This window comes from Janthinobacterium sp. GW822-FHT07H11 (assembly GCF_058798615.1).
On sequence record NZ_CM179507.1, the window covers coordinates 6,257,561 to 6,372,903 of the forward strand.

Here is a 115,343-nt window from a genome sequence, read left to right on the forward strand (position 1 = left end):
CGGCATGAAGCGCTGATAGGTATTGGCCGCCACCATCACGGCCTTGTAGCCGGCGATGTTCGCCTGCGAGGACAGCACGTCCATCGACTGGGCGCGCGTGATGCGCGGCACGGCTTCCAGCGCGAAGGCGGACAGGCCGGCCGTGGCCATGGCGGCGATATTGTCCGCGTCAAACGGGTTCAACATGCCGACCAGCACGGTACCGCTGGCCATCAGCGCCCGTTCACCGGCGTCCGGTGCGCGCACCTTGAGCACGATGGCGCAGCCATAGGCTTGCTGCGCGGTGCCGATCTGCGCGCCGGCGGCGGCATACGCATCGTCGGGGATGGAGGCGTGCAAGCCCGCTCCTGCCTGTACGACGATCTGATGCTTGGCTGCCAGCTTCTTGACTGTCTCGGGCGTCGCTGCCACCCGGGTCTCACCGGGCCGCGTTTCGGCCGGTATGCCTATCCTCATGAATGCCTCCGCAAATTAATAAACTGACTAGAATCTAACACGGAAAGCAGCGCGTTAAACGTTTGTGAACCAGCAACTTTTAGTCGTACGACACTAATTTCATCAACATCCCCCGATTCGTTTCACCATGCGGCGCAGCGACCATATTGTGGGAAAGGTGTGTCAATCTCACCACAGTCGAGCTTGCGTGCGTGCTTGTTTTGACCACAGGGAAAGCCTATATTAGCGGGCGTTTCCTGCCATCTTGCCGACTAAGCCCCCATGCTAGTGCGCTCCACGGGAAAGACGTAAGTACCTCCCACCGCTATTTGCTAAAACGTTGTCATTTATCAATATGTCCGCGCAACTGAAGGCCGGGTTCAAACCGCGCGCGCAGAACAAGATAAAATGTCGGCTCTTTCAAGGATGGAATCATGCCGAGAATCTGGAAACCCTCTGTCACCGTTGCCGCCATCGTCGAGCGCGACGGCCTGTTTTTACTGATTGAAGAAGAGACCAGCGAAGGCATCAAGATCAATCAACCGGCCGGCCACCTCGACCCGTTCGAGTCGCTGGAGCAGGCGGTGATCCGCGAAACGCTGGAAGAAGCGGCCTACGATTTCATTCCCACGGCACTGGTCGGCATGTATATGTCGCGCTACCAGTCGGTGCGCACGGGCGAGGACGTGACCTATTTGCGCTTCACCTTTTGCGGCACGGCCGGCGCCGAGCATGACCGCCCGCTGGACGAGGGCATCATCCGCACGCTGTGGATGACGCGCGACGAACTGGCGGCGTGCCAGGAACGCCACCGCAGCCCGCTGGTGCTGCAGTGCGTGGACGAATACCTGGCCGGCCGGCGCGCGCCGCTGGCCCTGCTGCACACGCATGCATCCGTTTTCAATAGCGCATAGCAATATTATCTAAAGTACACTGGAAAGCAAGATGAGCAAGAAGAAAGTCGTGATCGGCATGTCAGGCGGGGTCGATTCCTCGGTCGCGGCATGGATGCTGAAGGAACAGGGCTATGAAGTGATCGGCCTGTTCATGAAAAACTGGGAAGACGACGACGATTCGGAATACTGCTCGACGCGCCAGGACTGGATCGACGCGGCCAGCGTGGCCGACGTCATCGGCGTCGACATCGAGGCCGTCAATTTCGCCTCCGAATACAAGGACCGCGTGTTCGCCGACTTCCTGCGCGAATACCAGGCCGGCCGCACGCCGAACCCGGATGTGCTGTGCAATGCCGAAATCAAGTTCAAGGCCTTCCTCGACCACGCCATGACCCTGGGCGCCGACCTGATCGCCACCGGCCACTACGCGCGCGTGCGCCAGGCGCCGACCGACGCGGGCCGTTATGAACTGCTCAAGGCCGTCGACGCCAGCAAGGATCAAAGCTATTTCCTGCACCGTTTGAACCAGGCGCAGCTGTCCAAAACCCTGTTTCCGCTCGGCGAGATCCCGAAGACGCAAGTGCGCCAGATCGCCGAGAAACTGGCCCTGCCGAACGCGCAGAAGAAGGATTCCACGGGTATCTGCTTCATTGGCGAGCGCCCGTTCCGCGAATTCCTGAACCGCTACCTGTCGTTCAAGCCGGGCCCGATGAAAACGGCCGACGGCAAGACGGTGGGCGAACACGTGGGACTGAGTTTTTATACGCTGGGCCAGCGCAAGGGCATCGGCATCGGCGGCGTGAAGTCCTACCAGAACGCCGATGGCAGCAGCGACGCCTGGTATGTGGCGCGCAAGGATATCGTCAACAACACGCTGTGGGTGGTGCAGGGCCACGACCACCCGTGGCTGCTGTCGCCATCGTTGACGGCCGACCAGGCCAGCTGGGTCGCCGGCACGGCGCCGCAGGCAGGCGCCTTGAGCGCCAAGACGCGCTACCGCCAGGCCGACGTGGCTTGCCAGCTGTTGCCGGAGGGGAATGAACACTTCAGCCTGGCGTTTGACCAGGCGCAATGGGCCGTCACACCGGGCCAGTCGGCCGTGCTGTATGACGGCGACGTGTGCCTCGGTGGCGGCATCATCGCCAGCGCGACGGGCCTGGCCTGATCATGGACTGAAAGGAGACGCTGATGCACACGCTGCACGCCCGGATTGTCACAGCATGGAATGCCTTACCCGTAGTCCTGCAGGCCAGCTTGCTGCTGGGTGCGGCGGCGTATTGCTTGCTGCATCTCGGAAAGTCATTGGGCCAGGCGCTGTATTACCTGACCCACTGACACCTGGCCATGCCAGCAGTTCAGTCGGGCTGGTTGCTCGATTGCGCAGCGGCGGCAAGCGCCTGCTGCTGCTTGCGCACCATGGCAATGACGGTATTGCGCACGGTTTTCAGGACCGTGTCGGCCATGAAGGGTTTCACGATGAAGCCCGACACGCCCATGGCGTGGGCCGCCTGCAGCGAGGCGGCATCGATGCCGCCCGAGACCATGAAAATGAGCGTCTTCGGATACTGGGCGCGGATGGTTTGCACCACATTCGTGCCGTCTTCCACCTGTTCGCGCGCGATGCAGACGAAATGCGGGTGGTGCTTGACCAGCAGCGCCAGCCCCAGCGCGCTGGTATGCGTCTGCCCGCAGACATCGTAGCCGCCATCGGTCAGTACCGTGTTCAGCAGGCCGCGCGCCACGGCGCTGCTATCGATCAGGACTGTCTTTAACATCATGATTACTTCCCTTGCTTGATTTTCTATTGCGAGTTCCACTCAGAGAGCGCCCATCAAAATGCTCAGGGCTAGGCGCGTTGCCGAAGGCAGTACGAATGTACGACGAGGCAAGGCAACAACGCCATGAGCTTTTTTTGGGCGCTCTACTTTTCCCACGCCAGCTTGTTCCAGGTCACGCCTAAGGTCACGTCCGTCTTGAGTTCTACTAACTTTCTTGAAAGATACAGTATTTCCCGCTCTTTTCGCAGGCTTTCACCGAGCGCACCGGGCAAAATGCCCGCGCCGGCCATCACGGCGTCGATATTGCCGTAAGCGCGCAACAGTTTCGCCCCCGTCTTCAGGCCGATCTTCGACACGCCGGGGATGCTGTCGGTGACGTCGCCCATCAGCGCCAGCAGGTCGGGCAGCAGTTCCGGCGGCACGCCGAACTTCTTTTCGACCCAGGCATGGTCGTGCCAGACGCCCTTGAAATGGTCCCACACCAGCGCGCCGTGGGCGATCAGGCCGTGCAAATCCTTGTCGGTGGTGGCGATGACGGCCGCGCCGCGCCCCTCGTGCAGCCAGCGCATGACGGCCGTGCCGATCACGTCGTCGGCCTCCACTTCGGGGATGCTGACCACGTGCATGCCGAAGCTGGCCAGGGTGGCGTAAAAGCCGGGCAAGGCGTCGCGCAGCACTTGCGGCATGGGCTGGCGCCCCTCGCGGTAGCCGGCATACAGGGCGTGGCGCCAGGTAGGGCCGCCAAAGTCGAAGGCCGGCAGGATGTGCGTCGGCTCGTGGTCGTTGATGAGGGTGCGGAACGACGACAGCGCATGGCGCAGCGCGATCTCCGCCTTCAGGTCGGAATCGGGTTCAGGACTGGCTTCGTAGACGCGGCGTACGATATTCAAGCCGTCGATAGCGAGGAGTCTGGCCATGCGGTAAGTAAATACTGGTTGAATCGATCATTTTACCGTATGGCGCAAGCACTATTCCCAGCGAATTGCGCTTGGCAGGTTGTACGCGGCGTCACAACGCCTCACAAAACCGTAGCGAGCGGAAGTGAATTGTGGCTAAGAAGCGCAACCGTACTCAAGTACGGTGAGCATCGCAGGCCGCAAGTCGCGACGCACAACAGGTTTGGCTAGGCGTTCTCATTTGGCGAAATCGTAGGGCCCGCCTTTTTCAAGCGCGCGCTGATAGGCCGGCCGCGCATGGATGCGCTGCAGGAATGCCGTCAGCTTCGGCAGGCGTTCGTCGAGCCCGCCGCGCATGGCGGCCGCTTCCAGCGGAAAGCTCATCTGGATGTCGGCCGCCGTGAATTCATTGCCGGCAAACCATTTGGTCTTCTCCAGCTCCGCTTCCATATAAGCCAGCTGGCTGTTGATATTGGGCATGATGAAGCTGCTCTTGACCTTGCCGGCGATGCCGCGCGCGATCGGCTTGGCGAAAAACGGCATCGGCGACGATACCACCTTGTCGAACACCAGCTTCATCAGCAGTGGCGGCATGGCCGAGCCTTCCGCGAAGTGCAGCCAGTAGGTCCAGCGCAGTTTCTCGGGGGAACCAGCCGCCGGCACCAGGCGGCCATTGCCGTAGCGTTCGACCAGGTAGTCGATGATGGCGCCCGATTCGGCAATCGTGTTGGCGCCATCCGTGATCACGGGCGACTTGCCCAGCGGGTGCACGGCCTTCAGCGAGGCGGGCGCCAGCATCGTTGCCGGATCGCGCTGGTAGCGCTTGACTTCGTAGTCGAGGCCCAGTTCCTCGAGCAGCCAGAGCACGCGCTGCGAGCGCGAGTTGTTCAGGTGATGGACGACGATCATGGCATTTCCTGGTGAGCAGTGATTGAACCCCAGTATAGCCGGGCGCGGCGCCGGACGCGCACGCCTGTGCCAGCCGAAATATATTGCGCACGAACAATATTTTTATTGACAACTTCTTGTGCATCCTGCATCTTGCTTCTTTTTTAATATGCAAGGACCCCCGGCGTGGATATCGACAACAACCCGAACGTCAAGCGCGAACCGATCAGCTTCAGCGCCACCGGCAGCGAATACTTCCGCATCTGGATCGTCAACCTGCTGCTGAGCATTGTCACCCTGGGCATCTATTCGGCCTGGGCCAAGGTGCGCCGCAACCGCTATTTCTATTCCAGCACCCACCTGGCCGGCGGCAGCTTCGAATACCACGGCAATGCCGTGGCCATCCTGAAGGGCCGCATCGCGGCCGTGGTATTGATCGGCGGCTACAACCTCGCCTTCCAGATCTCGCCCATCGTCGGCCTGGTCATGCTGGTGCTGATGATGGCCGTGCTGCCATGGCTCGTGTGGAAAAGCCTGCAATTCAAGCTGTACAACACCAGCTACCGCGGCATCCGCTTCGGCTTTGGCGGCAGCGCCAAGGAAGCCTACAAGTACTTCCTGTGGCTGCCCATCCTCAATACCTTCACCCTGGGCTTGATGACGCCTTTCCTGCACCAGCGCCTGAAGCGCTTCCAGCATACGCAAAGCCGCTTCGGCACCAGCCAGTTCAGCTTTGACGCCAGCGTGGGCAGCTTCTACAAAACCTATCTGCTGTTCTTCGCCCTGCTGCTGGCGGGCTTCGTGGTGCTGATCTTCTTCGTCTTCGCCAGCGTCTTTGCCGCCTTTGCCAGCCATGCCAACGACATCACCAAGGCCGGCAGCATCTTCGGCGCCGTGGCCGCCCTGTACGCGTGGGCCTTCACCGTGCTGCCGCTGTTCCTGACCATGATCCAGAACCTGATCTGGAACCACACGCGCTTGCAGCAGCACCAGTTCCAGTCGCAGCTGACCTGGGGCCGCACCACCTTCGTCATGCTGACCAACCTGCTGGGCGTCGTCGTCACGCTGGGCCTGTTTGCGCCATTCGCCCACGTGCGCTGGCTGAAATACCGCCTGGAAGCGACTTCCGTGCTCGTGCATGGCAGCCTGGACGAATTTGTCGCCGCCACGGGCCAGCAAGTGTCGGCCACGGGCGAAGGCATGGTCGACCTGCTGGACTTCGACCTGTCGCTGTAGCATGACGCTCGATCACCACGCGCAGGGCGCGGCCCCGGTGCCGGCCCGCTATTTCGACGGCCAGACCTCGCGCCTGTACCACGTCACCCTGAGCGTGCGCGATGGCATGGCGGTGCTGGCCGGCGATCTCGAACGCAGCTGCCCGCTGGGCGAGCTGCACGTGTCCGAGCGCAGCAGCCACGCCGTGCGCAAGGTCAGCTTTGCCGATGGCGCCTACCTGGAAATCGCCGACCAGGCGGCGTTCAACCGCCTGCTGCACGCCACGGGCCACCGTGACAGCTGGGTGGTGCGGCTGCAGCAAAGCTGGCGCGGCGCCCTGTTCGCCGCCGTGGCCACCATCCTGGCCTTGTGGTTCAGCTATCAATACCTGCTGCCGCTGGCGGCGCAAGGCATCGCCCATGCGATTCCGCAATCGGTCGAGCGCCAGCTGGGCCAGGGCGTGCTCGATTTCCTCGACAGCCACGTGTTTGCGCCAAGTCAACTCGATGCGGCGCGCCAGCAGGCCTTGCGCGCCCGGTTCGCGCGCCTGGCCACGCCCGGCAACAGCACGCCCGTGCACCGCATCGTTTTCCGCAAAAGCAAGATTGGACCGAATGCGTTTGCCCTGCCCTCCGGCGACATCGTGCTGACCGATGAAATGGTGGAACTGCTGCCGGACGACCTGGCCATCATGGGCGTGCTCGCGCATGAACTGGGGCATTTGCAGCAGCGCCACCTGACGCGGCGCATCATCCAGACTTCCGCCGTGGGTGCCGGCGCGGCGCTGCTGTTCGGCGACGTCTCGACCGTGGTGGCGACCCTGCCGCCGCTGTTGCTGGACTTGAAGTATTCGCGCGACGTCGAGCGCGAGGCGGACGACTACGCGATCGCCATGCTGCGCCAGAACGGCATCGCGCTGGAACACCTGGCGCAAGTGTTTGTCGCCCTGGGCAAGCTGGACGAGGGCACGCCCTACCTGTCGAGCCATCCGGCCAGCGCCGAACGGGTCGAACGCATCCGCTCAGCCGGGCATTAAGCGGCGAGCACGCGGCGTCCGCCGGGCGCCGCGTTCTTTCCCACCAGCACGTTCCGCGAATCGAAGGTAGACTCGGCAGTATCAGTCTGACTTCCCCGGAGTGCCCATGCACCTAGTACCATTTCGCTACCTGACCTTCATCGCGACGGCAGCCATCTTTGTCCTGTCCCTGTTTTTCTACGATCACTACTGGCTGCCCGTGCTGGCCGGTGCCCTGACCCTGGTCGGCATCAGCGACCTGCTGCAAACGAAGCGCGCGCTGCGTCGCAACTACCCCATCCTCGCGCATTTCCGCTTCTTTTTTGAGAGCATCCGCCCCGAAATCCGCCAGTATTTCCTGGAAAGCGACAGCGAGGCGACGCCGTTTTCGCGCAGCCAGCGCAGCATCGTCTACCAGCGCGCCAAGGAGCAGACGGACAAGCGCCCGTTCGGCACCCAGCTCGACGTATATGAAGCGGGCTACGAATGGATCAACCACTCCATCGCCCCCGCCAAGGTGACGGGCCACGACTTCCGCATCGAGATCGGCAACCATCCGGACTGCCCGCGCACCAAGCCGTATTCGGCCAGCGTCTTCAATATCTCGGCGATGAGCTTTGGCGCCCTGTCGGCCAACGCCATCCTGGCCCTGAACGGCGGCGCGCGCAGCGGCGGCTTCATGCACGACACGGGCGAAGGCAGCATCAGCCCCTACCACCGTGAAAACGGCGGCGACCTGGTGTGGGAAATCGGTTCCGGCTACTTCGGCTGCCGCAACCAGGACGGCACGTTTTCGGAAGAACGCTTCATCGCCAACGCCAGCTCGGAGCAGGTGAAAATGATCGAGCTGAAGATGTCGCAGGGCGCCAAGCCGGGCCACGGCGGCGTGCTGCCCGGGCCAAAAGTGACGATCGAGATCGCCACCACGCGCGGCGTGATGGTGGGCGAGGATTGCGTCTCGCCGGCGGCGCACAGCGCCTTTTCCACACCGCTGGAGATGCTGCACTTTATCGACCGCCTGCGCACGCTCTCCGGCGGCAAGCCGACGGGCTTCAAGCTGGCCATCGGCCATCCGTGGGAATTTTTCGCCATCGTCAAAGCCATGCTGGAAACGGGCATCACGCCCGACTTCATCGTCGTCGACGGCAGCGAAGGCGGCACGGGCGCGGCGCCCCTGGAATTCACGGACCACGTGGGCACGCCGCTGCAGGAAGCGCTGGTACTCGTGCATAACACCCTGGTGGGCGCCAACCTGCGCGACCGGATCAAGATCGGCTGCTCGGGCAAGATCATCACGGCCTTCGACATCGCCCGCCTGCTGGCGCTGGGCGCCGACTGGTGCAATTCGGCGCGCGGCTTCATGTTCGCACTCGGCTGCATCCAGTCGCAAAGCTGCCACACGGACCGCTGCCCCACGGGCGTGGCCACGCAGGACCCACAGCGCCAGCGCGCGCTGGTGGTGCCCGACAAGATAGCCCGCGTGGCGCACTTCCACCAGAACACCATGAAGGCGCTGGCCGAACTGATCGCCGCCGCCGGCCTGGCGCACCCGCAGGAGCTGCGCCCGCACCATCTGGTGCGGCGCATCTCGCCGAACCAGGTGAAACTGGCGTCGGCCCTGCTGCCCTTCCTGGAAGCAGGCCAGCTGCTCGACCCGAGCCAGCTGCCGCAGCTGCCGCCCGTGTTCGGCCTGTACTGGCCCAAGGCGCAATCGGCCTCGTTCCAGCGCCTCGATTGAGGTGGTGCTTGCGCAAGTGGAGCAATACCACTTAATAACCACTTGCGCAAAAACCCAAATCCAATACAATACCAAAATAAGTACAAAACCAAGGCAGCTTTTCCGGTGACCGCCACGATGCGCCACCACGGTGCCAGAATACGTATGCCGTCGTCACAATCAATACCGGAGGAGTTGCAGCATGGAGCAGGGTTTGCGCGAGAAAGTAGGACAGTTGTTCATGGTGGGCTTCGACGCCCTGCAGGCGGACGAGCATATCAAGACCTTGATACGCAACAAGAAAGTGGGCGGCGTGATCCTGTTCCGCCGCAACGTGCACACGCCCGCGCAAGTGTCCGCGCTGTGCCGCGAGCTGCAGGAGATCAACGCGGAAGTGTCCGACATCCCGCTCTTGATTTCCATCGACCAGGAAGGCGGCATGGTCATGCGCATCGAGCAGGGCGTCACGCCGATTCCCGCCGCGATGGCCTTCCAGGCGGCCGGCTCCGTGGAAGACTGCGAGCGCATGAACCAGATCAGCGGCGACGAAATGCGCCAGCTGGGCATCAACCTGCTGCTCGCGCCCGTGCTGGACGTGAACAACAACCGCAACAACCCCGTCATCGGCGTGCGCGCGTATGGCGAAGATGCCGCCACCGTCATCGAGTACGGCATGGCGGCCATGCGCGGCCAGCGCGCCAGCGGCCTGGCCGTCACGGCCAAGCACTTCCCCGGCCACGGCGACACGGCCATCGACACGCACTACGCCATGGCGCTGGTGCCGCACGACAAGGAACGCCTGCGCGCCGTGGAACTGGCGCCGTTCCGCGCGGCCATTGCCGGCGGCGTGGACGCCATCATGACGGCGCACGTGGTCTTCCCCGCCTTCGAGGCCGACACCAGCGTGCCGGCCACCCTCTCCAAAGGCGTGCTGACGGACCTGCTGCGAGGTGAAATGCAATACAAGGGCGTGGTCATCACCGACTGCCTGGAAATGGCGGCGATTGCCGACGGCATCGGCATCGCCCAGGGCGCCATCGCCACCCTGCAGGCGGGCGCCGACGTCGTCCTCATCTCGCACCGCCAGGCGCAGCAGACGGCGGCCATCGACGCCGTCGTCGCCGCCGTGGAGCGCGGTGACATTGCCATCGCCCGCATCGACGCGGCTTGCGCGCGCGTGGCGGAACTCAAGCGCAAGCGCGCCGTGCGCGACTGGCGCGAACGTCCCGTCGCCCCGCCGGCGCTGATGCAGCCGGCCGCCATGGCCCTGTCGCAGCTGCTGCAAAAAGCGGCACTGCGCGTGCAAGGCGCATACCGCCCGCTCGACGCGGGCCTGCCCGTGATCCTGCTGACGGTGGAAGTGCGCTCGCGCAGCGAAATCGACGAAGTGGCGCTGGGCCGCAACAAGGAAGCGCGCAGCTCGATGCTGCCGGCGCTGCTCGCAGCGGGCCTGGACGTGCGCGAATACGCCTTGTCGGCCGAAGCGCTGGACGACGAGGTCAACGAAGCCATCGCCTTTGCGCAAGGCGCGCAGCAGATCGTGCTGCAGACGTATAATGCCATGTTCGTCGACGGCCAACGCCGCCTCGTCGAGGCCCTGCCGCAGGATAAACTGTGGCTGGTGGCGGGCCGTTTGCCGTATGACCTGGACCTGGCGCCCCACGCGCAAGGCCGCCTGGCTGCCTTCGGCTGCCGCCCGGCCGCGCTGGTGCCGGTCGTCGACAAGCTGGCCGGCAAGGCGTAAAGCCACGCCGCCGTCATGCACATGCCGGGCACTGCCCGGCATTTTTTATGCCGCGTCGCCATCGAAGCGCACGCCCGTCATCTGCTCGCTCAGCGCCCATAGCCGGCGCGCCTGCGCGGGGTCGGCCGCCCAGCGCCGCACGCCCGGCCCCGTGCTGTCGTCAGGCACCACGGCGGCGATATCGCCATCCTCGCAGTACACGCCGCCCATGCCCTCGAGCTGCGTGCTGGTGGCGCACCAGACGGCCGTGGCGGCGCCCTGCGCCACATTCTTGAAACCCGATTGCGGCAGTGGATTTACCTGGCCCTCGTCATCGAGCGCCCCGACCCGGCGCAAGTCGTCGCGGTCCAGGTGGCGCACCAGCGGCGTCAGGATGGCCCCCGGATGCAGCGAAAAGGCACGCACGCCGTGCGCCGCAGCGCGCCGGTCCAGCTCCACGGCAAACAGCGCATTGGCGCTTTTCGACTGCGCATACGCGCGCCATTTGTCGTACGGCTGGCGCAGGAAATGCGGGTCATCCAGGTCGACACCCGCCTGCCGGTGTCCCAGCGACGATACGCACACCACGCGCGCGCCCCGCGCCTGCCGCAGGGCGGGCCACAGGCGTGCCGTCAGCTGGAAATGCCCCAGGTGATTCGTCGCGAACTGCGCCTCGTAACCGCGCGCATCGCGCAGCAAGGGCGTGGCCATGATGCCGGCGCCGTTGACCAGCACGTGCAGGGCGCAGCCGGTGGCAAGAAAGGCGGCGGCAAAGGCGTCGATCGATTGCGGATCGAGCAGGTCGAGCGCGGCGACCTCCACGCCGGCCATGCCGTCCAGGGCCGCTTGCGCCTGATGCGGGTCGCGCGCCGGCACCAGTACCCTGGCGCCGGCACCGGCCAGCACGCGCACCGTTTCCAGCCCCAGGCCCGATGCGCCGCCCGTGACGATGGCCTGCATGCCGGACAGGTCGCGCCCGGCCAGCGCCTCGGTGGCGGTCGTGGCGGCATCGAAGCCGGAGTGCAGGGGAGTTTGTTGCTTGTTGATGCTGTCCATGGAATCTGCCTTTGCAAGTGGCGCCAGTCCGAATGGCTGGCGAGATGGATATGTTGCGCGCAAAGATCTGGACTGTGAATGGCGTAGAATCTTTGATACTATCGCCATCGTCCAGAATTGAACCCACCATGGATTTGCTCTCCGATGTACTTTCGCTGTTTGATACGCGCAGCTCCTACTTTGCCGGCCTGAAGGCGGGCGGCGACTGGGCCATCGACTTTCCGCCGCCGGACGGCATCAAGTTCAACGCCGTGATCGAAGGCGGCTGCTGGCTGACGGTCGCGGGCATCGACGCTCCGGTGCAGCTGCAGACGGGCGACTGCTTCCTGCTGGCGCCGGGACGCACGTTCACCCTGGCCAGCGCTCCCGGCCTGCCAGCCGCGCCGGCGCTGGACGTGTACCGGCACGCGCAGCACGGCGTGGCCCGCCACGGCGCGCCGCAGCACGATTTTTTCCTCATCGGCGGACGCTTCAGCTTTGGCGACGAGGCGGCCATCCTGCTCGACTGCCTGCCGCCGCTGCTGCACGTGCGCGGCGACACGGACCAGGCCAGCGTGCTGCACTGGGCCTTGCAGCGGCTGGCGCAGGAACTGCAGGCGACGGCGCCCGGCGCGGCGCTGATGACGCGCCACCTGGGCCACATGATGCTGCTGCAGATGCTGCGCCAGTATCTGGCGGCGCAGGCTACGCACCCGGCAGGCTGGCTGTTCGCGCTGGCCGATCCCCGGCTGCGCGCGGCCATCGAGGCCATGCATGCGCAGCCGGCGCAGCGCTGGACCTTGGCGCAGCTGGCCGCCGTCGCGGGCCAGTCGCGCTCCGCCTTTGCCGTGCATTTCAAGACCAGGGTGGGCGTGACGCCGCTCGACTACCTGCTGCGCTGGCGCATGCGCCTGGCCACGCGGCGCCTGAAGGACAGCGGCGCGTCCATCGCCGCGATCGCGCAGGCGCTGGGCTACGATTCGGACAGCGCCTTCAGCCACGCCTTCAAACGCGTCATGGCCTGCTCGCCGCGCCAGTACCGGCTGCGCCATGCGGCCGCGCAGGCGTAAAAAAACCCGCAGCTGCGGGTTTTGACAAGACAGGGTCAGCGCGCCACGACGGGCGGCAAGGCCGCCACCGCCAGCAAGGCGAACGGCCCGAGGAACAGGCCGATGCCGAACCAGAGTCCCCCGTGGCGGCCGCGCCGGCTGGCCAGCAGCCAGGTGGCGACCGCAAACAGAAACATGAAGATCAACAGTATCGCCATTGCCACTCCTTGCCATGCGGAAAGCCCAGTGTAGCCCACGGGCGCGCCCGTGGCCAGACGTATATCAATCCTGGCGCTGTACCTGCAGCAGGATCACGCGCTTGCTGCTGCCGTCGGCCGGCGGCGTGGCGGACGGCGGCGGCGGGCTGTCGCAGGAACCGCAGGAGCCGCAGCCGCTGCCGCAGCCGGGCGCCACCTTGAAGAAGGTGGACAGCTTCGCCTCATCGAGGCCGCAGCGCACCAGGCCACGCACGATGGCGCGGCGCACGCCCGCCGGCAGGTACTTGGTCGAAAAATGCAGCAGCGCGGCGGCGACGATGAGGGCGACGATAATGGTTTGCCACATGGTTTTCTCCTAAGCACCCAGCAACAGGGCGATGCGGTACGTGATGAACGAGGCGGCATACGCCAGGGCGAACATGTAGCCGGCCATCAGCAGCGGATAGCGCCAGCCGCCCGTCTCGCGTTTCACCACGGAGAGCGTCGACAGGCACTGCGGCGCGAACACATACCAGGCCAGCAAGGACAGCGCGGTGGCCATCGACCATGAATGGGCGATCAACGGCTCCAGCGTGGTGGCCAGCGCGTCGCCCGTTTGCGACAGCGCATACACGGTGCCCAGGGCGCCGACGGCCACTTCACGGGCCGCCATGCCCGGCACCAGCGCGATGCAGATCTGCCAGTTGAAACCGATGGGCGCGAAGATCACTTCCAGGCCGCGGCCCAGGATGCCCGCCAGGCTGTAGTAGATGGGCGGATGGATCGCGTTGTCCGGCGCGCCGGGGAAGGTGCTGAGGAACCACAGGATGATCATCAGGCTCAGGATGATGGTACCGACGCGCGTGAGGAAGATCTTCGCGCGTTCCCACAGGCTGACGGCCAGGTTGCGCAGGTGCGGCCAGTGATACGCGGGCAGCTCCAGCAGCAGCGGCTGGTTGCCGCGCACGCCCATGCCGCGCTTCATGACCCAGGCCACGGCCATGGCCGAGATGATGCCGGCGAAGTACAGCGCAAACAGCACCAGGCCTTGCAGGCTCAGGTAGCCCCACACCTGGCGCTCGGGGATGAAGGCGGCGATGATCAGCGCATACACGGGCAGGCGCGCCGAGCAGGTCATCAGCGGCGCGATCATGATGGTCACCAGGCGGTCGCGCGGATTCTGGATGGTGCGCGCCGCCATCACGCCGGGAATGGCGCAGGCAAAGCTCGACAACAGCGGGATGAAGGCGCGGCCCGACAGGCCCACGCCGCCCATCAGGCGGTCCAGCAAAAAGGCCGCGCGCGGCAGGTAGCCGCAGTCTTCCAGGCTCAAAATAAAGAAGAACAGGATCAAGATTTGCGGCAGGAATACCAGCACGCTGCCGACGCCGCCGATGATGCCTTCCACCAGCAGGCTTTTCAGGTGGCCGTCGGGCATGTTCGCCGTCAGCACGGCGCCCAGGTGGCCCACGCCATCGGTGATCATTTCCATCGGCGTGGCGGCCCAGGCAAACACGGCCTGGAAGATCAGGAACATCAGCACGGCCAGGATGAGCGGGCCGAAGACGGGGTGCAGCACCACGTCGTCGATCTTTTCCGTCAGGTTGCCGCTGTCGCGCGTGTCGTTGCTGACGGCGGCCAGGATGCGGCGCACTTCGCGCTGGGTTTCTTCGACGCTGACGGCATCGATGGCCGCCAGCGGTTTCGCGTCCACCACGGGCAGCGGCAGCATGGCGTCGATGGCGCCCAACAAGGCTTTTTCGCCGTCATGCTGCACCGCGACGGTTTCCACCACGGGCATGCCCAGTTCCTGCGACAGCTTGGCCACATCGATCTCGATGCCGCGCTTGCGCGCCACGTCCGTCATGTTCAACGACAGCAGCATCGGCAGGCCCAGGCGCTTGACTTCCAGCACCAGGCGCAGGTTCAGGCGCAAATTGGTGGCGTCGACGACGCAGATGATGGCATCCGGACGCGGGTCGCCGGGGCGCAAGCCGCCCACCACGTCGCGCGTGATGGCTTCATCGGGCGTGGTGGCCGACAGGCTGTAGGCGCCTGGCAGGTCGAGCACGCGCACCGGCTTGCCGTTGGGTGAGGTGAAATGGCCTTCCTTGCGTTCGATGGTCACGCCGGCGTAGTTCGCCACTTTCTGGCGCGCGCCCGTCAGGCGGTTGAACAGGGCCGTCTTGCCGCAGTTCGGATTGCCCAGCAAGGCGATTTGCGGCTGGTGCGGCGGCTTGTGCGTGCCCGCTTCCACGATAGTTTCTACGGCACCCATAATTATTCCGGTTGAATCAGCGGTTGAATCGTAATCAGCGCCGCTTCGAAGCGGCGCAGTGCGAACGTGGCATTGCCGACCTTGATGGCCAGCGGATCGCCGCCGGGAAGCCCGCGCTTGAGCATGCGCAGTCGTTCGCCGGGAACGAAGCCCAGCTCCATCAATCGCCGTGCCAGGTCGACGCCGTCCTCCGTCTGTCCGGCCGCGTGGGGGGTGATATGCAACACCGTGCCGCTCTGGCCGACTGCCAGCGCATCGAGCGTCATCAGGGGTGGAACTAGAGTCATGAGCAAATTCCGTTCAAATTAAGCACACCGGACATCAACCTGGCGCGGCCAGGTGTGCCAGGCGTCGGGAGGTAGCGCAGGCTGTTGCGCAATACCGACAAGCAGGCCATTCAGCGAGTTTCAGGCGGTGACCGTCCGAGACAATACCAGCATTATAAACATGAATGCGAATAGTTTTTATTTAGCCCGGAGAGCCGCCCCCGCCAAGGGCTGCGTCATCCGCGCAAGCGGCATATCGAGACACTGCGGCAGGCCGCCAGGCGCCGCACACTTGATCAAAATCGCTTGCATTGTCCTGCGCTTTGCGCGACAATGAAACGTAATGATAATGATTCTCATTAAAACACTAGCAACAATGCTTCGCAGCACTAGTGTCTTTTCATCATCCAGCCAGAAGGTGTATCAATGATTGTATGTGTCTGCAACAACATATCTGATCGTGAAATCCGTCAAGCCGTCGATCTTGGCCTGTCCAGCATGGCCGAACTGCGCCGCGACCTGGGCGTGGCCACCTGCTGCGGCAAGTGCCATACCTGTGCGCGGGAAGTGCTGAATGATCACCTGAACGCCACCGTGGTGCTGCAAGAAACCGTATTGATGCGAGCCGTACTGACCAACTAAGAAAGCGATGAATGCCATGACGATGATGCCCCCGCCCGTAACGGTGCAGGCCGTGCAGCAATTTGCCGACTTCGACAAGAAGCGCAGCAAGTTCGCGCCGCTGATGGCCATCGTCGTCCTGCATATCGCCGGCTTTTACGCCATCCAGAGCGGCCTGCTGAGCCGCGTCGTCACGGCGGCCATGCCGACCATCACCACCATCAGCATCATCGCCCCGCCGGCGCCGCCCAAGCCGCCGGCGCCGTCCGTACCGAAAACCGTGGAACTGAGCGCGCCCATGCCGCGCGCCGTGATCCCGCCGCTGCCGCTGATCGCCGTGGCGCCCACGGAACCGACGATCACGCCGCCACAGCCGACGCGCGCCGAAGCGGCGCCCGTGGCCACCGCCGCGCCGACGGCGCCAGCGGCACCATCGCCGACACCGCCGGCCCCATCGACGCCGCGCACCGTCAGCAGCGTCGAATACATCAAGGCGCCGCAACTGGTGTATCCGAACCTGTCGCGCCGCCTGGGCGAAAGCGGCACCGTGGTGCTGCGCATCCTGATCAACGAAAAGGGCTTGCCCGAGCAAATCCTGATCCATAAATCCACCGGCTACAGCAACCTCGATGAAGCGGGCCGCCAGGCCGCGCAGCGCGCGCTGTTCAAGCCGATGATCGAGAACGGCAAACCCGTCCCCGTCTACGTTTTGGTACCGCTGACCTTCCAGCTGAGCTAGCCTTCCGGCGGCCACGGCGCCGCTGCCAGCCCGCAAGCACCGCACCCCGTGCCCTGCTTGCTTCCTTGCGCCCTGTTTTCTGTACCAGTCAAGCAACTGCTTGTTTCAGTCTGCCAGCCTACATCCCCGGGCCAGGCAGACTTTTTTTTGCCTGCGCATTTGCGCGACCGCACCGCGTAGCGCGCAGGGCAAGGCGCGAAGGCGAAGACAGTACGAATGTACGGCGAGCCTGAGCAACGCCGCCATGCGTGTTTCGCGTTACATCTCCGCCCACATTCTGAGCAGGTTGTGATAATGCCCCGTCAAGCCCACGGTCGCCGGCGAATCGCCGTGCTCGCCCCGCACGCTCTGGATGTTTTGATCGAGCTCAAACAGCATGCTGCGTTTCCAATCCTCGCGCACCATGCTTTGCGTCCACAGGAAAGAGCAGATGCGCTCGCCGCTGGTGACGGGCAGCACCTGATGCACGCTGCTCGACGGATACACGATGACGTCGCCGGCCGGCAGTTTCACTTCATGCGTGCCGTATGCATCGACCACCACCAGCTCGCCGCCCTCGTATTCCTCCGGCTCGCTCAAAAACACGGTCGAGGAGACGTCGGCGCGCATCGACTGCATGCCGTTCTTCGGCGTGCGGATGGCACCGTCGATGTGCAAGCCATAATGCTCGCCGCCCGCATAGCTGTTGAAGAAGGGCGGCAGGATGCGCAGCGGCAGCACGGCGGAGAAGAACAACGGATTGGCCATCAGCGCGCGGCTGACGATCTCGCCCAGCTCCAGCGCCAGCGGCGAACCTTCGGCCAGCTGGCGGTTGCGCTTGACCTGCGCGCCCTGCGCCCCGACGCTGGCGCGCCCGTCGACCCAGTCCGTCTGCGCCAGGCGCTGGCGAAACTGCGCCACCTGTTCCGGCGTCAGCACGCCGGGTATATGCAGCATCATCTTGCTATCCTCTCAGTAAAAATCGCTGCCTGATTATCGCATCGCCACTGCCCGGCCAGAATAGCCAAAAGCAAGAACGGCACAAACATTTTCCGTCGTTTCCATGCCGCCGCGCCAATGCGCGGGCCGCACACAAACGGCACCATGAACGCGAATGAGAATGGCCTTCATTTTCCTTAACAAATAAAAAACGGAAAAGTACGGGGATCCACTTGAGAATGGGTTTTATTCGCACGATATTTACGTCAAAAAGACGGAAAATGGCCGTTTCGCAGCAAAAAACGCCCACTTTTTGCGCTATCATGCGGGCATAGCGAAACCGGCAACCTGCGCGCCACCAGGCAGCCCTGCGCCACCCGGCCGTGGCCGCCAACAGCCTCCGGTTTCATCATCGAACGCGACACAGAACAAAGGAAATCCCATGAAGGGCGATAAAGAAGTCATCCGCTTGCTCAACGCACAGCTCACCAACGAACTGTCCGCCATCAACCAGTACTTCCTGCATGCGCGCATGTACAAGCACTGGGGCCTGGAAAAGCTGGGCAAGAAGGAATACGAGGAATCGATCGGCGAAATGAAACACGCCGACAAGCTGATCGACCGCATCCTGATGCTCGACGGCCTGCCTAACCTGCAAGCGCTGCACAAGCTGCTGATCGGTGAGAACACGCCGGAAATGCTGGCATGCGACTTGAAACTGGAGCGCGCCGCGCACGCCACCGTCAAGGAAGGCATCGCCACCTGCGAAAAAGCCGGCGACTATGTCTCGCGCGACCTGTTCCTGATGATCATGGAAGACACGGAAGAGCATATCGACTGGCTGGAAACGCAGATCGACCTGATCGACAAGGTCGGCATCCAGAACTACCTGCAAAGCCAGATGGCCGTTGAGGAGTGATAACACCTGATAAAACCTGCTGCGCGTCGGCATAGGCGGCCTGCGATGCTCACCGTACTCCAGTACGGTTGCGCTTCTCGACCGCCTCTTCCTTCGGCTCGCGACGGTTTTATCAGGCGTCGTCACCTTGGTGGTGAAATAAAAAAACCGGCAGTTGCCGGTTTTTTTACGTCCGGGCCTTTACTGCGGCACGGTGTCCTTGAACGATGGCCGTTCAGATAGCTTGTCGAACAGGCGCGCCAGCGCGGGGTGATCGGCGCGCCAGTCGATTTCCGGGAAGCGGAAGCTGAGCCAGCCCAGGGTACAGCCCACGGCCACATCGGCCAGGGTGTAGCTTTTGCCGGCGCAATAGGCGCTCTCGCCCAGGCGCGCTTCCAGCGCCGCCAGGCCCAGCGTGACTTTTTCCAGCTGGCGCGCGATCCAGGCCGCGCTTTGCTGCTCGGGCGGGCGCTGCGTGCGCTCCAGGCGCACCAGCACGCCCGCGTCGAGGATGCCGTCGGCCAGCGCTTCCCAGTTCTTGATATCGGCCCGCTCGCGGCCATTGCCGCCGGCCGGCAGCAGCTTGCACACGGGCGTGAGCGTGTCGAGGTATTCGACGATGACTTTCGAATCGATGAGCGTGCTGCCATCTTCCATCACCAGGCAGGGCACCTTGCCCAGCGGATTGGCCTGGGCGATGCGGGTTTCCGGTACCCACACGTTTTCCAGCTCGAAGACATAGTCGAGCTTTTTTTCCGCCAGCACGATGCGGGCTTTGCGGACATACGGGCTGGCGAGGGAGCCGATCAGTTTCATAGGTACTTTAAGGTAAAGGAGCAGCAAGCAGTATAGCATCGGCGGCAGCGGCGTTTGGCTGCGCGCACCGAGCCGTCCCCCCAGTGTGGCAGGCATGCCGCATCGGGGCCGGATTCGGCCGGATTGCGGTGCGCCGGCGCCCGATGGACGGCTGGCAGGCCGCCAGCGGTGGTAAAATCGCCCTTTACTGTGGCGCCGTCAGTGTTGCTGTATTGCAAAAGCCCTGCCCTCCCCGCGCGCCACACGCCAACCGTTTCTTTAACTTGCGTCCGCTCTCATGACTTCTACTACTCCGTATTCCACGCTGTCGGCCCTGTCTCCGCTCGATGGCCGCTACGCCAGCAAGACCGATCTGCTGCGCCCGATCCTGTCCGAAGCCGGTTTCATGCACCACCGCGTGAAAGTGGAAATCTCCTGGCTGCAAGCGCTGTCGCAAGCCGGTTTTGCCGAAATCAAGCCTTTCTCGGCAGCAGCGACCGCCCTGCTCGACAAGATGGCAGCCGACTTCTCGGAAGCCGACGCGGCCCGCATCAAGGCCATCGAAGCGGTCACCAACCACGACGTCAAGGCCGTCGAATACTGGCTGAAGGAACAGGTCGCTGACGTGCCGGAACTGGTGGCGGCATCGGAATTCATCCATTTCGCCTGCACCTCGGAAGACATCAACAACACCTCGCACGGCATGATGCTCAAGGCCGCGCGCGACGGCGTGATGCTGCCGGCATTGAACGGCCTGGTGGCCAAGCTGACACAGATCGCGCATGACAATGCCGACGTGCCGATGCTGTCGCGCACGCACGGCCAGACGGCCAGCCCGACCACCCTGGGCAAGGAATTCGCCAACGTCGTGGCCCGCCTGCAGCGCGCCGTGAAACGCATCGAACAAGTGGAAATCCTCGGCAAGATGAATGGCGCCGTCGGCAACTACAACGCCCACCTGTCGGCCTATCCCGGCTTCGACTGGCCGGCCTTCTCCCAGGCCGTCATCGAACAGCGCCTGGGCCTGGTGTTCAACCCGTACACCATTCAGATCGAGCCGCACGACTACATGGCCGAACTGTTCGACGCCTTCGCGCGCGCCAACACGATCCTGCTGGACCTGAACCGCGACATCTGGACGTATGTCTCGCTCGGCTACTTCAAGCAAAAGCTGAAAGCGGGCGAAATCGGTTCGTCGACCATGCCGCACAAGGTCAATCCGATCGACTTCGAAAATTCGGAAGGCAACCTGGGCCTGGCCAATGCCGTCCTGAAACACCTGTCGGAAAAACTGCCCGTCTCGCGCATGCAGCGCGATTTGACCGATTCGACCGTGCTGCGCAACATCGGCGTGGGCCTCGGTTACACGCTGCTGGCGTATGACAGCTGCCTGCGCGGCCTGAACAAGCTGGAAGTGAACCACGCGCGCCTGGCGCAAGACCTGGACGCCACCTGGGAAGTACTGGCCGAGCCCGTGCAAACCGTGATGCGCCGCTACGGCATCGAAAACCCGTACGAGCAGCTCAAGGAGTTGACGCGCGGCAAGGGCATTTCGAAGGAAGCGCTGCAAACCTTCGTCAATGGCCTGGCCATCCCGCAAGATGCCAAGGACGTGCTGCTGACCATGACGCCGGCTAACTACATCGGTATCGCGGCGCAGCTGGCCAAGGCCATCTAAGCGAATCGCTACCCGGATCAGGCAGATCCACTCCCGCGGGGCGGCCAGCATACAAATGCTGCCCGCCCCGCGGTTTTTCCCGTAATCTTTCTTGTAGAATCTCCAGCACGCAGCGCAATTTGCTTTTCTTTGGTATATTAGGCCGAATTAGTCCTAATACGTACTACATTCAAGAAAGCCGCCGATGCAACGCTACACCACCACCGCCATCATCCTGCACTGGCTGACCGCCCTGCTGATCATCAGCGCCTTCGTCATGGGCCTGGTCATGACGGATATTCCCGGCCTGACGCCCACCAAGCTCAAATATTTTTCCTGGCATAAATGGCTGGGCGTGACCGTGCTGGCCATCGCCGCCATCCGTTTGCTGTGGCGCAAGGCCAACGTGCCGCCGCCGCACCCGGCCAGCATGGTTGCCTGGCAAAAGAAGGCGGCCGACGCCATGCACGTGCTGCTGTACATCCTGATCTTCGCCGTGCCCATCTCCGGCTACCTGTACACCCTGGCCGCCGGCGTGCCGGTGGTGTACCTTGGATTATTCCAGCTGCCCGTGATCATGGCGCCGAACCCGGAACTTAAGCCGCTCTTAAAAGAAATTCATTATGTTCTGAACATGACGATGGCCGCCGCCGTGGCCGCCCATGTGCTGGCGGCGCTGAAGCACCAGTTCATCGACCGTGATGGCGTCCTCAAGCGCATGCTGCCCTGACATCGACGTCCCCTTGCTCACTGAAACTACAGGAAAAAAACAAGATGAAAACCACCCAACGCCTCGTCCTCGCTTCCCTGCTGGGCCTATCCGTGGCCGCCACCGCCGCCACCCTGCTGAAAGTCGATCCCGCCAAGACCAGCGTGTCGGCCGTGTTCAAGCAGATGAACGTGCCTGTGGAGGCGAAATTCAAGAAATTCAATATCGCCATCGATTACAACCCGGCCGCGCCCGATGCCTCGAAGGCGTCGGTGGAGATCGAGACGGCCAGCATCGATATCGGCGATCCGGAATACAACAAGGAAGTGGCCAAGAAAGAATGGTTCAACTCGGCACAATTCCCGAAAGCGACTTTTGTCTCGAGCAGCATCAAGGCCGCCGGCGCGGGCAAGCTGACGGTCAGCGGCAAGCTGAGCATCAAAGGCAAGACCACCGACGTGACCTTCCCCCTGGCGGTGAAGGCCGACGGCGGCAAATACGCGTTTGACGGCGCCCTGCCGATCAAGCGCCTGACCTACAACATCGGCGAAGGCGAGTGGAAAGACACGAGCATGGTTGCCGACGAGGTCACCATTAAGTTTCATGTTTCTGCTCAGTAACGCCCAAAAATCTGTTGTTCAACTTAGTTAGGAATTCAATGAAATTGAAGCACTTGATGATCGCCGTGCTGGCAGCCGCCGGCGCAGGTTCGGCCATGGCCGCCACCGACACCTACAACCTCGACCCGACGCATACCTTCCCCAGCTTCGAAGCCGATCACATGGGCATGTCCGTCTGGCGCGGCAAGTTCAACAAGACCAAGGGCACGGTCACCCTGGACCGTGCCGCCAAGAGCGGCACCCTGGACCTGGTCATCGATGCCGATTCGATCGATTTCGGCCTCGATGCCATGAACACGCACGCGAAAAAAGCGGACATGTTCAATGTGGAAAAATTCCCGCACATCACCTACAAGAGCACATCGTTCAAGTTCAACGGCGATCAGCTGGTGGAAGTCGATGGCGAACTGACCCTGCTGGGCGTGACCAAGCCCGTCAAGCTGAACGTGAGCAAATTCAAGTGCATCATGCACCCGCGCTACAAGCGTGAAGTGTGCGGCGCCGACGCCAGCGCGGAATTCAAGCGCAGCGACTTTGGCCTGAACTATGGCATGCCGGCGTTCTCGCCGGAAGTCAAGCTGGCCATCCAGGTCGAAGCGATCAAGGCCGACTAAACTCGACCTTGCCGCATGACAAGCCCGCCTCGCTGCCCGCAGCCAGGCGGGCTTTTGCATGATGCGCGCCATGTCGACTTTTCGCTGGACTTTTCTATCGTGCGGCATCAGTATCGATTTGCCATGATGTTTTTCTGACATGGCACAACCACTCATTCATCGCGCGGAGGACCACATGAATTTCATTATCTGGATCGTTATTGGCGGTGTCATCGGCTGGCTGGCCAGCATGGTCATGAAAACCGATGCGCAGCAAGGCATCTTCCTCAATATCGTCGTCGGCATCGTCGGCGCCTTCCTCGGCGGCTGGCTGCTGGCCCCCCTGTTCGGCACGGGCACCATCAATAGTGACAATTTCAGCCTGTCTTCGCTGCTGGTCTCGTTCCTGGGTGCCGTGATCCTGCTGGGCATTGTCAATCTTTTACGCCGCGGAAAGCTACGCTAGGCGTTCCAGGCAGCGTGAAACGCATGCCGGCCGGGCCGCATCTGCGCCCGGTTTTTTATTATTTAAAAAATAATTGTCTGGACAATACCACAGTAGCTGCCACGGCAGAATGCGCGCTGGCGGCCGGTTCTTGCCCGTGACGACATGAAAATCATGCCATTTATGCCATGCATTTCAAACATGCGCTGCGGAAAATATCATTGACTAGTGCGAGTTCGATACGGATACTCTATGTCGCCCGCTGAAAAAATCACCGGGTAACACGCTGATTCCGACTTCCCTACATGTAAAAGACCCGAACTCGAATGAAAAAATCTCTAATCGCGCTCGCCATCCTGAGCAACTTCGCACACGCCGACGAAGGCATGTGGATGCCCCAACAGCTGCCACAAGTAGCCAAGGAACTGAAAGCGGCCGGACTGAAACTCGATCCTGCCACCCTGACCAAGCTGACCGAGTTCCCGATGGGCGCCATCGTCAGCCTGGGCGGTTGCTCGGCATCGTTCGTGTCGCCGCAAGGCCTGGTTGCCACCAACCACCATTGCGTCTACAACAGCGTGGCGGTCAATTCGACCAAGGAGCGCGATTTGCTGGCCAACGGTTTCCTGGCCAAGACCTTTGCCGAAGAACTGCCGGCCGCCCCGGGCAGCCGCATCTTCGTCACCTCGGCCGTGACCAATGTCAGCGACAAGATCATCACCGCCGACGTGGCCAAGCTGCAAGGCAAGGCGCGCATCGACGCGATCGAGAAAAACCAGAAGAAACTGGTCGCCGAATGCGAAAAAGAAGCGGGTTTCCGCTGCACCGTGTCGGCCTACTACGGCGGCCTGGAGTTCTACCTGATCAAGCAACTGGAAATCCGCGACGTGCGCCTGGTGCACGCGCCTCCGGCCGGCGTGGGCAAGTTCGGCGGCGACACCGACAACTGGATGTGGCCGCGCCACACGGGCGACTACGGTTTCTACCGCGCCTATGTCAGCCGCGACGGCAAAGCTGCCGACTTCAGCAAGGACAACGTGCCATACCAGCCAAAACACGTGCTGAAACTGGCCAAGGATGGCCTGAAGGAAGGCGATTTCGTGATGGCGCTGGGCTACCCGGGCCGCACCAACCGTCACCGCCTGCCATCGGAAGTGGCGTTCACGTTTGACTGGAACTACCCGGCCTTCGTGAAAGCGTCGGGCGAAACCCTGGCCATCATCGCGCGCGAAACCAAGGACAACAAGGATGTGGCCCTGAAATACGCGGGTCAGGTCGCTGGCGTGAACAACTACTACAAGAACCGCCAGGGCATGCTCGATTCCTACGCGGGCAGCGACTTCCTGGCGCGCAAGACAGCCGAACACGAAGCGCTGAAAACCTGGGTCAACGCGAATGCCGCCCGCAAGGCGGAATTTGCCGGCGACATCGAGCAAGTGGAAAAGCTGATCGCCGAGCGCGATGCCGACACCAAGCGCGATTTCTTCCTCGGCTACGCACAGCCGCGCCTGCTGAGCACGGCACGCAGCCTGTACCGCCTGTCCAACGAAAGCACCAAGGCCGATACGGAACGCAAGTCCGGCTACCAGACGCGCGACTTGCCACGCCTGGAAGCGGGCATCACCTCGGTCGAGCGCACCTACGATGAAAAAGTCGACAAGGCGCTGGTACTGAACAGCCTGACCAAGTACGCCGCGCAACCGGCAGCACAACGCCGCGCCAGCTTCGACGCCGCTATCGGCATCAAGGACGGCATGTCGCCAGCCGACCTGTCCGCCGCCCTGGACAAACTGTATGCCGGCAGCAAGCTGGCCGACAAGGCCGAGCGCGCAGCATGGCTGAAACGCACGCCAGCCGAATTCCAGGCCAGCAAGGACAGCTTCATCCAGGCTGCCGTTGCCCTGTACCCGGATTCGCTGAAAAACGAAGCGGAAGACGAAGAACTGGCAGGCAAGATCCAGCAAAGCTATGCCAACTACATGAAGGCCAAGATCGCCTACATGAAGAGCAAAGGACTAGCCGTCTATCCTGACGCCAACAGCACCCTGCGCGTGACGTTCGGCCGCGTTGCCGGCCGTGACCATGGCGCCGATGGCACCACCTGGACCGCCTTTACCACCGTCAATGGCGTCGTGGCCAAAGCCACGGGCGAAGGCGAGTTCAATGCCCCTGCGAAGCAACTGGCCGCGATCAAGGCCAAGGACTTCGGCAAATTTGTCGATCCGAAGCTGAAAACCGTGCCGGTCGACTACCTGGCGACCCTGGACATCACCGGCGGCAACTCCGGTTCGGCAGCCCTGAATTCGAAAGGCGAATTCATCGGCCTGGCCTTCGACGGCACCTTGGACTCGATCATTTCCGACTGGGACTACAACAAGGCCAACACCCGTTCGATCCAGGTCGACCTGCGCTACATGCTGTGGAACATGAAGCATGTCGATCACGCCGACAACCTGCTGAAGGAAATGGGCGCCGAGTAATTCGCGGATAACAACAACTAATAAGCCCGGCAACGGGCGGTTGTTCCCTGAGCCACTCCTGCGGGAGTGGTTTTTTTTCGCCTAACGTTTTACTTTTGCAAAACGGTAAGGCACGGCCTGCTCCTCGCCAAATACCTGTGCGCGGCCCTTTCCCAACGGCAGCATCACCCTCCGGCCATCCTGCAGCAGCAAGGCCAGGTCGGCGCCGGGAAAGCGCTGCGCCAGCAGCCGATACGCTGGCCGGGCGATGCCGGTGGCGGGAATCACGATGCGGTAATCGCCGTCGCCAAAGTCGAGCAGCAGGGCAGCAACCTCGTCCGGCCCCGGCAGCGCCGTGATGCGCAGGCGCGCGTTGCCCTTGACGAGCTCGAAGGCCGACCACAGGGGCAAGGCGCGCTGCGTGGAACCGATCTGCAGCTGCGGCGCCTGGCCCGCCTCCGCCGAACGCAGCAAGACGTCAGGCCGCTCGTCCGACGCCGCCCCATCGACGGCCAGCAGCCAGCCCCGGTAGCGTATCAGCGCGCCCTGCGCGGCGGCCGTGACGCTGCCGCCCTGCGCCACGGATTCCTTGCCCGCCGGCAAGCGCAGCGGCGCCGCCTGTGCCGCCACGCAGGCCCAGCACACCAGCGCCGCCATCGCTGCCATCGCTGCCTTGCCCATGCCGCCTCCCTTGCGCGTGAAACCTATTCATAACACAAGTTCGACCCGGCCCATCTGCCGCGCCTCAAGGCGCCAACGCCGGTGCTACAATTGGCCCCTAGCGGGCGTACTTACCCAGCGCGCCTTCCCCCTCCCAGACTCAGACCGCTATGCCACCAGACTTGCGCACGACCTACGAACTCGGTAACCACAACCAGACCACGACCTGGCTGGAATGCATCACCTTCTATCAAGATCTCGCCGCACGCTACCCGCAGGTGCTGCACTTCGAACAGATCGGCCTGTCCGACTCGGGCATGCCCATCCACGCTGGCGTCGTCAGCGCGGACGGCGTGTTCGACCGCGAGCAAATCAAGCGCGCGGGACGCACCGTGTTCTTCAACAACAACGGCATCCACCCGGGCGAACCGGAAGGCATCGACGCCTGCATGGCCATCGTGCGCGACCTCTGCACGCAGCCGGAGCGCCTGGCGGCGCTGGGCAGCACCGTGCTGCTGTTCATTCCGATCTACAACGTCGATGGCAGCCTGAACCGCGCCAACACCTCGCGCGTGAACCAGGATGGCCCGGAGCAATTCGGCTTCCGTGGCAACAGCCGCCACCTGGACCTGAACCGCGATTTCATCAAGTGCGACAGCCTGAACGCGCAAGTGTTCAACCGCCTGCTGGCCAGCTGGGACCCGGACGTGATGGTCGACACGCACACGTCGAACGGCGCCGACTACCCGTACACGATGACCCTGATCCACACGCAGACGGATAAGCTGGGCAATGGCCTCGGCCCCTTCTTGCAAGACACCATGCTGCCGCACATCTTTGCGCAGATGGAAGAGGCCGGCTGGCCCACCTGCCCCTACGTCAATCCCGTCAAGGACAGCCCGGACCACGGCATCGCCGAATTCCTCGAAGTACCGCGTTTCTCGACGGGTTTTGCGGCCCTGCATCACGTCATCGGTTTCATGCCGGAAACACACATGCTGAAACCGTTTGCCGACCGCTACGCGTCCATGCGCGCCCTGCTCGACATCTGCATGGCGTTCACGGTGGAACACGGCGAACAGATCAAGCAACTGCGCGCGCAAGCCAAGGCGGCCGGCCGCACCCAAGCCGAGTGGCCGATCCACTGGGCCATGAACGAAGAGCAACCGTCGACCTTCCCCTTCAAGGGCTACGCGGCGCAATACACGGCTAGCATCCTGGGCGACTACCAGCGCCTGTCCTACGACCGCTCGCAGCCGTGGGAACGCGATATCAAGTATTACAACCGCTTCGATGCGGACGTCACCGTCACCGCGCCGAAAGCCTATGTGGTACCGCAAGCCTGGCGCGAAGTCATTGAGCGCTTGCGCTGGAATGGCGTTGAAATGACCCGCATCACCGCCGAACAGACGGTAACGGCGCGCTACTACCACATCGCCGACGTCGGCACGCGGGCCACGGCCTACGAAGGCCACATGTTCCACGACACGGTGGAAGTGGAAGCGCGCACGGGCCAGTTCACCCTGCAGGCGGGCGATTATGTGATCAACCTGGAGCAGGACAAGGCGCGCTATGCCGTGGAAACACTGGAACCCGAGGCGCACGACAGCTTCTTCCGCTGGGGCTTCTTCAACAGCGTGCTGGAGAAGAAGGAAGCGTTTTCCAATTACGTCTTCGAAGACATGGCGTCCGAACTGCTGCGCGAGGAACCGGCGCTGGCGGCCAAATTTGCCGACTGGAAAGCAGCGAACCCGGCCCTGCTGAGCAACCAGGAAGCCGTGCTCGACTTCATTTTTGAACACTGCCAGCGCTTTGCCGAGCCCGAATGGCGGCGCTATCCCGTCATCGCCCTGATGTAAATCAAGGCTGTAGCGAAGCAACATCCTGGCGCCGCATCGGAGATCCCGGTGCGGCGCCTCTTTCTGTGCCCTGCCCACAAGGTAATCCCATGCACTACGCACTGAACCTGCGCACCTTTATCTACAGCCATTATTTTTACCTGGGCTTGCGCGTGGCTATCGGCCTGGTGGGCCTGGCCTTGCTGACCCAGGAAATCAGCGACAGCGCCACCGCCATGACGGTGTGCATCGGCGCCCTGTGCACGACCCTGATGGACATGCCCAGCCCGCTGCGCCACAAGTTCAATGAGATGCTGGCCTCGGTGCTGCTGTGCAGCGCCGTCACCTTGTTGATCAGCCTGTGCGGCCCCGTGCAGTGGCTGCTGATGACGGTGCTCGTCCTCGTCAGTTTCCTCGCCAGCATGATGGTGGTGTACGGCAAGAAATCCATGCCCTTGCAGCTGGCCGCCCTGTTCATCATGACCATGTCGATGGAACACCAGATGACATGGCAGCAATCGTTCCACCACGCCGGCCTGTTCATGCTGGGCGGCTTGATCTATCTGGCCTATGCCATGGCCATCGCCTGGGTCTTGCGCCACCGCATCAAACAGCAAGTGCTGGCCGAAGCCCTGTTCGAACTGGCGGCCTACATCGACATCAAGGCCGATTTCTACGACACGCGGTTTAATTTGACGGAGCAGTTCAACAAGCTGGTGCGTCATCAAAGCATCCTCGCCGACCGCCAGCAAGCGTCGCGCGACCTGATTCTGCGCAGCCACAAGAACAGCAAGGATGCCATCGTCGTGCAAGTGCATGTATGCATGCTGGATCTGTATGAGCTGATCCTTTCCACGCACACGGATTACGCACTGCTGCGCCAGCACCTGGCCGACTCCGACGTCTTGCAATCCCTGCACGACCTGGCCTACAAGGCGGCGCGCGACATCGAATCCGTCGCCTATGCCGTCACGCGCAAGCGTGCCTCGTATGCGCAGATCAGCTATGACAAGGAATGGGCCGCCATCGAAGCGGAAATCGCCCGCCTGCACGCACAAGGCGACAATGCGCAGGAAGCGCTGGCCACCCTGCGCGCGCAGCGCAACAAGATCCGTGCCATTTTGAAAATGATCGCCGAGCTGCACCTGGCGACGCAAAAGGTCTATGCCGACGTGCCGTTCTGGAGCGGCGCGGACATGGCGCCCTTCCTGTCGCAGCAGAAATACGAACTGAAGACCCTGCTGGCGAATCTGCGCCTCGATTCGCCCGTGTTCCGCTTCGCGCTGCGCGTATCGATGGCCATCTCGGTCGGATTGCTGATCGGCCACTGGCTGCCGTACGCGGCCCACAGCTACTGGATCGTCTTGACCATCGTCATCATCCTGCGCCCCACGTTCAGCATGACGCGCCAGCGCCGCGCCGACCGCATCATCGGCACCATCATCGGCTGCGTGATCACGGCCATCGTGATTCGCTTCGTGCACAGCAATATCGTGCTGATGGGCATTTTATTCCTGTCCATCGTCGCCACGCCCACTTTCATTTACTTGCGCTACCGCTACACGGCCATCGCCGTCAGCCTGATGATCTTGCTGCAAATGCACCTGGTGGCGCCCAGCAACCCGAACCTGGTCAGCGAGCGCCTGATCGATACCCTGATCGGCGCGGCGGTGGCCACCGTGTTCAGCTTCGTGCTGGCCAACTGGGAATACCAGAGCCTGCCACGGCTGGTGCGCCAGGTGCTGAATGTAAACCTCAGCTATATGCAGGCCAGCTTCGCGCTGCTGCAAGGAAAATGTTTCGACGATTTTGCCTACCGCATCGAGCGCAAGCGCTTGATGGACAGCCTGGCCGCGCTCAGCTCGGCACTGGTGCGCATGCTCGACGAACCGGCCAGCAAGCAGCGGGCCGTGGAAGACATCAACCTGTTCATCGTGCAAAATTACCTGCTGGTCGCCCACGTGGCGGCGCTGCGCTCGATCCTGGGACGCCACGCCAGCCAGCTGCCCGTCGCGCCCGTCAACGCCCTGCTTGGCCACAGCCATACGCAAGTGTGCCTGACCCTGTCGCGCGCATTGGACCAGCTCGACGAGAAGACCGCCATCAGCGCGCCGCAGGCTAACGCTGCCGCACCGCCCGTCAGCGACGTGGCCTGGTCGGGCTGGCCGCTGGTCAAGCGGCGCATCCGCTTGTTACAGGCAGATGCGGACAAGATCGTGATACATAGCGCGGCGATCGTGTATATTGTGGCGCCGCGCTAAGGCTGCCAGCTTATTTCAGATAACGCTCAAACCATGCCAGGGTGCGCTGGCGCAAGTCGCGCTGGTGCTCGGGCTTGCGGAAGGAATGGCCTTCGCCGTCATAGATGAACAGGCTGGACGGCACGCCCATGGCGCGCAAGCCGTGCCAGAATTCCAGCGACTGGGCGGCCGGCGTTTCCACGTCGCGCTCGCCCACGTAGATCAGGGTGGGCGTCTTCGCTGCCTTGATCGATTCGATGGGCGAGGCACGGCGGTACACCTCGGGCTTGTCATACGCGGACGCGCCAAAGAAGGGGATCATCCACTGGTTGATGCCGTTCTGGCCATAATAACTGATCCAGTTCGACACGCCCGCGCCGGCCACGGCCGCCTTGAAGCGGTCGCTGTGCGTGACGCCCCACATGGTCATGAAGCCGCCATACGAATGGCCGATCAGGCCCAGGCGCTGACCATCGACGGGCGCCACCTTCAGGACGGCATCGATGCCGGCCAGGATGTCGCGCCAGTCGCCGCCGCCAAAATCGGCCATATTGGCGCGCGTAAATGCCTGGCCCTGGCCAAAGCTGCCGCGCGGGTTGGGCAGGAAGATGAAATAGCCTTTGTCCGTGAATTCCTGGATCTGTCCGCCGGCTTCCACGTAGTGCGGCGAGGCCACTGCTGCGGGACCGCCATGCACGTTGACGATCATCGGATACTGCTTGCCCGCCTCGACCTTCATCGGCCCCAGCAACCAGCCCTGCACCTGGTATTGCTCATTGGTCCAGCCCACGTTTTGCACGCTCAGCTGAGGTGTGAAGTGATCATTGTCATGCGTAATCTTCTTCAACTGGCCCACGGGGCCGGCCACCAAGTGGGCCGCATGCGTAAAGTCCTGCTGTGCTGCGGCGGCGCGCCGGCCGTCGGCGCTGAACGACAGACGGCCATCGCTGCCGCCGCTGCTCAGTTCTCCGAGCAGCACGGGCTGGGCCGGACCCGTTTGCGCATCGACAGGCACGAGCGCCAGCTGCGAATCGATCAAGGCCGTTGCCAGCAAGCCGGCGCCGCGCCAGACGACGCCATTGAAGGTGCCACGATAGTCTGGTGTGAGATTGCGCGGCGTGCCGCCCGCCAGCGGCACCGTGTAGAGATCGCCGCCTGTGACGCCGAAGTCGCTCATCAGGCCACCGATGAAGGCCACCGTCTTGCCGTCCGACGAGACCGAAGGCAGGCTCAGCTGCATGGCAGGGGCGGCCACCACGCGCAGGACGCCCGTGGCGGCATCGATATGGCTGAGCTTGGCCACCCACCAGTTACTGTCGCCATTGCCCTGCGCGCTGGTGGCGACGAAGCCGCGTCCATCCGGGGTCCAGTTATATTCATATACATAGGTGTCGCCTGGTGACAGCAAACGCAGCTCGCCGCCGCTGGCAGGCACGACGCCGATGCGCTGGGCATCGTCTTCGCTGCCCACTTCGCCCACCTGGCGCACGCCCGCTTCCACGGCGCCGGCCAGCTTGCGCGCGCCCACTGTGGCGAGCAAGGCCAGCTGCGTGCCGTCGGGCGACCAGCGCGCCGTGCTGGCCACGCCCTTGATACTGGTCAACACGCGCGTCTGCGCCTGTGTCATCGTGGCCAGGTACAGATGCGCCGTGCCCGCCTTGGCGTCGTAGCCGACAAAGGCCAGTTGCCTGCCATCGGGCGACCAGCTGGGCTTGTCGTAGGAACACACGGCGCACGGGTCGAATTGCTGCACGATGGTGCCGTTGGCGGCGTCGCGCACGACGATGGCCGCATGCGGACGCTGCGGCTGCTCGCCCGCCTTGCTCGATTCGATGGCGGCGACGCGCTGGCCATTGGCCGACAGGGCGACGGCGCGATAGTCGCGCAATGCCGGCTCGGCGGTAGGAGCGGCCTGCGCCGCGATACCAAGAAGACTGCTTGCCAGCAAGCCGCAAGCGGCCAGATCAGTTATTTTCATCATGTAAATTCCGGTTAAGAATAAAAAAAACCGCCGGCAAGCGCGGCGGTTTTGGATGGAACAGGCTGCATTAGCGGGCCTTCTTGCCCAAATGTGAATGCCGCATGCTGTACAGGAAGTAAATGGCCACTGTCACCGCCATCCACACGCTGAACACGACAAACGTCGTATGCGGCAAGTCGCGCATGATGTACAGGCAGGCAAACACGCTCAAGCCCGGTATCACATAGGGGCCGAATGGCACGCTGAAGCCTTCGATGCGATTCGCGCCCTGCTTGTGGCGCAGCACGGGTACGGCGATCGACACCACCATGAAGGCCGTCAGGGTGCCGATGCTGACCATGTCCCACAAGTAAGTCGCATCGACGGAACCGGCCACCACGGCCACCACCAGGCAGACCATGATGGTATTGCTGACTGGCACCAGGGTGCGCGGGTGGATCTTCTGGAACGCCTTCGGTATCAAGCCGTCGCGGCTGACGGCGAACAGGATGCGCGTCTGGCCATAGATCGTCACCAGGGTCACGCTGAAGACGGAAATGACGGCGCCGGCCGACAGCACCAATGCGGGCCAGGTCTTGCCCGTGACGTTTTGCAGGATTACCGCCAGGCCCGCTTCCTGGCCTTCGAACAGTTTCGCCTGTTGCGCACCCAGGGCGGCCACGGCCACCAGCAAATAAAACACGGTGACGATGAGCAAGGCGCCAAGGATGCCGCGCGGCACGTTGCGCGTGGGATTTTTCACCTCGTCGCCCGCCGTGGCCACCGTATCGAGGCCGATGAACGAGAAGAAGACAGTACCGGCGGCCGCCGTGACGCCCGTCGTACCGGCAAAGCCCTTGCTATTGTCGCTATTGAAGAAGGGGAAGAAATTGTCGGCGTTAAAACCGGAAAACGCGATGACGATGAAAAACACGAGGATCGCCAGCTTGATGATGACCATGATCGCGTTCATCAGCGCCGATTCCTTGGCGCCGCGCAGCAGCAAGAAGCCGCACATGCAGATCAAAAAGATGGGCGGCAGGTTGATGTGACCGGCATGAAACTCCATGCCATGCGGGCCGGAAACGATCATCGGCGTGCGCAGCATCTCGGGGATATGCCAGCCGAAGGCATTTTCCAGGAAATTGTTCAGGTAGGACGACCAGCCGATGGCCACGGCACTGCCCGCCAAGCCGTACTCGAGCAGCAGGCAGGCGGCCATGATAAAGGCAAGAAACTCGCCCACGGTGGCATAGGCAAACGAATACGAGGAGCCGGAAGCGGGGATGCGGAACGACAGTTCCGCATAGCACAGGGCCGTCAGGCCGGCCGTGATGGCGGCGATCAGGAAAGACAGGATGACGGAAGGACCGGCCTTGGGCACGGCTTCGACCATGGTAAAGAAGATGCCCGTGCCGATGGTGGCGCCGACGCCGATCATGGTGAGGGAAAACAGGCCGATGGACCGGCTCAAGCCGCTGCTGCTGAGGCCTTCACCATATTCGACCGTGGTATCGATCGGCTTGGTGCGGCAGAGTTTCTGGACCAGGGTTTGGCTCACTAGACTTCCTTTATGAGGCATGCACTTGAACACTTGCCAAAACCTACTGCGCGTCGCGATTCGCGGCCTGCGATGCTCGCTGGCTCGGCGTCCCCGTGCATCCGCACAGCCGCGCTTCTCAGCCACAACGCACATCCGCTCGCTACGGTTTTGTTAAGTATCCTTGGATACATGACGGGTAAACACAAATAAAAACGGCGCTCCGGCCCTACCTGGCAAAAAACCGGAAAGATCGCGTCCATTTTCAAAACTAAGCGATTATAGGGCTTTCACCGGCTCAGCTAAACAGAACTTTGATGCAAGGAAACAACGCCAGGCGTGCGCCGCCAAACGCGCGCTGGCGCTAGCGAAGCATGGAATTGCCAATATGAAAGAAAAAGCGCGCCACTGCAGGAGCAGGGGCGCGCTTTGGGCTCAGCTTGACTACGCTGGCTTACTTCTTGACGTGTGGCGCATCGGCCGCTGGCCAGCCCGCTTCGTAGCCTTGCGGCACGTCGTCGCGCTTGTCCTTCGGCGCCAGGCCCAGCACGTAGTACAGCACCGTCAGCAGGATCAGCCAGGCCGGTCCCACCATCAGGGCGATGCGCGTATCGGGGAAATACGCCATCAGGCCGATCACCAGGGCCAGGAAGGCCAGCGAAATCCAGGAACCGTATGGCGCGAACGGCATGCGGAAGGCCAGGTTCTTGATTTCCAGCGGCGTCAAGGTCTTGCGGAACTGGATCTGCGTGACCAGGATCACGCCCCAGGTCCAGACGGCGCCGAAGGTGGAGATCGAGGTGACCCAGATAAACACTTTTTCCGGCACCAGGTAGTTCAGCAGCACGCCCAGCAGCAGCGCGAAGACGGAGACCAGGATGGCGCGGCGCGGCACGCCGCTGGCCGTCGTTTCCGCAAACGCCTTCGGCGCCTGGCCTTGCAGCGCCAGGTTGTACAGCATGCGGCCCGTGCTGAAGATGCCGCCATTGCACGAAGACAATGCCGCCGTCAGCACGACGAAGTTGATGATGCCGGCGGCCGTCTTGATGCCCAGGCGTTCGAACGTCATGACGAAGGGGCTGCCGGTGGTGCCGATTTCATTCCATGGATAGATCGACAGGATGACGAACAGTGCGCCGACATAGAAAATCAGAATGCGCCAGAACACGGAATTGATGGCGTCGGGAATCGATTTCTTCGGGTTCGCCGCTTCGCCGGCCGTCAGGCCGATCATTTCCACGCCCAGGTAGGCAAACATCACCATCTGCAGCGACATCAGCACGCCCTGCGCGCCATTCGGGAAGAAACCGCCATGCGTCCACAGGTTCGAGATGCCGACGGCCACGCCGCCGTTGCCGAGGCCGAAGATGATCATGCCCGTGCCGCCGACGATCATCAGGATGATGGTCACCACCTTGATCAGGGCAAACCAGAACTCGAACTCGCCGTAGGCTTTCACGGCCAGCAGGTTGATCGCGCCCATGGAGCCCAAGGCCGCCAGGGCCCAGATCCAGCGCGGCACGTCGGGGAACCAGATGCCCATGTAGATGGCGACGGCGGTAATTTCCGCCACGCAGGTGACCAGCCACAGGAACCAGTAGTTCCAGCCCGTCAGATAGCCTTGCAGGGGGCCCAGGTAATCCTGGGCATAGCGGCTGAAGGAACCGGCAACCGGGTTGTGCACGGCCATTTCACCCAGCGCGCGCATGATCATGAAGATGACCGCGCCACCGATGATGTACGACAGCATGATGCCGGGACCGGCCATCTTGATGGCGTTGCCGGAACCCAGAAACAGGCCCACGCCAATCGCGGCGCCCAGCGCCATCAGGCGGATTTGCCGCTCGCCCAGGCCGCGGTGCAAGCCTTGTTCACTCGTTTTCATTACGTGTCTCCGTTTTTTTCTTGAATACACCGATCCCTCCACCCCAATGGCGGTTCCGCTCTTGCTGGAAAGGAGGAAAAGGCGAGCCGGCGGTTATCGCCGGCATGCTCATGTGCTCAGGCTACTGCGTCAGGCCAGTTCGGCGATCAATTCGATCTCGACGCAAGCGCCCAGCGGGATCTGCGCCACGCCAAAGGCGGAGCGCGCATGCTTGCCGCTGTCGCCGAAGACGTCGACGAACAGTTCCGAGGCGCCGTTGGTGACCAGGTGCTGCTCCGTGAAGTCGGAAGTGGAATTGACCAGGCTCATGACCTTGACGATGCGCTTGACTTTGCTCAAGTCGCCGCCGCACGCGTCCTGCAGGGTGGCGATCAGTTCGATGGCGATGCCGCGCGCCGCGATCTTGCCTTCTTCCGTGGTGACGTCCTTGCCCAGCTGGCCAACCCAGACCTTGCCATCCTTCTTGGCCAGGTGGCCGGACAGGAAGACGGTGTTGCCCGTGCGGGCATGCATCACGTAGGCGGCAGCTGGCGCGGCAACGACTGGCAGTTCAATGTTGAGGGCTTTGAGTTTTTCGTAAAACGACATGCTATTTCTCCAAGAAAACAATATAAGCGAAACCAAAATTCATGCACGGCAGGGCACGGAGGATGACGCCCTGGCAGCGCGGTAGTGACCGACAACAGTGCCAGATTAAACGTCATCATATTGGTGAACGAGCAGTTTTAGTTCACAAATAGGCCCGGTTATTCAGTGGATTATACCGACAATCAAACAAAATTCAGCATCGATTCATGAAGCATGCTCTACAGGCATCAGTCGTTTCTCTTTTCACTTGATTGTCTTTTATGCAAAGTCAAGTCCTCTGGGTCAAGGTTCAAGCCATCCAGGAAAGCCCGGTCATGCGATACCACAAGTAAGGCACCGTGGTATTGCAGCAGCATCTGCTCCAGCGCCTGCAGGCTGGCCAGGTCCAGGTGATTGTCGGGTTCGTCGAGCAGCAGCAGTTGCGGCGGCGCCTGCGCATACAGTTCCGCGGCCAGCGCCACCTTCATGCGCTCGCCGCCGCTGAGCAGGTGGCTGGGCATGGTGGCGCGCGCGCCGGCGATGCCCAGCAGCGCCAGCCGCGTGCGCAAGGCCCCTTCCGCCAGCGTACTGTTGCGTTTTTGCACACGCTGCACGGCGCTCAACGCGCCTTCGTACGCGCCCGCATGCTGGTCCAGCCAGGCCACGCGGGCATGGCAGCGGACCTCGCCGCCGGCCGGTGCAAGTTGCCCGGCGATCACGCGCAGCAGGGTCGACTTGCCGCTGCCATTATCGCCCGTCACGGCCAGGCGGCGCGGACCGCCCATGACCAAGTCCAGCGGCTGCGCCTGGCCATAGGGCAAGACCAGCCCGCGCAGTTCCAGGATCAGCTTGCCATTCGGCACGGCACTGTCCGGCGCCAGCAGCAAGCGCTCGCTCTCGGGCGCGCAGCGGGCGCTGGCCTCCAGCACCCTTTGCTGGCGCGCTTGCTGCGCCTCTTGCGCGCGCAGGCGCAGCTTGCCCTGGCTATCCTGGCTCTTCTCCTTTTTCGCATCGAGCAGCAGCTTGCTCTGATTGCCTTCGCGCCCTTCCCTCTCGCCGCGTCCGACACGACGCTGCTGGCGCTCCGCCTGCAGTTGCGCCTCGCGCTGTTCACGCCTGGCGCCCGCCTTTTCCGCCTGCAGGGCCGCAGCAAAACCGGCTTGCTCGAGCGCGCGCTGCTGCGCGTACAAGGCGTAATTGCCGCCATAGCTGCGCAAGCCCTGCGGCGACAGTTCGACGATTGCGTCCACGTGCTCGAGCAAGCCGCGGTCATGGCTGATCAGCAGCAAGCCGCCGGGCCAGCGCGCCATCTGCGCCACCAGGCGGGCGCGTTGATGGGCGTCAAGATGGTTGCTCGGTTCATCGAGCACCAGCCAGTCCGCCTGCGACAGCCAGGCACCCTGCAGGGCGATGCGCTGGCGCTCGCCACCGCTCAGGCTGGCCGTCGGCGTGCCGGCATCGACCTGCGGCAGCCCGATCTCGTCGAGGGCCTGGCGCAGCCGGGCTGGCGCATCCCAGCGTTCGCCCACCAGTGCATAATCGTCGGCGTCGACGGAACCGGCGGCAATGCGCGCGAGCGCCGCCAGCAAGGCATCCATGCCGGCCAGCGCCGCCACGGTGGGATAGTGCTGCGGGTCGAGGTCTTGCTCGACGTAATGCACGCGGCCGTCGCAGCGCACGGCGCCAGAAGACGGTTGCGCCCGGCCCGCCAGCAGGCGCGCGAAAACACTCTTGCCCACGCCGTTATCGCCGACGAGGCCGATACGCTGCGGGGCAAACGTAAATTGCAAATCAGAAAATAGCACCCGGCCATCGGGCAGGGCGTGGGACAGACGGTCGAGTTGCAGTAATGCGGGCATGGATACTCCTTGAGCAAGGCTGGCGAACCCGCGCGGCGCAATGAGGCGCTGGCGGGAAGGGCGAGGCCGTGCACAGCACGGCAGTATCAATGGCGCATGTCGAATTGTCCTGGAGAAATGGGAAAGCAGCGTCAGTGTAGCAGACGCGGCCCGTTCAGCGCTGGCCCAGGGTCGTGTCGCCGAACAGGGTCTTCAATTCGCGCGGCTGCGAGCGCCAGTACTGTGGTGGCGCCGACACTTGCGCGCCCAGCTGCGCCGCCGCATGCCACGGCCAGCGCGGATCGAACAGGATGGCGCGCGCCAGCGCCACCATGTCGGACTGGCCGTGCGCGACGATGTCTTCCGCCTGCTGCGCTTCCGTGATCAAGCCGACGCTGATGGTGGGCAAGCCGCTGTCGCGCTTGATGCGTTCGGCAAACGCCACCTGGTAGCCGGGTCCCACGGGAATTTGCTGCTGCGGCGAAATGCCGCCACTGGAAACGTGGATGAAATCGGCGCCCAGCTGCTTGAGCGCCTGCGCGAAGCGCACGCTTTGTTCGATGTCCCAGCCGCCCTCGACCCAGTCGGTGGCGGAAATGCGCACGCCCACGGCCATGCTGGCGGGCACGGCGGCGCGCACGGCCTCCACCACTTCCAGGGGGAAACGCATGCGGTTTTCCAGGCTGCCGCCATACACATCCGTGCGGTGATTCGACAGGGGCGACAGGAACTGGTGCAGCAAGTAACCGTGCGCCGCATGCAGTTCGATGCCCTCGATACCGAGCGCATGCACGCGCAGGGCGGCGGCGACAAAGGCGCCCTTGACCTGCAACAAACCCATCTCGTCGAGCGCGAGCGGCACCGTTTCGCCCGGTGCGTGGGCGATGGCCGACGGCGCCACCGTTTGCCAGCCGCCGTCGGCCAGGTGCACGCAGGCGCCGCCCTGCCAGGGTGCGCGGCTCGACGCCTTGCGTCCCGCGTGGCCCAGCTGTACCACCAGCGGAATCGGCGAGTGGCGACGGATCGCCTGCACCACCTTGGCCAGCGCCGCCTGGTTGGCATCGGACCACAGGCCCAGGTCGTCGGCCGAAATGCGCCCCTCGGGCGAGACGGCCGTCGCTTCCGTCATCAGCAAGCCCGCGCCGGACAGGGCCAAATGGCCCAGGTGGATCATGTGCCAGTCGGTGGCGTTGCCATTGTCGGCCGAATACTGGCACATGGGGGCAATCGCGATGCGGTTGGCCACCGTCAGGCACCCGAGGGCATAGGGCGTGAATAACTGGCTCATGGCGCACTCCGGAAAAGGGGAAGCACCGATTCTACTGCGCTTTGGCGATCGGAGCCTTACACCTGCTTACGTTTGATACAGCGCAAGGGCTAGCCTTGCGCAGGCGCGGCCGCTAATCTGGACACATCAACAACACCCGCAATACCACTCCAGGAGAACACATGAACACGACGACCACCGCCAGCCGCATCCACCCCTTGATGGCCGGTGCCGCCATTTCCGTCACGGTCCTGTGCCTGGTGGGCGCGGCGTCCATCGCTGGCATCCTGCCCAATTCGCGGGCGAACGTGCCTGCCACGGCGGCAGTGCCGGCCGACATGGCGGCGCTGACGCCGGCAGGCGCCGCCGCCCTGGCCGCGCCGGTTGGCGCACCGGTGGCCGCTCCCGTCGTGGCGCAAGCGGCGCCTGCGCCGGCGCCCGTCGTGCACAAGCGCGTCGTGCACCATACGCAAGTGGCGCAGGCACGTCCCGCCTACAATGACGATGGCTACCGCGACACGTCCTACCGCGAACCGGCACGTCAGCCGCAGCCGCTTCCAGCGCCTGCGCCTGCGCAGCCGAACTACGTGGGCATCGGCACGGGCGCCGTCATCGGCGGCTTGATCGGCAATCAGGTGGGCGGTGGCCGCGGCAAGGCGCTGGCGACGGTGGCCGGCGTGATCGGCGGCGGCATGCTGGGCAATGCGGTGCAGAACCAGGTTCAGCAACCCCAACGTTAATCGTACGGTCCCAGATAATCGAGCTTGCCCACGGCCACGCCATTGTGTCGCAGGATGGCGTGGACCATGGAAACGTGGAAATAGAAGTTCGGCAAGGCAAAGCTGAGCAGGTAATCATCGCCCGAGAATTTAGTGCCTGCATCGGTCCAGTTCAGCACGACTTCCTTCTGCGCGCTGCCTGCCATCTGGCCCGCGTTGACACTGTCGATGTAGGCGATGGTGTTGGCAATGCGTTCCTGTAACTGCTCGAACGAGGCTTCGTTATCCTCGAACTTCGGCGCTGGCACGCCGCTCAGACGTTCGACCGACATTTTCGACGTGTCGCTGACGCGCTGCACCTGCGCCGTCAAATCCAGCATGTCGGGCGCCAGCTGCGCGCCCAGTAAAATCTCGGGCACGATGCCGCCTTCCTCCACGTGCGCTTGCGCTTTTTCCAGCAAGGCCGAGACGACGCGCAAGCCGCGGATGAAGACGGGAATGGTAGCCTGATACATGGACACGGACATGGCGAACTCCTGATAGTGAACGATGAGCCAGTGTACCCGAGGCGCCGCCTGCGGGTGCGCACCGAAGGCCAGGCAAAAAAATGGCGCCAAACGGGTTTCCCCGGCTGGCGCCAAATGCTGTGTGAGGGCTGGACGGTCAGGCCACGCGCACCACCATCAAGCCCGCGCGCAAGCCCACCCGCACATCCGGGTTGGGAAACACCACCAGCTCTTCCGCGTGCCGCACCGTGTAGACATGGTCGCCATCGCTGGCGATCACGGCGTGCTGCGGCAGGGACGTGAAATTCTGCGTGCTGCGATCAAACGCCATGCGGAATTCATCGCTGTGCTTGATGATTTCCTGCGCCACCTTGAACACGTGCGGCTGCTCCCTGGCCGCTTGCGCAGGCAGTCCGCGCAGCAGGCCGTCCAGCGCCCGCGATACATCGTCGAACAGGCTCAGGTCATTCTTTCCCAGCGTGCCCACGCGGCCCAGCTCCACCGTGCTGGCGGCCGCGCCGAAATGCTCGGCCGAATAATAGCTGTACGTGCCGGCCGACTGCGGGTTCATGATGATGGCGCCGATAGCCGCCTGGCCCAGCCAATCGATCAGCTGCGCCTTGGCGTCGTCTGCCACCAGGTCCGGCACGATGGCAAACGTCGGGTACACGGAAGGCCGGATGGCCGTGTGCAAATCCAGGTGCCAGCGCACGGGACCGGCCGCGTCAAAGAACGCTTTGGTCGCGGCGATCATTTCATCGGCGCGCGCGCTTTCCGCCGCTTGCGCCAGGCTGCCCCGCACGGGGCGGAACATGCGATTGAGGTCGGCGTCGATGAAACGCTTGCCGGCCCGGATCGCATCGACATTGCCCACGCAAACGAACAGATCGACGGCCAGCTTGGACGCCTCGCGCGACAGCGCGTCGAGCAGATGCGCGAGCACTTCGATGGGTCCCGTCTCGTCGCCATGCACGCCGACGGAGATGGCCACGCTGGCGCGGCCGGCACCGGCGCCTGGCTGCCTGACTTGCAGGATGCCGGGCGCCGGCAGGGCCACCATGAAACCGGCGTTGGCGAACAGCTGCGCCACGGCGCCGAAGTCCGCCTCGGCCAGCGCCTGTACCGCTGGCGGCAAGCCGCCAGCGCCATGCACTGCCTGTGTTGCTTCTTGCGTCATTACACCGCCGCTTCCACTGTCACTTTATTCACTGCCTCGGAGAGCGTCCACACGTCCAGCATGGCTTGCTCCAGCTCCGTCGCCGCCACATAGGCCGACAGGCCCAGCGCACCCGTCACCGCATCGACGGCCTTGCCGGCATTGCCTTGTTCGGCGTGCGCCAGCACCTGCGTCAGCAGGCGCTGTTGCGTGCGGCGCAGCGCTTGCTGCGCATAGTTGCGCAGCTGTTCCTGCGACTTGCCTTGCGCCGCCAGTTTCAGGCCGCGCTCCAGGGTGTCGATGCCCGCCTGGCTGCGCAGGGCCAGGCCCACTTGCAAAAAGGCCGCCAGGTCCATCGAGGCAGGACGCGGCACGGACAGGGCCGGGAACAGGAAGCCGGCGACGACTTCCAGCGCATCGACCGCGTCCCAGGCCTGCACGAAGGCCGGCGTCAAGCCCGGCACCAGCGCCGCCTCGGACTTGATGCCGACCGCTTGCAGCAGTTCGCGCTTCGATTCCGCGCCAAACAAACGCGTGAGTTCAGCCAGTCCCGCGCCGCGCAGCTGCTCGGCCGGCACGGTCAGCACGCCGGCGATCATGGTTTTCTGCAGCACGCGCGTCTGCGCATCGACCTTGATCGACACGTCGCGCGGAATGCTCAAGGCATCGGCATCGAGCGCATCGAACACCGGCGCCAGGTTCAGCGCGACCCAGGCCTGGCCCCAGGCCAGGATCACGGCCGACTCGTCCACGCCGTGTTCTGCCGCCAGGTTGCGGATCATCAATGGGCCGCAGCGGTTGATCACTTCATTGGCCAGCACGGTCGCCAGGATGGCGTTGGCCAGCGGGTGGTCGAGCGCCGAACGGGTTTCCACCAGCAAGGATGGGAAGTACGGTTTCAGCACCGGTTCGGCCCAGGTTTCACCAGTCAAAGGCAGGGCGGACAGGATGCGCTTGAAGCGGTTCTTCACGTTGGCGATCACCACCGCCAGTTCCGGCGTGGTCAGGCCACGGCCGTCGCTCTTCCTGCGCGCCAGTTCGGCCACCGACGGCAGCTGCTCCAGTTCGCGCGACAGGGCGCCCTCTTCTTCCAGGCTGGCGATCAGGGCGGCATAGCCATCCTGCACCGCGCTTTCGCCTTGCGCCTGCAACTCGCGCACCAGCAAATGCGTCTGCTGCGTGTTGTCGCGCAAGACCAGGCGCTCGACGTCGTCCGTCATCGCATACAGCTCGCGGTTGCGTTCCGCTTCCGTCAGCTTGCCGGCATTGACTTCGACGTCCAGCCAGATTTTCACGTTCACTTCATGGTCCGAGCAATCCACGCCGGCCGAATTGTCGATCGCATCGGTGAAGATGCGTCCGCCCGTCAGCGCGAACTCGATGCGGCCCGCCTGGGTCGCACCCAAATTCCCCCCTTCGGCCACGACTTTGACGCGCAGCTCATTGCCATTGACGCGGATATGGTCATTCGCGCGGTCCTTCACCTGTGCGTGGCTTTCCGTCGAGGCCTTGATGTAGGTGCCGATGCCGCCGTTGTAGAACAGGTCCACCGGGGATTTCAGGATGCGGTGCATCAGTTCTTCCGGCGCCAGCGAGGTTTCGGCGATATCGAGCGCGGCGCGGATCTGCGGCGACAGCTCGATCGTGCGCGCGGAGCGCGGATACACGCCGCCGCCATTTGATATCAGCTCCTTGTTGTAGTCATCCCACGAGGAGCGCGGCAAGGCGAACAGGCGCGCGCGCTCGTCGAACGAAACGGCGACGTCCGGTGTCGGGTCGAGGAAGATATGGCGGTGGTCGAACGCGGCCACCAGTTTCAGCTGGCGCGACAGCAATACGCCATTGCCAAACACGTCGCCCGACATGTCGCCCACGCCGACCATGGTGATCGGGGTGGTATTGAGGTCGTGGTCCATTTCATAGAAATGGCGCTTGACGGCTTCGAATGCGCCCTTGGCGGTGATGCCCAGCTTCTTGTGGTCGTAGCCGTTCGAACCGCCCGAGGCGAAGGCATCGCCGAGCCAGAAACCGCGCTGCACGGCGATGCCGTTGGCGATGTCGGAGAAGGTGGCCGTGCCCTTGTCGGCAGCGACCACCAGGTAGGGGTCGGCGTCATCGAAGCAGACGGTGTCGACTGGCGGGACGATATTGCCCAGCGAACGGTTGTCCGTCACTTCCAGCAGGCTGGAAATGAACAGGCGGTAGACGGCTTCGCCTTCGGCGGCGATGGTTTCGCGCACGGCGTCCTTCGGCATCATCTTGCAGACAAAACCGCCCTTCGCGCCGGCCGGCACGATGACGGCATTCTTGACCATCTGCGCCTTGACGAGGCCCAGCACTTCGGTGCGGTAGTCTTCCATGCGGTCGGACCAGCGCAAGCCGCCGCGGGCCACAGGGCCGCCGCGCAGGTGCACGCCTTCGAAGCGGCGCGAGAAGACGAAAATCTCGCGGTAAGGACGCGGTTCCGGCACCAGCGCCAGGCTGCTGGTGTCGAACTTGAAGATGATCTTGTCGCCTTGTTGATTATTCTGGAAGTAGCTGGTGCGCAGGGTGGCACTCATCAGGTCGGCCAGGGCGCCGAGGATTTCCTCGGTATCGGCGTGGTTCACGGACGGCAGGCCGGCCTTGATGGTGGCGATCGCCTCCAGGGCGGCCGCATGCTGCGCGTCGGACAGCGCCGGGTCGAAGCGCTGCAAAAAGGCCTCGACCAGGGCTTTCACGTGGGCTGGCTGCTTGCGCAGGCTTTCGGCAATGTAGCGCACCGAGAAGCGGCTGCCCGTCTGGCGCCAGTAACTCGTGTAGGCGCGCACCAGCTGCACTTCGCGCGTCGACAGGCCGCCTTCGATGACCAGGCCATTCAGGCGGCCGTCTTCGGCCTCATCGTTGAACAGCGCGGCAAACAGCTCCTGCGCCACGGCGACGACGGACGGCTGCGCCAGTTTCGCCGCGCTGGCGGCATCAACTGTCAGGCTGGTGACGAAATAGCGCGTGCCGTCGAACAGCGAAATCGAATAAGCCTGTTCGCGGTCGATGGCCACGCCCGCATTGTGCAGGGCCGGCAGGATGGTCGACAGCGGCGGCACCTTGTTGGCCGAGTACAAACGGATCGTGGTCACAAAGCCCGTCTCGATGCGCACGGCCACGTGCGACGGGTCGGTATTGCGCAGGATGGTGTCGAGGTCGCGGAAGGCGACGGCAGGCGCGGTGGCGGCCACGTAATCGAGCGGCAAAGTGGCGCAGAGTTTGCGCAGGCTGGTGCGCAGGGCCACGTCGGGCACGGCGTCGGCCACGGCGGCAAAGCCGTTGTGCCAGCCATCGAGCACGCTAAGGAGCGGCTGTTCGATATCCGTTTCCAGGTCCAGCGGGTAGCGGGCGGCGTGGGCGATCAGGTAGACGCGCGCCAGCGGGCCGTCAGCCACCAGCGTCTGCATGCTCACATGCGTGGCGCCGGAGCTGGCCTGCAGGGCTTTCGCCAGGCTCGATGCGACGCTGGCGCTGTAGCGCTCGCGCGGCAGGTAGACCAGCACGTTCAGGTGGCGCGCATACACGTCGCGGCGCGCGAAGACCTTGGTGCGCGGCTGCTTGTACAGCGAAACGACGGAACCGCACACTTGCGCCAGCCAGTCGAGGTCCGCTTCCAGCGCTTCCGTGCGCGGCAGCGATTCGAGGATTTCGCGGAATTTCTCGGCGCGGAAGCCTTGCTGGCGCACGCCGGCCAGGCTCAGTACCTTGGCCACGCGGCCGCGCGCAAATGGCAGCGCCGCCAGCGGGGTGGAATTGCCGGCGCGGGTGAACAGGCCGACGAAGCAATGCTCGCCCAGGATCGCGCCTTGCGCGTCGGTGTCGCGCACGCCGATGAAGTCGAGCTGCTGGTCGCGGTGCAAAGTGCCCGCCACGTCGGCCTTGACGATGGACAGCGCCGATTCGCGCTTGGCCAGCGTGTCGAAGTCGCCCGGGATATTCGCCAGGCAGGTGCCGTAGACCGGGTGGGCCGTATCCTGCAGCACGCCGACGCGGCTGGGGATGTCGCGTTCGAGTTCGCGCACGCCCGGCTTGACGCGGTAGTAGGCGTAGCCGAAGACTTCAAAACCACCGCTGCGCGCCCATTCCAGGAAGGCGGCCACTTCCGCGCCCTCTTCGCCATGCTGCGCTGCGGCCGTGGCGACTGTGGCCAGGCGTTCGCTCATGGCGGCGGCATCGCGGCGCACGACGGCAGCGTCGCGCGCGACCGTCTCCAGGGCGCCGACCAGCGCAGCCAGCGCTTGCGGCGCCAGCTCTTCGTCAAGCAGCACCAGCACATACGATTCGAGCGGGTCGCCAGCCTGGCGCACCGCTTCCACGCTGCCGTCGCCGGCACGGCGCACCGGCAGCACGGTATTCATCACGCCGCGCACGGCCAGGTGCTGGCGGCGCATGGCCATGACGATGGAATCGACCAGGTAAGGCATGTCTTCGTTCAGGATCAGCAAGGCGCTCGCCATGCCGCCACGGCCATCCGCATAGCGCAGGGTGGCGATCTGGCAGCCGTTGCCCGTGCGCTTGGCCGCTTGCGTGAAGCCGTCCACCAGCACGGGCGCCAGGCTGTCGGGCGCGATATCGGCCAGGTCTTCGGCATCGAGCGAGTCGAGCCAGGCCTGCACCAGCTGCACGACAGGCGCCGCCGCCTTGTCCTTGATCAGCTCCAGCGTTTGTGTACGCAAATCTTGTGGCGTGTGATTCATCTTGCATCTCCATTACGGTAATGTGAATGTCCAACGCTGTCGTTCGGGCTTATGGCTGGGCGGCAGCGGTGTCAAGAGACGGGGGTCGCCCGTCCAATTCTGTATTGCGGATAGTCTGTCTCGGATTTTCTGTGTGTTTTTCTATCGCCTACAAGTCGTACAATCCAGGTAAGTTGAGGATGATCGTCAATTCTTCAAGCGCCGCATGCACTTCCAGCGCCAGTTGCGGGTCGGCCAGGTCGCCCGGTTCCAGATGGTCGCGGTAGTGTTTTTCCACCCACTGCACCAGCCGATGGTACAGCGTTTCCGTCATGATCACGCCCTGGTGCATGGCGCGCGCCTCGGTTTGCGTCAGGGCCACGCGCAAACGCAGGCAGGCGGGCCCGCCGCCGTTGCGCATGCTCTGGCGCAGGTCGAAATGGATCAGTTCGTCGATGGGTCCACCGCCGGCCACCAGGCCTTCCAGGTAGCGCGACACGGCGCGGTTTTCCTGGCATTCCTGCGGGATCACCAGCGCCATCTTGCCGCCCTCTTTCGTCAGCAACTGGCTGTTGAACAGATAGCTGGTCACCGCATCCTGGATCGGCACCTGGCCCGTGTCCACGCGCAGCGCCTGCAGTTCCGCCCCGGTGGCGGCGACGGCGCGGCGCAGCTGCGACAGGCTTTCCCCTTCATCGGCAAACGCCTGCTCGTGATAGAACAGCACATTGCCATTGCCGACGGCGATAACGTCGTTATGGAACACGCCCTGGTCGATCACGTCCGGATTCTGCTGCACGTACACGGTGCGCTTCGCATCGAGGCCATGCAGGCGCGCCACGGCCTGCGAGGCTTCCAGCGTCTGGCGCGCCGGATAGCGCTTCGGCATTGGTGCCGATGGATCGAACTCCACGCGACCATACACGAACATTTCAACGGACGGCGCGCCGTGGCTCGCGCCCAGGCGCGTGTGATTCGCCGCGCCCTCGTCGCCAAAGGCGGGCGTCGACGGCAGCGCGTCGTGCACGGCGAAGTGCTTGTCGTCGCTGAAAATGGCGCGCAGGCTGCGCGCCGACTGCGCGTGCTCGAAAGCGCGGTGCAGCTTGTTATTCAGGTTGGCGGCCGTGAAATGCACGCGGCCATCCTGCGTGTCGGCCGACGGGCTGACCGTGGCGGCATTCGCCGTCCACATGGGCGAAGCGGAATACGCGCACGCCAGGATGACGGGCGACTCCTGGTAGGCGCGCGCCAGCACCTCGGCATCGCTGCCAGTGAAACCGATGGAACGCAGCAGGCGGAAATTCGGCCGGTCCTGCGGCGGCAGCAAGGCTTGCGCAAAGCCGCGCGCGGCCAGCGCGCGCATCTTGGCCAGGCCCTGCAAGGCGGCCTGCTTCGGATTCGAAGCGCTTTTCACATTGCTGAACGAGGCCACGTTGCCGAACGAGAGTCCGGCATAGTTATGCGATGGCCCGACCAGGCCGTCAAAATTGTATTCGCGCGTGCTGTGCATGGGGTTTCCTTAAAAATTCAGGCCGGGTGACAGCTTGGCCGGCAATTCCAATACGCTGTTTTCGATCGAAGCGACCGGGTAGGCGCAGTAATCGGCCGCGTAATAGGCGCTCGGACGGTGGTTGCCCGACTTGCCGATGCCGCCGAACGGCGCCGTGCTGGCCGCGCCCGTGGTCGGACGGTTCCAGTTGATGATGCCGGCGCGCGCGCGCGTTTGAAACAGCTGCCACAGCGCCGGATCGTCGGACAAGAGCGCCGCGGCCAGGCCGAATTCGGTGGCGTTGGCGACCTTCAGGGCCGCGTCGAAATCGGCCACGCGGATCACCTGCAGCAAGGGGCCGAACCATTCTTCGTCGGGGATGCCGACTGCGTTGGTGACGTCGACGATGCCGGCCGTGACAAAACCCGCCGCCGGATTCAACTGGCGCATCTGCAGCAGGGTCGTGCCGCCCTTGGCCACCATGTCCGCCTGCGCCTGCACCAGGCGCGCGGCCACGGCACTCGATACCACAGGACCCATGAAGGGCTGCGGCTGGGCGTCGGAGGCGCCGATGCCCAGTTTCGCGGCCACTTCCACCAGGCGCGCCACGAAGGCGGCGCCAAAGGCGTTGTCCTGCACCACCAGGCGGCGCGCACAGGTGCAGCGCTGGCCGGCCGAGACAAAGGCGGAGAAGATCGCGTGGTGCACGGCGGCGTCCACGTCCTTCACGTCCCACACGACCAGGGCGTTGTTGCCGCCCATTTCCAGCGCCAGCATCTTGCCCGGCTGGCCGCCGAACTGGCGGTGCAGGCTGATGCCCGTCTGGCAGGAACCCGTAAACAGCACGCCGTCGAGGTGGGCATTGGCGCCCAGCGCCACGCCCGTGTCGCGCCCGCCGTTGACGAGGTTGACGACGCCATTCGGCAAGCCGGCCTGCTGCCACAGCTGCACGGTTTTGATGGCCGTGCGCGGCGCGTATTCGCTGGGCTTGAAGACGATGGTGTTACCGGCGATCAGGGCCGGCACGATATGGCCGTTCGGCAGGTGGCCAGGGAAATTGTACGGTCCGAAGACGCCGAACACGCCATGCGGACGGTGGCGCAGCACGGCATCGCCATCGGCGATCTTGCTTTGCGTGATGCCCGTGCGCGCGTGATACGACTGCACCGAAATATCGATCTTGTTGGCCATGGTGGCCACTTCCGTGCGCGACTCCCACAAGGGCTTGCCCACTTCTTCCGAAATCAAGAGCGCCAGCGCCTCGGCATGCTCCTTGAGCAGCTCGCGAAAGCGCACGCAGATGGCGATGCGCTCGTCGACGGGCGTATCGGCCCACGCTTCAAAGGCCGCGCGGGCGGCCTGGCAGGCTTGTTCGACTTCGTTCTCGGTCGCTTCCAGGCTGGCCCAGGTCTGCTTGCCGTTCGACGGGTCGATGGTGACGAGTTCGCGGCCCGTGCCCGGCAGCCAGGCGCCGTTGATGAAGTTCGATGCTGCGGTAGACGAATTAAACATATTAAGGCTGGACGATTGAGACATGGGGATGCTTCCTCGGGTTGAGTGACAAGGTGCGCACGGTGTCGCCGTTGTGGCAACGCAGCAGATGCAGTTCATCGTCGTCCAGCGCGATCTTGCCGCTGTGCGGATTGGCGTTGGTGACGATCATGCGGAAATCTTTCAGGTCGGTGTTCGACACCAGGTAGGGCTCGGCCTGCGCCACCTCGCCGGCGTCCAGCGCAGCCTCGGCATCGAGCACGGCCGGCACGCTGTCGCGCATGGCGCGCAGTTCGGAGACGCGCGCCTGCAGCACGGGGCCGGCGTCGAAAATGTCGACATAGCCTTCGAAGTGCAGGCCTTCCTGTTCCAGCAGGCGGCGCGCGGGCGCCGTGCTCAGATGGACCTTGCCGATCACCTCCTGCGCCTCGTCGGGCAGGTAGGCCACGTACATGGGCTGGCGCGGCATCAGTTCGGCGATGAACGATTTCTTCCCCAGGCTGGTGAGATCGTCGACGTGGTGGAAATCCATCTTGAAGAAGTGGCGGCCCAGGCCTTCGTAGAACGGCGAGCTGCCGTCCGGCGCCTGGTAGCCGCGCATTTCGGCGATCAGCTTTTCCGTAAACAGGTGCGGGAACTGGGCGATGAAGAGAAAACGGCTTTTCGACAGCAGCTTGCCGTTGTTGCCGCTGCGGTAGTCTGGGTGCAAAAACAGCGAGCACAGTTCCGTGCTGCCCGTCAGGTCGTTCGACAGGTACAAGGTTTCCATGCGCGTAAACACGTCGAGCTCGCGGCTGGAATGGACCAGGGTGCCGATGCGGTAGTTATAGAACGGTTCTTCCAGGCCCACGGCCCCCTTGATCGCGCATACGCCGGCCAGGCGGCCCGTGTCGGTATCCTCCATGACGAACATGTAGTCGCGCTTCTCGGGCGCGATGGTTTCAGCAAACGAGGCGCAGGCGATGGCCAGGCGGTCGCCCAGCATTTTCATGTCCGGCTTGAGGGTGGTCATGCCGGTGCCGACCTGGCTTGCCAGGCCGTACAGGGCATTCAGGTCGGAAGCGTTGATGGCGCGTACTACTAGCATAAGGTTCTCTCGGTTAGATGCGCACGCAAATGACGCTGTCGCCGTCGGCCACGGCCAGCGCGTCGAGCAGCTCGGCCGGCAAGCCGACGGTGTCCTGCGCTTCGAGCGCATCGCAGGTAAAGGTGACGGCGCGGAAGTTGCGCTCGGCGCCGGAGGCGATCGCATAATTGACTTTCAGGCCCGTGCGGCTGGGCGTGACACCGGCCACCACGCGGCGCGTGAGCGACCCCGTAAACGAGCGCAACGCATGCTTGTGCGCCTGCAGGATCGGGCCGCCATCGAAGATGTCGATGTAATCGTCGGCTTCAAAGCCTTCTTCCGTCAGCAGATTGAACGCCAGTTCGCCGCTCGGGTGGATCTGGCCCATGGCCGCCTGCGCGTCGCCGGGCAGCAGCGGCACGTACACGGGGTAATGCGGCATCAGCTCGACGATCAGGGTGCGGTTGCGCGCGCCGCCGATGACTTTTTCGGCGTCGAGGAAATCCATCTGGAAGAACTTGCGGCCCAGCGCATCCCAGAATGGCGACTGGCCGTTGGCGTCCGTGATGCCGGCCAGCGGCACGAAGAAGCGGTCGCCGAAGCGGTGCGGCGCCAGCACGGCAAACAGCAGCCGCGCGCGCGACAGCAGGGCCGCTTCCAGGCCCGCCTGGTCCATATTGCGCACATAAAAGCCGGACAGCTGCGAATACGCCGTCAGTTCCGAACACAGGGTCAGCGCATGCACGCTGTGGCTGATGTTCAGGTCGCGCGAAACTTGCTGGATGACGTCGTTGCGAAAGGAAAAATAGGTGCCGTTCGAGCCGGCCGAGGCGAAGATGGCGGCGGTGCCGGCAATGCTCTTGTCGAGCAGCGATTCAAGCACGAAGAGATACGACTCTTCGCTGGGGATGTCGACATGGGCGGCAAACGAGGCGATGGAGCGCTCGACGGAGGCGGCGATCTTCTCGCGCGTCTTCGGCAGGGTATGGACACCCGGCATGGTTACCGCGGCCAGCGCTTCGAGGGCTGCAATATCCGCAATTTCTACCGGACGGACAACATACATGGGTACTCCTTCAATGCTGACGATGCTGGGGTAGAACCAAGCCGGCCCGCGGCAAGGCGGCGGGCCGGTGATCAAACAGGGAGCGAGGCTAGCCTCAGGCTTTCAGCATGCCGTCGATGGCGGCGCGCAGCAGACGACCCGCTTCGGCAATCTGCTCGTCCGAGACGATCAGGGCCGGCGCCAGGCGCACCACGTCCATGCCGGCGATCAGCACCATCAGGCCTTGCGCTTCGGCGGCCTTCTGGATGTCTTTCGCACGGCCCTTGAAGGCGTCGCTGACCACGAGGCCCAGCAGCAAGCCGCTGCCGCGCACCACGGAGAACACTTGCGGGTAATCCGTGATCAGGCCTTGCAGCATGGCGATGGTGCTGACGCTGGCTTCTTTCACGCGCGCCAGGAAGGCTGGCGTATTGATCGTTTCCAGCACGGTCAGGGCCACGGTGGCGGCCAGCGGGTTGCCGCCGTAGGTGGTGCCGTGGGTGCCGACAGCCAGGGTTTGCGCCAGTTCATTGGTGGTCAGCATGGCACCGATAGGGTAGCCATTGCCCAGCGCCTTGGCGGCCGTCAGGATGTCCGGCGTGACGCCGTAGCCCATGTAGGCAAACAAGGCGCCCGTGCGGCCCATGCCGCTCTGGACTTCGTCGAAAATCAGCAGGGCGCCCGTCTTGTCGCACAGGGCGCGCAGCTCCTTGAGGAATTCCGGATTGCCCGGCACCACGCCGCCTTCGCCCTGTACCGGCTCGACGATCACGGCGCACACGTCATCGCCGATGGCGGCGCGCGCCGCTTCGATGTCGTTGTAGGCGATGTGGTCGATCGACGGTGGCAGCGGCTCGAAGCCTTCCGTGTACTTGGCCTGGCCGCCGACGGAGACCGTAAACAGGGTGCGTCCGTGGAAGGAGCTGAAGCACGAGATGATGCGCGACTTGTGCGCGCCGAACTTGGTGTGCGCGTATTTGCGCGCCAACTTCAGGGCCGCTTCATTGGCTTCCGCGCCGGAATTGCAGAAGAAGGCGCGGTCGGCAAACGTCGCTTCCGTCAGGGCCAGCGCCAGGCGCAGCACGGGCTCGTTGGTGTAGCCGTTGCCCAAATGCCACAAGGAATTGATTTGCTTGGTCAGCACGTCGACCAGGGCCGGATTGCAATGGCCCAGGCTGGTCACGGCGATGCCGGAAGTGAAATCGAGGTAATGCTTGCCGGACTGGTCCCACAGATCCAGTCCGGCGGCACGTACCGGCACCATGGCAGCGGGAGCGTAGGTAGGAACCAGGACCTGGTCAAAGGTTTCCCGGGTGACTGGGCGAGCGGTTACGGTCGAATCAAGCTTGGCATTCATAGCATTTCCCCATCAATATGTTAGGTACTCCGCAGCTACGACAGCTACGTGTGTACTGCATTATAAAAAGCGGGATGCTAAAACTCTTTTGAATCTGCGACAAGGATTTTCACATTTCATCACAGGAAAATTCGCGTGCCGCCGCGCCTCAGGCGGGTGGCATGAGCTTGCGCTGACGCTCTTCGCGGGGCGTATTGCCAAATAAGGTACCAAAGGCCGTGGAGAAATGCGAGCCGGAGGAAAAACCACACATCAGGCCCACTTGCACGATGGAATAATGTGTATCAAGCAATAGTTGCCGTGATCGCTGCAACCGCAGCTCCAGATAGTAGCGTGACGGCAGGCTGCCCAGGTACTGCTTGAACAGCCGCTCGAGCTGGCGCCGCGACAGGCCCACCAGGCTGGCGATGTCGTCCGTCGACAGCGGTTCCTCGATATTGGCTTCCATCAAGGTTACCGCTTCGGACAGTTTCGGCTGCAGCACGCCGAAACGGGCCTGCAGCGCCACGCGCTGGCGCTCTTCCTTGCCGCGCACCTTGTCCACGCACAGCGCTTCCTTGACGAGCGCCTGCACGTCGGCGCCAAAGATGGTCTCGATCAGGGTCAGCGAAAAGTCGATGCTGGCCGCGCCGCCGCAGCAGGTGACGTGGGGGCCGTCGATATCGAACAGGTGCGGTGTCAGGATGGCGCGCTCGGCCTTCGCTTCCGCATCGGCGTACAGGGCCCACGGCAGGGCGATGCGCACGCCGTCCATGACGCCCGCGTCGGCCAGCCACAGCACGGCCGCGCCCACGCCGCCCCAGAACGGCGCCGAGCGGCAGCGCTCGATCACGGCCCGGCACAGCTCGGCGCGCAAGGGCGCTTCCGTCTCATCGGCCACCAGCAGCGCGATGTGCCAGTTGCCGCCCTGCGCGACCACTTGCTCGGGCGTGCGCACCTCCAGTTGCAGGGCCTGCGGCCCCAGCGCCCGCGCGCACAGGCGCAGCGGTTGCACCAGGCCGGCCCAGGTAATCGACTCGGCATCGCCGGCATGGATCAGCAGGAGGCGCAGCGGTTTGTCGAGGCCGATACGGGAAAGATTAGCAAAGGACATCGGCGGGGCGGGATCGGGGCAATGGCTACAGTCCGCCTATCATACCGGAGTTCGGCAGCTGTGCACCCGCCATGCAACAGGCCCGCCCGATGCGCCGGAAAAAAGCGGGGCAGGAGGATATAATCACGCCCTATGGGTGAACGATATTTAAAAAGTATCCGGCTGCTGGCCGAATGCATGCAAGGCTTCGAACGCTTTTCGGGCGATTTCGTGCGCCAGTACGGCTTGACGCATGCGCAATTCGACATCATCGCCACGCTCGGCAACACCTGCGGCATGTCTTACAAGGAATTGGGCCAGAAAACCCTGATCACCAAGGGGACATTGACGGGCGTGGTGGACAGGCTGGAGCAAAAGGGACTGGTGAAACGGGAACGCTGTACGCGCGACAAGCGCTCCTACTTCGTGCGCCTGAGCTGCGAGGGCGAACAAGTGTTCCATGACGTGTTCCCCAAGCTGACAAAGCAGGGCCAGCACTTGTTTGCCGGCTATACCGAAGATGATTTTATTCGTTTGGAAACAACCTTGGCAGGCCTGAAGCAAGCCATTGCCAATGACCACAGCTGACCATTCATCAAGCAAGATTCAGACTCAGATTCAAACAAGACAAAGGAAAACACTTGAAAACCTCACTGCTCGAAGGCAAAAAGCCTGCTCATTTCGATAAACATATCATCGGCAACCTGTTGCTCAATGCCAGCACGCCGGAACTGGTGCGCCAGGAAAAGCTGATCATCGGCGTGCGCAACGAAGACGGCGAAATCTATCGCCTGATCGGTGCAACCAAGCACAACAGCTTCATGAACGCCGTCGAGGAATTGTTCGACCTGGGCCTGACGGACGAACTGGAAGACAGCGACGAGCTGGTCGAAGGCTGCGATGCCATCTTCAGCGAATCTCTGTAATAACGCTTGACAGGACCCGCCGCGCGGTGACCCCGTCCAGCGCGTTGACGGTCGTTGTCGTTAAAAAAAGGCATGCCGCTGATCCAGTGGCATGCCTTTTACCGTTTACGAGGCTTTGCTTGCCTTTTGACAGGCTGTTTGCGAAAAGATCACGGGTAAAAAAGTTCCACACGGAAATATTGCGAGTATAATTTTTTCAATGAACAGACTCGACGCCTTTAAAAGCATCGCCGCACAAGCCGCTCGTGGCGAGCTGACCTTCCCCGCCAATGTGGACGCTTCGCTCAAGCTGCAGCAGGCGCTGGCCGATCCCGACTGCCATATCGAAGCGGCGGCCAAGCTGGTGCAGGCCGACCCGCTGCTGGCCGCGCGCACGGTGGCTATCGCCAATTCGGTGGCCTTCAACCGTTCCGGCAACGAGATCACCAGCGTGCGCAATGCGGTGCAGCGCCTCGGCGTACGCACCTTGCAATCGGTGGTCGCTGCGCTGATCGTGCGCCAGCTGGGCAGCACGATTACCGATCCCGTGCTGCAAGCCAAGGCCAACCAGCTATGGGAGCATACGGCCCACGTGGCGGCCCTGTCGCAAGTGATCGCGCGCCGCGTCACCAGGGTCGATCCCGATACGGCCCTGTTTGCCGGCATCGTGCATGAAGTGGGCGGCTTTTATCTGCTGTCGCGCGCGGCCGAGTTTCCCGGCATCCTTGATGGCGAACCGCAGGACTGGGTCGAACATGGCGAACAGGCCATCGGCCACGGCGTATTGACCAAACTCAAGGTGCCGGAAGCCGTGATGCACGCCATCGATTCGCTGTGGGAAGGCATGCGGGCCATCCCGCCTGAATCGCTGGGCGACACCTTGCTGTTGGCCAACGACCTGGCGCCGGTGGCGTCACCGCTCAATGAAAGCCCGGCCGCCATCGCCGTGCGTGCCGCCCGCGCCGCGCGCAGCATCGATTGCGTGATCGGGGACGACCTGACCTTGTCGAGCATCCTGGCCGAATCGGACGACGAAGTGCAGTCGCTGCTGAAAGTACTGGTGCACTAGCGTTTCTTGCCGGCCGGTGGCGATGCCGCCGGCTTGGCAGGCTCGACGATCAGCACGTGCTTGTCCACGGCCTTGCTCGTTTGCTCCTGCCTGACCACTTGCATGGCAACAGCACGGGTACGCAACAGCGGCTTCGGATGGCGCGGCATGAACATGGCGGATCTTCCTGAAAAGAGAGTACGGCCCACATGCGGCGCACTTGTCAACTTTTCAAGCTCCAGGCAAGGCAAAAAAAACCCGCTCGAAAGCGGGTAAAGTCCAAAGCTAGGGATGTCCTGAAAGAGACAGCCCTATCTTATGCCGCGCCGCCATGCCGACTCCGTGCGCTGGCTCACTTAGCAGCCACATTCAAGCTCCGATCAGCGTCACTTGCGTTTCCTGCCAGGCGCGCAGTTGCTGCACGCGCGCAAACCAGGCCTGGAGGTTGGCATATTGTCCCAATGGCAACTGCACGCGCTCGCTGTACATCAGGGGCGCGGCCACGGCGAAATCGGCCAGGCTCAGGCTCTCGCCGCAAAGCCAGCTGCGGCCCGCCAGATGGGCATCGAGCACCACGGCACACTCATGCAGGTCGCGCTCGCCGCGCGCCTCTTCCAGCGGATCAGCAGGGCCGCCGCCCGTCATGCCTTTCCAGGCGCGCTCCCAGGCCAGCACGCTGACGGCCGGCGCGAAGTGCTGCGCGGCCCAGAACAGCCAGCGGTTGACGTCGGCGCGCGCCTGCGGCGCCTGCGGATAAATCGTCTGGTCCGGCACCTGCTCGGCCAGGTATTGCATGATGGCGCACGATTCCCACAGCAGGAAGCTGCCGTCGGCCAGCACGGGGATCTTGCCGTTCGGGTTCAGTTCGGCCAGGCGGCGGCGGTCGTCCGCATTCATCAGGTCGACCTCGGCCAGCTCCAGCGGCAGGCCCAGGTGGATCGCCGTCATCAGGGCGCGGCGGGCATTCGAAGACATGGGATGGTGGTACAGGCGCATGGTGGATAACTCCGGCAAGTGAAGAAGTCACCATCGTAAGTGCCATCACTGACAGTTTTTGTCAGGAGCGCGGCCTACGGTGCCGGGGCACTAGCTTTCAGGGTCAATGTCGTGCACCTTGCGCCAGGTGTCGAGCAAGGCGTGGCGGCGCGTGGGATAGCGCTCGCCATTGCCGTCCACGCTGGCGATGCGGTCGATGCGGAAATGCCGGTAGTCGCCGCGCAGCTCGCACCAGGCGGCCAGCAGGCGCTTGCCTTCAAAAAAGGCCAGCGCAAACGGCCATACCGTGCGCCGGGTGGCCATGCCACGCTCATCCTGGTAGCCCAGCGTCAGCTTCTGCTCATGGCGGATGGCTTCGCGCACGGGCTGCACGAAGCGGTCCGCCGGCTCGCTGCCGTCGGCCGGGCGGCCCAGCGGCACCCACAAGCTGGTGTCGGCCATGTTGTCGCGCAGGTCGCGCGGCGAGGCGGCAGCGATCTTCGCCAAGGCATTGCTGGCCGCCTGCGCCAGGCCCGCATCGCCCTGACGGCGTACCCAGCGCGCGCCCAGCACCAGCGCTTCCAGTTCGTCGGGGTCGAACATCAGCGGCGGCAGGAAAACCCCGCGGCGCAGCACATAGCCGATGCCCGCCTCGCCCTGCAGGGGCGCACCCAGTTCGGCCAGGGTCTGGATGTCGCGGTAAATCGTGCGCTCGGAAACGCCCAGTTGCTGCGCCAGCTGGGCGGCCGTGACCGGCACCCGCTTCGCGCGCATGGCATCCATCAGCAGGAACAGGCGGCCGCTGCGGCTCATGGACAGCCACGCAAGCCCTGGTCGCCCATGACGAGGGCCGACAGGGCGGGCACGTACAGATAGCCGTCCGGGGCCAGGCGCGCCGCGCGCGTGCCATCGTCGACGCCGGCAATGCCGTAGCAGCGCTGCAGGCGTTCCGCGTCCGGCCACCAAGACAGGACGGCATCCTGGTCGGGGAAGCGCTCGCGCAGGGGCTCGCCCAGCGCGGCGACCTGCTGGAAATCGCGATAGAACGCGGGCGCAATGCCCAGTTGCGCCGCAAACGCCGCCTCCAGTGCCGCCACGCTTCCCAGCCGCGCCGCCAGCGCCCCGCTCTCGCGTTCGATGTCTTCCTCGGCCACGCCCGCCTCGAACAGCGCGCGCCGCATCTGCGACCGTCCCGCCTGCGCGCGCTGCCAGGCCGATGCCTGCAGCGCCAGCGCGGCGCCGGCGGGAATGGTCTTGTGCCGCGCCGCAGGAAACACGTACAGCGCGCAATTGCCGGCGCAAATGGTATCGATGGCAAGGTCAAACTGCCGCTGGCGGATCAGCCGTCCCAGCTGCATGGCCGCCTGCGGGTCACCGCCGTCGCTATTGACGCGCAACAAGGTCGTCTCGTGCGTGGAAAGCTGGCGCAGCTTGTCGGCATCGCCAGCGGCGATCGCGCCGCGCATGGCGATGCCGCCGGCCTCCAGGCGGCTGAAATCGGCCGCGCCGGCCAGCGCCGTCACGCCGGCCAGCACGCTTATCAGGAAAAAATGCTTCATCATCATCCGTTACAAAAAAAAACGACCACCGCGGGGGTGATCGTTTTCACATTCTACATGCAGGAAGCTGCGCTTACACCACGGCGCCGTCGGTTTCGTCCTTTTCCTTCACCGGCTTGATCAAGTCTTCACGCTTCACGCCCAGCCACATGGCGATGGCCGCCGCCACGAACACGGACGAGTAAATACCGAAGCAGATACCGATGGTCAGCGCGATGGCGAAATAATGCAGGGTCTGGCCGCCGAAGAACAGCATCGACAGCACCATCATCTGGGTACAACCGTGGGTGATGATGGTACGCGAGATGGTGCTGGTGATCGCATTGTCGATCACCTCGTGCACGGTTGCCTTGCGCTGCTTGCGGAAATTTTCGCGGATACGGTCAAAGATCACCACCGATTCGTTGACGGAATAACCGAGCACGGCCAGGATGGCCGCCAGCACCGTCAGCGAGAACTCCCACTGGAAGTAGGCGAAGAAACCCAGGATGATCACCACGTCATGCAAGTTGGCGACGATGGCCGAGACAGCGTATTTCCATTCGAAACGCACGGCCAGGTAGATCATCACGCCGATGATCACCATGACCAGCGCATTGAGGCCATTTTGCGCCAATTCCTCGCCCACCTGCGGGCCGACGAATTCCACTTTCTGCAAGACCAGTACTTCATTGCCCGCAGCGTCCATGCAGGCGCTCTTGAGCACGTGCTCGCCTTTCTCGGTGACCGTGTCGATACCCTTGGTCGTGCCTTGCTCGGCCTTGCACAGCGCTTCAAACACGCGCAGCGACGTGTTCGCGGCGGTGACGCCCTTTTCCACCGGCAGGCGGATCATCACGTCGCGCGCCGTGTCGAAGCTGGTCACGCCAGGCTCTTCATAGCCCATGCCGATCAGGGTGCCGCGTATGCCTTCCAGGTGGGCCGCCTTCGGGTACTTCACCTCCATCACGGTGCCGCCCTTGAATTCGACCGACAGGTGCAAGCCCTTGTGCACCAGGAAGAATACGGCGGCAACGAAGGTCAGCGCCGAAATCACGTTGAAGATCAACGCATGACGCATGAAGGGAATATCTTTTTTGATCCGGAAAAATTCCATGAAATCCTCTGAGTTCTGTTCTGTGCGCCCGACGGCTGTGCCACCGGACGCTATCGCTGTTGACGCTATTGAGTAAGGCTGGCCGGCAGCTTATTTGCCCGTGCCCGGTACCCAGACCGTGCCGATCGACAGCGTGGTCAGCTTTTTCTTGCGGCCATACCAGAGATTGACCACGCCGCGCGAAACGAAGACGGCGGAGAACATCGAGGTCAGGATGCCCAGGCAATGCACGACGGCAAAACCGCGCACCGGACCGCTGCCGAAGGCCAGCAAGGCCACGCCGACGATCAGGGTGGTCACGTTCGAGTCCAGGATCGTGGCCCAGGCACGGTCGAAGCCGGCGGCGATGGCCGCTTGCGGCGTGCTGCCTGCGCGCAGTTCTTCACGGATGCGTTCGTTAATCAGCACGTTGGCATCGATCGCCATGCCCAGCGCCAGCGCGATCGCGGCGATACCGGGCAAGGTCAAGGTGACCTGGATCATCGACAGCAGGGCGATCAGCAGCAACAGGTTGCAAGCCAGGGCCAGCACGCTGAAGGCGCCAAACATCATGTAGTAGGCGATCATGAAAACGGCGATGGCAAGGAAGCCGTACATCGTCGAATGCAGGCCCTTGGCGATATTTTCCGCGCCCAGCTGCGGTCCGATCGTGCGTTCCTCGATGACCGTCATCGGCGCCGACAGGGCGCCCGAGCGCAGCAGCAAGGCCAGTTCGGTGGCGTTTTCCGCGCCGCCCATGCCGGTGATCTGGAAGCGCGAGCCGAGTTCCTGCTGGATCGTGGCGACGGACAGCACTTCCGGCTTGCCCTTTTCAAACAGGACGATGGCCATGCGCTTGCCCACGCGCTCGCGCGTGGCTTCGCGCATCTTGCGGCCGCCATCGCCGTTCAGGTCGATGGAAACGGCCGCTTGCTGGTTCTGGTCGAAACTGGCCGTGGCACTGGAAATATAGTCGCCCGTCAGGATCACGTCCTTCGACAGCACGACAGGCACGCCCTTGCCAACGGTGAACAATTCCGAATTGAACGGAATCGCGCTCGACAGTTCGGTACCTGGCACGATGGTTTCATCGACCAGGCGCACTTCCAGGGTGGCCGTGCGGCCGATGATGGCCTTGGCGCGGGCCACGTCCTGCACGCCAGGCAATTGCACCACGATGCGGTCAGGACCTTGCTGCTGGATCAGCGGCTCGGCCACGCCCAGCTCGTTGACGCGCTTGGACAGGGTGGAGATATTTTGTTTCACGCCTTCATCGACAGTCGCCTTCAGGGAGGCCGGTTTCAGGGTGATGTTCAGTTTCAGGTCGCCGCCCTCGCCCGCATCGGCAAATGCCAGTTCCGTCATCTGGTCGGACAGCGCATTTTTTGCCTTCAGGCGCGTTTCCGCGTCGCGGAAGTTGATTTGAATGCTATCGCCCACGCGTTCGATGCCGGCATGGCGGATATTCTTGTCACGCAGGATGCTGCGCGAAGCGGACTGGATGCCCTGGACCTTCTTGGTCAGCACGGCTTTGGCATCGACCTGCATCAGGAAGTGCACGCCACCGCGCAAGTCCAGGCCCAGGTACATGGGCAAGGCACGCAGTTTCTGCATCCACATGGGCGTATTGGCTTGCAGGTTCACCGTCACGATGTAGGCGGGATCGCTCGGATCGGGATTCAGATCCTTTTCCAGCAGCAATTTTGCCTTGAACTGGGTATCGGGATCGGCGAAACGCACACGCACGGAGGCAAGGTTGCCCACACCGTCAAACGTGACGCCCTCCGACTTGACGTTCTCTTTCGTCAACGCTTGCTCGACTTGCGCCATCAGCTCGCCCGTCACCTTGACGGTCGATTTGCCGCTGGTTACTTGCAGCGCCGGTGATTCACCGAAGTAATTGGGCGCCGTATAGAGTGCGCCCAGCAATAAGGCGACGACGATGATGATGTATTTCCAGGCAGGATAGCGATTCATATTGATTCAGCGTTCAGTGTTGAGCGTCGGAGGCGTCGCGCAGGGCGGCGGGTAGCCGCCCCGGTCAGTCATTAGCGTGGTAATGACGGCGAGGAATTACAGCGCCTTCAGGGTGCCTTTAGGCAGCAAGGTGGTGATGGAGCTCTTTTGCACCATGATTTCGGTGCCGCTCGCCACTTCGATGGTGACGTAAGCGTCCACTACCTTGACAACACGGCCCAGCATGCCGCCGGCGGTGACGACTTCATCCCCCTTGGCCAGCGCGTCCATCATCGCCTTTTGTTCTTTGGCGCGTTTTTGCTGTGGGCGGATCATCAGGAAATACATGACCACGAACATCAATACCAGCGGCAAGAAGCTGGTCAGGTTGCCGCCGAGGCCGAGGGCATCGGTCGATTGCGCGTAAGCGTTGGAAATGAAAAACACGGTGACTCCAGTTCTAATCAGTTTGAAAAAACAGCGCTGTATTCTAGCATTGGCTAAACGCCATCCCGGCAATTGCAGGCATGGCAGCTTTAAATGGGGCTAAAAAAGCATTATGCAATGCTTTCTCGCCCCGGACCAAGCACCAATGCACAAAACAGCATGCCGTGGCGCCATGGCCCGTAGCCCTAAGTAATTCTTAAGCTCCGCGCGCGCGTTCGGCATGGAATTGCAGGGTAAACGCGTGGAAACGGTCTTCATCGAGCGCCTCGCGCATCTGGCGCATCAGGTCCAGGTAGTAATGCAGGTTGTGGATGGTATTGAGGCGCGCGCCGAGGATTTCCTTGGAGCGGTGCAGATGGTGCAGGTAGGCACGCGAAAAGTTGCGGCAGGCGTAGCAGCTGCAGGTTTCGTCCAGCGGCGCCTGGTCTTCCTTGTACTTGGCGTTCTTGATCTTGATATCGCCAAAACGCGTGAACAGCCAGCCATTGCGGGCGTTACGCGTCGGCATGACGCAATCGAACATGTCGATGCCGTTCGACACGCCCGCCACCAGGTCTTCCGGCGTGCCCACGCCCATCAGGTAATGCGGCTTGTTGGCCGGCAGGCGCGGACCCACGTGGGCCAGCATGCGCATCATGTCTTCCTTCGGCTCGCCGACGGACAGGCCGCCGATGGCGATGCCGGGGAAGTCGATCTCCTCCAGCTTGGCCAGCGACTCGTCGCGCAGCATTTCGAACATGCCGCCCTGCACGATGCCAAACAGCGCATTCGGGTTTTCGCCGCGGTGGAATTCGTCCTTCGAGCGCTGCGCCCAGCGCAAGGACATGCGCATGGACTTGGCCGCTTCCTCGATGGTGGCCGGACGGCCGGCGATTTCGTACGGCGTGCATTCGTCGAACTGCATGACGATGTCGGAATTCAAGACGCGCTGCACCTGCATCGACACTTCCGGCGAGAGGAACAGCTTATCGCCGTTGATCGGCGAATTGAAATGCACGCCCTCTTCCGTGATCTTGCGCATGGCGCCCAGCGAAAACACCTGGAATCCGCCCGAATCCGTCAAAATCGGCTTGTTCCAGCCCATGAAGCCGTGCAAGCCGCCGAATTTCTCCATGACGGTGTTTCCTGGACGCAACCACAGGTGAAACGTGTTGCCCAGGATGATTTGCGCGTCGATCTCGTTGAGCTCCAGCGGCGACATGGCCTTCACGGAGCCGTAAGTGCCCACTGGCATGAAGATCGGCGTCTGCACGACGCCATGGTTGAGTTTCAAGGTGCCGCGGCGCGCCTTGGTCAGGCCGCTCGTGTCGGTCTTGAGGAGGGTAAATTCCAGCATGGTCAGTCTTTCACGGAAGTATCAAGGTTCAGCGCAGCGCGCGATTGCGTGGTGAGCAGCATCGCATCGCCATAGCTGAAGAAACGGTAGTTCTGCGCGATCGCATGCGCGTAGGCATGGCGGATCGGCGCATAGCCGGCAAAGGCCGACACCAGCATCAGCAGGGTCGACTTGGGCAAATGGAAGTTGGTGATCAGGCGCGTCACCGTTTTAAACGCATAGCCGGGCGTGATGAACAGGGCCGTATCGGCGCTGCCCGCCACCAGCCGGCCGCTTTGCGAGGCCGATTCCAGCGCCCGCAGGCTGGTCGTGCCGACGGCCACCACGTCGCGCCCGGCCTGCTGCGCGGCGCGCACGGCGTCGACGGTTTCCTGCGGCATGGTGTACCACTCGGTATGCATCTTGTGTTCGGCCAGTACCTCCGTGCGGACGGGCTGGAAGGTGCCCGCGCCCACGTGCAGGGTCACATAGGCAAAATTGACGCCCTTGGCCTGCAGTTGATCGAGCAGGGCCTGGTCGAAATGCAGGCCGGCCGTCGGCGCGGCCACGGCGCCCGGCACCTTGTTGAACACGGTCTGGTAGCGCGTTTCGTCGAATGCGTCCGCATCGTGTTCGATGTAGGGCGGCAGCGGCAGCCGGCCATGCGCCTCGATCAGCTCGAACACGTCGGCCTCGAAGTGCAAGGTAAAGAATTCGCCGGCGCGCTGGCCGACCGTGACGTCGAAGGCGTCGGCCAGGCGGATGCGGCAGCCGGGCGGCGGCGACTTCGACGCGCGCACCTGGGCCAGCACGGTACGCTCGTCGAGCACGCGCTCGACCAGCGCCTCGATCTTGCCGCCGCTTTCCTTGATGCCGAAGAAGCGCGCCTTGAGCACACGCGTGTCGTTCATCACCAGCAGGTCGCCCGCTTGCAACAGCCCGACGATGTCGGCGAACTGACGGTCGACCAGGGCGTCGCCGTCCAGGTGCAACAGGCGCGAGGCACTGCGCTCGGCCAATGGAGTTTGCGCAATATTTTCTTGCGGCAAATTAAAATCGAAATCGGAAAGCGAATACATGGCTTCAAAAGTACGTCAAAAATGATTAGGAATGCGCAACTGGACATCTGGCACTATACTGTGCGCCCATACAGGCATTACAATGATCCGCCGCAATGAATATATGACTGCGGTAAGCACAGGATGTGCCGGCCAACCCTCTATTTTACGCTAACGGCATCAAAACCTTGCATATGCCCGATCCAAAGCCTGATCTTCCTCCCGCAGCCAAGCCTGCCGCCAAGCCGAAAGCCGCCAAAAAAGTGGTCAGTACGGAAAGCCGGCTGGCCAAACTGGGCTTGCGCACGGACATGGATCTGGTGCTGCACCTGCCGATGCGCTACGAGGACGAGACCAAGGTGTACACCATCCGCGACGCCTGCCTGCGCGGCGGCGAGTCGTGGCAAGTGGAAGGCATCGTCACCAAGTGCGAAGTGAGCTTCAAGCCGCGCAAGCAATTGCTGGTGACGATCGCCGACGAGACGGGCGATCTGCTGCTGCGCTTCATGAATTTCTACGGCAGCCAGGTCAAGCAGCTGGCCGAAGGCACGCGCGTGCGCGCCCGGAGCGAACTCAAGCACGGCTTTTTCGGCGCCGAGATGGTGCACCCGACGTATAAAGTCGTCAACGAGGGCGCGCCACTGCCCACGGCGCTCACGCCCGTGTATCCGTCCGGCGAAGGCCTGTCGCAGCACGTGCTGCGGCGCGAGATCGCCGACGCCATGCGCCGCATCGACTGGCAGGACACCTTGCCGGACCCGCTGCTGCGCCAGATGCAGCTCTCGCCATTCCGCGCCGCCGTGCACTTGCTGCACTATCCGCCGCAGGACATCGATGAAAGCGCGCTGATGGACCGCTCGCACCCGGCCTGGGTGCGCATGAAGTTCGATGAACTGCTGGCGCAGCAGCTGTCGCTGAAACGCGCGCAGCGCGCGCGCCGCTCGAAAGGCGCCGCCTCGCTGCCCATCGTCGGCACTGTATCGAATGCATTTCAAGCAGCCCTGCCCTTCAAGCTGACGGGCGCGCAGGCGCGCGTGCTCGAGGAAATCCGCGCCGACCTGCAGCAGCCGTATCCGATGCAGCGCCTGCTGCAAGGCGACGTCGGCAGCGGCAAGACGGTGGTGGCGGCGTTGTCCGCCACGCAGGCCATCGACAGCGGCTACCAGGCCGCGCTGATGGCGCCCACGGAGATCCTGGCCGAGCAGCACTTCCGCAAGATCGCCGCCTGGATGGAACCGCTGGGCGTCAAGGTGGCGTGGCTGACGGGCAGCCTGAAGAAAAAGGAAAAGACGGCATCGCTGGCCCTGATCGAATCGGGCGAGGCGCAACTGGTGATCGGCACGCATGCGCTGATCCAGGATAACGTGCTGTTTGCGAAACTGGGCCTGGTGATCGTCGACGAGCAGCACCGCTTCGGCGTGGGCCAGCGCCTGACCCTGCGCAACAAGGGCGACAGCGCGGCCGTGCCGCACCAGTTGATGATGTCGGCCACGCCGATCCCGCGCACCCTGGCCATGACGTATTACGCCGACCTGGAAGTGTCGGTGATCGACGAGCTGCCGCCCGGGCGCAGCCCCATCGTCACGCGCGCCATCGACCAGAACCGGCGCGACGAAGTCATCGCCCGCGTGTATGCGGCCGCGCTGGAAGGCCGGCAGGTGTACTGGGTCTGCCCGCTGATCGAGGAATCGGAAGCGCTGCAGCTGCAGACGGCCACCGACACCTACATGATGCTGGCCGAGGCCCTGCCCGCGCTGCAGGTGGGCCTCGTGCACGGCCGCTTGAAACCGGCGGAAAAACAGGAGGTGATGGATGCCTTCATCGCCGGGCATATCCACGTGCTGGTGGCCACCACCGTCATCGAGGTGGGCGTCGATGTGCCGAACGCCTCGCTGATGGTGATCGAGCACGCCGAGCGTTTTGGTTTGTCGCAGCTGCACCAGTTGCGCGGCCGCGTGGGCCGCGGCTCGGCGGCCAGCGTCTGCCTGCTGCTGTACCAGGGTCCGCTGGGCGGCGTGGCGCGCCAGCGCCTGATGACCATGCGCGAGACGACGGACGGTTTTGAAATCGCCCGCCGCGACCTGGAAATCCGCGGCCCCGGGGAATTCCTTGGCGCGCGCCAGTCCGGCCAGGCCATGCTGCGCTTCGCCGACCTGGAAACGGATCAATGGTTGGTCGATCAGGCGCGCGACGTGGCGCACGATCTGCTGCACGCCACCACTGCGGCCGCCGCGGCCACCGTGGAAGCGCATCTGGCACGCTGGCTGGGTGGGAAAGAAGAGTTTTTGAAGGTGTAAAGCCGGTATTGCTGGCTTTTGGGTGTTGTCGGATTACGGCCTGCGGCCTAAACGCTATCGGTATTGCTTATTTCCGGGTGTTGTCGGATTACGGCCTGCGGCCTAATCCGACCTACGCGAAAAGACTCCGCAATAGGTCGGGTAGGTCGGATTAGCGTAGCGTAATCCGACTTCTGGCGCAATCCGACAACATTTACTCCCGCCCAACACCCGCCATCGCCACACCGTCCCCGCCCCAATCCTCTGCACACAAGCCGTGCTTTACATACCGGTGAAAACTGGAATGCGGCCAATCAATGACTTTAATCACCAGGCCATGCTTGACGGGGTTGTAATGGATGTAATCGACATGCTTTATAAAGTCGCGCTCGTCGCGTAGCACATGCTCCCAGTAGCGATGCTGCCAAACGTCTTTCAATCCTGCATGTTTGCTGAACCACGTCTTGATCAGCCTCCAACGCGTCATGAAATCAGAATCGCCTGCAGGCAAGGTCCAGATGCAGTGCAGGTGATCGGGCAGGATGACGATGGCGTCGATATCGAATGGCCGTTTCTGGCGCACGGCGAGGAAAGCGTCCCGCAGCACATCCACGGCAGTGGCGGTAGCAAAAACGGGCCGGCGACGGGCAGTCACCACCGTGAAGAAAAAGCTGCCGCCTGGCTGAAATGCGCGTCGGTATCGCATGGTTTCGGGTGTTGTCGGATTACGGCCTGCGGCCTAAGTACCATCGGTATTGCTTGCTTTCGGGTGTTGTCGGATTACGGCCTGCGGCCTAAGTGCCATCGGTATTGCTTGCTTTCGGGTGTTGTCGGATTACGGCCTGCGGCCTAATCCGACCTACGCGAAAAGACACCGCGAGAGGCCGGGTAGGTCGGATTAGCGTAGCGTAATCCGACTTCCAGCGTAATCCGACTTTTCGCAAACGGCCTTGCGCGCGCGCAGCCTACATGCACATCCAGAAGCGGTTCGCCAGGTCGAGCATGAAATCGGGGCGCAGATAGGCCATGAAAACGATGGCCAGCAGCGCGGCGCCCAACAGGCGCCATAGCCACGTGCGCCAGCTGGCCATTACGCGGCCACCGCCACGCGCTTGACGGCGCGCTCGTCGATGGGCAGGTTAATCAGCGCGGCCAGCAAACCCAGGCCGATGGTGATCATCCACACGATGTGGTAACTGCCCTGGTGCTCGTACAGGTAGCCGCCCAGCCACGCGCCGAGAAAACTGCCCACCTGGTGCGAGAAGAACACCATCCCGGCCAGCATCGACAGGTGTTTTACCCCAAAGATACCGGCGATGATGCCGTTCGTCAGCGGCACCGTCGACAACCACAGCACACCCATGCCGGCGGCGAACAGGTACACGGACCACGCCGACAAGGGCGCCAGCAGGAACACGGTGATGACCACGGCGCGCGTCACGTAAATGGCCGACAGCAGATAGCGTTTGGCGATCTTGCCACCGAGCTTGCCCGCATAGTAGGAGCCGACGATGTTGAACAGGCCGATCAGGGCCAGCGCCGTGACGGCGACATTCGGATTCATCAGGCCCTGGTCCTTCAGGTAGGCCGGCAAATGCACGCCGATGAAGACCAGCTGGAAACCGCAGACAAAATACCCGGCCAGCAGCAGCCAGAACGAACGGCTGGCGACGGCTTCGCTGAAGGCCGCGCCGACGCTTTGCTGCGGGCCGCTGGCGTGCGAGACGGGCGGCTCGCGCAGGTAGAAGGCCATCGGGATCATCGCCAGCAGCACCAGCGCGGCCAGCACATAAAAGGCGTTTTGCCAGCCCACGGCGGAGATCAGCTGCTGCTCCACCGGCATCATCAGGAATTGGCCGAACGAGCCGGCCGCCGACGAGATGCCGAAGGCCCACGAGCGCTGCTCGGGCGGCGCGCTGCGGCCGATGATGCCGCTGATGGCGCCAAAGGCCGTGCAGGCCAGCGCCAGGCCGATGAAGATGCCGGAACCGACGATGAACAGGGTGGGCTGCGTCACGAGCGCCATCCACACCAGGCCCGCCATGTAGCTGATGGCGCCGACGATAACGACGCGCATGGTGCCGAAACGGTCGGCCGCCATGCCGGCGAACGGACCGAAGACGCCCCACATCAGGTTTTGCATGGCCAGCGCCAGCGAATACGTTTCGCGCGTCCAGCCGTTCGCTTGCGAGATCGGCTGCATCCAGAAGCCCAGGCCGTGGCGCACGCCCATCGCCAGGGTCAGGACGACGCCGCTGGCGATCAGGACGGTTTTCAGGCTGGGACGGGAAGAGTGCAATGTCATGGAAGATTCCTGCTTAGGCCTGGTCGGCACGGTAAACGAGACCGATCTGGCCGCGCATGGTGTCCAGATTATGCATGAGAGCCACGCTTTCCGCTGGCGGCATGACGGGGCTTTCCAGCAGGCCGGCGCGGATGCAGCGCATCGCCTCGATCGCCTCGTGCGCGTAGCCATTGCCCAGATACGGCGCGGCGACGACGCGGCGTTCGCCATCCAGCGTTTCGACGATCAGGTGATCCGGCTTGTAAAAACGGTTGGGCAGGCGGATGCGTCCCAGGCTGCCGGAAATAGTCATTTCCGTCGGTGTCTGCGCGCGCAGGCTGCAGGCGCAAGACGCCGTGCCGCCACCCGCGTGCAGCAAGGAAAACACCACCTGCTCATCGACGCCGGTGGCGCCCAGCTCGGCCAGTGCCTGCAGCTGCGATACCGGGCCGAGGAAAAAGGCCGCCATCGACAGCGGATAAATACCCACGTCGAGCAGCGCGCCGCCGCCCAGTTCCGGATTGAACATGCGGTGCTCGGGCGGGAAATGGGCGACGAAGCCGATATCGGCCTGCACCTGCCGCACCACGCCGATTTCGCCGCTGGCGATGATGCGCCGCGCTTCCTGCACGGCGGGCAGGAAGCGGCTCCACATGGCTTCCATCAAAAACAGTTTTTTCTCGCGCGCCAGGTCGACCACGGCCTGCGCTTCGCGCGCGTTCATCGTGAACGGTTTTTCGCACACGACGTGCTTGCCGGCGGCCAGGCACATCAGGGCATTTTCCGCATGCAGGGTGTGCGGCGTGGCGATGTAGATCACGTCCACGCCAGGATCGTCAGCCAGCGCCTGGTAGGCGCCGTGGCAGCGCTCGATGCCGAATTCGGCGCCGAAGGCTTGCGCACCGGCGCTGCTGCGCGAGGCGACCGCCACCAGTTGCGCGCCGGGCGCATCGCGCAAGCCATTGGCCATTGCGCGGGCGATCTTGCCGGTGCCGAGGATGCCCCAGCGAACGGTATGCTCCATGCTCTACTCTCTTTCTGCGCCAGCTGCCTTGCGCTTCGGGCGGAACACCGCCGCGTCATCGTAAAAATCGTCGTCCTGGTTTTCGCACCAGCCAGGCAAGCCAAGCACGGGCAGCGGCGTGAAGTCGGCCGTGGTGAGGCCTTGCTGCGCCAGGTCCTGCGCCACCCGCTCGTCCAGCCAGGCGCGGCGTGCCGCGTCGTCCAGCGTGAAATAGGCGTCGCCGGCAAAGACCACGCGCGTATGCGCCGTGATGGCCTTGCGCGGTGCCACCAGTTTTTCCATCAGCGCGTGGCCGAACAACCAGACTTCGGCGTCGCCGCCGGCGCCAAACTTCGCGCGCTGCGCAAGGAACGCGCTGCGCCAGTCATGTCCGCGCAGCGCCGCTTCCAGTGCGCGCCCGGCATCGCTGTCGCGCAGCACCAGCAAGGCGGAATTTTCATCGAAAATCGTCGCGCCATCGCGTGCCGGCCCGCGCGATTTGCCCACGCCGGACAGGGCGATCTGCGCCGCCTGCAGTGCATTCAATTGCCGCTTGATGCGGGGGAAGGTCAGCCACACGAGCGCATTGAAAAAATCGTGCAGATTGTCGCGCGTGGGCACGCCGCCCGTGGCGCCGATGAACTCCTCGTAGGCCACGCCTTCGGGCAGGTCCGCCTGCGGCACGAAGGCCAGCGGCAAGCCGGACGAATTGCGCAAGTCCAGCGTCCGCGCACGTCCGTTCAGCGCCGCGATCACCGTGTCGCGCTGCAGGTCCAGCTGCCGTCGCGCCGGCAGCACCGTGGCAAACCAGGGGCGGGTCCAGTCTATCGATGGCAGCATGAACGCTTAGACCATTTTCCAGTTGATCTGTTCGCCCGCGTTGAGCGGAATCACGTGGCTGTCGCCCAGCGGCAGCGAGGCTGGCAAGGTCCAGCTTTCACGCTTCAGGGTGATGGTGTCCGTGTTGCGCGGCACGCCGTAGAAAGCCGGGCCGTGGAAGCTGGCGAACGCTTCCAGTTTATCGAGCGCACCGGCCCGTTCAAACGCTTCCGCATACATTTCCATCGCGTGCAGGGCCGTGTAGCAGCCGGCGCAGCCGCAGGCCATTTCCTTGGCGCCTTGCGCGTGCGGCGCCGAATCGGTACCGAGGAAGAAGCGCTCGTCGCCGCTGGCGGCAGCCGTCATCAGGGCCAGGCGGTGCTCTTCGCGCTTGAGGATGGGCAGGCAGTAGTAATGGGGGCGGATGCCGCCCTTGAAAATCTCGTTGCGGTTGTACAGCAGGTGATGCGCCGTGATGGTGGCGGCGATCGGGCCTTCCGCTTCGGCCACGTATTGCGCCGCATCCTTGGTGGTGATGTGCTCGAACACGACGGACAGGGCCGGGAAGGCGCTGCGCAGCGGACGCATCACGCGCTCGATGAAGACGGCTTCGCGGTCGAAAATGTCGATTTCCGGATCCGTCACTTCGCCATGCACGAGGAAGGGCATGCCCACTTCCTGCATCACCTCGAGCACCTTGTAGCAATTCTTCAAGTCCGTCACGCCCAGGTCGGAATTCGTCGTGGCGCCGGCCGGATACAATTTGACGGCCTGCACGATGCCGCTGTCCTGCGCGCGGCGAATTTCATCGGGCGAGGTGTTGTTCGTCAGGTACAGCACCATCAGCGGATCGAAGTTCACGCCTTCCGGCACGGCGGCCAAAATGCGCTCGCGGTAGGCGCTGGCATCGGCCGTGGTGGTGACGGGCGGCTTCAGGTTCGGCATGACGATGGCGCGGCCGAACTGGCGCGCGCTGTGCGGCAGCACGCTGGCCATGACGGCACCATCGCGCAGGTGCAAATGCCAGTCGTCTGGACGGGTGATGGTGATGGAATCTGGGGTGTGATCGGGTGTGGACATGGCGGCTGCTCTCAGGCGGTCATTGCGGATAGCACCATTTTACCAGCCGCAGGACCGTCCCGCCGACCGGGAGAGCCGGTGCATGCCGGCTGTCGGATGGCAAAACGGCCGGTATCAACCGGCCGCTCGTGGCATCAGAACGAAGAGCATCAGGACTTGGCCGGCGCCGTCTCCTGCTTCGCCACCCAGGCGCGAATGTCGGCCAGCATCTGGTCCAGCTTGGCGCGGTCATACACATGGCCACGGCTGACCACCAGGCGGATCTGGCGCGTGGCGCCGATGTCCTGCAGCGGATTGGCGTCAAGCACCAGCAAATCGGCCGCCTTGCCGGCCGCCACGCTGCCGTAACGTTCCAGCTTGCCCAGGAAACGGGGGCCGTTGATGACGGCCGACTGCAAGGCTTGCTGCGGCGTCAAGCCGTACTGCACGTACAGGCCGATCTCGTCGTGCAGGGCCTGGCCCGGATAGTCGAAGGAATTCAAGAAGCCCGCATCGGTGCCGGCGATGATGCTCACGCCCTGCCGCTGCAAAATGGGCAGCAGCTTTGCCGATTGCTCGAACTGCGCATGGCGCTGGGCGATCGCATCCGGGCCATCCTTGGCGGCGCGCTGCACGCGCCAGTCGTAGGTGGCGCGCAAGCCCTTGCCGATGTATTGCAGGGCAGGATCGTGCGTGTGGTCTTCGCGGTCCAGGTACGCCGTCACGCGAGAACCCCACAGGGTCGGCACGATGGCCGTGCCGCGCGCGGCCAGATAGCTGAAGGCCTTGCGCGCCGTCGGCTCGTCATAGCTTTGCAGGCTTTCGCGCATGGCCTCCCTGCCCGTGATCGCGCCGGCTGCCACCTTGGCCGTCAGTTCCTGCTCGCGCGGCGTGGTGGCGCGCAGCAGGTACGATTGATGTTCGATGGTGCCCAGGCCAGCATCGGCCATCTGCTCCAGGGTCAGCTGCACGGGAATATGGCCCGAAGTGCGCATGCCCCGTTCGCGCGCCTGGCGCAGCGCTTCCAGGTACAGCTCCGGCTTCAGGGTGTTTTCCGTGATCTTCACGAAGTCGACCTGCTGCGCCTGCAGGCCGTCCAGCGCGTGCGTCACTTCCTGCGGCGTGCCCACTTCGATGGTGCCCTTCCACAGCGGCTTGAGGCCTTCGAGCTTGGCGCCAGAGGTAAAGATCGTCGGACCTTCCAGCTGGCCCGCATTGATCTGCCGGCGCCAGGCCAGCACCGTGTCGGGCAGGTCGCCCGAGCAGTCGCGCACCGTGGTGATGCCGTGCGCCAGGTACAAGGGCAGCAACTGCTTGTTCTCGTCGATCAGCTCGGGGCCGCCGCCGAAATGCACGTGCGTATCCCACAGGCCGGGCATCAGGTATTTGCCGGGCAGGCGGATGGTCTGTTTCGGCGCGTAACTGCGCAGCTGCGCGTCATCGATGACGGCGACGATGCTGTCGCCCTTGAGCAGCACGGTCTGGCCCTTGACGGCGAGGCCACCGGCCACGTCGATCAGGGTGGCGTCGCGCAGGGCGATGTCGACGGCGATCCTGTCGGCCGCGTGGGCATGGGCCAGCAGGCCCAGCGCCAGCATGGCGCCGGCGATGTGTTTCATGTCAGGCATGCGTACTCGACTTCAAGGTGATGGAAGGTTAATGGATGATCTTGGCGAGGAAATCGCGCGCCCGGTCCGAGCGCGTCGTGTTGAAGAAGTCATCCTTGCTGCAATCTTCGATGATCTTGCCCTGGTCCATGAAGACGATGCGGTTCGCCACGCGCCGGGCAAAGCCCATTTCGTGGGTGACGACCATCATCGTCATGCCTTCCTGCGCCAGGCCCACCATCACGTCGAGCACTTCGTTGATCATCTCCGGGTCGAGCGCCGATGTCGGCTCGTCGAACAGCATGGCGATCGGGTCCATCGACAGCGCGCGGGCGATGGCCACGCGCTGCTGCTGGCCGCCCGACAGCTGGCCCGGGAATTTATCCTGCTGCGACAGCAGGCCCACGCGGTCCAGGTATTTCAAGCCCTTGGCATTGGCTTCGTCGGCGCTGCGCCCCAGCACCTTGATCTGGCCGATGGTGAGGTTTTCGCGGATGGACAAATGCGGGAACAGCTCGAAATTCTGGAACACCATGCCGATGCGCGCGCGCAGTTTCGACAAATTCGTTTTCGGATCGTTGACGGTGATGCCATCGACGATGATCTGCCCCTGCTGTATCGGTTCGAGGCCGTTGACGGTCTTGATCAGGGTCGACTTGCCGGAGCCGGACGGGCCGCAAATGACCATCACGTCGCCCTTGGCGACCTTGGTGGTGCAGTCGGTCAGGACCTGGAATTGGCCATACCATTTGCTGACGTTATTGAGTTCGATCATCTTGTTCTTTCTTTTACGGTTAGCGAATGATGGCGACGCGTTTCTGCAGGCGTTTTACCAGGAACGACAAGGCATAGCACAGCACGAAATACACGACGGCGACAAACACGTACATCTCCACCAGGCGGCCGTCGCGCTGCGCGATCTTCGAGGCGGCGCCGACGAAATCGGGGATCGACAGCACGTACACGAGCGACACGTCCTGGAACAGCACGATGGTTTGCGTCAGCAGCACGGGAATCATGTTGCGGAAGGCTTGCGGCAGCACGATGCTGCCCATGGTCTGCCGGTAATTCATGCCCAGCGCCTGGCCGGCCCACACCTGGCCGCGCGGAATCGACTGTATGCCGCTGCGCATGATCTCGCAATAATAGGCCGCCTCGAACATGATGAAGGTGATCAGCGCGGAAGAAAACGCGCCCACTTTCACGGGCTCGTTGGCGCCGATGATCCAGGCGGCGATATACGGCACCAGGAAGTAGAACCAGAAGATCACCAACACCAGCGGGATCGAGCGTATCAGGTTGACGTAGCTCGACGCCACGCCCGAGATGAGGCGGTTGCTGGACAGGCGCATCAGCGCCAGCAGGGTGCCCAGCACGATGCCGCCGACCATGGCCAGCGCCGTCAGTTTCAGGGTGAAGACCATGCCGGTCTGGAACAGGTAGACCCATGAGCGGGAGATGACATCGAAGTCGAAATTACCGAACATATCAGTGTCCTCCCGTCTTGGCGCCGGCGACGATGAAGCCCGGGATGGCGACCTTTTTCTCGATCAGGTGCATCAGCACCACCACCAGCAGGTTGACGACGACGTAGATGATGGTGGCGGCCGAAAACGCCTCGAACACTTGGAACGAGAATTCCTGGATGGCGCGCGCGCTGGCCGTCAGTTCGATCAGGCCGATGGTCAATGCCACGGAACTGTTCTTGATGATGTTCAAAAACTCGCTGGTCAGCGGCGGCATGATGACGCGCGCGGCCATCGGCAGCAAGATGAAACGGTAGGTTTGCGGCAGGGTCAGGCCCAGCGCCGTGCCGGCCAGTTTCTGCCCGCGCGGCAGCGCCTCGATGCCCGTCGTCACCTGCACGGCCACGCGCGAGGAGGTAAAGAATCCCAGGCACAGCACGGCCGTGACGAACGGCGCATTCGGCAGCGACTTGACCCAAGCGCCCAGCTCAGGCGGCAGCAGTTCCGGCATGACGAAATACCAGAGGAACATCTGCACCAGCAGCGGCACATTGCGGAACAATTCCACATACGCATTGGCCACGCCCACCAGCCATTTGTTCGGCAGGGTGCGCACGGTGCCGATCACCAGGCCCAATATCAAGGCCATGATCCAGGCCGCACCGGCCGTGGCCAGGGTCCAGACCAGGCCGGACCACAAGGTGTCCATATACGTGCCCACGCCATCGGGAGACATCTCCCAGAAAATGCGCCAATTCCAGTTGTAGTTCATGATCATCCTTCCCGTGCAGCCCAAGGACAGCGGCCAGCCGCCTGCCCCGCAATTGAAACGGGAGGCTTGCGCCTCCCGGTTTTTTACGCATTCTTGTTATTTTTTCCGTTTGTCCGAAGTCTTCTGCGCCTCGGGCACGGCCGCATAGGCGGCCGGGTCACCGGAGTCGGTCGGATTGGCAAACACGGCCTTCAATTGCGGCGGCATGGGGAATTTCAGGTTGATGTTTTTCGGCGGAATTGGCGAGGTAAACCATTTCGCGTAGATGCGGTTGATGTCGTCGCTCTTGTACAGGCGGATCAGCGCGTCGTCGACCACTTTCTTGAAGGCCGGGTCGCCCTTGCGCAGCATGATGCCGTACGGCTCGACGGACAGCGCTTCCTTGGTGATTTCGTAGTCGTTCGGGTTTTTCGAGTTGGCCACTTGCGACGCCAGCAGGATGTCGTCGTTGGCTTCGGCCACCGCGCGACCCGTTTCCAGCATCAGGAAGGACTCAGGATGATCCTTGCCGACGGCAATCGTCATGCCCAGGTTCTTTTCCTTGTTCAGTATCGTCATCTGCTTGATGGTCGACGTGCCGGCCGTGGCCACCAGGGTCTTGCCGCGCAAGTCTTCCAGGGTCTTGATGTTCGAGGATTTTTTCGACAGCACGCGGTTGCCGATGACGAACATGGTCGGGGCGAATGCCACCTGCTGCTGGCGCTCCAGGTTGTTCGTCGTCGAGCCGCATTCGAGGTCGATGGTGCCGTTGGCCATCAGCGGAATGCGGTTGGCCGAGGTGACGGGACTCATCACCACTTTCAGTTCGCTCATGCCCAGGTGCTTTTGCAGGGCCGTGACGACTTTCATGCACAGGTCGATCGAGTAACCCTGGTATTGCTGCTTGTCATCGAGATAGGAGAAGGGCACGGAGCCGTCGCGCACGCCGAGGGTGACGGAACCGGCTTTCTTGATCTTGGCCAAGGTGCCGGTCAATTCCTGAGCCTGGACTGGCGACATGCTGCTGATGACGCCGACGCTGAGCAGCGTGGCGATGATTTTGGTCAATTTCATAAATTCTCCTGGACGGACAAACCGGATACAAAGCCGGACGAAACAACTGTGGTGCAAACGCCACCAATGGAATTAATTTTATTTCATTTTCAGCGCCGAACCAGCCGTTTTCTGCGATTGCCGTCAAATAGGCGCTATACGCGCGCCGGAATCGGCGCGGCTGTAGCATTTTTCCTACTGATTGTCCCCCGCCGATTTATTTTGCCGGCGCCAGCCCCGCCAACTCTTCCTCTTCCGCCTCATCGTCCCGATTCGCCTGCTGGCGTTGCCACATCTGCGCATACAGGCCATCAAGCACCAGCAATTGCGGATGCGTGCCACGCTCGACGATGCGGCCATGGTCGAGCACCAGGATTTGCTGGGCATCGGCCACCGTCGACAGCCGGTGCGCAATGACCAAGGTGGTGCGGTTTTTGGCGATCTCCTTCAGCTGCGACTGGATCGCCTGCTCGGCCTTCGAATCGAGCGCCGAGGTGGCTTCATCGAATATCAGGATGGCCGGGTCTTTCAGCAAGGTGCGGGCGATGGCCACGCGCTGCTTTTCGCCGCCCGACAGTTTCAAGCCCCGCTCGCCCACCATGGAATTGTAGCCATCGGGCAAGCTTTCAATAAAATCATGGATCGATGCGGCCTTGGCCGCCGCCACGATGGCGTCCTTGCTGGCGCCCGGCTTGCCATAGGCGATGTTGTATTCGATGGTGTCGTTGAACAAGACCGTATCCTGCGGCACGATGCCGATGGCGGCGCGCAGGGAATCCTGCGTGATATTGCGCAAGTCCTGGCCATCGATGGTGATGCCCCCGCCATCGACTTCATAGAAACGGAACAGCAAACGCGACAAGGTCGACTTGCCCGAGCCGCTGTGGCCCACCACGGCCGTGGTGGTGCCGGCCGGTATCTGGAAATCCACGTCGAACAGGATTTGCCGCTTGGCTTCATAGCTGAAATCCACATGCGCGAAACGCACGGCCGCACCGCGCGTGACGAGCGGCCTGGCGTCCGGCGTATCGGCGATTTCGCGGTTTTCGTTCAGCAGGGAAAACAGACGCTCCATGTCGGCCAGGCTTTGCTTGATTTCGCGGTAGATGACGCCCAGGAAATTGAGGGGAATATACAACTGGATCATGAAGGCGTTCACCAGCACCAGGTCGCCCAGGGTCATCGTGCCGGCGATCACGCCCACGGTGGCGCGCCACAGGATCAATGTCACGGCCGTGGCGATGATCAAGGACTGGCCCGTATTGAGCAAGGACAAGGAAGTCTGCGATTTCACGGCGGCCGATTCGTAGCGCTGCAAGCCTTCGTCGTAGCGCTTCGCTTCGTAATCCTCGTTGCCGAAATATTTCACGGTTTCATAGTTGATCAGCGAATCGATGGCCTTGGTATTCGCCTTTGAATCGAGTTCGTTCATGGTGCGGCGGAAATGCGTGCGCCAGTTCGTCACCAGCACGGTAAACGCGATGTAGGACACCAGCGCCACCGCCGTGATCACGGTGAACCAGATATCGTAATGCAAGACCAGATAGCCGAGCACGAGGGTGATTTCCACCAGCGTCGGCAAGATGTTGAACAGGGTATAGGAAATGAGCGAACCGACGCTGCGCGTGCCCCGTTCGATATCGCGCGTCATGCCGCCCGTCTGGCGGTTCAAATGAAAACGCAGGGACAGCGCATGCAGGTGGCGGAACACTTGCAGGGCGATGGTGCGCACGGCCCGCTGCGTGACCCGGGCGAACAGGAATTCGCGCAGTTCCGTAAACAAGGTGGTCGACAAACGCAGCAAGCCATACGCCACCAGCAAGCCGACGGGCAGCACCAGCAGCGCTTGCGGGTGGGCCGCCGTGATGGTCATGGCGTCGACGAGTTTTTTCAGGATCAGGGGCACGCCCACGTTGGCCAGCTTGGCGCCGACCAGGCATAGCAGCGCCAGCAATACTCGCCATTTGTAGACCCACAGGTACGGCAGCAAGGTCTTGATAGTGGCGAAATCGCTGTGGCTGGCGGAAGCTGGCGAGCGGGGCGGAGGGGGAGTCTGGGAACGGCGCATGGCGAAGGTCGGCTTTTTATGGTTCAATCGCAGCAATTGTAGCCTTTCATGAGAATAAAAGATGAGCACCTCCCCCGACCGTCCCGACAACTGCCTCGCCTCCGGCCTGCCCGCCGGAAAAATGCCCGAACTGCGCATGATGCCCGCGCCGTCCGACGCCAATGTGTACGGCGACGTCTTCGGCGGCTGGATCATGGCGCAGGTCGATATCGCCGGCTCGCTGCCGGCCACGCGGCGCGCCAACGGCCGTGTCGCCACCATCGCCGTCAATTCCTTCGTCTTCAAAAACCCCGTGTTCGTCGGCGATCTACTGTCCTTCTACGCCGATATCGTCAAGGTCGGCAATACCTCGATCACCGTTAACGTGGAAGTATATGCCGAGCGCAACCGCCTGCAGGCGTGCATCGTGAAAGTCACGGAAGCGACCCTGATCTATGTGGCGACGGACTCCGACCGCAAGCCGCGCAAGGTGCCGCCCATCGAGACCTTATTGGCGTCTTGATTGTCGTATTAATCCCACGTTTCAGACGGCATGGATAGCCAGCGCCGCATCTTCCTGCTCAGTGCAGCCCGCATCGGTGCGCTGGCCGCCGTCGGCAGCGCGCTGTCCGGTTCCAGCGCGAGCGCCGCCACGCGCTTGAATGGCACGGGCTATCCGTTTGCGCTCGGCGTCGCCTCCGGCTCGCCCTTGCCCGACGCCGTGGTGCTGTGGACGCGCATCTGCTACGACCCGCTGCAGTCGGCCGCCACGCCCGCCATCGCCCTGAACGTGCGCTGGGAAGTGGCCGAAGATGAAGCTTTCCGGCGCATCGCCGCCAAGGGGCAAACGACGGCCACGCCGGCCCTCGCGCACAGCGTGCACGTCGACGTGGGCGGCCTGGCGCCCGGACGCTGGTACTGGTACCGCTTCATGCTGGGCGACGCCGTCAGCCCCGTGGGCCGCACGCGCACGGCGCCCGCCGCCGATAGCTTGCCCGCTTCGCTGAAACTGGCCGTCGCCTCGTGCCAGCACTGGGAATTCGGCACGTATGCGGCGCACCGGCATATCGCCGCGGCCGCGCCCGACCTGGTGGCCTTCCTCGGTGACTACATCTATGAATGGGGGCCGTACCAGCTGCAGCACCCGGGCCGCGCCGTGCGCACGCATGAAAGTTTCACTCTGGACGAGTACCGCGCCCGCTATGCGCAATACAAGAGCGACCGGGATTTGCAGGGCGCGCACCTGGCCGCGCCGTGGATCGTCACCTGGGATGACCATGAAGTGGCCAACGATTACGGCAACGACCGTGACGAACTACTGACACCCGCCTTTTTGCAGCGCCGCGCGGCCGCCTACCAGGCGTTTTATGAACACATGCCGCTGCGCCTGCTGCCGCTGGGCAGAAGGGGCTTTGTCGACATGCGCATCTACCAGCGCTACGACTGGGGCCGGCTGGCACGCTTCCACGTGCTGGACGACCGGCAATACCGCGCCTACCAAGCCTGCAGCAAGCCCGGGCGCGGCGGCTCCAATTCCGTCACCACGCGCAATTGTCCCGACCTGCGCAAACCGGAGCGCACCATGCTGGGCGAGGAGCAGCAGCGCTGGCTGCAGGCGGGCCTCGACAGCTCGCCCGCGCGCTGGAATATCCTGGCCCAGCAAACGCTGATGGCGCAATCGAGCCAGGTGCCCATTGTGCGGCCCGGCGACGAGCGCGTCTGGACCGATGGCTGGGATGGCTATCCGCTGGCACGCCAGCACCTGCTCGACGCCCTGCGCAGCAGCCAGGCCAGCAACCCGCTGGTGCTGTCGGGCGACGTGCACACGTTTTATGCGACGGAACTGCGCCGCAATGCCATGCGCCCCGACAGCAAGGATAATCCCGTGCTGGCCACCGAGTTTTGCGGTACCTCAATCACGTCCAGTTCCCGCCCGCAGGCGCGCACGGACCAGTACGTGGCGATGAATCCGCACATCCGCTACGGACGCAGCGACAAGCGCGGCTATATGTTGATGGAAATCACGCCAGAGAAAACCACGACCCTGTTCCAGGGTTTGGAGAACGTGCGCGACAGCACTTCTACCATCGCGACACTGGCCAGTTTTACCGTCCACGACGGCAAAGCCGGCCTGCAGCCCACCTAGCAGATACTTTTCAAGGCCTCGCGGTAGCGCCGGCTCACGGGCACGTCCCCACCCGTGGACAGCACGGCGCGCGCATCGCCCGATTCCAGCGGTACGATGGCTTGTACGAAATCAAGATTGACGATATAGCTGCGGTGCACGCGCACAAAGCGCTTGCCGTCGAGGCGGCGCTCGATGGCGGCCATGGTCGAGCGCAAGGGATAGTCGTGGCCGCGCACGTGCAAATTCACATAATTGCCCCAGGCTTGTATCCATTCGATCTCAACGGCGGGCAGCAGAAAATCCTTGCCCAGCTTGCGCACCAGGAAGCGTTCCGGCTGCTGCACCGGCTCCACCGCCGGGCCTTCATCGGGTTCGCCCAGCAGGGTCGCCTCGCCTTGCCAGCGCATCAGCAGCAAGCGGTAAAATCCCACCGCCAGCAAGACCAGGAAATAAGCACGCACATCTTTCAGGTATTCATAGGGCAGCTCGCGCCACCAGGCGCCGAAATCATAGTGGCTGCCCTGGCTCCAGTACGCCAGCTTGCGCAAGGCCACCATGGCCGCTACATGTACCAGGCTGTAGACGAGCGAAGCGGCCAGGTGCCAGCGCAAGTTCTGGCGCTGGAACACCAGGTGCAGCGGCCGGTACTGCTCCGCCAGGATCACCACGGGCACCAGCGCCAGCAGCACAAGATTGCTGCTCCATTCCCACACGGCCACTTCCCAGAATGCCGTATCGACTCCGGTGCGCTGCAGGTCGATCCACGCCAGCCAGCTGTTCACGCTGGCCTGCATCAGGGTCAGCACGATCCAGAATCCGGGTTCGGCCACGCGGCGCCAGCGTTGATAACGTTGCAACAGGTCGGTGGAGGAAACGGCCATGGTGTCAGTGGATGAATTAGTTGCACGATTGTAACGTCCCTGCGCCGTCCCAGATCCGCTTTTTGTCACAGCCAGCTGTCCGCTGGTCACTTGCCAGTGGCCCCTAGCCCAGGCCATGCCTATGCTGGGACTTCCTTCACCACTCGCCTCCGATCATGAACCACGACTCCCGCCGTCACGATATCGACGCCCTGCGCTTTCTTGTCTTCAGCCTGCTGATTGTCTATCACACCGCCCTCGTGTACATGGATGGCTGGAATTTTCACATGCACAGCAGCTATGCCACCGACGCCTTGAACATGCCGCTGCTCTTCATCAACCGCTGGCGCATGGAAATCGTCTTCCTCATTTCCGGCGTCTCGTGCGCCATGATGACGCAGCACGCACGCGGCGCCTTCCTGTGGCGCAGGGTCAAGCGCTTGCTGTTGCCGCTGCTGTTCGGCATGGCCGTCATCATTCCCATCCAGCCCTACTGCGAAGGTGTCAGCAAGGGCCTGATCGAGCCTGGCTATGGGCAGTTTCTGCTCCATTACTTTGGCGGTTACGCCTGGCCGGCCGGCGCATTTGCAGGCTGGCAATATGGTTTTACATGGAATCATCTGTGGTACCTGGTGTACCTGCTGCTGTACATCGTCGTGCTGGTGGCGCTGCAGCCGCTGCTGGAGCGGATGCAACCGTACTTCCGGCGCCTGCGCGGCTGGCGTCTGCTGGTCCTGCCGGCGCTGCCGCCCCTGGCGGCCATGGCGCTGCTGAAAATGCCTTACCCGGAAACCCATGCGCTGGTGGGCGACTGGTACGCGCACGCCCTGTATTTCACGCTGTTCGTGTATGGCTGGTGGCTGGGCAATGACAAGGGTTTATGGGGCGAACTGGCGCGGCTGCGCTGGCATACGCTGTGGCTGGGCCTGGGCGCGTTTGCCGTGTACATGTTTTTCGACCAGATATATTCGGAGAATCTGCTGACCTGGGCCTCGTTCGGCTCCTGGCCCATGCGCAAGCTGTACATGTGGCTGGCCATCTGCGCCATCCTGGGCTGGTCGCATACGCTATTGAACCGCCCGTTTGCCTGGCTGCCATGGGCGCGCCAGGCCGTCTTTCCCTGGTACATACTGCACCAGAGCGCGATCGTGCTGCTGGCCTACTGGCTGGTGCCCTTGAAGCTGGGCCCCGTGCTCGAACCGCTGCTGGTCCTGGCCGGCACGGTGGCCATTTGCTGGCTGGGCACGTCGCTGGTGATCAGCAAGGTGCACTGGCTGCGCCCCTGCTTCGGCCTGCCCGCCCGGCCACGGCAAGCCGTGGTGACGGACACCGCCTTGCCGGCGAATTAAGCGGCTTTCTTTTCGTCGCGCAATTGACGGCGCAAGATCTTGCCGACGTTGGTTTTCGGCAATTCATCGCGGAACTCGATGTATTTCGGTTTCTTGTAGGCCGTCAATTCATGCTTGCAATGCTCGCGGATCTGTTCCACCGTCAGGGTCGGATCCTTGCGCACGACAAACACTTTCACGGCTTCGCCCGAGTTAGCGTCCGGCACGCCGATGCAGGCGCATTCCAGCACGCCCGGGCAGGACGAGACCACGTCTTCCACCTCGTTCGGATACACATTGAAGCCGGAGACGATGATCATGTCTTTCTTGCGGTCGACAATCTTCACATAGCCACGCTCGTCCATGACGCCCACGTCGCCCGTCTTGAAGTAACCGTCCGCCGTCATCGACTTGGCCGTCTCGTCCGGACGCTGCCAATATCCGGCCATCACTTGCGGGCCGCGCACGGCGATTTCGCCCGGCTCGCCCAGCGCCACTTCCACGCCGTCGTCGTTGAGAATCGCCACTTCCGTCGACGGGAAAGGCAAGCCGATGGTGCCCGTGAATTCCGTGATATCGACGCGGTTGCCCGTCACCACGGGCGACGTTTCCGACATGCCATAGCCTTCGATCAGCGGACAGCCCGTCAGTTTCAGCCAGCGTTCGGCCACGTTGCGCTGCAGGGCCATGCCGCCGCCATTGCACACCTTGTAGCTGGAGAAATCGAGCTTGGCAAACTCGGCATTGTTCAGCAGCGCGTTGTACAAGGTATTGACGGCCGGGAAAACGACGATCTTGTGCTTGGACAATTCCTTGACGAAACCGGGAATGTCGCGCGGGTTGGGGATCAGCACGCTCATGCCGCCCAGGCGCATGCCCATCAGGGCGCTGACCGTCAGCGAATAGATGTGATACAGGGGCAAGGCGCACATGAAGCCCATCGAGGTGGCGCGCATTTCAGGCGTCATCACGGGCGACATCCACGCCTCGTTTTGCAGCACGTTGGCAATCACATTGCGATGCAACAACATTGCGCCTTTCGACACGCCCGTCGTACCGCCCGTGTATTGCAGGAAGACGATATCGTCATGCCCCTGCTGCACCGGCGTCAGAGTCAGGCGCGCGCCCTCGGCCAGCATCTTGTTGAAGCTGATGGCGCCCGGCAAGGAAAACGCGGGCACCATTTTCTTGATCTTGCGCACGACAAAGTTAACGATGGTGCCCTTCAAGCCACCCAGCAAGTCGCCCATGGTGGCGACGATCACGTGCTTGACCTGGGTATGCGGCAGCACCTGCTCGACCGTGGTGGCAAAGTTTTCCAGCACGATGATGGCTTCGCTGCCCGAGTCGATCAGCTGGTGCTGCAATTCACGCGGCGTGTACAGCGGATTGACGTTCACGACCGTGTAGCCGGCACGCAAAATTGCCGCCATGGCCACCGGATACTGCAGCACATTGGGCAGCATGATCGCCACGCGCGCGCCCGTTTTCAAGCCCTTGCTTTGCAGCCAGGCACCCATTTGCAGCGACAGCCTGTCGAGCTCGCGGTAGGTGAGGAATTTATCCATGCACACAAAGGCATTGCGGTCCGCATATTTATGGAAGGACTCTTCCAGCAAATGTGTCACGGAACGATACTGCGTGCAGTCTATCTCTGCGGGAACGCCGTCCGGGTATGACTTCAACCAAATCTTGTCCATCTCGCCTCATCTTTATCTGTAAAAGGGATGCGCCTCCTGGCGCATCCACACTGTTTATGCTGCTATCTTCTTCTCGTCGCGCAAGGCACGACGCAAAATCTTGCCGACGTTGGTCTTCGGCAATTCATCACGGAATTCGATGTATTTCGGACGCTTGTAGCCCGTAAATTGTTCCTTGCAGTACGCCGCCAACACGTCCACCGTCAGCGTCGGGTCCTTGCGCACCACGAACACCTTGACGGCCTCGCCCGAATGTTCATCGGGCACGCCCACGCAGGCGCACTCGAGCACGCCCGGATGGGCCGCGATGACGGCTTCGACTTCGTTCGGATACACATTGAAGCCGGAGACGAGGATCATGTCTTTCTTGCGGTCCACGATCTTCACGTAGCCGCGCTCATCCATGATGCCCACATCGCCCGATTTGAAGTAGCCGTCCGGCGTCATGACCTTGGCCGTTTCATCGGGACGGTTCCAGTAGCCGCTCATCACTTGCGGGCCGCGGATGGCGATCTCGCCCGTCTGGCCCAGCGCTACTTCCTTGCCGTCATCGTCGAGGATGGCGATCTCGGTTGACGGAATCGGCAAGCCGATGGTGCCGGAAAACGCCGTGCTGTCGGCACGGTTGCAGGTGGCGACGGGCGACGTTTCCGACAAGCCATAGCCTTCGATGATGGACACGCCCGTCGCCTGCAGCCATTTGTCGTTGACGGCTTGCTGCACCGCCATGCCGCCGCCATTGGCGATCTTCAAGCCCGAGAAATCGAGCTTGGCAAAATCAGGGTGGTTGACCAGCGCGTTATACAGCGTATTGACCGCCGGCAACAGGTTGAACTTGTATTTGCCCAGTTCCTTGATCAGGCCCGGGATATCGCGCGGATTCGGGATCAGGATGTTCAAGGCGCCCACGCGCGTGCCCCACATGGCGCACGCCGTCAGGGCAAAGATATGGTACAGCGGCAAGGCGCAGACGATGATCAACTGCTCGCGGCTGTTCGGATCGAGCGCCGCGCCCGACCACGCTTCGCTTTGCAGCACGTTGGCAATCACGTTGCGGTGGCTCAAGGTTGCGCCCTTCGACACGCCCGTGGTGCCGCCCGTGTATTGCAGGAAGGCGGGGTCGTTGACGCTCAGCTCGACAGGCGTGAGTTTCATGCGGCTGCCCAGCGCCAGCGCGCTCTTGAAGCGCATGGCGTTCGGCAGCGAATACGCGGGCACCATCTTCTTGACGTTACGCACGACAAAATTGACGATCATGCCCTTCAAGCCACCGAGCATTTCGCCCATGCTGGCAACGATGATGTGCTTGATGGTCGTCTTGCCCAGCACTTGCTCGACCGTATGCGCAAAATTTTCCAGCACGATGATCGCTTCGCTGCCCGAATCGTTGAGCTGGTGCTCGAGTTCGCGTGGCGTATATAAAGGGTTGACATTGACCACCGTGTAACCGGCGCGCAGCACGGCCGCGATCGCCACCGGATACTGCAGCACGTTCGGCATCATCAGGGCGACTCTGGCTCCCTTCTTCAAGCCGCGGCTTTGCAGAAAGGCGCCCAGCTGGCGTGAATAGGCGTCGAGTTCGGCATAGGTAAGAAATTTGTCCATGCAGACATAGGCATTGCGGTCCGCATACTTTTGAAACGCTTCTTCCAGCAAGTGCACCAGCGAACGATATTGATCAGGATTGATGTCGGCGGGTACGCCGGGAGGATACGACTTCAGCCAAATTTTTTCCATCCTGTGCCTCTTGTCTCGAATCATCGTGGGGAGCCGGCGCACCCTGCCGGCGCGGATCATTGCTGCGGATTCTGTCGTCCGGCAGTCAGTTTGAGCATTCTGACGAGCAATTGCTCTATGCTACTAACGCGATGCTATCGGGCGCCGCGCTTCCATGCAAGCGCTTTCAACGGTATTCGAGCATGAACTCTAGGGCACTTTTGTGCTGCAATGCAGCATGAAAAATACGGCGTTGTGAAAACGCCGGCCCTGACGTACAAGGCAATTCCCACGGGTCAAGGGCTGGCTAATTGTTGCAAGACTATTCGCCGCTCCGGCTTGTCGAGCCGAGACATTGTGTGCACTGCAGCATAAAAAGCACGAAAGTTCTTTTTTTCTTCCAGCAATTTTTTAAAGGCTGGCAAAAATTCATTGTAGGTCGCCACCGAGGCCAGGTGGGCATTGCTCAGCGGTTGCTCGAACCAGCGGTCATAACCGGCATAACCACCCCAGTTTTGCTTCAGCAACTGGTATGCGTCTTTCAGTTCGCTGAACACTTGCGCCTTGCGCGCACGCTTGTCCGCATCGCTGGCGCCGCTCGCATACACGGTCTCGAGCGCTCCCCGATATTTCAGCAGCAAGGCCAGGAAGTCCTGGCGCCGCGCCGCATACTGGGCATACGCCGCGCGCATGGCGTCATTGCCCTCGCGCGCCAGCCAGCGCCGCACGCCCGCTTCTTCCACGGCGACGGCAAACGATTCATTGAAGGCGGAATCGCCCTGTACGTACACGACCTGGTGCGCCAGTTCGTGGAAAATCATGCGCGCCAGTTCCGCATCGTTGTAATTGATAAAGGTCGACAGCAGCGGGTCGTCGAACCAACCCAAGGTCGAGTACGCAGGCACGCCGCCCACCTGCACGTCGTAATGCTGGGCGCGCAACTCGTCGGCATAGGCCAGCGCCTCATCCTTGCTGTAATAGCCGCGATAATTGACGCAGCCGGCGATGGGGAAACACCATTGCAGCGGCTGCAGCGACAGTTCCGGCGTGGCCACCACGTTCCACAGCACGAAGGGGCGCCGCAGGGCCGCGTAGTTCTTGTAGCTGCCATTGTCCGGTAAATCCAGCTCGCTGACGGCAAAACGGCGGATCTGCTGCGCCTTGGCCAGGCGCACTTTCAGGCGCGGCTCGGTGGCAGGATCATCGAGCCAGGCATCGACGGGGCGCGCGCCGGACCACAAGGCATATTGCCCCTGCGCCGCCTGGGCGTAATAGCGCAGCTGCGTGCAGCCGCCCAGCGACAGGCACAGCATGCCGACAAGCAGCCGGGCCGGCCAGCGTGCCATCTCAGGCAACCTTTTCCACTTCGACCAGCGTGTCGTAAAAGGTGGGCGCGCGACCCATGTCGGTCAGGCGCTGGCTGGTGACTTCATTCGCGTTCTTGCCGTCACTGGCGAGTTTCTTCCACCAGACGGACAAGCCGACCACCAGGCCGCGCCTCGCCTTGTCCGTCACCCTGGCCCTGGCAACAAAACTGCCGCGGTCGTTGAAGATGCGCACCATGTCGCCGGCCCCGATACCGCGCGCGGCGCTGTCATCCGGGTGGATATCGAGGTGCGGCTCGCCTTCGGCCGCGCGCAGGCTTTTCACGTTCACAAAAGTGGAATTGAGGAAGTTGCGCGCCGGCGGCGAAATCATGGCCAGCGGGAAACGCGCCGCCAGCGCGGGATTGCTGGCCTGCGATTCGTATGGCGCGATATAGGTCGGCAAGGGATCGAGCCCCGCCTGTGCCATGGCCTGCGAATACAACTCGCACTTGCCCGAAGGCGTGGGAAAGCCCCCGGCGGCGAACGGCGCCTCGGGCATGGCCAGCTTTTGCCACCCGCTCTGCTTCAACGATTCCCAGTCGAAATGCACGGCGCGCGCATCCGTGTTGTCGAATGCCTTGGCCGCCAGCGCATCGTCACTTTCCTGGAAGCAGGGATCGTCAAAGCCCATGTATTGGGCCAGCAGGCGGAAGATTTCCGTGTTCGCCTTCGCTTCGCCCAGCGGCGCCACGGCCGCATTGTTCGCCATCATGTACAGATGGCCGTAGGTGGCGTGCGCATCGATGTGTTCCAGCTGCGTGGTGGCGGGCAGCACGATGTCGGCGTAATCGACGGTATCGGTCTGGAAATGTTCGAGCACGACCGTAAACAGATCTTCGCGGGCAAAGCCCTGCGCCACCTTCGTGGAATCGGGCGCCACGGCCAGCGGATTCGAATTGTAGACGATCACGGCTTCCACTTGCGGGCCGAATTCGGGCGAGCTTTCTTTCAATAAATCGTCGCCGATGGTGCTCATGTTGATGGTGCGCGGCGTACCTTTCAGCAAGTCCGGACGCTGCAGGGCCTTGCGGTTGACGGGGAAGGAACCCGAGCTCGACAGCTGCATGCCGCCGGCAGGATGGCGCCAGGCGCCCGTCAATGCGGGCAGGCAGGCGATGTTGCGCACGGCCATGCCGCCGCCATGCACGCGCTGCACGCCATAGTTGGCGCGGATGGCCGCGCCTTCGCCGCTACGGCAGGCCCGGCCGTACAGGCGCGCCAGTTCCACCACTTCCGTGACCGTGATGCCGCAGACCTCGGCCACGCGCTCGGGCGGCCATTCCATGGCCCGCTGTTTCAGTTCAGCATAGCCTATCGTGTAGCGTTCGATATAGTCATGATCAAGCATATCTTCCACAATCAAGACATGCATCAAACCCAGCGCCAGGGCGGCATCGGTGCCAGGCAGCAAGGCGACGTGCTGGTGGCATTTCTCGGCCGTCAAGGAGCGGTAGGGGTCGATGGCGATCAGGGTGGCGCCATGGCGCTTGGCCTCTTGCGCGCGCATCCAGAAGTGCAGGTTCGAGGCGATGGGGTTGCCGCCCCAGATAATGATCAATTTCGCGTTCTGGAACTGTTCCAGGTCCGTGCCGATGCTGGCGCCCACCGTGTAGCGGTAACCGGTGGCGCCGGCCGACGCGCAAATGGTGCGGTCCAGCAAGGAAGCACCGAGTTGGTTGAAGAAGCGCGAGGACATCGACTCGCCCTGCACCAGGCCCATGGTGCCGCAGTAGCTGTACGGCAAGATCGCCTGCGGCTCGCGCGCGGCGATCGGTTTCAAGCGGGCGGCGATGGTCGTCAGCGCCTCGTCCCAGCTGATGGGCTCGAACTTGCCTTCCCCCTTGCTGCCCACGCGGCGCAGCGGCGTGAGCAGGCGGTCCGCATGGTAGGTGCGCTCCGTGAAACGCGACACCTTGGTGCACAGCACGCCAGCCGTGGTCGGGTGGTCAGGATCGCCCTTGACGGCGGTGGCCACGCCGTCGGTCACCGTGACCAGGAGGGCGCAGGTATCTGGGCAGTCGAGCGGGCAGGCGGCGCGCACTTGGGTGGTAGTCATGGGGCGATCCAAAAGCGTTGGGGGAAGGCGATACTGTAAACCATTCCGGACGCTTGCTGTTGGCGCCGTGGCAAGCCCGTCCGTGCGCTGGATTTACCCGGCAAACAAGGGCTACAATGCACTATTAGCCACGCATGTTTTTGATCAAACAGACGCGGTCCGGCACGCCATACATTGCTGCGTGCCAGCATCCACAGGAGAGTCCCATGAAACTAGTTGATCCGATCTTGGCGTTTCAATCCGAGCTGCAAGGTATCCGCCGCGACCTGCATGCGCACCCCGAGCTGTGCTACGAAGAACAGCGCACCTCGGACGTGGTCGCCGCCAAACTGACGGAATGGGGCATCCCCGTGGTACGCGGCCTGGGCCGCACTGGCGTGGTCGGCATCATCCAGAATGGCACGTCGAAACGCGCCATCGGCCTGCGCGCCGACATGGATGCCTTGCCGATGCAGGAAATGAATACCTTCGAGCATGCCTCGCGCCACCCGGGCAAGATGCACGCCTGCGGCCACGACGGCCACACGGCCATGCTGCTCGGTGCGGCCCATTACCTGGCGCAGCACCGCAACTTCGACGGTACCGTCTATCTGGTCTTCCAGCCGGCCGAGGAAGGCGGCGCCGGCGCGCGCGAAATGATAGCAGACGGCTTGTTTACCCGCTTTCCCATGGATGCCATCTACGGCATGCACAACTGGCCGGGCGCGCAAACGGGCACGCTGAGCGTGGTGGAGGGCCCGATGATGGCGTCGAGCAATGAATTCCACGTCACCGTCAAGGGCAAGGGTGCGCATGCGGCCCAGCCCCACAAGGGCATCGACCCCGTGATGGTGGCCGTGCAGATCGCGCAAAGCTGGCAAACCGTCATCACGCGCAACAAGAGCCCGCTCGACACGGCCGTGCTGTCGATCACGCAAATCCATGCGGGCAGCGCCACGAATGTGATTCCCGATGATGCCAGCCTGGTCGGCACCGTGCGCACCTTCACCACGCCCGTGCTGGACCTGATCGAAGAGCGCATGCGCGACATCGCCGTGCACACGGCGGCCGCCTTTGGCGCCGAGGTCGAGTTCCACTTCAAGCGCAACTATCCGCCGCTGGTCAACCATGCGAAGGAAACGGCGTTTGCCGTCGACGTGATGAAAAGCGTGGTGGGTGCGGACAAGGTCAACGCGAATGTCGAACCGACCATGGGCGCGGAAGATTTTGCCTTTTTCCTGCAAGAAAAAGCCGGCTGCTACATCTTCATCGGCAACGGCGACGGCGAGCACCGCGATGGCGGCCACGGCCTGGGACCGTGCGTCTTGCATAATGGCAGCTACGACTTCAACGACAATCTGCTGCCCATCGGCGCCAGTTTCTGGGTCAAGCTGGCCGAAGCGAGCCTGCCCGTCACTTGATTCAGCTCAACTTATCCGGGCCGTCACCGAGGCGCTGGCCCGGATTCAACGCTTCCAGGGCCAGCAAGGCCGCCGCATGGTCGGCCGTCGGGTACGTTTCGGCAAGGGTGTCATAGCGCTGCGTCACCAGCTGCGTCACCGGCAAGGTGAGGTGGGCCGCCTCGGCCGCCGCGAGGATGTTGTGCATATCCTTGATCTGGCTTTTCACCTGGCCACCGGCAACAAAATTGCGCTCCAACATGCGCTGGCCATGCACCTCCAGAATTCTGCTCTCGGCAAAACCGCCGCGTATCGCCGCGCGCACGGCCGCCGCATCGGCGCCAGCCGCCTGGGCCAGCAACAGTGCTTCGGCCACGATATTCAGGGTCGCACCGACGATCAGCTGATTGCACAGCTTGGCAACCTGGCCACTGCCGGCTGGCCCCACCAGGGTCGGTCGCCCCATGGCCGACAAAATCGCTTCGACACGCGCGTAATCGCCAGCGCTGGCGCCTGCCATGATGGCCAGGGTAGCCGCCTGTGCCCCGCCGACGCCACCCGACACGGGCGCATCAATAAAAGCATGGCCGCTTGCGTGCAAAGCGGCATGAAATTGCTGCGCTTCCGACTGCTGGGTGGAACTCATGTCGACCCAGATTGCCCCAGCAGACAGGGACGGCAGGGCCTCTTGCAGCACCTGCGCGACGACCGGCCCCGCTTCAAGCATGGAGATGATGAGCTGCGCCCCGCTGACCGCCTGGACCAGCGAGGCAACAGGATACGCCCCTGCAGCACTGAGCACTTGAGCCTTGCTGTGCGTGCGATTCCAAACTGTGACAGAATAACCAGCTTGCAGCAGGCGGCGGACCATCGGATCCCCCATCAGACCGATACCGAGAAATGCGATTTTTGTAGAGAATGTCAATTGAACCCCTGAAATCAACAAGTGGCGAGAGCGGCATGCAAAAAAGCTGCCTGCGCAGACAAGACAATAGCCTATCGGCCAATTTTACGATGAAAGCCTCTATGTTCTTCAAGAAGAATCTCCTCAAATCCATCGCCGCCGTTGCCGCGCTGATGGCCGCCAATGCCGGCTTTGCCGCCGACGACAAGCTGATCGACTCCGTCTACGGCGAGTATGCCAAGGGCGTGAAGGTACAAATGGTACGCGCCGGCGTAACCTCGAACTGGGATAAGGCCTGGTTCGTATCGAATGGCACGCAGCTGAGCGGTTACTGGGATGCCAGCATCGGCGGCTGGGATGGCAAGAGCTATCGCAACGTCCCTGGCCAGCATCAAAAACTGTGGGACCTGGGCTTTACTCCCGTCTTCCGCTTTGAAAACACGAATAAACTGGGCTTCTATGCAGAAGGCGGCATTGGCGTGCACATGCTGTCCAAGCTGTACGACAACGACGACAACCGCCTGTCGACCCACTTCCAGTTCGGCGACCATATCGGCATCGGCTATGTGTTCAATAACAAATGGGAAGTCGCTGCCAAGATCCAGCATTTCTCGAATGGCGGCTACAAGAAACCTAATAGCGGCGTCAATTACATGAACGTCAAAGTCGCTTATCACTTTTAATGCGTTTGATAAATGACAAAGGCAGCGCGTAGCGCTGCCTTTTTTTCGCCTGTTGCAAAGGCAGCGGATCAACAGCCGGGGTCTCTCGGCGCAGGTCAGGCGTAGGTCGGCTTAGCGCAGCGTAAGCCGACAGCAGCCACCGCCGCACCCCACAAAACCCCGGACGAAAAAAAACCCCACCGGAATCCGGCGGGGTTTTCTTCTACTGCGAATAACAAGCCTGACGATAACCTACTTTCACACTGGTTGCAGCACTATCATCGGCGCAAAGTTGTTTCACGGTCCTGTTCGGGATGGGAAGGGGTGGGACCAACTTGCTATGGTCATCAGGCATAACTTGTACTGACGCTTGTTCTCTATGGAGCAACAAGGCCATGAATCTGGAAGAAGCAAAGATTTTGGGTAATGAATGATAGTATCAACACACACGCAACGTTGTACCGTCTTATCCTCTGTACCTGCTAAGGTTATAGGGACAAGCCGTACGGGCAATTAGTACTGGTTAGCTTAATGCATTACTGCACTTCCACACCCAGCCTATCAACGTCCTGGTCTCGAACGACCCTTCAAAGAGCTCAAGGCTCTGGGAAATCTCATCTCAAGGCAAGTTTCCCGCTTAGATGCTTTCAGCGGTTATCTCTTCCGAACTTAGCTACCCGGCAATGCCACTGGCGTGACAACCGGTACACCAGAGGTTCGTCCACTCCGGTCCTCTCGTACTAGGAGCAGCCCCCTTCAAATTTCCAACGCCCACGGCAGATAGGGACCAAACTGTCTCACGACGTTTTAAACCCAGCTCACGTACCACTTTAAATGGCGAACAGCCATACCCTTGGGACCGGCTACAGCCCCAGGATGTGATGAGCCGACATCGAGGTGCCAAACTCCCCCGTCGATATGAACTCTTGGGAGGAATCAGCCTGTTATCCCCAGAGTACCTTTTATCCGTTGAGCGATGGCCCTTCCATACAGAACCACCGGATCACTATGTCCTACTTTCGTACCTGCTCGACTTGTCAGTCTCGCAGTTAAGCACGCTTATGCCATTGCACTATCAACACGATGTCCGACCGTATCTAGCGTACCTTCGAACTCCTCCGTTACACTTTAGGAGGAGACCGCCCCAGTCAAACTGCCTACCATGCACTGTCCCCGATCCGGATAACGGACCAAGGTTAGAACCTCAAACAAACCAGGGTGGTATTTCAAGGTTGGCTCCACGAGAACTAGCGTCCCCGCTTCAAAGCCTCCCACCTATCCTACACAGATTGGTTCAAAGTCCAATGCAAAGCTACAGTAAAGGTTCATGGGGTCTTTCCGTCTAGCCGCGGGTAGATTGCATCATCACAAACATTTCAACTTCGCTGAGTCTCGGGAGGAGACAGTGTGGCCATCGTTACGCCATTCGTGCAGGTCGGAACTTACCCGACAAGGAATTTCGCTACCTTAGGACCGTTATAGTTACGGCCGCCGTTTACTGGGACTTCAATCAAGAGCTTGCACCCCATCATTTAATCTTCCAGCACCGGGCAGGCGTCACACCCTATACGTCCACTTTCGTGTTTGCAGAGTGCTGTGTTTTTATTAAACAGTCGCAGCCACCAGTTTATTGCAACCCTTTCACCCTCATGGAGTAAACCAATCAAGCTACCGGGGCGTACCTTTTCCCGAAGTTACGGTACCAATTTGCCGAGTTCCTTCTCCCGAGTTCTCTCAAGCGCCTTAGAATACTCATCTCGCCCACCTGTGTCGGTTTGCGGTACGGTCTCGTATGACTGAAGCTTAGAGGCTTTTCTTGGAACCACTTCCGATTGCTTCGTGAACAAGTTCACTCGTCCCATCCCCTTGAATTCCGCGCCCGGATTTGCCTAAGCGCCTTCTATGAGACAGAAACTGACTATTCCAACAGTCAGACAACCTTCCGCGATCCGTCCCCCCATCGCATCATACGACGGTGCAGGAATATTAACCTGCTTCCCATCAGCTACGCATCTCTGCCTCGCCTTAGGGGCCGACTCACCCTGCTCCGATGAACGTTGAACAGGAAACCTTGGGCTTACGGCGTGGAGGCTTTTCACCCCCATTATCGCTACTCATGTCAGCATTCGCACTTCTGATACCTCCAGCATCCTTTACAAGACACCTTCGCAGGCTTACAGAACGCTCTCCTACCATATATATTGCTATATATCCGCAGCTTCGGTGACTGGCTTAGCCCCGTTACATCTTCCGCGCAGGACGACTCGATCAGTGAGCTATTACGCTTTCTTTAAATGATGGCTGCTTCTAAGCCAACATCCTGACTGTTTTAGCCTTCCCACTTCGTTTTCCACTTAGCCAATCTTTGGGACCTTAGCTGGCGGTCTGGGTTGTTTCCCTCTTGACGCCGGACGTTAGCACCCGACGTCTGTCTCCCAAGCTCGCACTCATCGGTATTCGGAGTTTGCAATGGTTTGGTAAGTCGCAATGACCCCCTAGCCATAACAGTGCTCTACCCCCGATGGTGATACTTGAGGCACTACCTAAATAGTTTTCGGAGAGAACCAGCTATTTCCAAGTTTGTTTAGCCTTTCACCCCTACCCACAGCTCATCCCCTAATTTTTCAACATTAGTGGGTTCGGACCTCCAGGGCGTGTTACCGCACCTTCATCCTGGCCATGAGTAGATCACTTGGTTTCGGGTCTACACCCAGCGACTGATCGCCCTATTCGGACTCGATTTCTCTACGGCTTCCCTATGCGGTTAACCTTGCCACTGAATGTAAGTCGCTGACCCATTATACAAAAGGTACGCAGTCACGGAACAAGTCCGCTCCTACTGTTTGTATGCACACGGTTTCAGGATCTATTTCACTCCCCTTCCGGGGTTCTTTTCGCCTTTCCCTCACGGTACTGGTTCACTATCGGTCGATTACGAGTATTTAGCCTTGGAGGATGGTCCCCCCATATTCAGACAGGATGTCACGTGTCCCGCCCTACTTGTCGTACGCTTAGTACCACCGGTCCGATTTCACATACGGGGCTATCACCCGCTATGGCTCCTATTTCCAGAGGATTCTGTTATCGGTCCGACTATCACGTACAGGCTCTTCCCATTTCGCTCGCCGCTACTTTGGGAATCTCGGTTGATTTCTTTTCCTGCAGCTACTTAGATGTTTCAGTTCGCCGCGTTCGCCTTGCATACCTATGTATTCAGTATGCAATACCCTAAAAGGGTGGGTTGCCCCATTCGGAAATCTGCGGATCAAAGTGTGTTTGCTCACTCCCCGCAGCTTATCGCAAGCTACTACGTCCTTCATCGCCTGTAATCGCCAAGGCATCCACCATGTGCACTTATTCGCTTGTCCCTATAACGTTAGCCTCTCATCATTTACATGATGAAAGAGCGCTACAGGGATAAGAAAGTACAACGTTGTTGCTTGTTTGTTGATACATACAATCATTACCCATCGATTTATGTTTTACGATAAACCGATCAATAAATAATCTTTACTTCTTCCAGATTGTTAAAGAACGAAACAGCTTTGATCGCTAAAAGATCAAATCTAAACCTGAGTCTATTTGACTGGCTTACATTTGCGCTTTCGGTAAAACGTGGTGGAGGATGACGGGATCGAACCGACGACCCCCTGCTTGCAAAGCAGGTGCTCTCCCAGCTGAGCTAATCCCCCTGAGATATTACTAATTAGCTGGTAGGGCTGGTTGGACTCGAACCAACGACCCCCGCGTTATCAACACGGTGCTCTAACCAGCTGAGCTACAGCCCCAACGCGGTGCTACTACGACTACTGTTTCTTCTCTTACTAACAGCCGATAAGTGTGAACATTTGAGGCGTGAAGCATTACTGCTTCGTGCAAACTCTAGAAAGGAGGTGATCCAGCCGCACCTTCCGATACGGCTACCTTGTTACGACTTCACCCCAGTCACGAATCCTACCGTGGTAAGCGCCCTCCTTACGGTTAAGCTACCTACTTCTGGTAAAACCCGCTCCCATGGTGTGACGGGCGGTGTGTACAAGACCCGGGAACGTATTCACCGCGACATGCTGATCCGCGATTACTAGCGATTCCAACTTCATGCAGTCGAGTTGCAGACTACAATCCGGACTACGATACACTTTCTGCGATTAGCTCCCCCTCGCGGGTTGGCGGCGCTCTGTATGTACCATTGTATGACGTGTGAAGCCCTACCCATAAGGGCCATGAGGACTTGACGTCATCCCCACCTTCCTCCGGTTTGTCACCGGCAGTCTCATTAGAGTGCCCTTTCGTAGCAACTAATGACAAGGGTTGCGCTCGTTGCGGGACTTAACCCAACATCTCACGACACGAGCTGACGACAGCCATGCAGCACCTGTGTACTGGTTCTCTTTCGAGCACTCCCCAATCTCTCGGGGATTCCAGCCATGTCAAGGGTAGGTAAGGTTTTTCGCGTTGCATCGAATTAATCCACATCATCCACCGCTTGTGCGGGTCCCCGTCAATTCCTTTGAGTTTTAATCTTGCGACCGTACTCCCCAGGCGGTCTACTTCACGCGTTAGCTGCGTTACCAAGTCAATTAAGACCCGACAACTAGTAGACATCGTTTAGGGCGTGGACTACCAGGGTATCTAATCCTGTTTGCTCCCCACGCTTTCGTGCATGAGCGTCAATCTTGACCCAGGGGGCTGCCTTCGCCATCGGTGTTCCTCCACATATCTACGCATTTCACTGCTACACGTGGAATTCTACCCCCCTCTGCCAGATTCTAGCCTTGCAGTCTCCAATGCAATTCCCAGGTTGAGCCCGGGGATTTCACATCAGACTTACAAAACCGCCTGCGCACGCTTTACGCCCAGTAATTCCGATTAACGCTTGCACCCTACGTATTACCGCGGCTGCTGGCACGTAGTTAGCCGGTGCTTATTCTTCAGGTACCGTCATTAGCAGGAGATATTAGCTCCCACCGTTTCTTCCCTGACAAAAGAGCTTTACAACCCGAAGGCCTTCTTCACTCACGCGGCATTGCTGGATCAGGCTTGCGCCCATTGTCCAAAATTCCCCACTGCTGCCTCCCGTAGGAGTCTGGACCGTGTCTCAGTTCCAGTGTGGCTGGTCGTCCTCTCAGACCAGCTACTGATCGATGCCTTGGTAGGCTTTTACCCTACCAACTAGCTAATCAGATATCGGCCGCTCCACGAGCATGAGGTCTTGCGATCCCCCACTTTCATCCTTAGATCGTATGCGGTATTAGCGTAACTTTCGCTACGTTATCCCCCACTCCAGGGTACGTTCCGATATATTACTCACCCGTTCGCCACTCGCCACCAGAGCAAGCTCCGTGCTGCCGTTCGACTTGCATGTGTAAGGCATGCCGCCAGCGTTCAATCTGAGCCAGGATCAAACTCTTCAGTTTAATCTCTGTTACTTTGCCCTTTTACAGGCACCGTCATTGCTGACGGGTCGCTCACTTCAAAAACAACTGACAGGCCACTACTTGCGTAGCGTCCTATTTCATTTATTTATTCGTGAACATTTGATATTTTAAGTTAGACGCCAATCCGAAGATCGGCGCTGCACTTGCATCAAATGCCCACACTTATCGACTGTTAATTGTTAAAGAACTGTATTCGGCTACTGCTTTCGCGCTATCGACAAAGCGTTGTGTTTGTCAGCTGCGAAGAAGGAAGAGTATGAAGCATTTCACTACATCCGTCAACTCCTTCTTTACTACTCATCGCCGTTTCCGGTGATCCTCAAGTTCCGCATTTGACTGCGTCTCATTGGGGAGGCGAACTATAGCAAAGCCGCCCGCAGGCGGCAAGCTTTATTTCAGCAATGCGGCAACCGCCATGCCGACATCGCTCGTGCTGGCGCCGCCGCCCATGTCCGGCGTACGCGGACCATGCTCGAGCACCTGCTCGATGGCGCGCAAAATCGCATCATGTGCGGCACGGTAATTGGCTGCGCCCTTGCCCAGGAAGTCGAGCATCATGGCCCCGGACCAGATCATGCCGATCGGATTGGCGATATTCTGGCCATAGATATCGGGCGCGGAGCCATGCACCGGCTCAAACACAGAGGGGAAAGTACGCTCCGGATTGATATTGGCCGACGGCGCAATGGCGATCGTGCCCGTACAGGCAGGCCCCAGGTCGGACAGGATGTCGCCAAACAGATTCGACGCCACCACGACATCGAAACGTTCCGGGCTGAGCACGAAGCGGGCCGCCAGGATGTCGATATGGTATTTGTCCCAGCGCACATCGGGGAAGCTCGGCCCCATCGCTTCGACCCGTTCGTCCCAGTATGGCATGCTGATGGCAATGCCATTCGACTTGGTCGCCGATGTCAGGTGTTTTTTAGGCCGGCTTTGCGCCAGCTCAAACGCATACTTCAGGATGCGGTCGACGCCCTGGCGCGTAAACACGGATTCCTGCAGCACCATTTCGCGCTCCGTGCCTTCGAACATGCGCCCTCCGACAGACGAATATTCGCCTTCCGTGTTTTCACGCACCACGTAAAAGTCGATATCGCCCGGCTTTTTATTCGCCAGCGGACATGGCACACCCGGCATCAGCCGTACCGGTCGCAAATTGACGTACTCATCGAACTCGCGCCGGAATTTCAACAAGGAACCCCACAGCGAGATATGGTCGGGGACCTTGTCTGGCCAACCCACCGCGCCAAAATAGATGGCGTCGAAGTCCTTGAGCTGGGCGAACCAGTCAGACGGCATCATTTGCCCATGCTTCAGGTAATAGTCGCAATTCGCCCATTCCATCGTCGTGAACTGCAAATCGATATTGAAACGGCGGGCGGCCGCGTCGACTACCCGCAAGCCTTCAGGCATGACTTCATTACCGATGCCGTCGCCAGCGATGACTGCAATTTGATGTACGCGCATGGGCATTCCTGTCATGGGGAGTACGATGCCGTCGGAGCATCGCGGCGACTCATATCTGGTGTGTCACGTCCGGATACAGGCGCGCCAAGGTATCGGAGGCGATAGCGGCAACAAGAGGCTGTACCCGCTCGGCAGCCTGTTGCGGCGCCTTCTCGCGGCGCACTTCTTTCCACAATTCAGCCAGGGCGCCATCATGGCGCGCCACTGCCTGTTCCACTTCATCCTGCCAGAAGGCCGGCGCTTCGCTTTCAACGAAGTTGCCGCGGCCCCGGCCAAAATGCGCGACCGCCAGGTAACGCAACACGCCCGCGACCACCAGGGTGCGCAGGAACGCATCGGTAAATTGCATGGTGGGATGATTGCGATCCGTGCCGGAATTGAATCCCCAGGCGGCGCCCGCAAAGGTCAGTGCTCCTACGACGCCACCGAGCAAGGCACCCGTGCCCAGGGTCAAGCCGCCGGAAATCAGGTCGGCCGACAATCCCGTTGCCGCGCCAGAAATCATGGCGCCCAGCAAACCAGCTTGCGCCTTGTCGATCGGCGCGCGCACGGCGAAGTTTTCCCGCACGCGCGCATTGATCTTGTGCGCATCGGTGGGGTCGAGTTTGTGCAATATCAAGAGTTCGCGCGTGGTCTCGCCGCTGCGCGCGTTCAGACGCGCAACCAGGCTGCCCATGGCCTTCTCCTGGCGTTGCTGCTCTTCATTCTTTCCGATGCCGACCACCTGCAAGGCTGATTTCAACAAGCCCTTGGAAACAGGCTCGATCGCTTCGCTATCCTGGGCAGCCACGGCCAGTTGCATGGCCAGCAGCTGCATCGCCTGCTGGAAACGCGCCGCATTCTGCGCTTGCCAGGCCGCAAAAAGACGCGCATAGCCCACCTGCTGCGACGGCGGCAGCAATTTGCCGACCGCTTCATAAAATACGCGTTCATGCACCCAGCAGCGGGCAAATGCATCGAGCGCCAGGACGTCGCGCACAATCGGATATTGTTGCAAATGTTCGCGCCAGCGCAGCTGCTCGCCCTGCTCCTGGCCGCCGGGACGCGGTGGCCCCATCTGGTTCAGCAAGACCACGACCGGCTTGCCCAGCCACTCGAGGATTTTCATTTCCGCCGGTAAATAACCGGCATCCTTGGGATTTTCCGACGAGTTCACCAGGTACAGCACCACGTCGGCTGCGTCCTTGGCCGTGCGCAACGCTTGCTGGCTGAGCCAGAACGGGCGGTCGCGATAGCGGTCCAGCACTTCGCGCAAGAACCAGCCGATGGGATTGCCCGACTGGCCCAGGCGCTTGAGCAGGCGCACGGAATCGCCAAAGCCGGGCGTATCCCACAGTTGCAAGGTATCGCCCTGTGGCGTGGCGAGCAAGGTATGCGATTCCGCAAACACCGTCACATGGGCGGCGTCGCGCACTTCGCCGATATCCACGCCCACGAGGGTGCGCGCCAGGGTCGTCTTGCCATTATTCGTATGCGAAATCAGCGCAAACTCGATGTGCACCGCATCGTCCTGGACCGCCTTGTTGATATTGACACTCATACATTCACACTCATACATTCACACTCATGCAGCGACCGATAATTTCAGCCCGACACCCGCGTCGAGCGGATGCAGGGAAGGATTGAGCAAATTGACCATGGTGGCCGTCGTCTTGTGGAATTGGCAGAATTGCTGCCACAGGGCAATGCGCTCCGCCAGGCGGGCGCCATGCTCCTGCTGCTCGCCCGCATGCTCGAGATAGCTGGACTCATCGATCAGCACGGCAATGCCGCGTGTCGATGACTGCACCAGGTAATCGAGGAAGGCACCGTGGTTTTCTTTCTCCGGCGTCGCCGTCAGGTTGAACAGGACGGCCGTGATATTGACTTGCGGATCGTTCAAGTCCGTGCCGCGCAACACTTCCTGCGGCTCCTCGCCATACGAAGTCGATGGCCGCAACATCATGCGGCCCTGCTCGCCGAACAGCATGAGGGCGAGTTGTCCCAGTCCCTTGTGGCGCGCCTCATCGACAGTAAAGCTGTATGGCAAGACGCGCAGCATGCCGCCCGTCGCCACGCCGATACTTTCGTTCAGTTTGCGGAAATACGGCTGATCGAGATCAAGCGGAAAGTGTGCCGCCAGGCGCGCGGCGCGCCAATTGCTGGCCAGCGCCAGGAGCAGGCGCGGCACGACCACCAGCAGGAAGATCGTGGCGGCATACAGATGCACCCAGCGCGCGCCGCCTTCCACGGTCGTGGTTTGCGGAAACCGCAGCGCCTCGATTTCCGCCAGCGAAAATCCTTGCAGATGGAACAAGGCCATCGCCGGCGCAAACAAGGTGGACAGCAAGCCGTGCACCTGGCTGGCACTCAAGAATGTGCTTTCCCAGCCAGCCGCGTATTGCGACAGGAAGCCGCGTGCATACAGGGAAGCGAGGGCGCCAAGGGCAAACATGGCCGCGCTCAAGTGTATCGTGCGCCCCAGGCGGGCGGCCGTCAGCTTGGCGCTCAGGTGTGCCCACTCCCCCATAAAACTGAGCAAGCCCGACGACAAGGCATGCGGCAGCTTGCGCGGCAAGGCCAGACGGCCGATGCTCAAATGACGTACCAGTCCCGCTTTCGGCCAGCCCAAGGGGTGCGAGGGAATGAACAGCCAGATGAACAAGCCCAGGTAGACCAGCACATTCCAGGCGATGATCAACAGCAAGGGTGCCGACAGCAGGTCAACCCTGTGCGGGTCCGTGATGCGATCGAGCCCGGCACCGAGCAGCAGGGCCAGCAGGGGCAAGGCCAAGGACAGGGTTTTCATGCCGTTGCGCCGCTTTGCAAATGCGGCAAAGGCTGGCGTGCGCTCGGTGATGCGCTTGAGGATCTGCTCGGAGCGTTGCTGCAGGAAGTCGTCGCTTGTCACCTCGGCCTGCTTGCCCGAAGCCTGCCATTGGGCAAGTTCGCGCGCGCTGCGGCTCGCATACATGCGGTCATCATCGCTGAGGACTTCTTTTTTCTGGTCGGCCGTCTCGATAGCACGGACCAACACCACATCTCTCGCAATCTGCTCGTTCATGTTGCTCCTGTTTTTGTATGAAACGACAACTCGACAGGCAGATTGTGACTTACTTTTCCATTTCAGGCCAACGCGTGATCCGCCTTGCAGCAGCCATACAGCAGATATACGAGGAATGTGGCGATCCAGGCCGACCACAAGGTATGGCTGAAAAATTGTGCGCCTTGCCATTGCTGCGACCATCCCGCCGCCAAACCGGCCAGCAACATGACGCTGCCGACCAACGCAGCCACGCGGGGCCGCCGGGGCAGCCAAAAGACGGCCAAGGCCAGCAGCCACCAGGCATGCGGTGCTTGCGTAGCCGGCAGACTAGCCATGGCCGTAACACTTGCCGGCGCCGTTTCCAGCAGACGCGTGTAGGGTAGCTGCCCGCCATAGCGCAGCAAATCCGCAGGGCCAATCACGCCACTGAAGAAAGACAGGAACTGCAGCGTTGCCGGTACGACAAGCGCGGACAATGCCAGGACGCGCACTGCCGTCCGGCACGGCGCCAGCCAGGCCAGTGGCCGCACGGCATCCCATATGGCGAAAAGAATGACGGTGGCGGCAAACAGGGCCAGCACGATCTGCACGATACCGTGGTTGAGACTGGGAGCGCCGGAAAATTGCATATGCACGCGGTCAAACATGCTGTCGGCGATTGCCAGGTCGATATTGCTGTAATTGCCGATCCAGATAATCAGTATCGCCGACAACATCAATACGCTATCGATACCCTTGGGTGTTTTAATGAGTTTAAGCTTGGCCAGCATGGATGCACACAGTCACTTGATGATATTGAAAGGACAGGCTGCAAGGCAGTTGCAGCCACGGAAGCCATCGTACAGGGTCAATATGAAGAGAACATGACGATGCCTGCACCGATATGGGCAGGACAAGACGGGCTCCAAGCGAGCACCTTACAAGCATTAGGATGAAATGGACGTCAGCCAGGCGTTAAGTTTTCGTTAAATTCACATTGAAAACTGTTAAATGCTAGACGAAGTCGATACGCATGGCCGTGCCGCCACCGGGGCGTACGGCGTATGTCAAGGTGGCCCCCAGATATGCACAAATGCGCTGGACCAATCCCAGGCCCAGGCCCGTGCCGGAGGATCCGGCCAGGCCGGCCGGTATCGGCAGATGCTGCAGACGGGCACGTGCCGCCTCGGGCAAGCCTGGGCCCGTGTCTTCCACGCTCAGCGCACGGCCCGCGAGGCGCACGATCACTTCGCCTTGCAAGGTATATTGGCAGGCATTGCGCACCAGGTTACCAATGACAGCCGTCAATAATTCACGTGGCGCCTCGATCAGGAAATCCTCCCCTTCCACAAAGCGCAGCGTGAGTGGCTTTCCTGCAGTATACGATTGATAACGCTGGCATTCCTGCCTGGCCAACTCAGCGGCAGAGAGCGATGCACACGTCAATAGTTCCGGCGCGCGCGCCAGGCGCAGCAAGACTGTCACGGAGTCCGTCGCTTCGCGCGCGGCCCGGAAAATGCGCGCCGAAGCAGCATGGATGACGGGATCGCGGCTGCCTTGATCCATCAAGATTTCCGCCGCTCCCGTAATGACCGTCAGCGGCGTGCGCAGTTCATGGCTCACGTCGCCAGTAAAGAAGCGCTCACGGTCCAGAACTTCCGTCAACTCCGCCGTACGCGCGGCAAAAGCGCGCGCCAGGATCCCCAGCTCATCCCGGCTATCCAGCAATGGCAATGTTGCCTGGCCTGCATTGACGGCTTGCGTCAATGCCATGATGGGCGCCACCAGCCGGTTGGCGATAAAGGCGCCCAGCAGCGAAGCGCAAATCAGGAAACCGACAAAGCCCAGCGCGAACATGCTATAGACCACCAGTTCGATTTTCTCGTACTCGGTCGCATGATCGATCACGACGAAATCGCCATGCACATCGCGGCCGGCCAGCACGTGCAAATCCACGCCATCGACCGTTTTCTCATGCATGCCGGCGGCAAGCCCGCGCAGCGGCGCCGGAGTATCGTCATCATGATGAAAACTCAGGCCGGCCGGCATCTCGACGGACAAACCGCCGGCATGCCGCGGCGATGCCCAGGCCGCCACTTCTTTCAGGCGCTCGTCGACCAGGCGCACTTCGATACCTTCGACGGCGATGGCGGCGATGATGGCAAAAAAGACGCTCGCCAATGCGGCAAACAGTAAATACGCGACGATGATGCGGCGCTTGAGCGATTTAAAGGGAGGCATCGGCAGCCAGCAGTTTATAGCCGATACCGGGTATCGTGCGCAGCATGGGAAATGCATACGGTTTATCAAGTACTTGTCGTAGCGCATGGATATGCGTGCGCAAGGCATCGCTGTCGGGACGGTCATCGCCCCAGACTTCATGCTCAAGCATATCGCGCGGCACCAGCTTGGGCGCCTCACTCATCAGGCATTTCAGGATAATGTAACCGGTCTTGGTCAAGATCAAGGGAATGCCGGCACGGTGGGCTTCGAATTTTTCTATATCGAAACATAACTCCCCCACCGTAAGTACGGCTGCGGTCGTCGTTTGGCCCCGCGCGCGCCGCAGCAAGGCTTTCAGCCGTACTTCAAGTTCCAGCAGGGAAAAGGGTTTCACCAGATAATCGTCAGCGCCGCTGTCGAAGCCGGCGACCTTGTCTTGCAAGGTATCGCGTGCCGTCAACATCAGTACGGGCGTGGCATTGCGCAATTCGCCGCGTAACTTCTGGCATAACTCGAGACCGGTCAAGCCCGGCAGCATGACATCGAGCACGATGACATCATATTCATGCTGGGCGGCCAGGGCCAGGCCCGCATAACCATTCACGGCCGAATCGAGCACATGCCCCTTCGGCTCCAGATAGGCATACAGATTGGCCAGGATGTCGGGATTATCTTCAATGATCAGGATACGCATACGATATTGTATGCCCTCCGGGTCAGCCAGGTCGGATTGGCGCGCAGGCCGGCGTAGGTCGGCTTAGCGCAGCGTAAGCCGACACCACCCGCCGCGCCCGACAAAACCCCGGACGAAAAAAAACCCCACCGGAATCCGGCGGGGTTTTCTTCTACTACGAATAACAAGCCTGACGATAACCTACTTTCACACTGGTTGCAGCACTATCATCGGCGCAAAGTTGTTTCACGGTCCTGTTCGGGATGGGAAGGGGTGGGACCAACTTGCTATGGTCATCAGGCATAACTTGTACCGGCGCTTGTCTCCTGTGGGACGACAAGGCCATGAATCTGGAAGAAGCAAAGATCAAGGGTAATGAATTGGTGTATCAACACACACGCAACGTTGTACCGTCTTATCCTCTGTACCTGCTAAGGTTATAGGGACAAGCCGTACGGGCAATTAGTACTGGTTAGCTTAATGCATTACTGCACTTCCACACCCAGCCTATCAACGTCCTGGTCTCGAACGACCCTTCAAAGAGCTCAAGGCTCTGGGAAATCTCATCTCAAGGCAAGTTTCCCGCTTAGATGCTTTCAGCGGTTATCTCTTCCGAACTTAGCTACCCGGCAATGCCACTGGCGTGACAACCGGTACACCAGAGGTTCGTCCACTCCGGTCCTCTCGTACTAGGAGCAGCCCCCTTCAAATTTCCAACGCCCACGGCAGATAGGGACCAAACTGTCTCACGACGTTTTAAACCCAGCTCACGTACCACTTTAAATGGCGAACAGCCATACCCTTGGGACCGGCTACAGCCCCAGGATGTGATGAGCCGACATCGAGGTGCCAAACTCCCCCGTCGATATGAACTCTTGGGAGGAATCAGCCTGTTATCCCCAGAGTACCTTTTATCCGTTGAGCGATGGCCCTTCCATACAGAACCACCGGATCACTATGTCCTACTTTCGTACCTGCTCGACTTGTCAGTCTCGCAGTTAAGCACGCTTATGCCATTGCACTATCAACACGATGTCCGACCGTATCTAGCGTACCTTCGAACTCCTCCGTTACACTTTAGGAGGAGACCGCCCCAGTCAAACTGCCTACCATGCACTGTCCCCGATCCGGATAACGGACCAAGGTTAGAACCTCAAACAAACCAGGGTGGTATTTCAAGGTTGGCTCCACGAGAACTAGCGTCCCCGCTTCAAAGCCTCCCACCTATCCTACACAGATTGGTTCAAAGTCCAATGCAAAGCTACAGTAAAGGTTCATGGGGTCTTTCCGTCTAGCCGCGGGTAGATTGCATCATCACAAACATTTCAACTTCGCTGAGTCTCGGGAGGAGACAGTGTGGCCATCGTTACGCCATTCGTGCAGGTCGGAACTTACCCGACAAGGAATTTCGCTACCTTAGGACCGTTATAGTTACGGCCGCCGTTTACTGGGACTTCAATCAAGAGCTTGCACCCCATCATTTAATCTTCCAGCACCGGGCAGGCGTCACACCCTATACGTCCACTTTCGTGTTTGCAGAGTGCTGTGTTTTTATTAAACAGTCGCAGCCACCAGTTTATTGCAACCCTTTCACCCTCATGGAGTAAACCAATCAAGCTACCGGGGCGTACCTTTTCCCGAAGTTACGGTACCAATTTGCCGAGTTCCTTCTCCCGAGTTCTCTCAAGCGCCTTAGAATACTCATCTCGCCCACCTGTGTCGGTTTGCGGTACGGTCTCGTATGACTGAAGCTTAGAGGCTTTTCTTGGAACCACTTCCGATTGCTTCGTGAACAAGTTCACTCGTCCCATCCCCTTGAATTCCGCGCCCGGATTTGCCTAAGCGCCTTCTATGAGACAGAAACTGACTATTCCAACAGTCAGACAACCTTCCGCGATCCGTCCCCCCATCGCATCATACGACGGTGCAGGAATATTAACCTGCTTCCCATCAGCTACGCATCTCTGCCTCGCCTTAGGGGCCGACTCACCCTGCTCCGATGAACGTTGAACAGGAAACCTTGGGCTTACGGCGTGGAGGCTTTTCACCCCCATTATCGCTACTCATGTCAGCATTCGCACTTCTGATACCTCCAGCATCCTTTACAAGACACCTTCGCAGGCTTACAGAACGCTCTCCTACCATATATATTGCTATATATCCGCAGCTTCGGTGACTGGCTTAGCCCCGTTACATCTTCCGCGCAGGACGACTCGATCAGTGAGCTATTACGCTTTCTTTAAATGATGGCTGCTTCTAAGCCAACATCCTGACTGTTTTAGCCTTCCCACTTCGTTTTCCACTTAGCCAATCTTTGGGACCTTAGCTGGCGGTCTGGGTTGTTTCCCTCTTGACGCCGGACGTTAGCACCCGACGTCTGTCTCCCAAGCTCGCACTCATCGGTATTCGGAGTTTGCAATGGTTTGGTAAGTCGCAATGACCCCCTAGCCATAACAGTGCTCTACCCCCGATGGTGATACTTGAGGCACTACCTAAATAGTTTTCGGAGAGAACCAGCTATTTCCAAGTTTGTTTAGCCTTTCACCCCTACCCACAGCTCATCCCCTAATTTTTCAACATTAGTGGGTTCGGACCTCCAGGGCGTGTTACCGCACCTTCATCCTGGCCATGAGTAGATCACTTGGTTTCGGGTCTACACCCAGCGACTGATCGCCCTATTCGGACTCGATTTCTCTACGGCTTCCCTATGCGGTTAACCTTGCCACTGAATGTAAGTCGCTGACCCATTATACAAAAGGTACGCAGTCACGGAACAAGTCCGCTCCTACTGTTTGTATGCACACGGTTTCAGGATCTATTTCACTCCCCTTCCGGGGTTCTTTTCGCCTTTCCCTCACGGTACTGGTTCACTATCGGTCGATTACGAGTATTTAGCCTTGGAGGATGGTCCCCCCATATTCAGACAGGATGTCACGTGTCCCGCCCTACTTGTCGTACGCTTAGTACCACCGGTCCGATTTCACATACGGGGCTATCACCCGCTATGGCTCCTATTTCCAGAGGATTCTGTTATCGGTCCGACTATCACGTACAGGCTCTTCCCATTTCGCTCGCCGCTACTTTGGGAATCTCGGTTGATTTCTTTTCCTGCAGCTACTTAGATGTTTCAGTTCGCCGCGTTCGCCTTGCATACCTATGTATTCAGTATGCAATACCCTAAAAGGGTGGGTTGCCCCATTCGGAAATCTGCGGATCAAAGTGTGTTTGCTCACTCCCCGCAGCTTATCGCAAGCTACTACGTCCTTCATCGCCTGTAATCGCCAAGGCATCCACCATGTGCACTTATTCGCTTGTCCCTATAACGTTAGCCTCTTCATTCTTTCAAACGAAAAGAGCGCTACAGGGATAAGAAAGTACAACATTGTTGCTTGTTTGTTGATACATACAATCATTACCCATCGATTTATGTTTTACGATAAACCGATCAATAAATAATCTTTACTTCTTCCAGATTGTTAAAGAACGAAACAGCTTTGATCGCTAAAAGATCAAACCTAAATTCAATCACCATTGTGATTAACTTACGTTTGCACTTTCAAAGTATTGGTGGAGGATGACGGGATCGAACCGACGACCCCCTGCTTGCAAAGCAGGTGCTCTCCCAGCTGAGCTAATCCCCCGGGAATTTACGACTCGGGTCTTACTGGTAGGGCTGGTTGGACTCGAACCAACGACCCCCGCGTTATCAACACGGTGCTCTAACCAGCTGAGCTACAGCCCCAACGCGGTGCTACTACGACTACTGTTTCTTCTTAATTAAACAGCCGATAAGTGTGAACATTTGAGGCGTGAACCGTTACCGGTTCGTGCAAACTCTAGAAAGGAGGTGATCCAGCCGCACCTTCCGATACGGCTACCTTGTTACGACTTCACCCCAGTCACGAATCCTACCGTGGTAAGCGCCCTCCTTGCGGTTAAGCTACCTACTTCTGGTAAAACCCGCTCCCATGGTGTGACGGGCGGTGTGTACAAGACCCGGGAACGTATTCACCGCGACATGCTGATCCGCGATTACTAGCGATTCCAACTTCATGCAGTCGAGTTGCAGACTACAATCCGGACTACGATACACTTTCTGCGATTAGCTCCCCCTCGCGGGTTGGCGGCGCTCTGTATGTACCATTGTATGACGTGTGAAGCCCTACCCATAAGGGCCATGAGGACTTGACGTCATCCCCACCTTCCTCCGGTTTGTCACCGGCAGTCTCATTAGAGTGCCCTTTCGTAGCAACTAATGACAAGGGTTGCGCTCGTTGCGGGACTTAACCCAACATCTCACGACACGAGCTGACGACAGCCATGCAGCACCTGTGTACTGGTTCTCTTTCGAGCACTCCCCAATCTCTCGGGGATTCCAGCCATGTCAAGGGTAGGTAAGGTTTTTCGCGTTGCATCGAATTAATCCACATCATCCACCGCTTGTGCGGGTCCCCGTCAATTCCTTTGAGTTTTAATCTTGCGACCGTACTCCCCAGGCGGTCTACTTCACGCGTTAGCTGCGTTACCAAGTCAATTAAGACCCGACAACTAGTAGACATCGTTTAGGGCGTGGACTACCAGGGTATCTAATCCTGTTTGCTCCCCACGCTTTCGTGCATGAGCGTCAATCTTGACCCAGGGGGCTGCCTTCGCCATCGGTGTTCCTCCACATATCTACGCATTTCACTGCTACACGTGGAATTCTACCCCCCTCTGCCAGATTCTAGCCTTGCAGTCTCCAATGCAATTCCCAGGTTGAGCCCGGGGATTTCACATCAGACTTACAAAACCGCCTGCGCACGCTTTACGCCCAGTAATTCCGATTAACGCTTGCACCCTACGTATTACCGCGGCTGCTGGCACGTAGTTAGCCGGTGCTTATTCTTCAGGTACCGTCATTAGCAAGAGATATTAGCTCCCACCGTTTCTTCCCTGACAAAAGAGCTTTACAACCCGAAGGCCTTCTTCACTCACGCGGCATTGCTGGATCAGGCTTGCGCCCATTGTCCAAAATTCCCCACTGCTGCCTCCCGTAGGAGTCTGGACCGTGTCTCAGTTCCAGTGTGGCTGGTCGTCCTCTCAGACCAGCTACTGATCGATGCCTTGGTAGGCTTTTACCCTACCAACTAGCTAATCAGATATCGGCCGCTCCACGAGCATGAGGTCTTGCGATCCCCCACTTTCATCCTTAGATCGTATGCGGTATTAGCGTAACTTTCGCTACGTTATCCCCCACTCTAGGGTACGTTCCGATATATTACTCACCCGTTCGCCACTCGCCACCAGAGCAAGCTCCGTGCTGCCGTTCGACTTGCATGTGTAAGGCATGCCGCCAGCGTTCAATCTGAGCCAGGATCAAACTCTTCAGTTTAATCTCTGTTACTTTGCCATTTTATTGGCACCGTCATTGCTGACGGGTCGCTCACTCAAAAAACTGACAGGCTACTTCCGAAGAAGTATCCTATTTCATTATTTCTTGTGAACATTTGATATTTTAAGTATTACAGCAATCCGAAGATCGCTGCTGCACTTGCATCAAATGTCCACACTTATCGACTGTTAATTGTTAAAGAACTGTATTCGGTTACTGCTTTCGCGCTATCGACAAAGCGTTGTGTTTGTCAGCTGCGAAGAAGGAAGAGTATGAAGCATTTCACTACATCCGTCAACTCCTTCTTTTTACTACTCATCGCCGTTTCCGGTGATCCTCAAGTGCCGCATTTGACTGCGTTTCATTGGGGAGGCGAACTATAGCCAAATTCGTGCTACTAAGCAAGCTTTATCCCGATAAATCGTCGTGTGCAGCGTAAAATGGCTGTTTTCCCCGAATCGCCCCCATCATGACCATCCTGCTCTCCACCCTGAACGCCCGCTATACCCACGCTTCCCTGGGCTTGCGCTATCTGCTGGCCAATATGGGGCCGCTGCAGGCGCAGACGCGGCTGCAGGAATTCGTCATCGGCACCAAGACCACGGAACTGGTCGAGCGCATCCTCGTCAACAAGCCCCGTATCATCGGTTTTGGCGTATACATATGGAACGTCGAGGAAACGACGAAACTGGTGGCCATGCTCAAGCGCGTGGCGCCCGAGGTCATCATCGTGCTGGGCGGGCCGGAAGTGTCGCATGAGGCGGGCGAGCAGGAAATCGTCAGGCTGGCCGACTACCTGATCACGGGCTGGGGCGACGTCACCTTCCCCAAGCTGTGCGGCGAAATCCTCAACGGCCCGAAGCCGCTGATGAAGATCCACGCGGGCGTGCAGGCGCCGCTGGCGGAACTGCAGCTGCCCTACTCCTTGTATACAGACGACGATATCCGCCACCGCACGATTTACGTGGAAGCGTCGCGCGGCTGTCCGTTCAAGTGCGAATTTTGCCTGTCGGCGCTGGACAAGACAGCCTGGCCCTTTGCCCTGGAGAACTTCCTGGCCGAGATGGAATCCCTGCATGCGCGCGGCGCGCGCCTGTTCAAGTTCGTCGACCGCACCTTCAACCTGAACATCAAGACCAGCCTGAAGATCATGCAGTTCTTTTTAGATAAGATCGAAGCCAATCCGGACGACCCCATCTATGCCCACTTCGAACTGGTGCCCGACCACCTGCCCGATGCCCTCAAAGAAGGCATCAGCAAGTTCCCGCCCGGCGCGCTGCAATTCGAGATCGGCATCCAGAGTTTCAATCCCGACGTGCAATCGCTGGTCAGCCGCAAGCAGGATAATCAAAAGGCGGCCGATAACATCCGCTGGCTGTGCGAAGAATCCAACGCCCACTTGCACGTGGACTTGATCGCCGGCTTGCCGGGCGAGGATGAAGCGAGCTTTGCAGCCGGTTTCAACAAGCTGGTGGCCCTGAAACCGCATGAAATCCAGTTCGGCATCTTGAAGCGGCTGCGCGGCACACCCATCATCCGCCACACGGAAAACTTTGGCATGGTGTTCGACCCGCACCCGCCGTACACCATCCTGGCCAATAAGCAGCTCGATTTCATGAGCATGCAGCGCCTCGTGCGCTTCGCCCGCTACTGGGACCTGGTGGCCAACTCGGGCCGCTTCGCCAATACGGTGCAATGGATGCTCGGTGACGCGCCGTTTGAAAACTTCATGGACTTTTCGAACTGGCTGTACGCCCACACGGACGCCACCCACCGCATCGCCATGGAACGCCTGGCCAAGCTGGTGGCGCAATGGCTGCAGACGCGCGGCATGAGCGCGCTCGAGGCCAACGCCCTCGTGGCCAGCGACTATGCGGGCGGCGCGCAGGCGGCCGCGCAGGCCAAACCGGCCGAAACAAGCAAGGTGCGCCCGGACATCGCCCTGCCGCAGCGGCAGGCGCGCCACCTGGCGTCCTGAGGGGGCGGCGATTGAACAGCGGTGGCGGTCTGCGCCATTCTCCCTTAAACTGGCACGATGCCGACTGTACAATCGCCGAAACTGACCCTCTCCCAGACCAGCTCCCAACAGGGAGCCCTTGTCACTGCCAGCGGCACCTGGCAGGTGCACGCGCTGGCGCATGACAATGCCATCAAGGCCATCGACGCCCAGCTCAAGCCCCTGCACGGCGATGCCAACGTCCACTGGGACCTGTCGCAGATCGACAGCATGGACCATATCGGCGCCCAGCTGTTCTGGAATGCCTGGGGCAAGCGGCGCCCCGCGCAGCTGACCCTGGCGCCATCGCTGGAAGAGTTTTTCAGGCGCATCGAAGAGACGGGGCCGCTGGAGACGCCGCCTTCGCGCGCCAACCGCCTCACGCCCGTGATGAAACTGGGCATGGCCATTTTGCTGTTTTTCGAACATTTGAAGGGTTTTATTGCCCTGGTCGGCCAGGTGACGCAGGATATCGGCCGCTTCGCGCGCCATCCGATGCGCGGGCCGTGGCGTGAAATTTCCGCCAATATCTTCCATGCGGGCTTCCAGGCGCTGGGCATCACGGCCCTCGTCGGCTTTCTGATCGGCGTCGTGCTGTCCTATCTGTCGGCGCAGCAGCTGCGCGCCTTTGGCGGCGACATTTACCTGGTCAACCTGCTGGGCATGAGCGTCATCCGCGAACTGGGGCCGCTCCTGGCTGCCATCCTCGTGGCCGGCCGCTCCGGTTCGTCCATCACGGCCCAGCTGGGCGTCATGCGCGTCACGGAAGAACTCGACGCCATGCTGGTGATGGGCATTTCGCACGGTTTCCGCCTGATCATGCCGAAAGTGCTGGCCCTGGCCATTTCCATGCCCCTGCTCGTCATCTGGACGGATACGGCCGCGCTGATCGGCGGCATGGTGGCGGCCAAGGTGGAATTGAATCTGTCGGCGCGCTACTTCATCCAGAAGCTGCCCGACGCCGTGCCGCTGGCCAACTACATGATCGGCCTGGGCAAGGGGGTGATTTTCGGCATGCTGATCGCCCTCGTCTCCTGCCATTTCGGCCTGCGCATCAAGGCCAACACGGAAAGCCTGGGGCGCGGCACCACCACCGCCGTGGTCACGGCCATCACCGTGGTGATCCTGGCCGACGCCGTGTTCGCCATCGTCTTCAATGGAGTGGGATATTGATGGCCGATAACGATATCGCTTGCAAGGCGAGCGAGGGCCAGGAAGGCCAGTTCAACCTGCATGGCAGCGCGCCCGTGGTGGAAATCACCAACTTGTGGACCAAGTTCGGCCGCACCGTGGTGCACCAGGATTTGAACCTGGAAATCGAACGCGGCGAAATCCTCTCCATCGTGGGCGGCTCCGGCACGGGCAAGACGGTGCTGCTGCGCCAGATGCTGGGCCTGGAACATCCGGCGCGCGGCTGCGTGAAAGTCTTCGGCGAAGACATCAACCAGGCCAGTTCCGACCAGTTGCAGCAACTGCGCAACCACTGGGGCATGCTGTTCCAGCAGGGCGCCCTGTATTCGGCCCTGACCGTGTTCGACAACGTGGCGCAACCGATGCGCGAATTGCGCGTGCTGCCCGAGACGCTGATACGCGACGCGGTCTTATTAAAGATGAATATGGTGGGACTGGGCCCGGAACATGCGCTGAAGATGCCATCGGACTTGTCAGGCGGCATGATCAAGCGCGTGGCGCTGGCGCGCGCCCTGGCGCTGGAACCGAAGCTATTATTCCTCGACGAACCGACGGCGGGCCTGGACCCGGACCTGTCGGAAAGTTTTGTCTCTTTGATCCAGTCGCTGCACCGCGAACTGGGCTTGACGGTCGTCATGGTCACGCATGACCTCGACACTTTGTTTGCCCTGTCCACGCGCATCGCCGTGCTGGCGGAAAAACACGTGATCGCCATCGGCCCCACGCGCGAAGTGATCGAAGTGGACCACCCGTTCATCAAGCAATTTTTCCTCGGCGACCGCGGCAAACGCGCACTGGCCGTCCTGGACGAAAAACAGGCGGCAGCCAAGGCCGCACAGCCAGGCGACGGCGCCGGCACTGACAAGAAAGCGGAGAAGTAATGGAAAACAGATCACATGCCCTGATGACGGGATTTTTTACACTGACCCTGCTGGT

93 protein-coding genes, 4 tRNA genes and 6 rRNA genes (2 of these 103 running past the window's edge) are annotated in these 115,343 nt (G+C 61.5%); 33 read left to right on the top strand and 70 right to left on the bottom strand.

Annotated features, from left to right (window positions below):
• On the bottom strand, positions 1-456 hold the start of the coding sequence (locus tag AC3RCJ_RS27710) for a Re/Si-specific NAD(P)(+) transhydrogenase subunit alpha (RefSeq protein ID WP_492957404.1). It extends 657 nt beyond the left edge of the window; the window shows 456 of its 1,113 coding nt (coding positions 1-456); the start codon lies at positions 454-456; its stop codon lies beyond the left edge, outside the window.
• A gap of 413 nt (positions 457-869) precedes the next feature.
• Between AC3RCJ_RS27710 and AC3RCJ_RS27715 the strand changes: the two genes are divergently transcribed.
• From AC3RCJ_RS27715 to AC3RCJ_RS27725, 3 genes are read left to right on the top strand one after another with little or no spacing between them, the layout of a single operon-like run.
• A complete protein-coding gene (locus AC3RCJ_RS27715) occupies positions 870-1,349 on the top strand; it encodes an NUDIX hydrolase (RefSeq protein ID WP_492957405.1) in 480 nt (159 codons plus the stop codon).
• 31 nt (positions 1,350-1,380) lie between these two features.
• The gene (gene mnmA / locus AC3RCJ_RS27720; protein ID WP_492957406.1) at positions 1,381-2,496 is read left to right on the top strand and encodes a tRNA 2-thiouridine(34) synthase MnmA; all 1,116 of its coding nucleotides are present in this window, start codon (positions 1,381-1,383) and stop codon (positions 2,494-2,496) included.
• A gap of 23 nt (positions 2,497-2,519) precedes the next feature.
• A complete protein-coding gene (locus tag AC3RCJ_RS27725; protein WP_180338539.1) occupies positions 2,520-2,666 on the top strand; it encodes a hypothetical protein in 147 nt (48 codons plus the stop codon).
• A 20-nt stretch (positions 2,667-2,686) separates the two neighbouring features.
• Here AC3RCJ_RS27725 and AC3RCJ_RS27730 read toward each other — a convergent pair whose 3' ends face one another.
• The 3 genes from AC3RCJ_RS27730 to AC3RCJ_RS27740 form a co-directional block, all read right to left on the bottom strand.
• Positions 2,687-3,106, bottom strand: a complete 420-nt coding sequence (locus tag AC3RCJ_RS27730) for a response regulator (RefSeq protein WP_436541549.1) — start codon at positions 3,104-3,106, stop codon at positions 2,687-2,689.
• 146 nt (positions 3,107-3,252) lie between these two features.
• Positions 3,253-4,026 (bottom strand): 5'-3' exonuclease, encoded by a 774-nt coding sequence (locus AC3RCJ_RS27735; RefSeq protein ID WP_070220600.1) that lies wholly within the window; start codon positions 4,024-4,026, stop codon positions 3,253-3,255.
• A gap of 216 nt (positions 4,027-4,242) precedes the next feature.
• Positions 4,243-4,914, bottom strand: coding sequence for a glutathione S-transferase (locus AC3RCJ_RS27740; RefSeq protein ID WP_492957407.1), 672 nt, complete (start codon positions 4,912-4,914; stop codon positions 4,243-4,245).
• Positions 4,915-5,079: 165 nt separating this feature from the next.
• On the opposite strand from AC3RCJ_RS27740, the gene AC3RCJ_RS27745 reads away from it, so the two are divergent.
• The 4 genes from AC3RCJ_RS27745 to nagZ all read left to right on the top strand — a co-directional run bounded on the left by AC3RCJ_RS27745 (position 5,080) and on the right by nagZ (position 10,584).
• Positions 5,080-6,129, top strand: coding sequence for a YjgN family protein (locus tag AC3RCJ_RS27745; RefSeq protein ID WP_492957408.1), 1,050 nt, complete (start codon positions 5,080-5,082; stop codon positions 6,127-6,129).
• Position 6,130: 1 nt separating this feature from the next.
• Positions 6,131-7,144 (top strand): M48 family metallopeptidase, encoded by a 1,014-nt coding sequence (locus AC3RCJ_RS27750; protein ID WP_492957409.1) that lies wholly within the window; start codon positions 6,131-6,133, stop codon positions 7,142-7,144.
• Between the two features lie 106 nt (positions 7,145-7,250).
• Positions 7,251-8,861, top strand: coding sequence for an FMN-binding glutamate synthase family protein (locus AC3RCJ_RS27755; RefSeq protein WP_492957410.1), 1,611 nt, complete (start codon positions 7,251-7,253; stop codon positions 8,859-8,861).
• Positions 8,862-9,042: 181 nt separating this feature from the next.
• On the top strand, positions 9,043-10,584 hold the full coding sequence (gene nagZ / locus AC3RCJ_RS27760) for a beta-N-acetylhexosaminidase (RefSeq protein WP_492957411.1): 1,542 nt from the start codon (positions 9,043-9,045) through the stop codon (positions 10,582-10,584).
• A 45-nt stretch (positions 10,585-10,629) separates the two neighbouring features.
• Here the strand turns inward: nagZ and AC3RCJ_RS27765 are convergent, their stop codons facing one another.
• Positions 10,630-11,610, bottom strand: a complete 981-nt coding sequence (locus AC3RCJ_RS27765; protein ID WP_492957542.1) for an oxidoreductase — start codon at positions 11,608-11,610, stop codon at positions 10,630-10,632.
• Between the two features lie 137 nt (positions 11,611-11,747).
• Between AC3RCJ_RS27765 and AC3RCJ_RS27770 the strand changes: the two genes are divergently transcribed.
• On the top strand, positions 11,748-12,668 hold the full coding sequence (locus AC3RCJ_RS27770; RefSeq protein ID WP_492957412.1) for an AraC family transcriptional regulator: 921 nt from the start codon (positions 11,748-11,750) through the stop codon (positions 12,666-12,668).
• A gap of 35 nt (positions 12,669-12,703) precedes the next feature.
• Here the strand turns inward: AC3RCJ_RS27770 and AC3RCJ_RS27775 are convergent, their stop codons facing one another.
• From AC3RCJ_RS27775 to AC3RCJ_RS27790, 4 genes are all read right to left on the bottom strand, one after another.
• The gene (locus AC3RCJ_RS27775; protein ID WP_429238894.1) at positions 12,704-12,865 is read right to left on the bottom strand and encodes a hypothetical protein; all 162 of its coding nucleotides are present in this window, start codon (positions 12,863-12,865) and stop codon (positions 12,704-12,706) included.
• Positions 12,866-12,929: 64 nt separating this feature from the next.
• Positions 12,930-13,211, bottom strand: coding sequence for a DUF6587 family protein (locus AC3RCJ_RS27780; RefSeq protein ID WP_492957413.1), 282 nt, complete (start codon positions 13,209-13,211; stop codon positions 12,930-12,932).
• Between the two features lie 9 nt (positions 13,212-13,220).
• Positions 13,221-15,122, bottom strand: coding sequence for a ferrous iron transporter B (gene feoB / locus AC3RCJ_RS27785; RefSeq protein WP_492957414.1), 1,902 nt, complete (start codon positions 15,120-15,122; stop codon positions 13,221-13,223).
• Between the two features lie 2 nt (positions 15,123-15,124).
• Positions 15,125-15,409: a FeoA family protein gene (locus AC3RCJ_RS27790; protein WP_492957415.1), complete on the bottom strand. Its 285-nt coding sequence runs from the start codon at positions 15,407-15,409 to the stop codon at positions 15,125-15,127.
• Between the two features lie 405 nt (positions 15,410-15,814).
• Between AC3RCJ_RS27790 and AC3RCJ_RS27795 the strand changes: the two genes are divergently transcribed.
• On the top strand, positions 15,815-16,030 hold the full coding sequence (locus tag AC3RCJ_RS27795; protein WP_131387646.1) for a (2Fe-2S)-binding protein: 216 nt from the start codon (positions 15,815-15,817) through the stop codon (positions 16,028-16,030).
• A 16-nt stretch (positions 16,031-16,046) separates the two neighbouring features.
• Positions 16,047-16,748: an energy transducer TonB gene (locus AC3RCJ_RS27800; RefSeq protein ID WP_492957417.1), complete on the top strand. Its 702-nt coding sequence runs from the start codon at positions 16,047-16,049 to the stop codon at positions 16,746-16,748.
• Positions 16,749-17,006: 258 nt separating this feature from the next.
• On the opposite strand, the gene AC3RCJ_RS27805 is transcribed toward AC3RCJ_RS27800, so the two are convergent.
• On the bottom strand, positions 17,007-17,687 hold the full coding sequence (locus AC3RCJ_RS27805) for a Fe2+-dependent dioxygenase (protein WP_492957419.1): 681 nt from the start codon (positions 17,685-17,687) through the stop codon (positions 17,007-17,009).
• A 421-nt stretch (positions 17,688-18,108) separates the two neighbouring features.
• On the opposite strand from AC3RCJ_RS27805, the gene bfr reads away from it, so the two are divergent.
• A complete protein-coding gene (gene bfr, locus AC3RCJ_RS27810; protein WP_492957421.1) occupies positions 18,109-18,585 on the top strand; it encodes a bacterioferritin in 477 nt (158 codons plus the stop codon).
• A 180-nt stretch (positions 18,586-18,765) separates the two neighbouring features.
• Here the strand turns inward: bfr and AC3RCJ_RS27815 are convergent, their stop codons facing one another.
• A complete protein-coding gene (locus AC3RCJ_RS27815; protein WP_492957423.1) occupies positions 18,766-19,380 on the bottom strand; it encodes a glutathione S-transferase N-terminal domain-containing protein in 615 nt (204 codons plus the stop codon).
• Positions 19,381-19,657: 277 nt separating this feature from the next.
• Between AC3RCJ_RS27815 and purB the strand changes: the two genes are divergently transcribed.
• The 6 genes from purB to AC3RCJ_RS27845 all read left to right on the top strand — a co-directional run bounded on the left by purB (position 19,658) and on the right by AC3RCJ_RS27845 (position 25,863).
• Positions 19,658-21,037, top strand: a complete 1,380-nt coding sequence (gene purB, locus AC3RCJ_RS27820) for an adenylosuccinate lyase (RefSeq protein WP_492957425.1) — start codon at positions 19,658-19,660, stop codon at positions 21,035-21,037.
• 184 nt (positions 21,038-21,221) lie between these two features.
• On the top strand, positions 21,222-21,746 hold the full coding sequence (locus AC3RCJ_RS27825; protein ID WP_070311507.1) for a cytochrome b: 525 nt from the start codon (positions 21,222-21,224) through the stop codon (positions 21,744-21,746).
• A gap of 44 nt (positions 21,747-21,790) precedes the next feature.
• Complete coding sequence (locus AC3RCJ_RS27830; protein WP_492957427.1) at positions 21,791-22,345, top strand: YceI family protein; 555 nt, start codon at positions 21,791-21,793, stop codon at positions 22,343-22,345.
• A 38-nt stretch (positions 22,346-22,383) separates the two neighbouring features.
• A complete protein-coding gene (locus AC3RCJ_RS27835; RefSeq protein ID WP_492957429.1) occupies positions 22,384-22,959 on the top strand; it encodes a YceI family protein in 576 nt (191 codons plus the stop codon).
• Between the two features lie 175 nt (positions 22,960-23,134).
• Entirely contained in the window at positions 23,135-23,404 is a 270-nt protein-coding gene (locus AC3RCJ_RS27840) for a GlsB/YeaQ/YmgE family stress response membrane protein (protein WP_183681476.1), read from the top strand.
• Between the two features lie 305 nt (positions 23,405-23,709).
• Complete coding sequence (locus tag AC3RCJ_RS27845; protein ID WP_492957431.1) at positions 23,710-25,863, top strand: S46 family peptidase; 2,154 nt, start codon at positions 23,710-23,712, stop codon at positions 25,861-25,863.
• Between the two features lie 81 nt (positions 25,864-25,944).
• On the opposite strand, the gene AC3RCJ_RS27850 is transcribed toward AC3RCJ_RS27845, so the two are convergent.
• Positions 25,945-26,523, bottom strand: a complete 579-nt coding sequence (locus tag AC3RCJ_RS27850; RefSeq protein ID WP_492957433.1) for a hypothetical protein — start codon at positions 26,521-26,523, stop codon at positions 25,945-25,947.
• Positions 26,524-26,672: 149 nt separating this feature from the next.
• Between AC3RCJ_RS27850 and AC3RCJ_RS27855 the strand changes: the two genes are divergently transcribed.
• Both AC3RCJ_RS27855 and AC3RCJ_RS27860 read left to right on the top strand, forming a co-directional pair.
• Positions 26,673-28,361, top strand: a complete 1,689-nt coding sequence (locus AC3RCJ_RS27855) for a M14 family zinc carboxypeptidase (protein ID WP_492957435.1) — start codon at positions 26,673-26,675, stop codon at positions 28,359-28,361.
• Between the two features lie 89 nt (positions 28,362-28,450).
• A complete protein-coding gene (locus AC3RCJ_RS27860) occupies positions 28,451-30,601 on the top strand; it encodes an FUSC family protein (RefSeq protein ID WP_492957436.1) in 2,151 nt (716 codons plus the stop codon).
• Between the two features lie 10 nt (positions 30,602-30,611).
• Here the strand turns inward: AC3RCJ_RS27860 and AC3RCJ_RS27865 are convergent, their stop codons facing one another.
• From AC3RCJ_RS27865 to AC3RCJ_RS27890, 6 genes are all read right to left on the bottom strand, one after another.
• Positions 30,612-32,561: a S9 family peptidase gene (locus AC3RCJ_RS27865; protein WP_492957438.1), complete on the bottom strand. Its 1,950-nt coding sequence runs from the start codon at positions 32,559-32,561 to the stop codon at positions 30,612-30,614.
• 67 nt (positions 32,562-32,628) lie between these two features.
• Positions 32,629-34,101, bottom strand: coding sequence for an amino acid permease (locus AC3RCJ_RS27870; protein WP_492957440.1), 1,473 nt, complete (start codon positions 34,099-34,101; stop codon positions 32,629-32,631).
• Between the two features lie 433 nt (positions 34,102-34,534).
• Positions 34,535-35,965, bottom strand: a complete 1,431-nt coding sequence (locus AC3RCJ_RS27875) for an amino acid permease (protein WP_492957442.1) — start codon at positions 35,963-35,965, stop codon at positions 34,535-34,537.
• A 129-nt stretch (positions 35,966-36,094) separates the two neighbouring features.
• A complete protein-coding gene (locus AC3RCJ_RS27880; RefSeq protein ID WP_492957444.1) occupies positions 36,095-36,553 on the bottom strand; it encodes a RidA family protein in 459 nt (152 codons plus the stop codon).
• A gap of 227 nt (positions 36,554-36,780) precedes the next feature.
• A complete protein-coding gene (locus tag AC3RCJ_RS27885; protein WP_492957446.1) occupies positions 36,781-38,391 on the bottom strand; it encodes an ABC-F family ATP-binding cassette domain-containing protein in 1,611 nt (536 codons plus the stop codon).
• Between the two features lie 154 nt (positions 38,392-38,545).
• A complete protein-coding gene (locus AC3RCJ_RS27890) occupies positions 38,546-39,658 on the bottom strand; it encodes an NADH:flavin oxidoreductase/NADH oxidase (RefSeq protein ID WP_492957448.1) in 1,113 nt (370 codons plus the stop codon).
• A gap of 161 nt (positions 39,659-39,819) precedes the next feature.
• Between AC3RCJ_RS27890 and AC3RCJ_RS27895 the strand changes: the two genes are divergently transcribed.
• Positions 39,820-40,377 (top strand): glycine zipper 2TM domain-containing protein, encoded by a 558-nt coding sequence (locus AC3RCJ_RS27895; RefSeq protein ID WP_492957450.1) that lies wholly within the window; start codon positions 39,820-39,822, stop codon positions 40,375-40,377.
• Here AC3RCJ_RS27895 and AC3RCJ_RS27900 read toward each other — a convergent pair.
• The 9 genes from AC3RCJ_RS27900 to AC3RCJ_RS27940 form a co-directional block, all read right to left on the bottom strand.
• Complete coding sequence (locus AC3RCJ_RS27900) at positions 40,374-40,883, bottom strand: DUF1993 domain-containing protein (protein ID WP_492957452.1); 510 nt, start codon at positions 40,881-40,883, stop codon at positions 40,374-40,376. The genes AC3RCJ_RS27895 and AC3RCJ_RS27900 overlap by 4 nt on opposite strands.
• 136 nt (positions 40,884-41,019) lie before the next feature.
• Positions 41,020-42,039: a succinylglutamate desuccinylase gene (locus AC3RCJ_RS27905; RefSeq protein WP_492957454.1), complete on the bottom strand. Its 1,020-nt coding sequence runs from the start codon at positions 42,037-42,039 to the stop codon at positions 41,020-41,022.
• Complete coding sequence (locus tag AC3RCJ_RS27910) at positions 42,039-46,739, bottom strand: NAD-glutamate dehydrogenase domain-containing protein (protein WP_492957456.1); 4,701 nt, start codon at positions 46,737-46,739, stop codon at positions 42,039-42,041. The genes AC3RCJ_RS27905 and AC3RCJ_RS27910 overlap by 1 nt, the downstream gene beginning before the upstream one ends.
• A 148-nt stretch (positions 46,740-46,887) precedes the next feature.
• Positions 46,888-48,228 carry an N-succinylarginine dihydrolase gene (gene astB / locus AC3RCJ_RS27915; protein ID WP_492957458.1) on the bottom strand — a complete coding sequence of 447 codons (1,341 nt, stop codon included), beginning with the start codon at positions 48,226-48,228 and terminating at the stop codon, positions 46,888-46,890.
• Positions 48,229-48,237: 9 nt separating this feature from the next.
• Positions 48,238-49,743 carry a succinylglutamate-semialdehyde dehydrogenase gene (gene astD / locus AC3RCJ_RS27920; RefSeq protein ID WP_492957460.1) on the bottom strand — a complete coding sequence of 502 codons (1,506 nt, stop codon included), beginning with the start codon at positions 49,741-49,743 and terminating at the stop codon, positions 48,238-48,240.
• On the bottom strand, positions 49,721-50,785 hold the full coding sequence (astA, locus tag AC3RCJ_RS27925; RefSeq protein ID WP_492957462.1) for an arginine N-succinyltransferase: 1,065 nt from the start codon (positions 50,783-50,785) through the stop codon (positions 49,721-49,723). The genes astD and astA overlap by 23 nt, the downstream gene beginning before the upstream one ends.
• 13 nt (positions 50,786-50,798) lie before the next feature.
• Positions 50,799-51,830, bottom strand: coding sequence for an arginine N-succinyltransferase (locus AC3RCJ_RS27930; RefSeq protein WP_492957464.1), 1,032 nt, complete (start codon positions 51,828-51,830; stop codon positions 50,799-50,801).
• A gap of 94 nt (positions 51,831-51,924) precedes the next feature.
• Positions 51,925-53,166: an acetylornithine/succinylornithine family transaminase gene (astC, locus tag AC3RCJ_RS27935; protein ID WP_492957466.1), complete on the bottom strand. Its 1,242-nt coding sequence runs from the start codon at positions 53,164-53,166 to the stop codon at positions 51,925-51,927.
• A 148-nt stretch (positions 53,167-53,314) separates the two neighbouring features.
• The gene (locus tag AC3RCJ_RS27940; RefSeq protein WP_492957468.1) at positions 53,315-54,259 is read right to left on the bottom strand and encodes a GlxA family transcriptional regulator; all 945 of its coding nucleotides are present in this window, start codon (positions 54,257-54,259) and stop codon (positions 53,315-53,317) included.
• A 177-nt stretch (positions 54,260-54,436) separates the two neighbouring features.
• Between AC3RCJ_RS27940 and AC3RCJ_RS27945 the strand changes: the two genes are divergently transcribed.
• The 3 genes from AC3RCJ_RS27945 to AC3RCJ_RS27955 all read left to right on the top strand — a co-directional run bounded on the left by AC3RCJ_RS27945 (position 54,437) and on the right by AC3RCJ_RS27955 (position 56,212).
• Positions 54,437-54,826: a MarR family winged helix-turn-helix transcriptional regulator gene (locus AC3RCJ_RS27945; RefSeq protein WP_492957470.1), complete on the top strand. Its 390-nt coding sequence runs from the start codon at positions 54,437-54,439 to the stop codon at positions 54,824-54,826.
• A 53-nt stretch (positions 54,827-54,879) separates the two neighbouring features.
• Positions 54,880-55,164 carry a hypothetical protein gene (locus tag AC3RCJ_RS27950; protein WP_034778933.1) on the top strand — a complete coding sequence of 95 codons (285 nt, stop codon included), beginning with the start codon at positions 54,880-54,882 and terminating at the stop codon, positions 55,162-55,164.
• A gap of 199 nt (positions 55,165-55,363) precedes the next feature.
• Positions 55,364-56,212 carry an HDOD domain-containing protein gene (locus AC3RCJ_RS27955; protein WP_492957472.1) on the top strand — a complete coding sequence of 283 codons (849 nt, stop codon included), beginning with the start codon at positions 55,364-55,366 and terminating at the stop codon, positions 56,210-56,212.
• On the opposite strand, the gene AC3RCJ_RS27960 is transcribed toward AC3RCJ_RS27955, so the two are convergent.
• From AC3RCJ_RS27960 to queA, 9 genes are all read right to left on the bottom strand, one after another.
• The gene (locus AC3RCJ_RS27960) at positions 56,209-56,367 is read right to left on the bottom strand and encodes a hypothetical protein (RefSeq protein ID WP_492957474.1); all 159 of its coding nucleotides are present in this window, start codon (positions 56,365-56,367) and stop codon (positions 56,209-56,211) included. The two genes, AC3RCJ_RS27955 and AC3RCJ_RS27960, sit on opposite strands and share 4 nt — an antisense overlap.
• Positions 56,368-56,560: 193 nt before the next feature.
• Entirely contained in the window at positions 56,561-57,187 is a 627-nt protein-coding gene (locus tag AC3RCJ_RS27965) for a glutathione S-transferase family protein (RefSeq protein ID WP_492957476.1), read from the bottom strand.
• A gap of 90 nt (positions 57,188-57,277) precedes the next feature.
• Positions 57,278-57,979, bottom strand: coding sequence for a helix-turn-helix transcriptional regulator (locus AC3RCJ_RS27970; protein WP_492957478.1), 702 nt, complete (start codon positions 57,977-57,979; stop codon positions 57,278-57,280).
• The gene (locus AC3RCJ_RS27975; protein ID WP_492965263.1) at positions 57,976-58,731 is read right to left on the bottom strand and encodes a hypothetical protein; all 756 of its coding nucleotides are present in this window, start codon (positions 58,729-58,731) and stop codon (positions 57,976-57,978) included. The genes AC3RCJ_RS27970 and AC3RCJ_RS27975 overlap by 4 nt, the downstream gene beginning before the upstream one ends.
• 67 nt (positions 58,732-58,798) lie before the next feature.
• Positions 58,799-59,821 carry a protein translocase subunit SecF gene (gene secF, locus AC3RCJ_RS27980; protein WP_492957482.1) on the bottom strand — a complete coding sequence of 341 codons (1,023 nt, stop codon included), beginning with the start codon at positions 59,819-59,821 and terminating at the stop codon, positions 58,799-58,801.
• Between the two features lie 90 nt (positions 59,822-59,911).
• Positions 59,912-61,777, bottom strand: coding sequence for a protein translocase subunit SecD (gene secD / locus AC3RCJ_RS27985; RefSeq protein WP_492957484.1), 1,866 nt, complete (start codon positions 61,775-61,777; stop codon positions 59,912-59,914).
• Between the two features lie 96 nt (positions 61,778-61,873).
• Positions 61,874-62,203, bottom strand: coding sequence for a preprotein translocase subunit YajC (gene yajC, locus AC3RCJ_RS27990; RefSeq protein WP_492957486.1), 330 nt, complete (start codon positions 62,201-62,203; stop codon positions 61,874-61,876).
• Between the two features lie 196 nt (positions 62,204-62,399).
• Positions 62,400-63,539 (bottom strand): tRNA guanosine(34) transglycosylase Tgt, encoded by a 1,140-nt coding sequence (tgt, locus tag AC3RCJ_RS27995; RefSeq protein WP_076571843.1) that lies wholly within the window; start codon positions 63,537-63,539, stop codon positions 62,400-62,402.
• 2 nt (positions 63,540-63,541) lie between these two features.
• A complete protein-coding gene (queA, locus tag AC3RCJ_RS28000; protein ID WP_492957488.1) occupies positions 63,542-64,597 on the bottom strand; it encodes a tRNA preQ1(34) S-adenosylmethionine ribosyltransferase-isomerase QueA in 1,056 nt (351 codons plus the stop codon).
• 173 nt (positions 64,598-64,770) lie between these two features.
• Between queA and recG the strand changes: the two genes are divergently transcribed.
• A complete protein-coding gene (recG, locus tag AC3RCJ_RS28005) occupies positions 64,771-66,873 on the top strand; it encodes an ATP-dependent DNA helicase RecG (RefSeq protein WP_492957490.1) in 2,103 nt (700 codons plus the stop codon).
• A 193-nt stretch (positions 66,874-67,066) separates the two neighbouring features.
• Here recG and AC3RCJ_RS28010 read toward each other — a convergent pair whose 3' ends face one another.
• The 12 genes from AC3RCJ_RS28010 to AC3RCJ_RS28065 all read right to left on the bottom strand — a co-directional run bounded on the left by AC3RCJ_RS28010 (position 67,067) and on the right by AC3RCJ_RS28065 (position 78,962).
• The gene (locus tag AC3RCJ_RS28010; RefSeq protein ID WP_492957492.1) at positions 67,067-67,558 is read right to left on the bottom strand and encodes an REP-associated tyrosine transposase; all 492 of its coding nucleotides are present in this window, start codon (positions 67,556-67,558) and stop codon (positions 67,067-67,069) included.
• A 259-nt stretch (positions 67,559-67,817) separates the two neighbouring features.
• Complete coding sequence (locus AC3RCJ_RS28015; protein ID WP_492957494.1) at positions 67,818-67,943, bottom strand: hypothetical protein; 126 nt, start codon at positions 67,941-67,943, stop codon at positions 67,818-67,820.
• Positions 67,943-69,157, bottom strand: a complete 1,215-nt coding sequence (locus AC3RCJ_RS28020) for an MFS transporter (protein WP_492957496.1) — start codon at positions 69,155-69,157, stop codon at positions 67,943-67,945. The genes AC3RCJ_RS28015 and AC3RCJ_RS28020 overlap by 1 nt, the downstream gene beginning before the upstream one ends.
• A gap of 13 nt (positions 69,158-69,170) precedes the next feature.
• Entirely contained in the window at positions 69,171-70,160 is a 990-nt protein-coding gene (locus tag AC3RCJ_RS28025; RefSeq protein ID WP_492957498.1) for a Gfo/Idh/MocA family protein, read from the bottom strand.
• Between the two features lie 3 nt (positions 70,161-70,163).
• A complete protein-coding gene (locus AC3RCJ_RS28030) occupies positions 70,164-70,979 on the bottom strand; it encodes a DUF3025 domain-containing protein (protein ID WP_492957500.1) in 816 nt (271 codons plus the stop codon).
• Between the two features lie 6 nt (positions 70,980-70,985).
• On the bottom strand, positions 70,986-72,038 hold the full coding sequence (gene pyrC, locus AC3RCJ_RS28035; protein ID WP_492957502.1) for a dihydroorotase: 1,053 nt from the start codon (positions 72,036-72,038) through the stop codon (positions 70,986-70,988).
• Positions 72,039-72,187: 149 nt separating this feature from the next.
• Positions 72,188-73,645 carry an amidohydrolase family protein gene (locus AC3RCJ_RS28040; protein WP_492957504.1) on the bottom strand — a complete coding sequence of 486 codons (1,458 nt, stop codon included), beginning with the start codon at positions 73,643-73,645 and terminating at the stop codon, positions 72,188-72,190.
• 28 nt (positions 73,646-73,673) lie between these two features.
• Positions 73,674-74,399: an amino acid ABC transporter ATP-binding protein gene (locus AC3RCJ_RS28045; RefSeq protein WP_071075164.1), complete on the bottom strand. Its 726-nt coding sequence runs from the start codon at positions 74,397-74,399 to the stop codon at positions 73,674-73,676.
• A 19-nt stretch (positions 74,400-74,418) separates the two neighbouring features.
• Positions 74,419-75,111 (bottom strand): amino acid ABC transporter permease, encoded by a 693-nt coding sequence (locus tag AC3RCJ_RS28050; RefSeq protein ID WP_492957507.1) that lies wholly within the window; start codon positions 75,109-75,111, stop codon positions 74,419-74,421.
• Between the two features lies 1 nt (position 75,112).
• On the bottom strand, positions 75,113-75,862 hold the full coding sequence (locus AC3RCJ_RS28055; protein WP_492957509.1) for an amino acid ABC transporter permease: 750 nt from the start codon (positions 75,860-75,862) through the stop codon (positions 75,113-75,115).
• 96 nt (positions 75,863-75,958) lie between these two features.
• Positions 75,959-76,915: an amino acid ABC transporter substrate-binding protein gene (locus AC3RCJ_RS28060; RefSeq protein WP_070220709.1), complete on the bottom strand. Its 957-nt coding sequence runs from the start codon at positions 76,913-76,915 to the stop codon at positions 75,959-75,961.
• Between the two features lie 196 nt (positions 76,916-77,111).
• On the bottom strand, positions 77,112-78,962 hold the full coding sequence (locus AC3RCJ_RS28065) for an ABCB family ABC transporter ATP-binding protein/permease (protein ID WP_492957512.1): 1,851 nt from the start codon (positions 78,960-78,962) through the stop codon (positions 77,112-77,114).
• 136 nt (positions 78,963-79,098) lie between these two features.
• Between AC3RCJ_RS28065 and AC3RCJ_RS28070 the strand changes: the two genes are divergently transcribed.
• Positions 79,099-79,464, top strand: a complete 366-nt coding sequence (locus tag AC3RCJ_RS28070) for an acyl-CoA thioesterase (RefSeq protein WP_226939493.1) — start codon at positions 79,099-79,101, stop codon at positions 79,462-79,464.
• A 30-nt stretch (positions 79,465-79,494) separates the two neighbouring features.
• A complete protein-coding gene (locus AC3RCJ_RS28075; RefSeq protein WP_492957514.1) occupies positions 79,495-81,087 on the top strand; it encodes an alkaline phosphatase D family protein in 1,593 nt (530 codons plus the stop codon).
• Here the strand turns inward: AC3RCJ_RS28075 and AC3RCJ_RS28080 are convergent.
• Entirely contained in the window at positions 81,084-81,950 is an 867-nt protein-coding gene (locus AC3RCJ_RS28080; protein ID WP_492957516.1) for a LytR/AlgR family response regulator transcription factor, read from the bottom strand. The genes AC3RCJ_RS28075 and AC3RCJ_RS28080 overlap by 4 nt on opposite strands.
• A gap of 155 nt (positions 81,951-82,105) precedes the next feature.
• Here AC3RCJ_RS28080 and AC3RCJ_RS28085 point away from each other — a divergent pair, with 155 nt between their 5' ends.
• Positions 82,106-83,278: an acyltransferase family protein gene (locus AC3RCJ_RS28085; protein WP_492957518.1), complete on the top strand. Its 1,173-nt coding sequence runs from the start codon at positions 82,106-82,108 to the stop codon at positions 83,276-83,278.
• Here AC3RCJ_RS28085 and AC3RCJ_RS28090 read toward each other — a convergent pair.
• From AC3RCJ_RS28090 to AC3RCJ_RS28105, 4 genes are all read right to left on the bottom strand, one after another.
• The gene (locus tag AC3RCJ_RS28090) at positions 83,275-84,957 is read right to left on the bottom strand and encodes a long-chain-fatty-acid--CoA ligase (protein WP_492957520.1); all 1,683 of its coding nucleotides are present in this window, start codon (positions 84,955-84,957) and stop codon (positions 83,275-83,277) included. The genes AC3RCJ_RS28085 and AC3RCJ_RS28090 overlap by 4 nt on opposite strands.
• A gap of 54 nt (positions 84,958-85,011) precedes the next feature.
• Positions 85,012-86,694: a long-chain fatty acid--CoA ligase gene (locus AC3RCJ_RS28095; RefSeq protein ID WP_492957522.1), complete on the bottom strand. Its 1,683-nt coding sequence runs from the start codon at positions 86,692-86,694 to the stop codon at positions 85,012-85,014.
• 275 nt (positions 86,695-86,969) lie between these two features.
• The gene (locus AC3RCJ_RS28100) at positions 86,970-88,019 is read right to left on the bottom strand and encodes an aminopeptidase (RefSeq protein WP_492957524.1); all 1,050 of its coding nucleotides are present in this window, start codon (positions 88,017-88,019) and stop codon (positions 86,970-86,972) included.
• A 1-nt stretch (position 88,020) separates the two neighbouring features.
• On the bottom strand, positions 88,021-90,096 hold the full coding sequence (locus AC3RCJ_RS28105; protein ID WP_492957526.1) for a molybdopterin-containing oxidoreductase family protein: 2,076 nt from the start codon (positions 90,094-90,096) through the stop codon (positions 88,021-88,023).
• Positions 90,097-90,302: 206 nt separating this feature from the next.
• Here AC3RCJ_RS28105 and AC3RCJ_RS28110 point away from each other — a divergent pair, with 206 nt between their 5' ends.
• Entirely contained in the window at positions 90,303-91,496 is a 1,194-nt protein-coding gene (locus AC3RCJ_RS28110; protein ID WP_492957528.1) for a M20 aminoacylase family protein, read from the top strand.
• Position 91,497: 1 nt separating this feature from the next.
• On the opposite strand, the gene AC3RCJ_RS28115 is transcribed toward AC3RCJ_RS28110, so the two are convergent.
• Complete coding sequence (locus AC3RCJ_RS28115) at positions 91,498-92,400, bottom strand: NAD(P)-dependent oxidoreductase (protein WP_492957544.1); 903 nt, start codon at positions 92,398-92,400, stop codon at positions 91,498-91,500.
• Between the two features lie 89 nt (positions 92,401-92,489).
• Here AC3RCJ_RS28115 and AC3RCJ_RS28120 point away from each other — a divergent pair, with 89 nt between their 5' ends.
• The gene (locus AC3RCJ_RS28120) at positions 92,490-93,062 is read left to right on the top strand and encodes an acyloxyacyl hydrolase (protein ID WP_492957530.1); all 573 of its coding nucleotides are present in this window, start codon (positions 92,490-92,492) and stop codon (positions 93,060-93,062) included.
• A 218-nt stretch (positions 93,063-93,280) separates the two neighbouring features.
• Here the strand turns inward: AC3RCJ_RS28120 and rrf (AC3RCJ_RS28125) are convergent.
• From rrf (AC3RCJ_RS28125) to AC3RCJ_RS28200, 16 genes are all read right to left on the bottom strand, one after another.
• A 5S ribosomal RNA gene (gene rrf / locus AC3RCJ_RS28125) occupies positions 93,281-93,393 on the bottom strand.
• Positions 93,394-93,533: 140 nt separating this feature from the next.
• A 23S ribosomal RNA gene (locus AC3RCJ_RS28130) occupies positions 93,534-96,409 on the bottom strand.
• 248 nt (positions 96,410-96,657) lie between these two features.
• Positions 96,658-96,733: transfer RNA gene (locus AC3RCJ_RS28135), tRNA-Ala, on the bottom strand.
• A 19-nt stretch (positions 96,734-96,752) separates the two neighbouring features.
• Positions 96,753-96,829, bottom strand: a tRNA-Ile gene (locus tag AC3RCJ_RS28140).
• A 98-nt stretch (positions 96,830-96,927) separates the two neighbouring features.
• Positions 96,928-98,458: ribosomal RNA gene (locus tag AC3RCJ_RS28145) — 16S ribosomal RNA — on the bottom strand.
• The 16S, 23S and 5S rRNA genes sit together here with 2 tRNA genes alongside, the layout of an rRNA operon.
• A gap of 411 nt (positions 98,459-98,869) precedes the next feature.
• Positions 98,870-99,949: a tartrate dehydrogenase gene (locus tag AC3RCJ_RS28150; RefSeq protein WP_492965115.1), complete on the bottom strand. Its 1,080-nt coding sequence runs from the start codon at positions 99,947-99,949 to the stop codon at positions 98,870-98,872.
• 49 nt (positions 99,950-99,998) lie between these two features.
• Positions 99,999-101,489 (bottom strand): DUF3482 domain-containing protein, encoded by a 1,491-nt coding sequence (locus tag AC3RCJ_RS28155; RefSeq protein WP_492965114.1) that lies wholly within the window; start codon positions 101,487-101,489, stop codon positions 99,999-100,001.
• A gap of 24 nt (positions 101,490-101,513) precedes the next feature.
• Positions 101,514-102,992 (bottom strand): DUF2868 domain-containing protein, encoded by a 1,479-nt coding sequence (locus AC3RCJ_RS28160; protein WP_492965113.1) that lies wholly within the window; start codon positions 102,990-102,992, stop codon positions 101,514-101,516.
• Between the two features lie 62 nt (positions 102,993-103,054).
• Positions 103,055-103,744 carry a phosphatase PAP2 family protein gene (locus AC3RCJ_RS28165; protein WP_492965112.1) on the bottom strand — a complete coding sequence of 230 codons (690 nt, stop codon included), beginning with the start codon at positions 103,742-103,744 and terminating at the stop codon, positions 103,055-103,057.
• Between the two features lie 223 nt (positions 103,745-103,967).
• The gene (locus AC3RCJ_RS28170) at positions 103,968-105,281 is read right to left on the bottom strand and encodes a sensor histidine kinase (protein WP_492965814.1); all 1,314 of its coding nucleotides are present in this window, start codon (positions 105,279-105,281) and stop codon (positions 103,968-103,970) included.
• Positions 105,181-105,870, bottom strand: coding sequence for a response regulator transcription factor (locus AC3RCJ_RS28175; RefSeq protein ID WP_492965111.1), 690 nt, complete (start codon positions 105,868-105,870; stop codon positions 105,181-105,183). The genes AC3RCJ_RS28170 and AC3RCJ_RS28175 overlap by 101 nt, the downstream gene beginning before the upstream one ends.
• 167 nt (positions 105,871-106,037) lie before the next feature.
• Positions 106,038-106,150, bottom strand: a 5S ribosomal RNA gene (rrf, locus tag AC3RCJ_RS28180).
• 140 nt (positions 106,151-106,290) lie between these two features.
• A 23S ribosomal RNA gene (locus tag AC3RCJ_RS28185) occupies positions 106,291-109,166 on the bottom strand.
• Positions 109,167-109,414: 248 nt separating this feature from the next.
• Positions 109,415-109,490 (bottom strand) — tRNA-Ala (locus tag AC3RCJ_RS28190).
• Between the two features lie 24 nt (positions 109,491-109,514).
• Positions 109,515-109,591, bottom strand: a tRNA-Ile gene (locus tag AC3RCJ_RS28195).
• A gap of 98 nt (positions 109,592-109,689) precedes the next feature.
• Positions 109,690-111,220 (bottom strand): 16S ribosomal RNA (locus AC3RCJ_RS28200).
• Positions 111,221-111,689: 469 nt separating this feature from the next.
• On the opposite strand from AC3RCJ_RS28200, the gene AC3RCJ_RS28205 reads away from it, so the two are divergent.
• The 4 genes in view from AC3RCJ_RS28205 to AC3RCJ_RS28220 are tightly spaced (at most 57 nt apart) and all read left to right on the top strand, a layout consistent with a single transcriptional unit that may run on beyond the window.
• A complete protein-coding gene (locus AC3RCJ_RS28205; protein ID WP_492961160.1) occupies positions 111,690-113,198 on the top strand; it encodes a B12-binding domain-containing radical SAM protein in 1,509 nt (502 codons plus the stop codon).
• 57 nt (positions 113,199-113,255) lie between these two features.
• The gene (locus tag AC3RCJ_RS28210) at positions 113,256-114,389 is read left to right on the top strand and encodes an MlaE family ABC transporter permease (RefSeq protein ID WP_492961162.1); all 1,134 of its coding nucleotides are present in this window, start codon (positions 113,256-113,258) and stop codon (positions 114,387-114,389) included.
• Positions 114,389-115,288, top strand: coding sequence for an ABC transporter ATP-binding protein (locus AC3RCJ_RS28215; RefSeq protein WP_492961164.1), 900 nt, complete (start codon positions 114,389-114,391; stop codon positions 115,286-115,288). The genes AC3RCJ_RS28210 and AC3RCJ_RS28215 overlap by 1 nt, the downstream gene beginning before the upstream one ends.
• Positions 115,288-115,343, top strand: the start of a protein-coding gene (locus AC3RCJ_RS28220; protein WP_492961166.1) for an MlaD family protein. Its footprint extends 904 nt past the window's final position; only the first 56 of its 960 coding nucleotides appear in the window; the start codon lies at positions 115,288-115,290; its stop codon lies off the right edge, out of view. The genes AC3RCJ_RS28215 and AC3RCJ_RS28220 overlap by 1 nt, the downstream gene beginning before the upstream one ends.

Excerpts from the sequence above, each read along its gene's own strand:
- AC3RCJ_RS27715 (WP_492957405.1), top strand. The coding sequence starts at position 870 with ATGCCGAGAATCTGGAAACCCTCTGTCACCGTTGCCGCCATCGTCGAG.
- mnmA (WP_492957406.1), top strand. The coding sequence starts at position 1,381 with ATGAGCAAGAAGAAAGTCGTGATCGGCATGTCAGGCGGGGTCGATTCC.
- AC3RCJ_RS27725 (WP_180338539.1), top strand. The coding sequence starts at position 2,520 with ATGCACACGCTGCACGCCCGGATTGTCACAGCATGGAATGCCTTACCC.
- AC3RCJ_RS27730 (WP_436541549.1), bottom strand. The coding sequence starts at position 3,106 with ATGTTAAAGACAGTCCTGATCGATAGCAGCGCCGTGGCGCGCGGCCTG.
- AC3RCJ_RS27735 (WP_070220600.1), bottom strand. The coding sequence starts at position 4,026 with ATGGCCAGACTCCTCGCTATCGACGGCTTGAATATCGTACGCCGCGTC.
- AC3RCJ_RS27740 (WP_492957407.1), bottom strand. The coding sequence starts at position 4,914 with ATGATCGTCGTCCATCACCTGAACAACTCGCGCTCGCAGCGCGTGCTC.
- AC3RCJ_RS27750 (WP_492957409.1), top strand. The coding sequence starts at position 6,131 with ATGACGCTCGATCACCACGCGCAGGGCGCGGCCCCGGTGCCGGCCCGC.
- AC3RCJ_RS27755 (WP_492957410.1), top strand. The coding sequence starts at position 7,251 with ATGCACCTAGTACCATTTCGCTACCTGACCTTCATCGCGACGGCAGCC.
- nagZ (WP_492957411.1), top strand. The coding sequence starts at position 9,043 with ATGGAGCAGGGTTTGCGCGAGAAAGTAGGACAGTTGTTCATGGTGGGC.
- AC3RCJ_RS27770 (WP_492957412.1), top strand. The coding sequence starts at position 11,748 with ATGGATTTGCTCTCCGATGTACTTTCGCTGTTTGATACGCGCAGCTCC.
- AC3RCJ_RS27775 (WP_429238894.1), bottom strand. The coding sequence starts at position 12,865 with ATGGCGATACTGTTGATCTTCATGTTTCTGTTTGCGGTCGCCACCTGG.
- AC3RCJ_RS27780 (WP_492957413.1), bottom strand. The coding sequence starts at position 13,211 with ATGTGGCAAACCATTATCGTCGCCCTCATCGTCGCCGCCGCGCTGCTG.
- feoB (WP_492957414.1), bottom strand. The coding sequence starts at position 15,122 with ATGGGTGCCGTAGAAACTATCGTGGAAGCGGGCACGCACAAGCCGCCG.
- AC3RCJ_RS27790 (WP_492957415.1), bottom strand. The coding sequence starts at position 15,409 with ATGACTCTAGTTCCACCCCTGATGACGCTCGATGCGCTGGCAGTCGGC.
- AC3RCJ_RS27795 (WP_131387646.1), top strand. The coding sequence starts at position 15,815 with ATGATTGTATGTGTCTGCAACAACATATCTGATCGTGAAATCCGTCAA.
- AC3RCJ_RS27800 (WP_492957417.1), top strand. The coding sequence starts at position 16,047 with ATGACGATGATGCCCCCGCCCGTAACGGTGCAGGCCGTGCAGCAATTT.
- AC3RCJ_RS27805 (WP_492957419.1), bottom strand. The coding sequence starts at position 17,687 with ATGATGCTGCATATACCCGGCGTGCTGACGCCGGAACAGGTGGCGCAG.
- bfr (WP_492957421.1), top strand. The coding sequence starts at position 18,109 with ATGAAGGGCGATAAAGAAGTCATCCGCTTGCTCAACGCACAGCTCACC.
- AC3RCJ_RS27815 (WP_492957423.1), bottom strand. The coding sequence starts at position 19,380 with ATGAAACTGATCGGCTCCCTCGCCAGCCCGTATGTCCGCAAAGCCCGC.
- purB (WP_492957425.1), top strand. The coding sequence starts at position 19,658 with ATGACTTCTACTACTCCGTATTCCACGCTGTCGGCCCTGTCTCCGCTC.
- AC3RCJ_RS27825 (WP_070311507.1), top strand. The coding sequence starts at position 21,222 with ATGCAACGCTACACCACCACCGCCATCATCCTGCACTGGCTGACCGCC.
- AC3RCJ_RS27830 (WP_492957427.1), top strand. The coding sequence starts at position 21,791 with ATGAAAACCACCCAACGCCTCGTCCTCGCTTCCCTGCTGGGCCTATCC.
- AC3RCJ_RS27835 (WP_492957429.1), top strand. The coding sequence starts at position 22,384 with ATGAAATTGAAGCACTTGATGATCGCCGTGCTGGCAGCCGCCGGCGCA.
- AC3RCJ_RS27840 (WP_183681476.1), top strand. The coding sequence starts at position 23,135 with ATGAATTTCATTATCTGGATCGTTATTGGCGGTGTCATCGGCTGGCTG.
- AC3RCJ_RS27845 (WP_492957431.1), top strand. The coding sequence starts at position 23,710 with ATGAAAAAATCTCTAATCGCGCTCGCCATCCTGAGCAACTTCGCACAC.
- AC3RCJ_RS27850 (WP_492957433.1), bottom strand. The coding sequence starts at position 26,523 with ATGGGCAAGGCAGCGATGGCAGCGATGGCGGCGCTGGTGTGCTGGGCC.
- AC3RCJ_RS27855 (WP_492957435.1), top strand. The coding sequence starts at position 26,673 with ATGCCACCAGACTTGCGCACGACCTACGAACTCGGTAACCACAACCAG.
- AC3RCJ_RS27860 (WP_492957436.1), top strand. The coding sequence starts at position 28,451 with ATGCACTACGCACTGAACCTGCGCACCTTTATCTACAGCCATTATTTT.
- AC3RCJ_RS27865 (WP_492957438.1), bottom strand. The coding sequence starts at position 32,561 with ATGATGAAAATAACTGATCTGGCCGCTTGCGGCTTGCTGGCAAGCAGT.
- AC3RCJ_RS27875 (WP_492957442.1), bottom strand. The coding sequence starts at position 35,965 with ATGAAAACGAGTGAACAAGGCTTGCACCGCGGCCTGGGCGAGCGGCAA.
- AC3RCJ_RS27880 (WP_492957444.1), bottom strand. The coding sequence starts at position 36,553 with ATGTCGTTTTACGAAAAACTCAAAGCCCTCAACATTGAACTGCCAGTC.
- AC3RCJ_RS27885 (WP_492957446.1), bottom strand. The coding sequence starts at position 38,391 with ATGCCCGCATTACTGCAACTCGACCGTCTGTCCCACGCCCTGCCCGAT.
- AC3RCJ_RS27890 (WP_492957448.1), bottom strand. The coding sequence starts at position 39,658 with ATGAGCCAGTTATTCACGCCCTATGCCCTCGGGTGCCTGACGGTGGCC.
- AC3RCJ_RS27895 (WP_492957450.1), top strand. The coding sequence starts at position 39,820 with ATGAACACGACGACCACCGCCAGCCGCATCCACCCCTTGATGGCCGGT.
- AC3RCJ_RS27900 (WP_492957452.1), bottom strand. The coding sequence starts at position 40,883 with ATGTCCGTGTCCATGTATCAGGCTACCATTCCCGTCTTCATCCGCGGC.
- AC3RCJ_RS27905 (WP_492957454.1), bottom strand. The coding sequence starts at position 42,039 with ATGACGCAAGAAGCAACACAGGCAGTGCATGGCGCTGGCGGCTTGCCG.
- AC3RCJ_RS27910 (WP_492957456.1), bottom strand. The coding sequence starts at position 46,739 with ATGAATCACACGCCACAAGATTTGCGTACACAAACGCTGGAGCTGATC.
- astB (WP_492957458.1), bottom strand. The coding sequence starts at position 48,228 with ATGCACAGCACGCGCGAATACAATTTTGACGGCCTGGTCGGGCCATCG.
- astD (WP_492957460.1), bottom strand. The coding sequence starts at position 49,743 with ATGTCTCAATCGTCCAGCCTTAATATGTTTAATTCGTCTACCGCAGCA.
- astA (WP_492957462.1), bottom strand. The coding sequence starts at position 50,785 with ATGCTAGTAGTACGCGCCATCAACGCTTCCGACCTGAATGCCCTGTAC.
- AC3RCJ_RS27930 (WP_492957464.1), bottom strand. The coding sequence starts at position 51,830 with ATGTATGTTGTCCGTCCGGTAGAAATTGCGGATATTGCAGCCCTCGAA.
- astC (WP_492957466.1), bottom strand. The coding sequence starts at position 53,166 with ATGAATGCCAAGCTTGATTCGACCGTAACCGCTCGCCCAGTCACCCGG.
- AC3RCJ_RS27940 (WP_492957468.1), bottom strand. The coding sequence starts at position 54,259 with ATGTCCTTTGCTAATCTTTCCCGTATCGGCCTCGACAAACCGCTGCGC.
- AC3RCJ_RS27945 (WP_492957470.1), top strand. The coding sequence starts at position 54,437 with ATGCAAGGCTTCGAACGCTTTTCGGGCGATTTCGTGCGCCAGTACGGC.
- AC3RCJ_RS27955 (WP_492957472.1), top strand. The coding sequence starts at position 55,364 with ATGAACAGACTCGACGCCTTTAAAAGCATCGCCGCACAAGCCGCTCGT.
- AC3RCJ_RS27960 (WP_492957474.1), bottom strand. The coding sequence starts at position 56,367 with ATGTTCATGCCGCGCCATCCGAAGCCGCTGTTGCGTACCCGTGCTGTT.
- AC3RCJ_RS27965 (WP_492957476.1), bottom strand. The coding sequence starts at position 57,187 with ATGCGCCTGTACCACCATCCCATGTCTTCGAATGCCCGCCGCGCCCTG.
- AC3RCJ_RS27970 (WP_492957478.1), bottom strand. The coding sequence starts at position 57,979 with ATGAGCCGCAGCGGCCGCCTGTTCCTGCTGATGGATGCCATGCGCGCG.
- AC3RCJ_RS27975 (WP_492965263.1), bottom strand. The coding sequence starts at position 58,731 with ATGATGATGAAGCATTTTTTCCTGATAAGCGTGCTGGCCGGCGTGACG.
- secF (WP_492957482.1), bottom strand. The coding sequence starts at position 59,821 with ATGGAATTTTTCCGGATCAAAAAAGATATTCCCTTCATGCGTCATGCG.
- secD (WP_492957484.1), bottom strand. The coding sequence starts at position 61,777 with ATGAATCGCTATCCTGCCTGGAAATACATCATCATCGTCGTCGCCTTA.
- tgt (WP_076571843.1), bottom strand. The coding sequence starts at position 63,539 with ATGCTGGAATTTACCCTCCTCAAGACCGACACGAGCGGCCTGACCAAG.
- queA (WP_492957488.1), bottom strand. The coding sequence starts at position 64,597 with ATGTATTCGCTTTCCGATTTCGATTTTAATTTGCCGCAAGAAAATATT.
- recG (WP_492957490.1), top strand. The coding sequence starts at position 64,771 with ATGCCCGATCCAAAGCCTGATCTTCCTCCCGCAGCCAAGCCTGCCGCC.
- AC3RCJ_RS28010 (WP_492957492.1), bottom strand. The coding sequence starts at position 67,558 with ATGCGATACCGACGCGCATTTCAGCCAGGCGGCAGCTTTTTCTTCACG.
- AC3RCJ_RS28015 (WP_492957494.1), bottom strand. The coding sequence starts at position 67,943 with ATGGCCAGCTGGCGCACGTGGCTATGGCGCCTGTTGGGCGCCGCGCTG.
- AC3RCJ_RS28020 (WP_492957496.1), bottom strand. The coding sequence starts at position 69,157 with ATGACATTGCACTCTTCCCGTCCCAGCCTGAAAACCGTCCTGATCGCC.
- AC3RCJ_RS28025 (WP_492957498.1), bottom strand. The coding sequence starts at position 70,160 with ATGGAGCATACCGTTCGCTGGGGCATCCTCGGCACCGGCAAGATCGCC.
- AC3RCJ_RS28030 (WP_492957500.1), bottom strand. The coding sequence starts at position 70,979 with ATGCTGCCATCGATAGACTGGACCCGCCCCTGGTTTGCCACGGTGCTG.
- pyrC (WP_492957502.1), bottom strand. The coding sequence starts at position 72,038 with ATGTCCACACCCGATCACACCCCAGATTCCATCACCATCACCCGTCCA.
- AC3RCJ_RS28040 (WP_492957504.1), bottom strand. The coding sequence starts at position 73,645 with ATGCCTGACATGAAACACATCGCCGGCGCCATGCTGGCGCTGGGCCTG.
- AC3RCJ_RS28045 (WP_071075164.1), bottom strand. The coding sequence starts at position 74,399 with ATGATCGAACTCAATAACGTCAGCAAATGGTATGGCCAATTCCAGGTC.
- AC3RCJ_RS28050 (WP_492957507.1), bottom strand. The coding sequence starts at position 75,111 with ATGTTCGGTAATTTCGACTTCGATGTCATCTCCCGCTCATGGGTCTAC.
- AC3RCJ_RS28055 (WP_492957509.1), bottom strand. The coding sequence starts at position 75,862 with ATGAACTACAACTGGAATTGGCGCATTTTCTGGGAGATGTCTCCCGAT.
- AC3RCJ_RS28060 (WP_070220709.1), bottom strand. The coding sequence starts at position 76,915 with ATGAAATTGACCAAAATCATCGCCACGCTGCTCAGCGTCGGCGTCATC.
- AC3RCJ_RS28065 (WP_492957512.1), bottom strand. The coding sequence starts at position 78,962 with ATGCGCCGTTCCCAGACTCCCCCTCCGCCCCGCTCGCCAGCTTCCGCC.
- AC3RCJ_RS28070 (WP_226939493.1), top strand. The coding sequence starts at position 79,099 with ATGATGCCCGCGCCGTCCGACGCCAATGTGTACGGCGACGTCTTCGGC.
- AC3RCJ_RS28075 (WP_492957514.1), top strand. The coding sequence starts at position 79,495 with ATGGATAGCCAGCGCCGCATCTTCCTGCTCAGTGCAGCCCGCATCGGT.
- AC3RCJ_RS28080 (WP_492957516.1), bottom strand. The coding sequence starts at position 81,950 with ATGGCCGTTTCCTCCACCGACCTGTTGCAACGTTATCAACGCTGGCGC.
- AC3RCJ_RS28085 (WP_492957518.1), top strand. The coding sequence starts at position 82,106 with ATGAACCACGACTCCCGCCGTCACGATATCGACGCCCTGCGCTTTCTT.
- AC3RCJ_RS28090 (WP_492957520.1), bottom strand. The coding sequence starts at position 84,957 with ATGGACAAGATTTGGTTGAAGTCATACCCGGACGGCGTTCCCGCAGAG.
- AC3RCJ_RS28095 (WP_492957522.1), bottom strand. The coding sequence starts at position 86,694 with ATGGAAAAAATTTGGCTGAAGTCGTATCCTCCCGGCGTACCCGCCGAC.
- AC3RCJ_RS28100 (WP_492957524.1), bottom strand. The coding sequence starts at position 88,019 with ATGGCACGCTGGCCGGCCCGGCTGCTTGTCGGCATGCTGTGCCTGTCG.
- AC3RCJ_RS28105 (WP_492957526.1), bottom strand. The coding sequence starts at position 90,096 with ATGACTACCACCCAAGTGCGCGCCGCCTGCCCGCTCGACTGCCCAGAT.
- AC3RCJ_RS28110 (WP_492957528.1), top strand. The coding sequence starts at position 90,303 with ATGAAACTAGTTGATCCGATCTTGGCGTTTCAATCCGAGCTGCAAGGT.
- AC3RCJ_RS28120 (WP_492957530.1), top strand. The coding sequence starts at position 92,490 with ATGAAAGCCTCTATGTTCTTCAAGAAGAATCTCCTCAAATCCATCGCC.
- AC3RCJ_RS28150 (WP_492965115.1), bottom strand. The coding sequence starts at position 99,949 with ATGCGCGTACATCAAATTGCAGTCATCGCTGGCGACGGCATCGGTAAT.
- AC3RCJ_RS28155 (WP_492965114.1), bottom strand. The coding sequence starts at position 101,489 with ATGAGTGTCAATATCAACAAGGCGGTCCAGGACGATGCGGTGCACATC.
- AC3RCJ_RS28160 (WP_492965113.1), bottom strand. The coding sequence starts at position 102,992 with ATGAACGAGCAGATTGCGAGAGATGTGGTGTTGGTCCGTGCTATCGAG.
- AC3RCJ_RS28165 (WP_492965112.1), bottom strand. The coding sequence starts at position 103,744 with ATGCTGGCCAAGCTTAAACTCATTAAAACACCCAAGGGTATCGATAGC.
- AC3RCJ_RS28170 (WP_492965814.1), bottom strand. The coding sequence starts at position 105,281 with ATGCGCTACGACAAGTACTTGATAAACCGTATGCATTTCCCATGCTGC.
- AC3RCJ_RS28175 (WP_492965111.1), bottom strand. The coding sequence starts at position 105,870 with ATGCGTATCCTGATCATTGAAGATAATCCCGACATCCTGGCCAATCTG.
- AC3RCJ_RS28205 (WP_492961160.1), top strand. The coding sequence starts at position 111,690 with ATGACCATCCTGCTCTCCACCCTGAACGCCCGCTATACCCACGCTTCC.
- AC3RCJ_RS28210 (WP_492961162.1), top strand. The coding sequence starts at position 113,256 with ATGCCGACTGTACAATCGCCGAAACTGACCCTCTCCCAGACCAGCTCC.
- AC3RCJ_RS28215 (WP_492961164.1), top strand. The coding sequence starts at position 114,389 with ATGGCCGATAACGATATCGCTTGCAAGGCGAGCGAGGGCCAGGAAGGC.